We start from the raw sequence: 113,150 nt of genomic DNA on the forward strand, positions 1-113,150 counted from the left end.
GACCAGCGTGTTCTGCGGCATCGACTGGGCCACCGACCACCACGACATCGCACTGCTCGATGAAGCCGGCACCCTCCTGAACAAGCTCCGCATCGGCAGGTCCACAGACTGCCCGACGCGCCGGAAGCTTACGGGGCCATGATCACTCGCACCAAAGCAGCTCCAGCCCAAAATCGCTCCGTCGACCTCGATCACGCCTCGCCTCGCCATTCGTAGTTTGGCTGCCGAGAAATAAAGGGGATGCGGCCATACTCCGTGTATTCTTTATCGATCCACATGGCGACTTCATACTCAATGAAATCGAAGCACATTATGAGCGAATAGCTATCCATCTCAAGCAAGATGCGCGCATTTTCCTCTGGATCCCGCGTCGGGTCGAAGGTCGGACTACCGCCACTCCCTATGAAGTCGAGATCGACTCTATCAACCTTTAGATCGCTCGATGCAAATGATTCCTGACGCACCGTCTCCAGCGCGCAGGTCATGGCTGTCTGAAGGTAGCCGAGACCCACCAGGTCACGCCTTAGCCAGCGTCGACACCGGGCATCGAAGGCTGGCAATACGTTAATCCTGGTAATTTCTACATCGTCGAGAAAAGGCGAGAAGCGTGCGATCTTTTGGAGAGCATCAATCGCCTCTTTAGCGGTGACGCGAAAGAACTCCCTACGCCCATTGACTCGCTGATGCGAGAATTTCTCATGCAGGCGCTTCTCGACCTCTACACAGTCGGCAACTAGTTCGTCATAAGCGACGACGAAAGGCGTCGGGATTCCAGTATTGCGGGAGAGATCACTTGCGCGCGCCTTGGAAGTGCCCCTGGTCAACCCGATTTTGACCAGGTCCGGGACGGATGAGTTCACGAGGATGTAGACGTATCCGGCCGTCTGCTCGGGGTCGTCGGTCATGGTCATGTTGTAGCAGCAGGGACTGACAAGCCGCCTCGCCTGGGCATGCTGGGCTCGGTGCCAAGCCATGAGCAGACACCAGTACCAAGTTTTTGACGATTGAGGGCGCTGCTCCTTCAGCAACCGCCTACGCACCACTACCGCACCAGATCGAGCGGGGAACAGCGGGGAACCACGGTGAAACTGGCCGAGCCCAACGAGGCTACGAACCATGAATTCGCCCAGGTCAGCGTTCAAGGTGGCCCCAAAGTGCCGCGGCTTCCCAAGCTGAGGGCTCCCGGCACAGTACGTTTCGTCCTCGCTTGTTCAGTGCGAGGGTGCGAAGCCGGCGGACTGGTCGAGGTAGAACGCGGAGCCCGCAACCGTCGGGGACCAACCCTCACGCAGGGCAAGGCGGACAGCTGCAGCAACACGAGATGGCAGTACTGGCTCAGCCTCGCGGCCGACCCAGTTGCTCGGATGGGGCTGGTCGGTGGCGACCACGAGCGTTGTCCCCGAAGTGACCGCATGCTCGACCGCGAACGTGCACGGCGACCAAGCCAGCCCCCGTAAGTACGTCGGTAGGCCTCGCAGCCGCCAACGGTAAGCCGTGCCGTCGATGACGATCCGTCGTGATCCTTTGCGGACCAGTGCCATAACTCCCCCTTCAACAGCGAAGATCCTAGCGAGCCTGGCCCCCTCGTCCGTCTCAGTTTCCATCTCATTCAGCGCCGTTCACGGATGTTCAGACGGGACCGAAGCCCGTAGCCGCTCCGGCGACCAGCCGACCGTAAACGCAGGTGAATGGCCCTGCACGCAGCCCTATGAGGCGTCAACGCAGTTGGAAAGCGCGTTGGTGCAACCGCTACCTAACACCAGCTCAGAGTGCTCACACGGCGCCTCTGTGGGCGCGCCGCCGGGTCAACTGTTCGTCGATATCATTGATGAAGAGAGCGAGGAGGTCCCCCTCCTTCACCTGCCTGCCGCCGTGCCCGAAATCTCGGCGAATTGCGGACAAGAGTTCCTCGAAGCTAAATATCGTATCCTCAGCTTCGAGAACTTGCGCTTCCCGCTTGAATTTTGACCAGGCAAGCAGAACATCGTCGGAAGCCCATGTAATGAGATCTGGCGTGATTTCCCGCAGGAACTGTGCCACTTCATCTGCGTTCGAAGAGTCGGGGTTCATGACCGTCCTCATGAGTCCACTTACAAGCCTGGTGTAGACGGGAATTTTGCTGGCTCGAATCTCTGCCTCGACAGATTTCCGGCGTTCGAGGTAGCGTCCAATAACCAATGTGGCAACGGTTACGAGAACCGTTGCCATCGCCGTTACGGCTGCAGCAGCAACCGTAGGGTTCACGCCATGGAAAACTTGTCGCCCCACGTACCTCGCCAAGAAGGCTACGCCCTCCACCGCACCAAACAGCAGGGCGGCAAGGACTGCGAGGCTACCTATCCCCTTGATGAATGCGCGCATGGGTGCACTGTGACACGACGCCCAGCGTCGACGAGACGAATCGGCGGCAAGAGCCGGGAGGACGGCCAGCCACTTGACAGCGAGCGGCCGGCTGACATCCAACGCAGACAACGACCACGAACAGCCGCGACAGTCAGCACCCGACGATGGCACATGGGCACGCGCTGGATCACGGCCGCGTAGGGGTGGGATCGAACTCCTAAAGCGGGTGTCGCAGGTTCGAATCCTGCCGGGGGCACAGCGAAAGGGCCAGCTCAGGAGGGTTTCCTCCCAGGCTGGCCCTTCGTCGTGTCCGGGGTCGTGCCACACGCGTGCCACTACGGCTGCGTGGAGGCCGGATCCTCTAGTCCGAGACGGCCTCTCCCCCACCCTTACGGATCATGGCTCCGAGCCGATCAGCGATGGCCTGGTCGCGGTCGCTGGTCATGTGCTGACAGATCAGCGCCGCGCGGGTGACCGTCCCCGGCCTCACGAGCACGCCCTCCGCCACTTACGAGGTGGTCCGCGTGGGCGGCACCCTCCGCGTCACGGACCGGCCACGGGCGGTGGTCGTCACGCCCGGGACGACCGCTCGCCCGACCGCACCCAGGCAGTGAACGCCTCGACCGCGTCGACCACCGCCTCGAAGCGGAGCGAGTGGTACAGGTCGAAGGCGTGGTGCCCGCCGCGCAACTCGGCGTAGACGACCGGGTTATCGGAGGCGCCGCGCAGCCCATCGGCCACCTCTCGGATGTCGGCCGCGGGCACCAGCGGGTCCAGGTCCCCGTGGACGATCAGCATGGGCGGCGCGTCCGGCCGGGCATGGCCCAGCGGGGACGACTCAGGACCCTGGTGCCAGTACGCGCCCAGGAAGCCGTTCAGCACGACGACCCCGCTGACCGAGGTGTCGGCTTCCTCGAAACCCGGCTGGAACGCGGGGTCGTTCGGGGTCAGTGCGGCGATGGAGCTCATGTGGCCGCCCGCCGAACTGCCCGCCAGGAACAAGGTCGACGGATCGGCGCCGTACTCCTGGGCGTGCTCCCGCGCCCAGGCGATCACCTTCTTCAGGTCGATCATGTGCTCCGGGTGCCGGACCTGGGGCTTCAGCCGGTAGTTGGCGCTGATGGTCACCCAGCCACGGCTCGCCAGCCGGTAGTGGAGGGGGAGCGACTGGCTGTTCTTGCGACCGCCGCTGTAGTGGCCACCGTGCATGTGGATCAGCACGGGCGCACCCTTGGGCCGCGACCGGTGGTGGTACACGTCCAGCAGGTTGCGGCGGCCCGCGTCCCCGTACGACAGGTTGGCCACGCGCCGGACGTCCCAGCGGCGCCGGAAGATGGGGACGAACACAATGCGGGTCCATGGGCGCCTGCGCCGCAGCCCTTCGCCGAGGTCCGCGTCGATGGATGCGCGCCACCCGTCGCCGAGCCCCTCGGTCATAGCGCGCTCAATCCGGTCCCGCTCGCCCCAGGCACGGTGGGCGATCACCGCGAGCCCGGGCAGGGTCACGACGGCCAGCCCGACGATCGCCCAGGCAGCCGGCGAGTCGATGTCGCCCTCGGAGAAGGCCAGTGCCGTCGGGACCAGCAGCATCCAGAAGAAGGCGGCGAAGGGCAGCTCGTTGGCAGCCAGACCGAAGATGTAGCTGGGACGTCCCAGCGGATGCTCCCACGGCACCGGCCGCAGCGCGCACCACGTGCCGATCGCGACGACGGCCACGGTGATCAGATATCCGACAGGCACGGCACCTCCTGGAGAGGCAGCTGGTGCTGCCTGCGCGCGTACCCCCGGCCAAGGGCGGGGCGTGCCCCAGTCTTCCCTGGTGTCCGCAGGGCATCAACTCCGTTCCTGGTCAAGTCTGTTGACTCTGGACTAAAAAATTCGGGTCCGCGCGTGCAGGTGCGGGAAATCGAGATCTTTCTGACGCTCGCGGAGGAGCTGCACTTCAGCCGCACCGCCGAGCGGCTGTGCATCAGCCCGGGCCGCGTCACCCAGGCGGTGAAGAAACAGGAACGGCTCATCGCGGCCCCCTCTTCTCCACATCACGCGCAGCGTCCGCCTCTCCTCTCGGCGAGGAGCCGTACCGGGCGCTCAAGATCGGCCACGGCCAGATCACGCAGGGCATCGAGGCGGCCAGGGCCGCCGGTCTGGGCCGTCGCTGGGCCCTGCGAGGCCGACCAACGAGACGGCGTCCGCGGGTGACCACCCCCACCCCGCTCTGGCCTGGGCCATCCTGCGCACCGGGTGCGTGTCTAACTGCGTGACAACGCCAACGAACAGCGGCGGACGTGCGCGGACGTCTGTGGACCATCGCAGCAGGTGAGAGGAACACCGACCCAAGGTCGAAGGCCCGCCCAAGTTGCTTCGGGACGAAGCGGTCGTCCTCCAAAGCTCGGCGTTACGCTCCCGCCAGCCCAGCTCCCTCATGTGGACTTGCCAGCAGCGAGGCTGGGGATGGACGGTGCGGACGCAGGCGATGCCCTCCGATACGGTCCGAGCCATGGTGAATGGCAACGGTGTGCCGGAGAAGGTGGCGTGGGTCCTGGTTCGGGACGACCGGGTTTTGGTGACGCGTAGTCACGGCAGAGATCGCTTCTACTTCCCGGGCGGTCATCGTGAGCTGGGCGAGTCCGACGCAGAGACCCTGGTGCGGGAGATCGACGAAGAACTGCAGGCGACGATCGATCCCGGTTCCATGGTGCACTTCGGCACTTTCGAGATCGGCGAGGGCCATCCGGATCACGGCCCCTTCAGGATGATCTGTTACACCGCCGATCACCGCGGTGAGCTGACCCCGTCGAGGGAGATCGCCGAGAAGGCGTGGTTCCGCTACGCCGATCGGGACCGGGTCTCGGCCGTCGACGCGATGGTTTTCGACGCACTGCACGAGGCCGCGCGGCTTTCCTGATCCCGTGACCGCTGAATAGCAGCGGAGTACAGCAACCACCGTGACCGCGGCTGACCGCCAACACCCCTCGATGGCCGACTGACCAGCCCATCAGCGTCTCAATGACCTCCCAGCCGAGAGTTCGGAACGAAGAGGTCGCGGGTCAAATCCCGCCACCCTGACTCGGAAGTGCAAGGTCAGAGCCACTCAGACCGCCAGATCACCTTCCGTTGTGGGAGCCTCGAGCGGCTACGCTAGGCGCGCGATTGCCAGGGCAGCGAGCTGCAAGGTGGCGACAGAGCTTGGGGGACGAAGTGCAGCCGGACAGTGACCTGGGCGTTGGTCTCAGCCCGAGGGAGGTTGCCGCCCTCCTGTTGGACAAGATTCGTCAGGGCAACGGCTACGCCCGCGGCAAGAAGAAGCGGTTCAGTCGTAGTGCCGCCGTCACCAAGGTGGCGACGCTCGTACTGTCGGCTGCGTCCACCGTCATCCTGGGCCTGCAGAACCTCAACACCTGGGCTGGTCTGGCCCTGGCGTGTGTAGCGCTGGTGACGCTGCTAGGAGCCGTCGAACCGTTCTTCAACTGGCGCTCCCGGTGGGTTCTGATGGAGGAAGCGCAGTACCGATTCCAGCGACTTGCCGATGACCTCGAATACCTCGTGGCCTCGACGGCCGCCGACGAGCTCACGTTCGATCAGCTGAACGAGATCTTTGGTCAGTATCAGGCGATCTGGGGCGACCTAAGCCGCACATGGCTGGAGCATCGTCGGGAACCCGCGCCGTCGACCAATGCCTAGAGGTGCGCGTATCCACAGGCTGCGGCGCGGTCTGAAACAACACCTACCTGGTGCACGATCAAGATCACCTACTGCGGCCGTGACGTCCAGAGCTCCAGACGCACCAAGCGCACCCAGATACGGCGGGGAACCACGGTGACAGCGACGGCCCTGACCGGAGCCGCGAAGCGGCCGTTCGCCCAGTTCAGGGACCGAATCGACGATGTTTCCCCTCAGCTTCCCAAGCTGATGGCGTAAGTCGCAGCTCACCAAGGTGACTGGGGTCATAGGCAGGCCGAGAAAAAGATTGCCGAACTGCGGTGGTGCCGCGCCTAGAGGTAGAAGCCTCGTACGCACAAGCCTTTCAGGGAGGACTGCATGCACCACCGTCTGTTCGCTGGCGACTTTGTGAGCGCGCTTCGCCCTCACCGTCCGCGTCAGCCCAAGGATGGAGAGGTCATCGTCGGCGAAGACGGAGTTCCGCGGGTCACCCTCCTCATTAAGATCGAGCTCCCCCTGCCGGCCCCGTCACTGGAGGGGTTGGCCCTCTATACGGAGTTGCAGGCGGAGTCCTGGCGCACGGGGCGCCCTCTTCACCCGTGGGCAGGGCCAAACGGCCAGCGCCATGACACGGGGCAGGATGACTCACCTCTGATCGAAGGCGACGCCTCCAGTCTTGCGCTTCGTGTGATCGCGAATATTTCGCGGTGGCGGGTAAGCCTGGAGGCCCACCGATGTCAACCAAATAGCCGCAAATGTCGCTGCACCAAGCAGGACTGCCTGGTCGTGATCGACAGCCTTCTTGGCTCCGCTCTTACTGAGGTGGCGTCATCCCTCAGTGTGCCGCTCCCTCTCGTCACCCGAAGGGGGGTGCTCGCTGCCCTCGTTGCTCGTAATGCCGCTATCGAGGGTGACGCGGACACGGTGGACTCCTTTAGCCGCACTTGGCTGGGACTGGACCACCCGGAGCGCTGGCGCGAAGCGGTGGAGAACGCCCTCCTCGGCGACTGGGTCGACCAGCTAGGCGCTGGCATCACGGACGATCCCGTCGTCGCCGACCTGCTGCAGCGACACAGTCGCCGCGAGCATCTGCAGTTGCAACCACTGTGGGAACGCAGGGTCCGCGGAAAACAAGTCGCCCTGCTGAGCAGTTCAGTCAGCGAGGGCATGACACTCGCCGATGTCCTCACCGACCGGCGCAGTCCGGAAGCTGTGCTACTCAGCGATAGGTTCGCCGACCCACGTATCGACTCGGTGCTCGGCCAGATGCAAGTGGCAGAGGAGCGTCTCGCTATTGAGTGGGCGCACAGCAAGGACAACTGGGGGCAGGTGGCGGCCGGGGCGGGGCGACCGACCGCATATGGCGAGCGGGTCCGTCGCAAGCTCAAGCGGCTTGGCGCCCGGCACAGCGAGCGAGCTGCCGCAGCGCCCTCCAGTCGGAAAGCGGAGGAGGCATGACTTTGAGTAGCCTGCTGTTGATCCTTCTGCTGGTCATGGTCACGCTGCTCGTCGGCGCTGGCGTCTTGGCCCTGCTTCTGTATCGCCCCGCCTGGGCCGCCCCGTTCGCCGGTGCGCTAACCGCGATGATGCTCATGGCCACGGTCATCGGTCTCCTGGTCGCAGTCACCAGCAACTGACGTCGGTCTGGCTCTGCCGTCTCAGTTTCCGTCCAACGAGGCATACGCGTGCGTGGTCGGTTGGCGCGCCCGCCGTCGTGGCTGACTGTCGTCGGTCGAGGTTCCGACGGGCCAGGCGTGAAGGGCCCTGGCACCGGCATGCGGCGCATCGGTCGGGGCCCGCATAGAACGCGACGGGAGGGGAGCCCGGGTCTGTGCTCGGGTTCCCCTCCCGCCGGGAGGCCTATCGAAGGCGGGCGCCGCTCACGCCCCTCGTTCAGGTGCTGTGTGGTTCGTTCGCCGCCAGGCGGTGTCCGCGGCTGGTTGCGACGCGGAGGACGTCTCGCAGGGCTCCAGTCAGTTCTTGTGCCAGGAGCTGCACTTCCTGCGGGTCCGCGTCACCGTCGTCGAGGGTTTCGGAGGCCTCCTCCAACAAGTTTGCCCCCGAGTCGAGTTGGTCTGCCTCGATGCCGTCGGCCAGGCGGGCCATGAAGCCGCCCCAGTCATCGGTACTCAGGTAGCAGGGCTTGCCCTCCGATCCCGACCATGGGAGGAGCCGCAGTTCATTACGTGCCGTCATCCTTGCGTCTGCCTTTCGTCGGTCGTGTGGTGGGTGGTGAAGACCACGTCGACGCGGTCCCCGGGAAACACCAGGCGGGCGGCTTCGACGACTCGGCCGGTGGTGTCGGTCGCGGCGCGGGTGATCGCGAGGACGGGTGAGGCTGAGCTGATCCGCAGGACCGAGGTCTCATCTGGCGTCGGCGGGCGAGCGCACACCGTCTCCCGGATGGTGGCCGGCGGTGGGCCGAGGACGGCAAATCTCGATACCGCCTCCCTGCACACGGACTCGTCGTCGAACACCCCTGCCGGGGCCAGGTCACGCGGGAGGTAGATGTAGGCCATCCCGTGCGGGGCGTCCCCTTCGAGGCTGACGCAGAAGAACTCGGCCAGGGGGCTGCCCATTGGCACCTTGAGCAAGGTCGTGAGATGCCCGTGAGCCTGCACCGTCGTACTGCGGACGGTGACGCGCAGGGAGGCTTCGGCGGCGGTCCAGGGGTCAAGCGTGCCCCAGCCGCCTACGTACACCGTCTTGCGGCTACGGCGGCGGACGAAGTTTCCCTTTCCGTGGATCTTGTCGACGAGGCCTTCGCCCTGGAGCACGGCCAGTGCCCGCCGCAGCGTGACGGTGCTGACCTTGTACCCGTCGGCCAGTGCAGCTTCGGAGGGCAAGCGCTCGCCGGCCTCCAAGCGGCCCGCCGTGATCTGGCGTCGCAGATCGTCGGCGATGTCGTGATGGCGGGAAGGCACGGCCTCCGTCACCGCCGTCTCAGCGGCCGTACGGCGATGAGCCGGGTCCGCGTGTGAATGGTCAGCAGCTCTCCCGAGTCGAGGACCAATTGCTTGGCCCCGTGCGGAAGCTGGAAGAGGTCGCTCACGCGGCATGCCCGGCCGCCGAGTTGGATGATGTCGCCGCGTTGCACTGTGGTCGAGGTGATTTCGACGTTGGCGACCAGCATGCCGCCGGGGCTCCATCCCTTCACCGGTTCACCTCCGTGGAGGCAACCTGGTCAGCCACCGGGTGGCAGGGGCAGTCACAGGCCTCGTAGATCACGGGGAGGTCCACCGGGGGCGGTGCAGGAGCGAAGTCCGCACAGGCGAGGTGGGTTCCGATGCGGCAGTGGGCCGAGCGGTAGGGGGCGGGCGAGGCGCTCGAAACGTGTGGTTGTCGGCGAGAAGACATCATCGGACCCCCGCGAGGGACGACCATGCTTCGGCCGACAGACGGGGAGCGACGACCACCGGACGGAGTCGTGCACGCTGCTCCCAGGCCAGAACGTACGGACGGACGAGCGCGACGTCCTCGCCCGCGAGCGAATACCGGCGCGGTGCGCTGTCGGAGGCGTCGGAGACACGGCACAGGCTGAGCGTGGGCGCGTCCGGGGTGGTGGAGGAGCCTGGCATGGGCGGTAACGAGCGGCGATGCCGGCCCTTTCGCCCTCTGGTGAGGGCGACAAGCCGGCGGATACGGTTGAGCACGCTGATCAGCTCCTATCGCTGATTGCCCGGTCCCCCGACATCGCCCGTCGTGGGGACCGCTTTGCGTACGACCGCCCAGAGGGTGCGGCCGTTCAGGCTGGTGGCGAGGAGCCCGAATCGATCGGCTCCAGCCACCACGTCCAGGACCTCCCGCCATGACTCGGCGGAGAGCTCTTCCGGCACCTCCGCCTCCACCGACGTGTGACGGGGGTGCACCTCCACTCGCGTGAGCAGCCCGAGGGCGGACAGCCGGGCGGCGAGGGCCGCCGCGCTAACTCCCGAAGCGGGCACAGGGCAGCCTCCGTCACCAGCGATCACTTTCAGTGAAGCTAGTTAACTAGATTAGAGCTAGTGGACTAGATTTTCCATATGCCTGATCAGCCGCCCTATCTCCGCATCGCCGACGAACTCCGGCGGCGGATCGCGGAGCACGTGTGGGAGCCGGGAGATCGCCTGCCCTCCCGCGCCCAGATCGGCGAAGAGTGCGGCGTGGGCGAGAACGTGGTCCGCCGGGCTCAGGAGTTGTTGATCTCCCAGGGCGTGCTGGAGGGTCGTGCCGGATCAGGCACGTATGTCGCCGAGCCGCGGCAGCGCGTGCGGGTGGTCCGTTCCTCGGCGCGCGAGCAGCCCAACGGCTCGCCCTTCCGCGCAGACATGAAGGCCGTCGGCAGGCAAGGGGACTGGGAGAGCCGGACCGACGCCAAGGTGCCGGCACCGGCCGAGATCGCGGCGCGGCTCGGCATCGACGAGGGCGAGCTGTGCGTCCGTACGACGTACGAGTTCCTGGCCGACGGCAGGCCCGTGCAGTTGTCGACGAGTTGGGAGCCGTACGACCTCACGGCCGGCACTCTCGTCGTCTTGCCCGAGGGAGGGCCGCATGCCGGTGCGGGTGTCGTGAACCGCATGGCCGCGATCGGCATCACCGTCGGCCACGCCGTGGAGCAGCCGGAGCCGCGGCAGGCGACCGCCGAGGAGGCGTCACTCCTGGGCATCCAGAAGGCCGCTCTCGTCACGCATATTCGGCGGACGTACTACAGCGACCAGGGGCGGCCCGTGGAGACGGCGGACATCGTGGTGCCCGCCGCTCACTGCGAGATCGTCTACGAGATCCCGATCAATCGTCCGTAGCGGCCCGCGAGACCTGGGCAGCAGGTCTGCGGGTGGTGCGCCTACCTTTGGCGTCGGATGTACCAGCCCGCCACCAGCACGATGAGAAGGGCAATCACGAAGGCCCACACCGTCGTTGCGCCGTGGTACGAGCGGTAAGCAACCAGAGCAAGCATGTTCAGGCGGATACCCCGGGCGGGTGGCTTCAGCAGACACCCGGCGTCCGCCCCTCTGCCGAATGCGTGTCGAAGACGCCGCGCGTCCACAGTCGTCAGTCGAAGAACGCGAGGTCAGAGGACGTGCACCGGTGATCTCACCAAGCGCCTTCTAAGCGCTTGGCCGCAGGTTCGAGTCCTGCCGGGGGCGCAAGTCTCCGCCCTCCCTATGGGAGGGCGTTTTTGCTGCTCAGAGCACGTTTCACTCGCCACGCCGAAGCCCGGAAACTCCCCCGGCAGTCATGGGGAGGTTCCGGGGCTCTGCGGCTGTCACCGGGTTTCGCGGGTGGCTGTGTCGAATACGTCTCGAAGTTTTCGACGGGAAGCCTCAGCCCGCTTCGGCCGGCTCGGGGAGATTTCCCGCAGCGTCCAGGCGCCGCTTGAGGTCAGGCCGCTGCCCCTCGACACACGTGCGCATGGATGCTTCCGGGTGATGCACCCGGAAGCCCGGCGAGGCGCAGGCGGGGCCCCGTGCCGGGGCGGGTCATGCTTCCGGTCGTGCAGACCGGTTCCGGCGGTACGCAACGCGCACAGAGGGGTCTCCCATGTCGAGCGAAGAGAACAAGAGGTTGGTTCGCCGTTTCTACGCGGAGATCGACAAGGGCAACTTGGAGGCCATGGACGAACTCGTGGCCGAGGACTACCAAGACCACTCCCCGGCCCCGTTCCCAGGGCTCGGGTCCGGTCGCGAAGGGCTCAAGCAAGCCTTCCGCCTCTTCTGGGAGGCCACTCCCGGGGTCCATGAGATCGAGGACCAGATCGCGGAAGGCGACAAAGTGGTCACCCGGATGACGGCCCGTGGAGTGCACGAAAGGGACCTGCCCGGCATTCCGGCGACCGGGAATCAGGTCACGATGACGGCGACGGTGATTCACCGCGTCGAAAACGGCAGGCTCGCGGAGAAGTGGTCGGACAAGGACCTGCTCGGCTTCCTCCAGCAGCTCGGCGTCATGCCGACGCACGGCGGTACGCCGACGTAGCCTGCCTGGCAACCTTGCTCGCGCAGCGATCTTGCGAGATCGTCTACGAGATCCCCGTCAACCGCTGGCGGGACAGTTCCGCGTCAAGGTCGTAGCCCTTCGGCTCGTATCGTGACGGGCATGCGCAATGAGCGGCACGACGAGCGGTTGTCGGACGAGGAGTTGGAGTTGTTCCTCCAGTACCTCCACAGGTTCGCGAACCATGACCTTGATCTCTTCGCCCTCATGCAGGTTGGAGACCTTGAGCACCCCGCCTACGTGTCCTTCAGCAGGAAGCCGGAAGCGGGTGTCGACCAGACGGCCTACCGGCGGCCGTAGGCCAGCTCCGGGCCTCTGAGCGCTTGGCCGCAGGTTCCAGTCCTGCCGGGCGCGCAAGTCTCCGCCCTCCCCACGGGGGGGCGTTTTTGCTGGCTGGAGCACGCCTCGTCGACGGCACTTCCGCCGCACCGGTGCCTCTGGGTTAACGGGACGAGGCCCTTGGGACCGGGGCGGGACGTGGGCCGTCAGGGTGGTGGTGGCGAGGTGGTGTACGGCGTCAGCGTTGCTGTGCCGTCGTGGTGGTGGAGGCTCAGGGCGGTTGCCTCGGTCGCGGCTAGCGTCGCTGTCGCCGGTAGGTGCCTCGAACCCGTCACTACGTCCATGTCGGCCATCGCCAGGGCTCTCGGCGCGGTCCGCTGGTCCGGCCAGGACAGGACCTTCGGGGGGAGCGGGGGTGCCGACACCTCGAGGTGGCGCAGCGGTACGGTCAGGCCCACGCCGAGGGCCTTCAGTACGGCCTCCTTGCGCGTCCACATCCGCAGGAAGGCCGACGCCCGCTCGGCGAGCGGGTGGGCGTTCAGGGCGGCGATCTCGGCGTCGGTCAGCGCCACGGGCGCCACCGTGTCGACGTCGAGCGCCGCGCCGCTCCCGGTCTCCTCGACGTCGAGCCCCACGTTTGCGCCACGCGCGACGGCCACGCCCACGACGTCACCGCTGTGCGTCACGGAGAAGTCGACGTCGGCGAACGGCGAGCCGTGCGGCACCGCGAGCCGGGGCTTGCCGTGCGGGCCGCCGCAGCGCGGGCACACACGGCGCAGCGGGACCTCGGCCGGCGACACGCCGAGCAGCTCCCCCAGGGCGATACGGCTGAGGGCGCAGCCGAGCAGGAACCGGCCCCGGTCGTCGGCCCGGACGATCGCCTCGTGCCGGGCGCGCTCGACGGGGTCGAGCAGCGCTGTGAGCGGGGCAGCCGCCCGGGCGTCCCGCAGGCTCGCCCACCGCACCCCGACGCTCACCTCACCGGGCACTCCGTCACCGCCGACCCGGCCCGCGCCTCTTCGCTCGGGAAAAGAACTCAGTGCACCGCGCGCAGCATGCGCGTCACGTTGATTTTCGTCGGGGAGAGGCCGAGTTCCACGCTCTGCATCATCCGCTCGCCGTTCAGGCGGCCGTAGGCGAGCAGGTCGACGTTGGCCAGGCTGAATTCCGGCCAGGTGTGAATGCTCAGATGCGAGGCGGAAAGCAGCAGAATAGCGGTGACCGCACCATTCGGGAAAACATGCGAGGCCTCTCCGAGAACCTGCGCGTTTCCCTTTTCGGCGGCCGTGCGCAACACCTTGAGGAGGCGCTGTTCGTCGGTCAGGATGCTGTGGTCGCTCACCCACACGTCGACGGCGTACGAGCACAAATCGTCGACGTTTATGCCCTCGGTGGCGAGGTTGGCGGTGTCAGTCATGGGGGATCAGGGAAGGCGAACCGCCGCCCCCGTCTCCTTTCATATAGATCTGCGCTGGTCCGTGTGGCCTAAGCGGAAGGTCGCGAGGCCGATTACCGGCACTCGGCGTCGCCCAGCCTAGCATCCGGGGCGCTCCGCGGCTCGCGCGTAGGCGGTGCCATTGCTCGCTCACTCCCCCACGAGCATACGTTTGGAAATTCCCGTGATTCGCCTTGCGGGGCAGTATCGGATTTGATTTCGCAACATTTACGTTTCCCTTCTCCCATTTCTGTTTCGCCGACCGGTCGGAGAGGCCGGTGGGCAGCCCGTATACTCGATACATCTGGATTCCATACAGCCCGCCCGGAGCAGCATTGTGAAAAACGCGCCTCGACACCGTCGGAGTACGACCGTCGATCAAGTGCTCACGGAAGTCGCGGACGCCGTCAGGCTGCAGGAGGGCCCGCCCGGAGTGCGGTCCGTCCTGCGGGCCCTGCGCCGCCTGGCTCCCGCCTCCACGAAGGACATCAGCCGCGCGACCGGCCTGCCCGTGCCCATCGTGGCCGCCCTCGGCAACGAGCTGCGCCGCCGGGGCCTGCTGACCGAGCAGCGCCCCTCGCGGCTCACCCCGGCGGGCCTCGACCTCGTCGCCCGGCTCGGGATGGACCTCACCCTCGACGCCACCTGCACCACCTGTGACGGCCGTGAGCTGGTCGTCCCGGAGGTGCTGGACGAGGCGGTGCGGCGGCTGCGCGCGATCATGGAGACCGGGCCGGCCGCGGACATGGCGATCGACCAGTCCCACTGCACGCCCGAGACCAAGGTGCGCCGGGTGCTCGCGCTGCTCACGGCGGGCGCGCTGCCGGGCGGCTCGCTGCTGCTGATCGGCGACGACGACCTGATCTCCCTGGCCGTCGCCGTGGTGGGGGACGTCCTCGGCGGACCGATCGTCGAGCGGGTGACCGTCGTCGACATCTCCCCCGAGATCCTGGCCTACGTCCAGAAGGTGTCCGCCGGTCTCGGCACCCGTGTCGAGACCGTCGAGCACGACCTGCGCCGGCCGCTGCCCGCCGACCTGCACGGCGGTTTCGACGTGGCGATGACCGACCCGCCGTACACCCCGGAGGGCGCCCGGCTGTTCCTGTCGCGCGCCGTGGAGGGCCTGCGGTCCGGCCCCGCGCACAGCGTCTTCTTCTCCTTCGGCGGCAAGAGCCCCGACGAGATGCTGGAGGTCCAGCGGGAGATCATGGCGCTCGGCCTGGTCACCAACGGCTACATCCGCAACTTCAACGAGTACGAGGGCAGCGGCATCCTCGGCGGGGTCGGCTTCTTCCAGCACCTGCTCACCACCACCTCGACCGCCTCCCGCCAGGGCGACTACGGCGGCCCCCTCTACACCGGCGACAAGCGGACCCGGCAGCGCGAGTACACGTGCGTGGCCTGCGCCGCCGAGCTGCGCGTCGGGCCCGGCGCCCGCTGGACCTCCGTCGCCGCCCTGCGCGCCGACGGCTGCCCCCAGTGCGGCAAGGGCCCGTTCCGGCCGGGCCGCCTGGTCTCCGTGGAGGAGGAGACACCGGCAGCGGCCCCCACCGCGTCCCCGGCAGCGGCCCCCACCGCGTCCCCGGCGACGGCTCCCACCGTGCAGCCCCCGGCCGAGGGCCCGGCCCCGACCCGAGCCGCAGCCCCCGCCTCAAGCCCCACCGCCACGCCCACACCCGCCTCCCCCCGCCCCGCCTGGCACCCCCCGGCCCCCGAGGCCCGCGCCGCCCTCGCCGAGCGGGCGCAGCCCTACCTCACCCGTCAGGCCGACGAGCGCGACCTCCCCGCCATCGGCGAGTTCGAGGCCGAGATCGCCCGCGTCTCCTTCGGCGAGGACGCCGTCGACGACCCCGCACGCTGGGCGTCCCGGCTGGGCCGGGCCATGGAGAAGTCGAAGGAGGGCATGATCGTCGCCCACCGGCCGGGTGAGCCGGCGGTCGGCTGGTGCTGGGTGAGCATCAACCAGAACGCGATGACCGGCGACCGTTACGCCAACTTCCGCTCCCTCGCCGTGGCCCCGCTCGACAACCGCGCCGACGTGGCCGAGCTGCTGCTCACCGCGGGCCTGGAGTTCTGCGTGGCGAACGGCATCACGGAAGTCGTCGGGCGTGTCCACGTCGGCAACGTCCCGATGCGCACCGTCTACCGCAAGTTCGGCTTCGACCCCGCCACCCTGACCATGAAGCTGCGTCTCGCGGAGGAGAGCGCCCGATGAGCGGGGCGAGCGGCTACGACCCCGACGCGATCAAGTGCGTCGTCTGGGACCTGGACGGCACCCTGTGGGACGAGATCGCGGTCGAGGCGCCCACCGATGAACTGCCCGTGCCCCGGCCCCGGATGCTAGCCGCGATCGATTCGCTGGCGGGCCACGGGGTGCTCAGCAGCCTCGCGAGCCGCAGCGCGCCCGCGGTCCTGGAGCGGCTGAACGCCGTACCGGAGCTGCGCGACCGTTTCCTCGCGCCGCAGGTGTCCTGGCAGGACAAGAGCGAGTCGCTGCGCAGGATCGCCAAGGACCTGGGGATCGCGGTCGAGGCCCTCGTCCTCGTCGACGACTCCCCGTACGAGCGCGCCGAGGTGGAGGCGCTGCTGCCGGGGGTGCGCACCCTCGCGCCCGAGGACGTGCCCGCCCTGCTGGCGGCGTTCGAGGGCAGGGAGGTCACCCCCGAGTCGCGGGAACGGGTGCGCCGTTACCGCACCGAGGAGACCCGCCGGGCGGAGGGCGAGCGTTTCCAGGGCACCCGGGAGGAGTTCCTGCGCTGGTGCGGGATGCGGCTCACCGTCGGCGTCGCCGAACCCGACGAGGTGCCCCGCGCGCTGGAGCTCGCCGCCCGCACCCACCGCCTCAACTCCTCGGGGCTCAGCCCGCGGCGGCTCAGCACGCTGGCCTCCGAGGAGGGGCACGAGCTGTACACCGCCCGGATGGCCGACCGTTTCGGCGAGTACGGCATCATCGGCGCGGCTCTGGTGGACCGGACCGGCCCGGGCCTCTGGTCGGTCCCGCTGCTCGCCCTGTCCTGCCGGGTCGCCGGACGGGGCGCCGCCGCGGCCTTCCTGTTCTGGCTGATGGAGCGGGCGCGGGAGTCCGGCGCTCGGGAGTTCCGGGTCGTCCTGCGGCCGACCGACGCCAACCTGGAGATGCGGATGCTGCTCCGCCAGGCGGGCATGCGGCGCGTCGACGACGACCCGCACCCCGGGCAGACGCCGGCGGACGCCGTCGCCGTCCTCGGCCGCGCCCTGCACGGCGACCTCCCGCAGTCCCCCGCCTGGCTGCACGTCACCACCCGAACGCACCCGGAACCCGCCCCGGCCCCCCGAAAGGACGCACCAGCGTGACGGACGCCCACAGCCCCTCCTCCACGGACCGGACGCCGGACCGGGCGACGGTGGAACGGGAACTCCGCTCGATGATCGCCGAGGCGGCCCGCCTCGACCCCGCCGCGGTCGACCGGCTCCCCGCCGACACCGAGCTGTTCGGGCCGCTGATCGGCCTCACCTCGCTCGCCGGCGTGACCCTGCTGGGCGCGGTCCACACCCGCTTCGGGGTGGACGTCGCCGCGCTGGACCTGAGCCTGGACAGCCTCCAGTCCATCGCCACGCTCACCGACTTCGTCACCGAGCACGTCAAGCACGGCTGACGGCATCGGGCTCACCGCTGTTCGCAACGGGTGATCCGTGCGGCCGCGCCGTGACCTGCCCGGGCGCACGGCGTTGAACGGGGAGTGCGGCGGCAGGTCCTGCTGTCGCGTGAACCGAGTGAGTTTAAGGAGAACGTGATGTCTCGCATCGCGAAGGCGGCCGCAGTCGCCCTTGGCACCGGCGCCATGGTGGCCGGTGGCGCCGGTCTGGCCATGGCGGACGCGGGCGCGCAAGCCGCGGCCGTGGGCTCGCCGGGCTTCCTGTCCGGCAACGTCGTCCAGGGTGTGCTCCACCTCCCGATCAACGCCTGCGGGAACACCGTCGGCGCCGGCGGACTGCTCAACCCGGCCTTCGGCAACACCTGCGCCAACGTCGACGGCCACCACTCGGACCGGGACAAGGACGACAGCGACAAGGGCCACCACCACGACAACGGCGGCCACGGCTACGGCAACTGACACCCCGTACCGCGCGCAGCACGCGACGGAGCCCCGGCACCTCGAGCGCCGGGGCTCCGCCCGTTTCCGCACCGCCGACGGCGTACGACCGGAGGCCCGCCGGACACGGACCTGCCGACGGACGCCGGCCGTCTCAGACGTACCGGTAGATCCGGCTCACGTCCTCCAGCCGGTCCGGGGTCACGTCCCACGGAGGCAGCTTCTCGTGCCGGGCGACGACCCGCCGGTACTGCTTGCTGCCCGACGCGGGGGGCTCCGCGGGCAGGTAGCGGTGCTCGCGGTGACGTCGCTGCCAGCGCGTCCAGAGCAGGTCGATGAAGGCGTGGTGCAGCCAGAAGACGGGGTCGTTGACGGAGGCGCCGCCCACCATCACCCCGCCGACCCAGCGGTGCACGCGGTTGTGGTTGCGCCAGGCGGCGCTGCCGCCGCCGCTCCCCCACCCCTCCAGTTTGTTGCGGAAGCCCCGGCGGGACGTGGAGTCCCACGGGGCGGTGTCGTAGACCGGGTCGGCCAGCGCCCAGTCCAGGTCGCTCTTCCCGGGCAGCTCGATCGGGTCGCGGGCGCGGCCCAGGTCCCGGGTGAGGAACCGCCGGTCGGTCACCCCGTCCTTGATGGTCCAGTTGCCCGTGGAGTACGCGAACGGCCCGGTCGTCACCTGGAGGTCGGAGCGCCGCCCGTTGCCGCCGAGCAGGTCGTCGGTCCAGGGCGCGGAGGTCGCGGAGCGGTCCCGGGTCCAGTCCCAGTACGGGATGGTCACCGAGGAGTCGACCCGGCGCAGCGCCTTCTCCAGGTCCAGCAGGAACTGCCGGTGCCAGGGCAGGAACGAGGGCGCCATGTGGGCCGTCCGCAGACCGCCCTCGCCGTCGGAGACGTAGTACTCGATGTGCGTCCGCACGAACTCGTCGTACTCGCCGCGTCGTTTGACCTCCAGCAGCGCCTTGACGAAACGTCTGCGCTCGGCGGCGGTGAGCGCGCTGACGTTCTTACGGGTGTACGCCATGGTGTTCCCCCCTGTGGATGTGCCCTGCTGCGGTACCGGTGTCGCGGAGCTTCTCCCCGGGGCCCAGCTCGTCGACCGCGGCACGGGCCGCCTCCAGCGGGGTGGCGTACGAGGCATAGTGGTCGACCATGCTCAGCCAGGTGCCGTCGGCGCGGCGCATCAGGTGCAGCGGGCGGCCGTCGACGGTGACGCTCCAGCGCTCGCCGCCGACGGCGCGGCCCGACGACATGAGGACGCCCTGCAGGCGCCGGCCCCGGTAGGTCTCGTCGAAGAAGGTGTCCGTGTCCGGCCCGGGAAGGCCGGTTCCGGGTGCGGGCCGGGAGGCGGCGACCACCGGGGCGAGCGCGAGCGCCGCCGCCGCGCCGAGCAGCCCGCGCACCACGTCCCGCCGTGCTCTGCCGCGTGCCGCGGGTCCTGTCGCGCCCACCGGCGCTGCCGTCACGGGTACTCCGTCGACGCTGACCATGGCCTGCTCCTCGTCCGGTTCGGTTGTCCACAGCGCTAACCGGCCGACGGGCCGCGGGGTCACGTAGAACGGCGGCGGGCAGGGCCGGAGGAGGGACGCGGACACGGGCAGGGCCCGGACGGAGGCCGTCCGGGCCCGCTCGACGAGGCGCACGGATCGGCGCGGCGGCTTCAGCTCCGCAGGCGGCGCGCGGGCAGGATGACGTGCGCCGCCGCCGTGAGGGTCTCCTCGGCGCCAGCGAACGCCGCCAGCGCCTCGGGCGCGATGTACGTGCCGGGGGCGGCCTCGGGCCAGGGGCGGGTGGTGACGACGAGGTAGGCGTAGCCGCGTGCTTCGGCGGCGGCGAGCCACTCGGCCGGGGGCACGCACTGCGCGGTGAGGCCCCCCAGGGTGAGGACGGCCGCGCCCGACTCCACGAGCAGGCTGACCGGCAGGCTGGGCTTGGCCATGCCGTCGACGAGGTCCCCGCCGACGGGCAGCTTGTTCTCGGTCAGCAGGTGCTCGATGGCGGCGGTGGACGCTTCGGGGCCGTCGGCGGCGTCCCCGAGGGAGTACGCGAGGAGGTACGGCATGTCGCCGCCGTCGGGGGCCTCGCCGCTCCACGGGACGACGACGAGGGTGCCCAGGTCGGCGGCACGGGTGGCGCTGGGGGTTGAGGTCATCGCGCGACCATATAGGCGCGGGCGCCTACGACCTGACGGGTTCTCACCCGCGCGGAGGACGCCGGACGGGTGCTCCACACGAACGGGGGGACGCGTGCGGCACTCGGCTCGAACAGCGGCGAGGGCCGGTCCCGTACGCCGTCGTACGTCACGGGATCGGCCCTTCGGAAGCCTCTGCGCGGGCGGGTCAGCCCTGCAGCGGCAGTCCGCCGAGGAGCGGGGTGCTGTTGAGGGCGCCGGTGGCCTCCTTGACGGCGTGGAGCGCGGAACCCTTGTTCTCGGTGTTGAGCGCGTTCGACTGGTGCTGCAGCGGCATCACGTCGACGGGGCCCTTGGTGAGCGTGTTCACGGCGCCGTTGAGGCTGGAGGGCGTGAGGTCGGCGGTGCTGTGGGCGAACGCCGGGGCGGCGGCGCCGGCGATCACCATCGACCCGGCAACGACAGCGGCAGCCTTCAGGGACTTCATCGGGTTCCTTTCTGCGGCGACTTCAGTCACCAGGAGGAATGTGACGCCCTGCCTAACGATCCCTACGGCGTGCGGAAACCCCGTCCGGGTAAATTGCCCGCACCGTGGAGGGGGTGCGGGCGGGCGTCACCTGGGGGGCAGTCCCTCCGTCGGGCGCGCGGGTGGGACGGCCGGCAGGAGCGGGGCCGCCGGGAGGGCGGGCGGCGCGGGCGGCGCGGGCGGCGTCACCGCACCGGTGGCAGTGGCACCTTCGGTGGGAGTGGTGGCCGGGGTCGCTTCGGTGGCGGCCTGGGGCTCCGCCGGGAAGGCGGGCGGCTGCGCCAGGCCGGCCGCGGTCGGGGCGACGGGCTCGTCGTCGAGCAGGGTGGCCGTGACCAGGTCGAGCAGGCCGCTCACCACGTCCGTGGCCGCCGACACGATCTCGGCCACGTCACCACCGGTCACCACGGCCAGCAGCGCGTCGAGCGCCGCCCGCAGCTCGGCCAGCGCGTCGGCCCTGCTGTCGGCGGCCCTGTGCCGTGCCCCCGCCGTCGCCGCCGAGGGGTCGCCGCTCGGTGTGACAGCGCGCCGCGCGTCGGCGGGCGGCACGGCGGCGGGCCCGGCCGCCGGGCCGGGAACCGCGGCAGTGGCCGTCCCCGTCGCGGGTGTCGCCATGCCGACGGACGACGCGTCGGCGGTCGGCGTGCCGGCGGCCGCGCCCCCTGACGACGTCACGACGGAGGACGTCACCGCGCCGCCCCCCGACACGACCGACGTGGACGTCGACGTCGATGCCGATCCCGACGTGAATGTCGATGTCGTCGCCGACGTCGTCCCGTCGCTCACCACCGAGATCATGTCGAGCGCCTGCCGCACCGCGTCACTCAGTTGCTTGACCTGATCAGGTGTCATCGGGCGCTGCTCGGAGGGCAGTGCGGAGGTGAGCAGACCGGTGACCGGCGTGAGCACGGCCCCCAGCGAGCTCAGGCCGTCGAGCCGGCGGAGCAGCACGTCGACGCCGGGGGCGGCGGGCGCCGCGACGGTGGGCTCACGGGTCGCTTCCCCGTCCACCGCGAGGGCGGTGGGAGCGGCGATGCCGAGAACGAGGGCGGCGCAGAGCGCGCAGGACGCGATACGCCGTACGGGGGGCAGACCACGCATGAGGGGGTTCCTTTCGAAGTGCGTCGGGGCGCACCTCCACGGTGGGAGGGGCGGTCACACTCCGCAACAGGTCGATCGCCGTTCGTGTCGACGAGAGCGGCCCGGCAACACGAACGGCCGCCCTTCCGACGGAAGGGCGGCCGCAGACGACCACGTCGAGGACGACCTCGAGCGAGGTGACGTCAGTCGCTGTTGACGCAGGTGTTGCCGAACGCCGGGTTCAGCAGGCCGCCGGCGTCGATGGTGTTGCCGCAGAGGTTGAGCGGGATGTGGGGGGCGACCTGGATGACGTTGCCCGACAGCACACCCGGGGAGTGCTCGGCGACGGCGTTCGCGCCGCTGTCGGCGACGGCGATCCCTGAGGCGCCGGCGACAGCCGCGGCGGCAACGGAGGTCAGGGCCAGGCCCTTAGCGATACGCGACATGGAGAAGTGCTCCTTGGGGTTTCGATCACAACACCCGGGCGGGGATGCCCGACCCTCTGTCAACGCGTGACACGCCCTGGAGTTGTGCCGCCGTTGGGGTGAACCAAGAGAGGCACGGGCTTGACGATCGAACGTGCGTACGTGCGGCCGTTCGGGTGATTCACCGCGCCCTTCCGGCCGCCGGCGCGTTAACGGACGTTTCCATTCCGGCGACCGCTCCGGCGAACCCCACGCTCAGCGCGCCGGGCCGTCCGCGGAGGCGCGCGTTCCGGCGCACGACCACCCCTCGGCACCCGATCGGCCCTGTTCGATACCGCGCGCGGGTTTCGAGAAAGGCGGTGACCAGCGGGCCTTCCAGCTCGTTTTTTCGCCCGTACCCCGGCGTCGGCCTGTGAGCGAGGAAACCGCGCGATGCATCAGCCAGAACCCGACTTCGCACCGCGGGTCCTGCACCTCACCCAACCAGTGGACGGCGGAGTCGCCCGCGTGGTGACGGATCTGGCGCGGGCTCAGCTCGCCGCCGGGATGAGCGTCACCGTCGCGTGTCCCGAGAGCGGCCTCGCCCGGGACCTCAGGTCTCTCGGCGCGGACGTACGGCGGTGGGAGGCGACGCGGGCGCCGGGCCCCTCGCTCCCCGGCGAGGTCCGGCGGCTCGGGCGGATGCTGACGGCGGTACGGCCCGACCTGGTCCACGCGCACAGCGCCAAGGCCGGGCTGGCCGGGCGGCTCGCGGTGCGGGGGCGCGTCCCGACCGTGTTCCAGCCGCACGCCTGGTCCTTCGAGGCGGTCGGCGGCTCCACCGCCGCCCTGGCCCTGCGCTGGGAGCGGCTGGGGGCACGCTGGGCCCACCGGCTGGTGTGCGTGAGCGAGGCGGAGCGTACGACGGGCCGGCGGGCCGGGATCGCCGGGCGCTGGAGCGTCGTACCGAACGGCATCGATCTGGACCGCTTCCATCCGGCCCCGGTGGACACCGTGCGCGCCGCGCTGCTGCCGGACGCCGACCCGGCCGCGCCGCTGGTGGTGTGCGTGGGACGGCTGTGCCGGCAGAAGGGGCAGGACGTGCTCCTGCGGGCGTGGGACGCCGTGCTGCGCCGGCTGCCCGGCGCCCGGCTCGCGCTGGTCGGCGACGGTCCGGACGGCGAGGAACTGCGCTCTCGCGCACCGGAGTCGGTGGTGTTCGCGGGCTCGGTGGCCGACGCCGTGCCCTGGTACCAGGCCGCCGACCTGGTCGTCCTGCCGTCCCGCTGGGAGGGCATGGCGCTGGCCCCGCTGGAGGCGCTGGCCTGCGGGCGGCCCGTGGTGGTGACCGACGTGGACGGCGCCCGGGAGAGCATGCCGTCCGCGCTCGCGCCCCGCTGCGTGGTCCCGCCCGACGACCCGGCGGCGCTGGCCGGGGCGGTCGTCCACCTGCTGCTCGACCCGCTGCTGCGCGAGTCCCTCGGCCACGAGGGGCGCCGGCACGTCGTCGACGCGCACGACGTACGGCGTACCGCGGCCGCGGTCTCGGACCTGTACCGCGAACTGCTCATCGGGACACGGCCGTTCGCGCCGTGCGCCACCCGACTCCCGTCTGACGCACACCCCGCCGGACCGGCCGGGCCCGATGGACCGACCGGCCTCACCGACCACTCCCCGTCCACCGATCCCTCCGAGCCGTCCGATCCCTGCGAGCCGTCCGATCCCTCCGGTCCTTCCCGAGCGCCGCACCCATCTCAAGCGCCAGAACCGCCCGACCCCGCTGCGTCAGCCGACATCCCGTCGGCCGGCACCCCCGCCGAGCGCCCCACCGCCGCACCACCCACCACCGCGCGCCCCACCGCCGAGCCGCCCGCCGGGCGGTCCACCGACGACATCTCCAACGAGCGCAGGGAGTCAATCCACTCGTGACTGCGGAAAGCACCTTCTCCACGCCCGGAACGCAGCCAGGATTCTCACCCGTCGCGGTCATCCCGCGGCACGACGACCAAGCCGGATTCCGATTCCCTGTCCGGCGGCCCCCGGCGCGGGCCGCCTCCCCTCTTCCCCTCCTGCTGGCCGACGGCCTCGGCGCGCTGGCGGGCGTACCGGTCCTGGCCGGGGCCGGACAGCAGCCGCTGCTGCTCGCCGCGCTGGTCACGACCACGCTGCTGCTGCGCACGCACCGGCCGCGCCCCGTGCACGGGGTGCTGGACGAACTGCCCTCGGTGTGCGGCCGGATCGCGATGGCCTGGCTGACGCTCGCGGCGCTCGTCGCCGCGTCCACGCCGGCCCACGCGCTCTCCTGGCGCACCCTTCTCATCGGGTCCGCCGTCCAGGCCCTGGTCTGCTGCGCCGGGCGGGCCCTCGTCCACCAGCGGCGCCGCAGGGCGATGGTGCGCCGGCCGCACGCGGCGCTCGTCGTCGGCCCGGTGCCGACGGCTCGGCGCGTGGCCGAGGCCATACTGCGGCTGCCGCGGTACGGCATCGAACCCGTCGGCATCGTCGCCCGCCACCACCACGACGGCGCCGACGGGCTTCCCGTGCTGACCACCGGCCAGGAGGTGCAGCGGGCGCTCATCCAGAACGGCGTCCGCGACGTCCTGTGCGTGGACCCCGCGGTGCGCTCCACTCAGGGCCCGCTGCTGCGGGCGCTGGCCGAGTCGGGCTGCACGGTGTGGGAGCTCGACGCGGACAGCCCTTCGTACGCGAGCCGTGAGCAGCTCGCCGGATTCGCCTGCCGTCGCCTCGACATGGGCGTCGGCTACCCGGACAGCCGTGCCAAGCGGCTGCTGGACATCGTCGTCTCCGGGACGCTGCTGCTCGCGATCAGCCCGCTGCTGCTGCTGTTCGCGCTGGTGCTGCGGCTGACCAGCGGGCCGGGCGTGGTGTTCCGGCAGGAGCGCGTCGGCAGGGGCGGGCGGCCGTTCACCCTGCTGAAGTTCCGCACCCACCGGCCGGCCGACGCACGCGAGTCGGCGACCCGCTGGAGCGTGGCGGACGACCAGCAGATGAGCCGCTTCTGCCGCTTCCTGCGGCGGAGTTCGCTGGACGAGCTGCTCCAGCTGTGGAACGTCCTGTGCGGTGACATGAGCCTGGTCGGTCCGAGGCCGGAACGGCCCTACTTCGTACGGCAGTTCAGCCAGACCTATCCCGGATACGCGTCCCGGCACCGGATGCGGGTCGGCATCACCGGGCTCGCCCAGGTGCACGGGCTGCGCGGTGACACCTCCATCGAGGACCGGGCCCGCTTCGACAACGCGTACATCGACAACTGGTCGCTGTGGCAGGACGTCTGCATCCTGCTGCGCACCGCGGCCGCCCTCGTGCGACCGACCGGGAGCTGAGCCCTCCGATGAGTCACGCCCTGCTGCCGCCGCTCCTGCGGAACCTGTCGCCGGTGCTGCCCGTCGTCGCCGTGGTCGCCCTGCTCGCGCTGCCGGTCTCCCCCGGCGGTGAGGGCGGGGCCGGGCCGGCGGACGCGCTCTCCGCGCTCGTGGTGCTGTTCTGCGCGGTCCGGCTGCTGCGGCAGCGGCGGCGCCCCCTGTCCCGTACGGCGGCGGTGGTCCTCGGACTGCCGGTGGCCGGACTGGCGCTCGCCGCGATGGGAGCGGGCTCGGCGGGGGCGGGGGTCGCCGGCCTCGGCCGCTACCTCCAGGTCTTCGTGATCGTGCCCGCCGCCGTGCTGCTGCTGATCCGCGACCGGCCCGACTTCCGGCTGCTGGCCTGGTCGTTCGTGGGGCTGGCGGGGTGGCAGGGGACGGTCGGCGTGCACCAGTTCGTCACCGGCACCGGCGCCTCCTACCAGGGCGAGGACATCCGCGCGGTCGGCACCTTCGGCCCCCAGGACGTGATGGGCATGGCGACGGTGGTGTCCTTCGGGCTGGTCTGCGCGGTGGGGCTGGCACTCGGGCAGGGCACCGCGCGGCAGCGGACCGTCGCCGGCCTGTCCGCGCTCGCCCTGCTGGCGCCGCTCGCGCTGTCGTTCAGCCGGGGCGCCTGGATCGCGACCGCGGTGGCCTGCTCGGCGCAGCTGGTACTGGCCGGGTTGCGGCGGGCGCTGAAGGCGGCCGCGGTGGCGGCGGCGCTGGGCGTGGTGCTGGTGGGCGGCTTCGGGGTCGGCTCGGCGATGCTCCAGGAGCGCGTCGGCAGCATCACGCAGGTCGCGGACGCCCCCGACCAGTCGGTCACCGACCGGTACACCATGTGGGCGGCGGCGCTCGGCATGTGGCGTGAACAGCCGGTGACCGGCGTGGGGTTGAAGGGCTTCCCCGAGCACCGGGACGCGCACGCCTCGCTGGCGCTGTCCGCCGGCAGCGACACCGCCGGCGCCGGGTCGGGCTTCGTCAGGCAGCCGCTGCTGTCCCCGCACAACATGTATCTGCTGGTCCTCGGCGAGCAGGGGCTCGTCGGACTGCTCGCCCTCGCCGGCAGCTGGCTCGCCCTGCTGGGCTGCGCGCTGCACGGACTGTTCCGGGTGCGCCGGCTCGGCTCGCCCGGTCTCGACTGCGCGCTGGTCGCCTGCGGCCTGCTGATCTGGCAGCTGACCGACTTCCTGTACGCCGACATCGGCGGCCCCTCCACCGTGCTGACCGCGATCTGTCTGGGCCTCGCCGCCTGGTGGGCCCTGGCGGCGCCCGGCACCCCCGAGGAGGCGCCCTCCCGATGACGGTGACCCCTCCCAGAACACCGGGCCCGCGCCCCGGCGCGGCCGAAGCCGCCGGCTCCCCCGCCGGCGGCGCCACCGCGTTCACCGTCCGCGGCGGCCCGGACGGCGACGGCGACCACTCCGGGCAGGAGGGCGCGGCGACCGCGGCCCCGACCGTGCCGGGTCGCCCGGCGCCCCGCGTGGAAGACGCCCCACCGGCCGTCCCGACCGCAGCCCCGACCATGCCGGGTGGCTCGACGCCCCGCGCGGCAGACGCCCCACCAGCCGTCCCGACCGTGCCGGGTGGCTCGACGCCCTGCGCGGAAGACGCCCCACCGGCCGTCACGACCGCGGCCCCGACAGTGCCGGGTCGCCCGGCGCCGCGCGCGGAAGACGCCCCACCGGCCGTCACGACCGCAGCCCCGACCATGCCGGGTCGCCCGGCGCCGCGCGCGGAAAACGCCCCACCGGCCGTCCCGACCGCAGCCCCGACCATGCCGGGTGGCTCGACGCCCCGCGTGGAAGACGCCCCGCCGGCCGCCCGGGCCGACCCGCGCCCCGAGAAGCCGCCCGAGGCCGCCTCATCCACCGAGGACAGCGGGTCCGAGCCCGAACTCCCCCCGGCGTCCCGGCGTTTCCTCGCCAAAGCCGCTCTCGTCACCGCCGTGCTCTCCGTCGCCGGGGCGCTGCTCGGGCTGGTGCGGGACCAGGCGCTGGCGCGGCTGTTCGGGGCGGGGCGGGACACGGACGCGTTCCTCGTGGCGTGGACCGTGCCCGAGTTCGCGGCCACGCTGCTCATCGAGGACGGGTTGGCGTTCGCGCTGATCCCGGCGTTCAGCGTGGCGCTGGCCCGGCGGGCCGAGGGCGCGCCGGGCGACCCGGTGCGCGCCCTGGTCGCCGGGACGCTGCCGCGGCTGTCGCTCGCCTTCGTCGCCGTCGGCGCCCTTCTCGTGGGCCTGGCACCGCAGTTGGTCGAGCTGCTCGCCCCCGGCCTGCCCGACCCCGGGCTCGCCGTCGACTGCACCCGGCTCACGGCGACCTGCGCGGTGAGCTTCGGGCTCGCCGGGTACTGCAGCGCGGCCCTGCGCGCGCACCGGCGGTTCGTGGCGCCCGCGGCGATCTACGTGGCGTACAACGTCGGCATCGTCACGGGGATGTTCGTCCTCGGCGGGAGCTGGGGGGTGCGGTCGGCGGCGGCCGGGGTGGCGGCCGGCGGGTTCCTGATGGTCGCCGTACAACTGCCGTCCCTCATCAAGCAGTTACGGAAGAGGGGCGCGTCCGGGCCCGCCGGTGGGGGCGGTGAGGAGCCGCGGGCGCTCGGCGGGGCCGTCGTGGCGACCGTGCTGCTGTTCGCGCTGTGCCGCCAGTCGCAGGTCCTGGTCGAGCGGTTCCTCGCCTCGCATCTGCCGTCCGGGGCGATCTCGCATCTCAACTACGCCCAGAAAGTGGCCCAGATGCCGATGATCCTGTCGGTGATGCTGTGCACGGTCACCTATCCGGTGGTCGCGCGGGCGCTGGCCGAGGGGGACGTCGAACGGGCCCGGGACCGGGTGGAGCGCGATCTGGCGCTGGCCGTCTGCGTGGTCCTGCTGGGCACGGCCGTGGTGGTGGCCTGCGCACCGCAGATCATCGAAGTCCTCTTCCAGCGGGGCGCGTTCACCGCGCGGGACACGGCGGCCACGGCCGGTGTGATGCGGGTGTACGCGCTCGGGCTGCTCGGCCAGACCATGGTCGGCGTGCTGGCCCGCTCGTACTTCTCGGCGGGCCGCGCCGCCTGGTACCCGTTCGGCGCGATGGCCGTCGGCATCGTCGTGACCGCCTGGTCCGGCGTGCTCGCCGTCGGCCCTTGGGGCGTGTACGGGATCGCCGCCGCCAACGCGGCCGGGATCACCGTCACCGCCCTGGTGCTGCTCGCCGGCGCGCCCGCCGCGCTGCCCGGGCTGCGCTCGGGGCGGCACGGCCTCCCGCGCTGTGTGCCGATCCGCGTCCGGCCCGTGCTGGGCGAGCTGAGCCGCCCGCTGCGGGCGGCGGCGCTCGCCACGCCCGCCGGGGCGTTCACCGCGAGCCGGATCGACGGCGCGATACCCGCGCTCGCCGCCGGAACGCTCGTCGTCACCGCCGTCTTCCTGCTGGTCGGCCGGGCCCTGAACGCCCAGGGCGTCGACACCGCACTCCGTTTCGTCCGTTCCGCGACCCGAAGGCTCCCGCATGTCCGTTCCCGCTGACACCGCCCGACGACCGGCCCCGGCGCCAGGACCGGCCCCCTGGGTGGCGATGTACCACTCCGTGGGCGACTGCTCCGACGACCCCTACCGCATCACGGTCACCCCCGAACGCCTCGACCGGCAGCTGGCCTGGCTGACCCGGCGGGGCCTGAGGGGCGTGTCCGTGCGCGAGCTGCTCGCCGCCCGCGCGCGCGGCGAGGGCCGCGACCTGGTCGGCCTCACCTTCGACGACGGATACGCCGACTTCCTCACCGGCGCCCTGCCCGTGCTGCGCCGCCATTCCTGCACGGCCACCCTGTTCGTGCTGCCCGGCCGGTACGGCGGCGACAACGCCTGGGACCCGCTGGGCCCGCGCAAGCCGCTGCTGACCGCCGACGGCATCCGGGAGGCCGCCGCCGAGGGCGTCGAGATCGGCTCGCACGGACTGGTCCACCTCGACCTGACGAAGGCCGACGACCCCACGCTGGCCTCGGAGACCGTGGAGAGCCGGATCGCGCTGGCCGAGCTGCTCGGCGTCGACGTCGACGGCTTCTGCTACCCGTACGGCATCGTCGACCGGCGGGCCGTGGACGCCGTGCGCGAGGCGGGGTACGCGTACGCGTGCGCGATCGACCCGGGTCCGCTGAACGGGGTGCACGCCCTGCCCCGGGTGCACGTCGGGCAGAACGATACCTCCGCCCGGCTGTTCCTGAAGTACCGGCTGCACCGGCTGCGCCGGCGTCCCGTGGAGGGGCTGCGGTGAAGGCCCTGCACATCATCACGGGGCTCGGCGTCGGCGGGGCCGAGCAGCAACTTCGGCTGCTGCTGCGGCACTTGCCCGTCGACTGCGACGTCGTGACGCTGACCAACCCGGGGGCGGTGGCCGAGGGGCTGACCGCGGACGGCGTGCGCGTCGTCCACCTCGGCATGACCGGCAACCGCGACCTGGCCGCCCTGCCCCGCCTGGCCCGCCTCGTCCGCTCCGGCGGCTACGACCTCGTCCACACCCACCTGTACCGGGCCTGTCTGTACGGCCGTCTCGCGGCGCGGCTCGCGGGCGTGCGCGCCGTCGTCGCCACCGAACACTCCCTGGGCGACTCGCAGATGGAGGGCCGTCCGCTCACCCGGGGCGTCCGCGCGCTCTACCTCGCCGGGGAGCGCCTCGGCCACGCCACGGTCGCCGTCTCCCCCACGGTCGCCGGCCGCCTGCACCGCTGGGGCGTCCCGCCGGCCCGCGTCGGCGTCGTCCCCAACGGCATCGACCTGGCCCGGTTCCGCTTCGACCCGGGCCGCCGCCACCGCACCCGGCGCCACCTCGGCCTGCCGGACCACGCCTACGTCGTCGGCTGCGTCGGCCGGCTCCACCCGGGCAAGCGCTTCGACGTCGCCATCCGCGCACTCGTCGAACTCCCGTCCCACGTACGCCTGTTGCTGGTCGGCGGCGGCCCCGAGGAAGGCGCGCTGCGCCGCACCGCGCACGAGTGCGGCGTCGCCGGCCGCGTCCTGTTCGCCGGCGAGCGTCCCTACGCCCCCGACGGCGGCCCCGGCCCCGACCTGGCGTCCCTCACCTGCGCGATGGACGTGCTCGCCGCCCCGTCGCCGGAGGAGGCGTTCGGCCTGGCGGTCGTCGAGGGCCTCGCGTCGGGACTGCCCGCGGTGTACGCCTCGTGCCCCGCGCTGGAGGACCTGCCCGCGCGCAGCGCGCCCGACGCCCGGCGCGTCACCGGCGGGCAGCGGGCGTTCACGCGGGCGCTGGCCGAGGCGCACGCCCGGGGCCCGCGCCCGCGCACGGTCGCCGAGGCCGCCCGCCACTACGACATCACCCGCAGCGCCGCCCTCCTCATGGACGTGTACGCGGCCGCCCTGTCCCGCAAGCCCCTGTCGTCCCCGTCGTCCCCTTCTTCTCAGGGAGTCACTTCCGCATGACCGAGAACTCCGTCCGCCCGACCCGCCCGGCCGGCGCCGCCACGCGCCGCTCCAGGGCGCTTCCGCCCTGGTCCCTGCTCGCCGTGGGCGCCCTCGCGGGCGGCCTGGCCGGCGGGGCGTACGGCGCCCTGAAGCCGCCCGTGTACACGGCCACCGCCTATGTCGTCGCCGTCCCCACCGCGAAGTCGGACCCGGCGTCCGCGCTGGGCTTCGCCCAGGCCTACGGCCGGGTCGCCACCCAGCTCGCGGTGCTCGGGGACGCCCAGGTCTGGGCGGGGGTGCCGGCGCGGACGCTGCGCGACAGCGTGCAGACGGCGACCTCGCCGGACGCGCCGATGGTCGCGATCACCGCGACCTCCTCCCGCCCCGACCAGGCCGCCGACATGGCCAACGCGGTGTCGCGGGCGATGACCCGGCACGCGAAGGACTCGGTGGCCGCCACCAACGTCGAACTCCAGCAGTTCGCGCGCGCCGTCAAGCCGACCGAGCCGTCCTCGGCGTCCCCGACGGTGACCGCCCTGGTCGGGGCGAGCGCGGGCGGGCTGCTCGGCGGGCTGGCGCTGCTGGTGCGGCCGAAGCGGAAACGCGCGGACGACGTGGAAGCGGACCGGGAGGAGCCCGGCCGCCCGGCCGCGGTGCCCGGTCCCGCGCTCGCCGGCGACACCCGCGGAGCGCTGTGAAACCGGCGTACACGACACAGGTCGTCACCGACGAGAAGGCGTTCGCGGCCCTCGCCCCCGCCTGGGGCGAGCTGTACGGGAGGTGCGCCGCGGCCACCCCCTTCCAGAGCCACGCCTGGCTGCACTCGTGGTGGCTGTCGTACGGCAGGCGCGGCCGGCTGCGGGTGCTGGCCGTGCGCGACGCGGGCGGCGAACTCCTCGCCGTGGCCCCGCTGATGGCGGTGCGCCGCCCGCTGCCCACGCTCGTGCCGCTCGGCGGGGCGATCTCCGACTACGGGGACGTGCTGGTCGACGACGAGCGCGGCGAGACGGCCGTGGAGGCGCTCACCGAGGGACTGTCGGCGGCCGCCCGCACCGCGCTGATCGACTTCCGCGAGGTGCGGCCGGGCGGCGCGGTGGAGCAGGTGTACGAGCGCTGGCGCGGGCCCCGGCGGCGGGTGAGCGACTCGGTGTGCCTGGAGCTGCCGGCCGTCGCGATGGACGAGCTGGTGGCCCGGCTGCCGTCGGCGAAGGCCCAGCAGCGGGTGCGGGCCAAGCTGCGCAAGCTGACCGCGCTCGGCGTCGAACGCCGGGTGGTGCGCGCCGACGGCGTCGAGCCGGCGGTACGGCGTCTGCTGGACCTGCACCGGCTGCAGTGGCAGGGGCGCAAGGTGACGGGCGAGCACCTCCAGTCGCGGTTCCGCGAGCATCTGGTGCGCTCGGTCGGGCCGATGGTGCGCTCGGGGGACGCGGTGGTCACCGAGTTCCGGCTCGACGACGACGTGGTGGCCGTCGACCTGACCCTGCTGTCACGCCGCCTGGCGGGCGGCTATCTCTACGGCGCGCACCCCCGGTTGCGCGAGTGCAAGGCGGACGTGGCGGTGATGCTGCTGGACGCGTGCTCCGAGCACACCCGCGGCGGCGGGCGCGGCACGCTGAGCCTGCTGCGCGGCAACGAGCCGTACAAGCACCACTGGCGTCCCGAACCGGTCGTCAACCAGCGGCTGCTGCTGGCCCGTCGGCGCACCGCCCCGCTGATCTCGGCGGTGACGGGCGATGTCGCGGCGCGGCGACGCGGCAAGGAGCTGCTGCGCCGCTGGGAGGAGCAGCGGGAGCAGCGCAGGCGGCGGGCGGAGAAGGGGCGTGACGGTGGCGGCGGGTCCTGACACGGGCCGGCCGCCGCCGAGTCCCCGCTCAGCGGTCGCGCGACCACCGGGCCGCGGGGAGGCACAACTTGCCGCCGATCCACCGCTCCACCCAGTCCCCGAGGTCCAACTGCGGGCAGTCGGAGGCGGGTTGGAAAGTCACCGGCGTCGGCTTCTGCGGTGCCTCCTTCGCCGGTTCCGGGGTGGGCGCCACCGGTGCGACCTCCTGTGTTGCGCCGGGGAGCGGCGTGCTCAGGGGGGCCGGACCGCCGCTCGGTCCTTCGGCCGGCCCTTCGGCCGGCCCTTCGGGGCGGCCGGAGAGCAGCGAGCGGTAGACGTGCGACGCCATCGGGTTCTGCCCGCACTGCCACACGCCGTGCGGGCAGTAGTCGGTCAGCGTGTTGTACAGCGGCCTGTGCTGACCGATCCAGCCGAGCATGCTCCGCATGTACTCGGGATTGTCGCCGTTGCGGAACAGCCCCCATTCGGGATAGGAAATGGGCTTGCCGTGGCTCTTGGCGAAATCCACATGCGCCTGGAGTCCGTAGGGTTCTTGCACCTGTTGGTCGAACGGCATTCCGGCCGGCTGGTCGTAGGAATCCATTCCGATGATGTCGACGGTGTCGTCACCCGGGTAGCACCGGGTCCAGGCGACCGCGTCGAGGCCGCGGTTCGGTGTGAAGTCGAACTTGAACCTCTGGCCCGGCACCGCCCGCATGGCGGTGACGACCCGGTTCCAGTAGGCCTTCCACGCCTCCGGGTCCGGCCCGCAGCGATGGGTGTAGGTGTTGCCGTTCATCTCCCAGCCGAGCACGATCACCGTGTCCGGCGCGTTCAGCCCGACCAGCCGCTCGGCCAGCCGGCGGAAGTGATGGTCGAAGGCGCCGGCCGCACCCAGCCGCAGCAGGATTCGCACTTCGCCGTCGGAGACGCCCGCCTCGTTGCGCTCCAGCATGGGGACGTTGAGGACGAGCATCCGGTCGTCCTTCTCCTTTCGCCAGTTCGCCCACGCGTCGAGGAAGCCGGGCCGGCCCTCGATGTTGCTCCACCGGTCGCCCGGCAAGTACGTGTGCCCGACGCGGAGTTCGGTGCCGCCCAGCCAGGCGCTGAGCTGGGCGATCCGGGCCACGCCCAGGGGGCCGTAGTCGAGGTAGGCGCCGAAGGCGGTGCCGGACGCGGCGGGCGAGGCCGGTGCCGCGCTCCCGCCCGGGGAGGCCGCGGCGGGGCTCTGCGGGGGGTCCGCGGCAGGGCTCTGCTCGGGGGCGGGGGCGGCGGGGCTCTGCTCGGGGGCGGGGGCGGCAGGGCTCTGCTCGGGGATGGGTACGGCGGGGCTCTGCTCGGGGATGGGGGGCGGCCCCGGGGCCGGCTCGGCGGCCGTCACGAGGGGCTCGGGGAGAGATCCGGCGGAGGGAGCGGCGGCCCGTGCCACCCCCGCGCCCGCGGCGAGTCCAGGACCGGACGCCAGCGCCGCCGTCATCGCCACCGCCGCCGTCACGACGGCGAGCCGTCGGGACGGGGCGCGTCGCTGCTGTGGGGCCATACCTGCTCCTTTCTCCACTCTCACGCGGAACCGCGTGCTGATTTCCAATGACTGACAGTTAGTCATATGTAAGTCAGATGAAAAGGAATCACGCCACCGCCGTTACGGCTTTCGAGTGCACTGATCGCCCGCACCGGTGAACCGACCCGAAGGAAAGAGCCCCGTGTCGCTGCTCGACACCCGAGTCCCCGCCGTACTGCTGCGAATCGACCGGAACCCCTTTCACCACGGAACGCTGGGCGCGGTCCGTTCCCTCGGCCGAGCCGGAGCGGACGTGCACGTGGTCGCCGAGATGACGGGGAGCCCGATCCGCAAGTCGCGCCACGTGCGGCGGCTGCACCCCCCGCCGGCGCCGGGCGCCTCCCCCGAGGAGATCGTGGCCCTGCTGCTGCGGGTGGCCGCCCGCATCGAACGGCCCGCCGTGCTGATCCCCATGGACGACGCCGGCGCCGTCGCCGTGAGTCGGCTGCGCACGGAGCTGACCCCCGCCTACCTGCTGCCCCAGCAGTCCCCGACGCTTCCCGAACGCGTCGCCGACAAAAGCGAGTTGGCGCAGATGTGCGCGGCCGCGGACGTCGCTCACCCGTGCACCTTCCTCCCGGAGAGCTCCGAGCAGGCCGTCTCCGCCGCCCGGCGGCTCGGGTTCCCGCTGGTGGCGAAGTGGAGCCGGCCCTGGCTGCTGCCCACCGGATCGGGACTGCGCAGCACGTCGGTGCTGCGCTCCGCGCAGGAGGTGCGGGAGCTGTACCTGCGGCGCGAGGAGGCCGGCAGCCGGCTCCTGCTCCAGGAGTTCCTGCCGCCGGGCGACCACCGCGACTGGTTCTTCCACGGGTACGCCGACCGCTCGGGCGTGATGCGCGCCGGCGGCACGGGCCGCAAGCTGAGCGCCTGGCCGCGCGGGGCCGGTCTGACGGCGGTGGGCGAGTGGGTCCCGAACGCCACCGTGCGGGAGCAGTCCGAGCGGCTCGCCGAGCGGCTCGGCTACCGCGGCATCCTCGACCTCGACTACCGCCGCTGCGGCACGACCGGCCGCTATCACCTGCTCGACTTCAACCCGCGGCCCGGGGCGCAGTTCCGGCTCTTCACCGACACCGCCGGGCTGGACGTCGTACGCGCGCAGCACCTGGACCTGACGTACCGGCCCCTGCCGGAGGGGGAGGCGCGGCCGGGGCGGGCGTTCGTGGTGGAGAACTACGCGCCGCTGTCGGCGCTGCGCCGGGTCCGTACCGACCGGGAGCTGGCCTGGTACGCGGGGGACGACGCGGCTGCCGGCCGTGCGATGTGGGCGCTGTGGTGCGCCCATGTCACCCGGCGGCTGTGGGGGCGGCTGCGGCGTACCGGACCGGGGCCCGTGCCGGGGCCGGAAGCGGGTTTCGCTGCGGGGGCCTGTGGTGAGGTTCCTCCGCGTGTGATCCGGCGGGGGGCGGTCCGTGAGGGTTCGCCGCAGACGGGGCTGCCCGGCGTGCCGGACGCGGGCGGTCACGCCGACGACGAGAAGGCGGGGAGCTGCTGAAGCTCCCCGCCTCGCCGTACGAAAGGGTGCCGGGGGCGTCCGGCGCCCGTGCGGTCAGCGCCGGGAGGCGGCCCGGCCCCGTCGGTAGAGCAGCGCGCCCGCGGTGATCAGCGCCGCGCTCACGCCGGAAGCGGCGAGCAGACTCTCGCTGCCGGTCTCGGGCAGTTGCGGACGAGGCTCGTTGTTCTCCTCGCCGGGCGGAGTGCCGTGGTCGTCGTCACCGGGGGGCGGGGGGTCATGCGGCGTGGTGTGCCCGCCCTCCGGGGGCGTGACGGGTCCGCCGGGGGGCGGGGGCGTCGACCCGTAGCCCGAGTCGTCGTCATCGCCGTAACCGGGGCCGTCGTCACTGCCGTAACCCGAGTCGTCGTCGCTGCCGTAACCGGAGTCGTCGTCCCCGTAGCCCGGGCCGTCGTCGCTGCCGTAGCCCGAGTCGTCGTCATCGCCGTGACCGGGGCCGTCGTCACCGCCGTAACCCGGGTCGCCGTCGTTGTGACCGCCGTATCCCGGATCCTTGTCGCCGCCCTGGCCCGGGTCGCCGTAACCCGATTCGTCGTCTTCGTGATGTGAGTTTCCGTAACCCGGGTCGCCGTAGCCCGGGTCGGCGTCGTCCGAGTCCGCGTCGGCCCCGGCGGAGGTGGCCTCTTCGGCGCGGGCCGCGCCGTCGGCCGGGGCGGAAGTGCTCGCGTCCTCGGCGGTGTTCGCCTCGTCGGAGGTGTCTGCGGCGTCCGAGGTGCTCGTCTCGTCGGAGGTGTCCGCGCAGAAGTCGCCGAGGGCCTGGCCGAACGCGGCGGCGAGACCGGCCGTGTCGCCGCACAGGCTCGCCGGCAGGGTCACCGGGGACTGGACGCCGGCGCCCGACACGGCGCCGGGCGAGCCCGTGGTGGTCCCGTCCGCGGACGAGTCGGCATAGGCGGCGCCGCCGCACAGGGACAGAAGACTCGTCGCGGCGGCCGCCGCGATCATTCCCCTGGTCAGGGTCTGTCGCATCTGATCGTCTTCCTGGTGGGAGAAACGGGAAAGGCCGACCTGGAACAAGGGAGCAGTCGTCCAAGGCCGGCCTCGACCCAGCCGTCGGCTGGTGGGGGCATCGTCAGTCGTTGACGCACAGGGTGCCGAAAGCCGGGCTCAGCAGGCCGGTCGCACCGAACGTGTTCCCGCAGACGTTCGTCTGGGTGTGGAACGAGAACTGCGTCACGTTGCCGGAGAGGAACCCGGGGGAACCGATGGCCACAGCTTCGGCGGTGGAGTCCGCGAAGGCAGGGGCGGCTCCGCCCAGACCCAGAATCAGGCCCGCGACGACGGCGGCAGTCTTCTTCATGACGTTCCCTTCTGTGCGGTCATGCCTGGCGGTCGAAACCGAGCGAGCGCAGCCGGATCAGCTCGCACCATGACCTGCAGGCTGCACACGACAGATAGACGGCGGAGGAAGCCGGTGAACGGGGGTCGCAGGTCAATTCACCCGAACGCGTTCGCGGCGTTCATACGACTGGGCCCCCTGGGGAGGGAAACGATTCACGGCGAACGGACGGCGCATCGGTGGTCCGGTGTGAGCCATCGGGGTGAATCACAGCAACCAAGCCCGCCCGGCCGAGTTGACCAAGACGCTCCGGTGGACGGGGTTTTTTCAGAAGGGACAAGCAAGTGATCAAGAAGGTTCTGGCCGCCGTCACGGTCGCCGCCTCCGCCATGGGCGCCTCCGTCGCGGTCGCGGCCCCGGCGCTCGCCATCGGCAACGACAGCGGCACCACGTCCGCCAGCGGCAACGGCGCCTCCCAGGTGTTCGGCAACTCGGCCACCTACGGCAACATGAGCCCGCAGATGGCGCTCGTCCAGGGCTCCTTCAACAAGCCCTGCATCGGTCTGCCGGCCAAGCTCAACACCCAGGCGGTGACCACGGTGATCGGTGCCCAGGACGTCCCGATCCTCTCCGCCCCGCAGAACCAGCAGTGCGTCGAGAACTCCACCCAGGCCAAGGGCGACGAGCCGCTGTCGCACATCCTGGACGACCTCGCGCTCTTCTCGGGCAACGGCTTGGGGAACGAGTGACGGTCTGACCGTACGACCGACGAGGTGAACGGGCTCGTCCTCCGAGCCCTCGGGGCCGTTTCCGGGCCCCGGCAGCGGGCCGCCGATCGACCGGCGGCCCGCTGCTTCGTGTGCGCGCTCGCGTCGGTGAGGGGCGCATGCGCGGGTACGCCGATGCGCTGGGCCGATCGGGGCACAGCACGCAACCCGGGCCGGTGTCCCGACGTTGACCAGCACGCAACTCCTCACCGGAGTCCGCTTTTCGAAGGGAACGAACATGAAGAAGCTGTGGGCAACCGCGGCTGTCGCCGCCTCGCTCGCCGGATTCACGGCGGTGACCGCCCCCCAGGCTCTCGCCATCGGTGACGACAGCGGCACCACCTCGGCCAGCGGCAACGGCGCCAGGTCGGAGTTCGGCAACTCGTCCACGTCCGGCGACATGAGCCCGCAGCTCTCGCTGGTCCAGGGCTCGCTGAACAAGCCGTGCCTCGGCATTCCCGTGAAGGTCAACACTCAGGGCGCCAGCCCCGTCGCCCTGCAGGACGTCCCGATCCTCTCGGCCCCGCAGAACCAGCAGTGCGTCGAGAACTCCACCCAGGCCAAGGGCGACGAGCCGCTGTCGCACATCCTGGACGACATCTCGCTCCTGACCGGCAACGGTGCGCGCAACGGCTGAGCCCCTTCGGCGCCGCGACGGCGGGTCACCGGTCCTCCGGTGGCCCGCCGTTCCCGTGCGCCCCGACGTGCCGAGCCGCGGCGTCCGTCGCGGGCCACAGCGTCAGCCGCGGAGCCTGCTCGCCTCGCCGATGGCCTTGGCGAGGGCCCGTACTTCCTCGTCCTCCGTCTTCTTCGCGAGGCCGTCGGCGCGCTCCTTCAGCCGGCTCAAGGGAGGGGAGTCCGGCAAGACACCGCTCCCGCCGACTCCTTGACGCAGGAGGTCGGCGAAGTAGGCGGCGGTCACGGTGATTTGGAAGCGAGTGGGGGCGTCGGCAAGGGAGTCGTGCAGGGCGGCGGTCTCCAGGCGGCCCGAGGTCTCGTGCGGGGCGCGCGTGGCGGGGTCGAGCCAGCGGACGGTGGCCGTGGCGAGGCGGCCCCGCGCGCCCGGCGCAGTGCGGACGGCGTAGAGGGCGGTGACCGTGTGGCCGGGTCCGACCTCGCCGCCGTCGACACGGTCGTCGCGGAAGTCCTCGTCGGTGACCCGGCGGTTGTCGTAGCCGACGAGCCGGAACTCCTCGACCGTGTGCGGGTCGAAGGCGACCTGCGCCTTGGCGTCACGGGCGGTGAGGTCCACGTTCCGCGGCAGTTGCTCGGCGAAGACCTTCTCGGCGTCCTTCTCGTCCGACACGTAGACGGTGTGGCCGTCGCCCTTGTCGGCGAGACGTTCCATGAGGGCGTCGCCGTAGTCGCTGCCGACACCGACGCCGAACAGCGTGACGCCGTGCTCGCGACGGGCCGTGGAGACGCGTTCCAGGATGGAATCGGCGTCGGTGTCACCGGTGTTGGCGAGGGCGTCGGAGACGAGGACGACCCGGTTGGCGGCGCCCTCGCGCAGACCCTCGACCGCGGTGGCGTAGCCGGTCTCGACGCCCGCGCCGAGGTTGGTCGAGTCGGCGGGCTCCAGGCTGTCGATGGCGTCGTGCACGCGGGCGCGGTCACCCGCGTCGCCGAGCCGGGTCATCGGCAGGACGGTCTCGGCCTCCTCGCTGAAGGTGACGAGGGCGACGGAGTCGTCGTCGCGCAGGCGGTCGGTCATGGTGCCGAGGGCCCGCTGGGCGAGGTCGAGGCGTCCGGGTTCGGCCATCGAGCCGGAGATGTCGATGACGAAGGTGAGGGCGGCGGGCGGGCGTTCGCCCGTGCTGCTCGCGGTGCGGGTGGCCAGGCCGACACGGACCAGGGACCAGTCGTCCTCGCCGGTGCGGGCGCCGTCGACGGTCACGGAGAAGCCGTCGCCGTCGGGGCGTTCGTAGTCCTGGCGGAAGCTGTTGACGAACTCCTCCGGGCGGATCGTCGACGGCTCGGGCAGGTCGCCGTCGGCGAGGGCGCGGCGCGCGTAGCCGTAGGAGGCGGTGTCGACGTCGAGGGCGAAGGTGGACAGGCGGCCGGCGGACGGGTCGTCTCCCCGGGCGGTGCCGTCGCCCTCCGGGCGGGGCGCGCCCGGGGCCGGGAAGCCGCCGCCGTGGTCGGCCCGTTGGGCGCCGCCCCGGTCCGAGGCGCCCGAGCCGCCCGCGGCGCAGCCGGTGAGCAGCGCCAGCGCGGCGGCCGCGCCGGCGAGCAGTCGTCGCGTCCGGTGGTGGTCCATCTCCCGTGCCCCCTTGGTCCGTTGACGTCGCCGTACGTGACTGTGACGGCGCGGGAGCCCGGAACGTGCGTCACGGGGCGTTGCGGAAGGGTCTCGAAGAGGGCACGGTGACCGCCCGTCGAGACCGGCGGGTGATCTTCCGTTGACCTAGGAGACGACGTCCTTGCGGGCGAAACCCCTGAAGGCCAGGGCGAACAGCACGAGCGCGTACGTTATCGACAGGGACATGCCCTGGATCATGTCGGTCCAGTCGAGCTGGGGCCGTACGGCGTCGAGCCAGGCGTACTGCCAGTGCGCGGGCAGGAAGTGGCGCCAGTCGCCGAGGGCCGTCACCTCGTCGAGGACGTTGCCGACGATGGTCAGCCCGACCGCGCCGCCGACCGCGCCGAGCGGGGCGTCGGTCTTGGTGGAGAGCCAGAACGCGAGGGCGGCGGTGACCAGTTGGGACACGAAGATGTACGCCACGGTGACGGCCAGGCGCTGGGCGGCGGTGCCCGCGGGCATCGAGCCGCCGGTGGGCAGTTCCAGCGGGCCCCAGCCGTAGGCGGCCGTGCCGACGGCGAGGGCGACCACGGGCAGCAGCACCATCGCCACCAGGCTGAGGCCGAGCCCGACGACGAGCTTGGACCACAGCAGGCGGGCGCGGGGCACGGGGGCGGCGAGCAGATAGCGCAGCGAGGACCAGCCGGCCTCGGAGGCGACGGTGTCGCCGCAGAACAGCGCGACGGGGATGACCAGCAGGAAGCCCGCCGCGGCGAACAGGTTCACCGCGGCGAAGTTGGTGCCGGACAGCGTCGCCGTGTCCATCAGGTTGACGCGGTTGTTGCCGGAGCCGGGGCCGCCGCCCACCTGGAAGGCGACGAGCAGCACGAACGGCAGGGCGAACAGGACGCCGCCCATGACCATGGTGCGGCGCCGCTTGAGCTGGCGGACCAGCTCGACCCGGAGGGGCAGCGTGCGTCCGGCGCGGTAGCCGTCGGCGACCTCGACGGGCTCGGCGCGGTCGGTCACCGTGCTCATCTTCAGTCTCCGATCAGGGTGAGGAAGGCGTCTTCGAGGCGGCGGTGCGGGCCGACCGACTCCACCGGCACCTCCAGGCGCACGAGTTCGGCGACCAGGCCCGACGCGCTGCCGCCGGCGTCGAGGCGGACCAGCAGTCCGGCGTCGGCGCGGACGGCCGAGGCCACGCCGGGCAGCGCCGCGACCTTGTCGACGACCGGGTCGTCCACGGGCGTCGCCGTGCCGACGAGGAGGGTGTCGCCGGAGCCGACGATCTCGGCGACCGGGCCGGCCTGGACGAGCTGCCCATGGTCCATGACGACCAGGTGCGTGCAGGACTGCTCCACCTCGGACAGAAGATGGCTGGAGACGATCACCGTGCGGCCGGCCGCCGCGTAGCGGATCATCACCTCGCGCATCTCGCGGATCTGGGGCGGGTCGAGTCCGTTGGTCGGCTCGTCGAGGATGAGCAGGTCGGGCAGGCCCAGCATGGCCTGGGCGATGGCGAGGCGCTGGCGCATGCCCTGGGAGTACGTGCGCACCGCGCGGGCGAGGGCGTCGCCGAGGCCCGCGATCTCCAGGGCCTCCTCCAGGTGGGCGTCCTGCGGCGGGCGGCCGGTGGCCCGCCAGTACAGGTCGAGGTTCTCGCGGCCGGTGAGGTGCGGGAGGAAGCCCGCGCCCTCGACGAACGCGCCGACCCGGGACAGGACAGGAGCGCCGGGCGCGATGGCGTGCCCGAAGACGCGGATCTCGCCGCCGTCCGGCCTGATGAGCCCCATCAGCATGCGCAGGGTGGTCGTCTTGCCGGCGCCGTTGGGGCCGAGCAGTCCGAGCACCTGGCCCTTCTCGACGCGGAAGGACAGGTCCTTGACGGCGTAGCGGTCGGCCGCCTTGGCGTACCGCTTGCTCAGGCCGGTGATCTGGAGGGGCACGTCGGCCAGCGCCGGGTCCGCCGGGGCGGGCGCGGCGGTGCGGCGGCGGGCGGTCAGCAGTAGGGCGAGGGCGACGCCCGCGCCGGCGAGCGGCAGCCACCACACCCATGCAGGCAGCGCGGGCGGGACGTCGGACCGGCTGAGGGCGGTCGGCACCGTCAGGTCGCTCTTCAGGGAGACGGTGTACGTCGCCGGGGCCGCCGGGGAGGCGTAGCCGAGGTCGGTGGAGGCGAGGACGAGGCGCAGGCGGTGGCCGTCGTCCACCTCGTGGTCGATCGCGGGCAGGGTGAGCGTGACGTCCTTGCCGGTCTTGGCGCCCGTGACGCGGACGGGCTGCACCAGCTGGGACGGCAGCACCTGCTGCCGCTGACCGCCGGGGCCGACGTCGTACACCTTGGCGAAGAGCACGGCGTCGTCGGCCGTCGACTTCACGTGGACGGTGACCTCGGGCGAGCCGGTGATGCGGACGTCGTCGCGGAAGGGCGCCGACTCGAAGGCGGCGAACTGGCCGGGGAAGTCGAGGGAGACGCCGACTCCGAGGGAGGACAGCTGGGAGAGGCCGCTGCCCGCGCCGAGGCCGGGCAGGGCCGACACGGCGGGCGGGGAGGCGCCGGCCGGGTTGTCGACGCGCTGCTCGCGTCCGCTGAGCGGGACCTGGCGGGGTTTGCCGTCCAGGCCGGGGTAGCTGTCGGCGCTCACTCCGCGCAGACGGGGTTCGCCGTCGCCGGTGCCGGTGCCGGTGCCGAGGGTGCGGGTGACGCGGAAGGCAGGGCCCGTGTCGGCGCTCTTGTCGTCCTTGAGGTACCGGTCGAACCAGTCGGTGACGCGGGCTTGGACGCGCCCGCTCTCCATGTCCCCGCCGTCGTGACCGCCCGCGATCCAGTCGACGTCGACGGGGGCGCCGTTGGCCTTGATCGCCTTCGCGGCGGCGTCGGACTGGGCGAGCGTGAAGAGGGAGTCGGTCTGCCCCTGGAAGAGGAGGGTGGGCACCTTGATGCGGTCGCCGACGGCGGACGGCGAACGCTCTTCGAGCAGTCGGCGTGCGGCCTCGTCCGGGACGCCCGACTCGGCGACCCGCTGGTACATCGCGCACAGCGCGGGCTCGAACCGGTCGCAGCCCCCGCCGCTGTTGAAGAACACGCCGGCCCACAGCTTCTTGAACACGCCGTCGGGGAACAGGGCGTCGGCGAGGTTCCAGTAGGTGATCGACGGGGCGATGGCGTCGACCCGGCTGTCGTGTCCGGCGGCCAGCAGCGAGACGGCGCCGCCGTAGGAACCGCCGGCCATGCCGACGCGGGGGTCGCCCGCCTTGTCGAGCCGCACCTGCGGCTGCTTGGCCAGCCAGTCGATCAGCTTCGAGACGTCGGCGACCTCGGCCTTCGGGTCGTTGATCCCGATCCGCCCGGTGGACCTGCCGAACCCGCGCGCGGACCAGGTCAGCACGGCGTACCCGTCGCGCGCGAGATCCTCGGCCTGCCGCCGCACGTCGTCCTTGCTGCCCCCGAAGCCGTGCGCGAGCAGCACGGCGGGCCGACGGCCGTCGCCGCCTGCGGTGAAGTACGAGGTGTCGAGCCGGACTCCGCCGCCCATGTCCATGACCTGCTCGGCCCGCCGCACCTTCGGCGGGTCGTCGTCGGCGACGGCCGTCCAGGTCCCCGCACCGACGAGCACGACGACGGCGGCGGCGGCGCCGACGAGCGCACGCCGGGACCGCCCGAGCAGTCGAAGATCCATGCTTCAACGGTACGGGGTCAACCTGTCGGAGAGTTGTCACCCGAAGACCGAAGCCGGGGTGCTCCTGAAGGCGGACACGGCTGCTCCGGCATACCGCGGACGCGGTATGCCGGAGCAGCCGTGCGGTCGGGCGTCAGTGGTTGCGGGGGAAGCCCAGGTCGACGCCGGCCGGGGCGTCGGCCGGGTCGGGCCAGCGGGTCGTGACGACCTTGCCCCGGGTGTAGAAGTGGGTGCCGTCGTTGCCGTAGATGTGGTGGTCCCCGAAGAGGGAGTCCTTCCAGCCGCCGAAGCTGTGGTAGCCGACGGGGACCGGGATCGGGACGTTGACCCCGACCATGCCGGCCTCGATCTCCAGCTGGAAGCGGCGGGCCGCGCCGCCGTCGCGGGTGAAGATCGCGGTGCCGTTGCCGAAGGGGGAGCTGTTGATCAGCGCGACGCCCTCCTCGTAGGTGTCGACGCGCAGCACGCACAGCACCGGGCCGAAGATCTCGTCCTGGTAGGCCTTCGCCGACGTGGGCACCTTGTCGAGGAGCGAGATGCCGATCCAGTGGCCGTCCTCGTGGCCCTCCACGGTGAAGCCGGTGCCGTCGAGGACGACCTCCGAGCCCTCGGCCGCCGCGCCCGTGACGTAGGACGCCACCTTGTCGCGGTGGGCCGCGGTGATCAGGGGGCCCATCTCCGACGTGGGGTCGTCGCCGGGGCCGATCTTGATCTTCTCGGCGCGTTCGCGGATCTTCTCGACCAGTTCGTCGCCGACGGCGCCGACGGCGACGACCGCGGAGATCGCCATGCAGCGCTCGCCCGCCGAGCCGTACGCGGCGGACACCGCGGCGTCGGCCGCCGCGTCGAGGTCCGCGTCCGGCAGCACCAGCATGTGGTTCTTCGCGCCGCCGAGAGCCTGGACGCGCTTGCCGTTGGCGGAGGCGGTGGTGTGGATGTAGCGGGCGATGGGGGTGGAGCCGACGAAGGAGACCGCCTTGACGTCCGGGTGCTCCAGGAGGCGGTCGACGGCGACCTTGTCGCCGTGGACGATGTTGAAGACGCCGTCGGGCAGCCCGGCCTCCGACAGGAGCTCGGCGAGCTTCAGCGACGCCGACGGGTCCTTCTCGCTCGGCTTCAGCACGAAGGTGTTGCCGGTCGCGATGGCGATCGGGAACATCCACATCGGGACCATAGCCGGGAAGTTGAACGGCGTGATGCCGGCGACCACGCCCAGCGGCTGGCGGATGGAGGACACGTCCACGCGGCTCGCGACCTGCGTCGACAGCTCGCCCTTCAGCTGCACGCTGATGCCGCACGCCAGGTCGACGATCTCCAGGCCGCGGGCGACCTCGCCCAGCGCGTCGGAGTGCACCTTGCCGTGCTCGGCGGTGATCAGCTCCGCGATCTCGTCGCGGTGCTCGTCCAGCAGCGCGCGGAACTTGAACAGGATCGACGTGCGCTGCGCCAGCGAGGACTGGCCCCAGGTGGCGTAGGCGTCCTTGGCGGCGGCGACGGCCGCGTCCACCTCGTCCACCGTCGCGAACGCGACCTTCGTGGTGACCGCGCCGGTGGCCGGGTCGGTGACCGGCCCGTACGTACCCGACGCGCCCTCGACGGTCTTGCCGCCGATCCAGTGGTTGACGATCTTCGTCATGACCGAGTGCTCCTTCACAGATGGCGGCGTCGGGTTGAGACGTGCCGTTCGTACAGCTCACGGGCCTTGACCGCCGACGGGCGGGTCGCGGTCTCGGCCACGGGTACATCCCACCAGGCCTGCGCCGGAGGCGGGCCCGACACTGTGTCTGCCGTTTGGGTCTCGACGTAGACACAAGTGGGAGTGTCGGCGGCGCGCGCCTCGGCGAGCGCCTCGCGCAGGTCGCGGACGGTCTTCGCGCGCAGCACCCGCATGCCCAGGCTGGCCACGTTCGCGGCCAGATCGACGGGCAGCGGCGCGCCGGTGAACGTGCCGTCCTCGGAGGTGAACCGGTACGCGGTGCCGAACCGCTCACCGCCCACCGACTCCGAAAGACCGCCGATCGAGGCGTACCCGTGGTTCTGCACGAGGATCATCTTGATCGCGATCCCCTCCTGCACCGCCGTGACGATCTCCGTCGGCATCATCAGGTACGTGCCGTCGCCGACCAGCGCCCAGACGTTGCGCTCGGGAGCCGCGAGCTTCACACCGATCGCGGCGGGGATCTCGTAGCCCATGCAGGAGTAGCCGTACTCCAGGTGGTACTGGTCCCGCGAGCGCGCCCGCCACAGTTTGTGCAGGTCGCCGGGGAGCGAACCGGCCGCGTTGATGATCACGTCCGACTCGTCGACGAGGGCGTCCAGCGCGCCGAGGACCTGCGGCTGCGTCGGGCGTACGTCCTGCTCCTCGGCCTCGTAGCAGGCGTCGACGCGCTGCTCCCAGCGCTCCTTGTCCTCGGTGTACTGGGTGACGTACTCCTCCGCGACCCGGTGGCCGTGCGTCAGCAGCGCCGCGGTCAGCTCCTCAAGGCCGCTGCGGGCGTCCGCGACCAGCGGGAGCCCGGCGAGCTTGTGGCCGTCGTAGGGGGCGATGTTGAGGTTGAGGAAGCGGACGCCGTCGGCGGCGAAGAGGGTGTTGGAGGCGGTGGTGAAGTCGCTGTACCGGGTGCCCACGCCGATGACCAGGTCGGCCGTGCGGGCCAGTTCGTCGGCGGTCGCGGTGCCGGTGTGGCCGACGCCGCCGACGTCCTGCGGGTGGTCGTGGCGCAGGGAGCCCTTGCCGGCCTGGGTGGAGGCGACCGGGATGCCGGTGGCGCCGGCGAACTCGGCGAGGGCCTCCTCGGCGCGGCTGTGGTGGACGCCGCCGCCCGCGACGAGCAGCGGCCGCCGGGCCGACCTGATCGCGCGGACCGCTTCGGCGAGTTCGGCCGGATCGGCCCCCGGGCGTCGTACGGCCCAGGTGCGCTCGGCGAAGAACTCCTCCGGCCAGTCGTAGGCCTCGGCCTGGACGTCCTGGGGCAGGGCGAGGGTCACCGCGCCCGTCTCCACGGGGTCGGTGAGCACGCGCATCGCCTGGAGGGCGGCCGGGATCAGGGCCTCGGGGCGGGTGATCCGGTCGAAGTACCTGGACACCGGCCGCAGGCAGTCGTTGACGGACACATCGCCCGCGTAGGGGACTTCGAGCTGCTGGAGCACCGGGTCCGCGGGCCGCGTGGCGAAGACGTCGCCGGGCAGGAGGAGGACCGGGAGGTGGTTGATCGTGGCGAGCGCGGCGCCGGTGACCAGGTTGGTCGCGCCGGGGCCGATGGACGTCGTCACGGCGTGCGTGGACAGCCGGCCCGACTGGCGGGCGTAACCGACGGCCGCGTGGACCATCGACTGCTCGTTGCGCCCCTGGTGGAAGGGCATGTCGTCGGCGTACTCGACGAGCGCCTGGCCGAGGCCGGCGACGTTGCCGTGGCCGAAGATGCCCCAGGTCGCGCCGATCAGCCGCTGCCGTACGCCGTCGCGCTCGGTGTGCTGCGCGGCGAGGAAGCGCACCAGCGCCTGGGCCACGGTGAGCCTGGTGGTCATCGGTAACCCCCTTCTACGTGGTCCGGGTGGAAGCAGATCCGCCACTCCCGGGTCTCGCCCGGGCCCGCCATGACGTTCAGGTAGTACATGGCGTGGCCGGGCTGGGCGATCGACGGGCCGTGCCATCCGTCGGGGACGAGGACGGCGTCGCCGGAGCGGACCTCGGCGAGGACGTCGGCGCCGCCCTCCCGCGAGGGGGAAACCCGCTGGTAGCCGAAGCCGCCGGGGCCGTCGATCTCGAAGTAGTAGATCTCCTCGAGCTCCGCCTCCTCGCCCGGCCGGTGCTCGTCGTGCTTGTGCGGCGGGTACGAGGACCAGTGGCCGCCGGGGGTGATGACCTCGACGGCGATCAGCTTGTCGCAGTCGAAGGCGTCGGCGGAGGCGAAGTTGCGCACCAGACGGGCGCAGTCGCCGCTGCCGCGCTCTTCGACGGGGACCTCCGGCGCGGGGCCGTAGCGGGCGGGGAGTCGTCGCTCGCACTTCGCTCCTGCCAGGGCGAAGCGGCCTCCCGCGCCGGAGGCGATCTGGACCCGGGCGTCGCGGGGAACGTACGCGAAGTCGGAGACCGACGCGAACACGCTTTCCCTGCCCAGGAGTTGGAACTCGTTCTGGTCCGTGCGCACCGTACATCCGCCTTCGAGGGGGAGGACGATCCACTCGCTGTCGCCGGTGGCGAAGTCGTGCGTGCCGTCCGGCTCCAACTCGACGATCCGCAGACCGCTGTGGGTCCAGCCGGCCCGCTCGGGGTCGATGGCGAGGGAGTAAGTGCCGTCGGCCGTCGCGCCCTTGGGGACGTACAGGTCTTCGTGCTCGGTCATGCCACCCTCACAGCAGTCCTACGGCGGTGTCCACGGCGGCGGCGACGTCCCCGTCCGCCGGGTACAGCAGGGAACGGCCGACGACCAGCCCCCGGACGGTGGGCAGTCGCAGCGCCCCCCGCCACTTCTCGTACGCGGCCTCCTGGTCCTCGACGGAGCCGCCGACCTCGCCGCCGAGGAGCACGGCGGGGAGGGTGGAGGTCTCCATGACCTCGGCCATGTCGTCGGGGTTGTCGGTGACCGGCACCTTCAGCCAGGTGTAGGCCGAACTGCCGCCCAGGCCCGAGGCGATGGCGATGGACTTGGTGACGGCCTCGGGCGAGAGGTCGTTCCTCAGCGTGCCGTCGGGGGTGCGGCGGCTGATGAACGGCTCGACGAACAGGGGCAGTCGGCGAGCCGCCATGTCGTCGATCGCACGGGCCGTGGCCTCCAGGGTGGTGAGGGAGCCCGGGTCGTCGTAGTCGATGCGCAGCAGCAGCTTGCCCGCGTCGAAGTTCAGGCGCTCGATGTCCTCGGCGCGGTGGCCGGTGAAGCGGTCGTCGAGTTCGAAGACCGCGCCCTGCAGGCCGCCCCGGTTCATCGAGCCCATGACGACCTTGCCGTCGAGGGCGCCGAGGAGGAGCAGGTCGTCGAGGATGTCGGCGGTCGCGAGGACGCCGTCGACGCCGGGGCGGCTCAGTGCGAGGCACAGGCGTTCGAGCAGGTCGGCGCGGTTGGCCATGGCGAGCCTGTCGCCGCCCGCGCTGAGCGCGCCGCGGGCCGGGTGGTCGGCGGCGACGATCATCAGCCGGCCCGAGTCGGCGATCAGCGGGCGGCGGGGGCGGCGGGCGGCGGCCTCGGCGATCGCCTCGGGGTGGTGGGTGCGCAGGCGGACGAGCTCGGAGACGTCGACCTTGGGGAGGGTCGTGGTGGCGGGGGTGCTGTCGTGGTGGGCCGGGCTCCGGGGCGCCGGCGGGACGGCTTCTTCCCTGTGGTCCGCCCTCACCGCACCGCTCCGGCGGTGAGCGCGGCCTCGACCTCGGCCGGGGTCGGCATCGCGGAGGAGCACTCCAGCCGGGAGGCGACGATGGCGCCGGCGGCATTGGCGTGCCGCATGGTCGTCTCCAGGTCCCAGCCGGCGAGCAGCCCGCGGCACAGGGAGCCGCCGAAGGCGTCGCCCGCGCCGAGGCCGTTCAGGACGTCGACGGGCAGCGGCGGCACCTCGGCCGACTCGCCGTGGCTGTTGACGGCGAGCACGCCCTTGGGTCCCTGCTTGACGACGGCCAGCTCCACTCCGGCGTCCAGCAGTGCCCGCGCCGCCGCGTGCGGTTCGCGCACCCCGGTGGCGATCTCCACCTCGTCCAGGTTGCCGACGGCGACCGTGGTGTGCTTGAGGGCCTCGGCGTAGAAGGGGCGGGCCGCGTCGGGGTCGGTCCAGAACATGGGGCGCCAGTCGAGGTCGAACACCGTGGTGCCGGCCTTCGCGCGGTGCGCGAGGGCCGCCAGCGTCGCCGTGCGGCTGGGCTCCTCGCTCAGGCCGGTGCCGGTGACCCAGAAGACACGGGCGTCGCGGACGGCGTCCAGGTCGAGCTCGTGGGCGTCGATCTCCAGGTCGGGCGCCTTGGGACGGCGGTAGAAGTAGAGCGGGAAGTCGTCCGGCGGGAAGATCTCGCAGAAGGTCAGCGGCGTCGCGAGCCCGGGGACCGAGGTGACCCAGCGGTCGTCGACGCCGAAGCCGCGCAGCGCCTCGTGCAGGTAGACGCCGAACGGGTCGTCGCCGGTGCGGGTGATCACCGCGGTGTCCAGGCCGAGGCGGGCCGCGGCGACGGCGACGTTCGCGGCCGAGCCGCCGAGGAACTTCCCGAAGGACGTGACCTGCGGGAGCGGCACGCCCGTCTGCAGCGGGTACAGGTCCACCCCGATCCGCCCCATGGTGATCAGGTCGTACGCCATCGAGTTCCCTTCGTGTCGGCCCACACCCGTGCCGGCCCTCACCCGTGCCGGGTGCGTCGCCGGATGCGCCGCCGTGTCGGCTCTCCACGGCTTTCTAGTCCCGCACGGTGCGCCCTGTCAATGTTTTGTCCAGACATTCGGACCAGGGCCTTGACACCTCCGGCGGCGGGACTTCACGCTGACGGCCATGACGTCGTTGTCACCTCAGCCCTCGCCCCAGTCCGCCGCTCCCGGCGCGTCCCGTATCCGGATCGGTTCGGCCCCCGACAGCTGGGGCGTCTGGTTCCCGGACGACCCGCAGCAGGTGCCCTGGCGGCGCTTCCTCGACGAGGTCGCGCAGTCCGGCTACGAATGGATCGAGCTGGGCCCCTACGGGTACCTGCCGACCGACCCGGCCGTCCTCACCGAGGAGACCGCCAGGCGTGGCCTGAAGGTGTCGGCCGGCACGGTCTTCACCGGGCTGCACCACGGCGAGGCCGTCTGGGAGAAGACCTGGGCGCACGTCGCGGACAACGCGGTGCTCGCACAGGCCATGGGCGCCTCCCACCTGGTCGTCATCCCGTCCTTCTGGCGGGACGACAAGACCGGCGAGGTACTGGAGCCGGACACGCTGACGCCCGAGCAGTGGCGCAACCTGACCTCGCTGACCGAGCGGCTGGGCAAGGAGGTGCGGGAGCGGTACGGGTTGCGGATCGTCGTCCACCCGCACGCCGACACCCACATCGACAGCGAGGAGAACGTCGTCCGCTTCCTCGACGGCACCGACTCCGACCTGGTGTCCCTCTGCCTCGACACCGGGCATTACGCGTACTGCGGCGGCGACAGCGTCAAGCTGATCGAGACCTACGGGGAGCGGATCGGCTACCTGCACCTCAAGCAGGTGGACCCGGAGATCCTCGCGGACGTGCGGGCGAAGGGCACGCCGTTCGGCCCCGCCGTCGCACAGGGCGTGATGTGCGAGCCGCCGTCCGGGGTGCCGGCGCTGGGTCCCGTGCTGGAGGCGGCGCGGAAGCTCGACGTCGACCTGTTCGCGATCGTCGAGCAGGACATGTACCCCTGCGAGCCGGACGCCCCGCTGCCGATCGCTCAGCGGACCCGGGCGTTCCTGCGGTCTTGCGGGGCCTGAGGGGGCCTCCGGCGGTTGGGGCGGGCGCCTGAGGGTCTGCCGGGGGCGGTTGTCGGGCGGGTGCGGATTGTCGGGGGCTTGTCGCGCAGTTCCCCGCGCCCCTGTCGCCCGCGCCCTCTGTTACAAAGTCACGCATGTCTGCGTTTGACGGGTGGGGTGTCACAGGGCGCCCACAGCTGTAGCCGTACCGTCACCGTGTGTCGTTGGGCGGGCGATGGCTTGGTGATCGTCAGTGCAGTGCCGGGCTCCCCCGGGTGGCCTTCCGGCCGCCGCCCCGGCGCGCGCAGGGAGGTGCGACCCATGACCGACCGACGGCTGTGGTCCTACAAGGAGATCGCGGCGCACATCAGCGTGCAGCCCGACACCGTGCGGTCCTACCGCAAACACGGGCTGCTGCCCGCGCCCGACCATGTGGAGGGCGGTAAACCGTTCTGGTACGCGGACACCGTCCGGGCCTGGGTCGCGTCCCGGCCCGGCAATCGCGGTCGCGGCCAGGGCTGACGGCGGAAAAAGCGTTCTGTGCCCCGCCTCCGGGTGGGGCACAGTGCTGCCCATGGACTTCACCGTCAAGCCGACTCTCACCGGCGAGAAGACCGTGCTGCGGCCCTTCACCGAGGCCGACGCGGAGACCATGTGGGAGATCATCGGCGACCCCGAGGTGGTCCGCTTCACCTTCCCGGCGAGTGGCGACCTCACCCTGGACCGCGTGCGTTCCTGGTACGCCACCCGCTCCGCCCAGCCCGACCGGCTCGACCTCGCCGTCACCGACCGCGCGAGCGGACTCCTCGTCGGCGAGGTCGTCCTGCACGACTGGGAGCCGGACGCCCGCGCCTGCACCTTCCGCACGCTGATCGGTCCCGAGGGGCGCGGCCGGGGTCTCGGCACCGAGGCGACCCGGCTCATCGTCGGGCACGCCTTCGAGCGACTGGGGCTGCACCGGGTGCAGTTGGAACTGTACGGCGACAACGCGCGCGCCCGGCGGGTCTACGAGAAGGTCGGCTTCACGGTCGAGGGCGTGCGGCGGGAAGCCGCGTTCCGGGGCGGGAAGTGGGTGGACGAGGTGCTGATGGCGCTCCTGGACCGGGAGTGGGCCGCCCTCACCGCCACGGCTCGATGACCGTCACCCCCGCTCCCGGCGCCGTCCCCAGCGCGGCCAGCGCCTCCGGTACGGCGTCCAGCGCGATCGTCGACGTCACCAGCAGGTCGGGGCGCAGCACCCCGGCCCGGACCAGTTCCAGCATCTCCGGGTAGGCGTGGGCGGCCATACCGTGGCTCCCGAGGAGTTCCAGCTCCAGGGCGACGGCTCGGGCCAGCGGGACGGGGGTCGTGCCGTCCGCCGAGGGCAGCAGGCCGACCTGGACGTGCCGGCCGCGGCGGCGCAGGCCGTTCACCGACGCGGCGCAGGTGGCGGGCGAGCCGAGCGCGTCCAGGGAGAGGTGGGCGCCGCCGCCGGTCAGCTCGTGGATCACGGAGGCGGTGTCCGGTGTCTCCCGCGCGTCCACGCACACGGTCGCGCCGAACCGCCGCGCCAGTTCCAGGGCCTGCGGGGAGACGTCCACGGCGACCGTCCTCGCACCGCAGGCCGCGGCGATCATCACCGCCGACAGGCCCACTCCGCCGCAGCCGTGCACGGCCACCCACTCCCCCGCCGCCACCCGGCCCTGCCGCACGACCGCCCGGAACGCGGTCGCGAACCGGCAGCCGAGCGAGGCCGCGGTGGCGTACGACAGCTCGTCGGGGATCGCGACCAGGTTCACGTCGGCGTGGTCCAGGGCCACGTACTGGGCGAAGGAGCCCCAGTGGGTGAAGCCGGGCTGGGTCTGGCGCTCGCACACCTGGTGGTCGCCCGCCGCGCAGGACGGGCAGGTGCCGCAGCCGCACACGAACGGCACGGTCACCCGGTCCCCGGGGCGCCGGCGGGTGACCCGGTCGCCCACCTCCTCGACGACTCCCGCGAGTTCATGACCGGGGACGTGCGGCAAGGTGATGTCGGGGTCGTGGCCCATCCAACCGTGCCAGTCGCTGCGGCACAGGCCGGTGGCCTCCACGCGCACGACCACTCCGTGCGGGGCGGGCCTCGGGTCGGCCACCTCCCGCACCTCGGCCGGCTCGCCGTACCGCTCGAACACCACAGCCCGCATGCGCCCTCACCCTCGCTTTCTCCGTCGCCCTGGCCGCCCGCGGCACCCGGGACCAACGGGCTCGCCCCGGACCACAGGGACCACAGGGACCTCCGCGAACGCTAGCCGCGCGCCCCCACGGTGTCGTGCTCGGGTGAGGTCTCGGCGGCCGGGGCCGGGGCCGGGCCTCCTCCCTCGCTGACGCCGAAGCGGGCGTGGAACCGGCGCAGGGGGGCCGGCGCCCACCAGGTGGCCCTGCCGGTGAGCCGCATGATCGCCGGCACCAGGAGGCTGCGGACGACCATCGCGTCCATCAGGACCGCCAGTGCGATGCCCAGGCCGAGCATCTTGGTGTTGGTCACGCGCGAGGTGCCTATCGCGACCATCACCACGGCCAGGATGACGGCCGCCGCGGTGATCAGACCGCCCGTGCGCTGGAGGCCCAGGCGGACCGCCCCTTCGTGGTCCCCGGTGTGGTCGTACTCCTCCTTGATCCGCGAGAGCAGGAAGACGCCGTAGTCCATGGAGAGGCCGAAGGCGACGCAAAACATCAGGACGGGCAGGGTCGTCTCGATGGAGCCGGGGCTGGTGAAGCCCAAGAGGCCGGAGAGGTGGCCGTCCTGGAAGACCCAGACGACCGCGCCGAACATCGCCGTCAGGCTGAGCGCGTTGAGCAGGACCGCCTGGAGCGGTATGAGCACGCTGCCCGTGAGCAGGAAGACCAGCAGCAGGGTGACGATCGCGATGACGGCCAGCGCCCAGGGGAGCCGCTCGGCGATCGCGTGCTTGGAGTCGACCAGTACGGCCGCCGTGCCGGTCACCTTGACGTCGAAGGGTGCGTCGAGCGCCCGCAGGTCGCCGACCAGGCGCTGGGCGGAGTCGCCCACGGCCTCGCCCTCGGGCTGCACCGTGAAGTAGGCGGTGTCGCCCTTCACCAACGGGCCGTCCACCCGGGACACTTCGGGCAGGCCGGCGACGCGCTGCCCGTACTCCGCGTACTGGGACGCGCTCGCCTTGCCCTCGGCGAGGACTTCCAGCGCGCCGCCGGGGCTGCCCGGGAAGCCGTCCCGGATGTGCTGCTGCACGACGTGGGACTCGGCGGAGGCGGGCAGTTGGCGGTCGTCGGCGGTGCCGAACTTGACGCCCAGGAAGGGCAGGCCGAGGAGGACCAGGACGGCCGTGGTCGCCAGGGCGAAGAAGGGGGCGCGGCGCATCACCAGCGTCGCCGCGCGCGCCCAGGCCGTGCCGCTCTCCCGGCCGGTCCCGCCCGCGGGCTCCGCCGCCGGCCCGCCCCTGCGGAACAGGCGGCGCAGGTCCAGTGCGTCGACTCGGTGGCCGAGCAGGATGAGGGCGGCCGGCAGCAGGATCAGGGCCGCCGCCGCGGCCAGCAGCACGACCGCGATGCCCGCGTAGGCGAAGGAGCGCAGGAAGTACTGAGGGAAGACGAGCATCGCCGCGAGGGACACCGCGACCGTGAGCGCCGAGAACAGCACGGTGCGGCCCGCCGTGCGCAGTGTGGTGGCGATGGCCGTCGGCGGCTCGGCGCCGGTGGCGAGCTCCTCGCGGAAGCGGCGGACGATGAACAGGGCGTAGTCGATGGCGAGTCCGAGGCCGAGGGCCGTGGTGAGGTTCATCGCGAAGATGGAGACGTCGGTGAACTCCGCCAGGCCGCTGAGGACCGCGTTGGTGCCCAGGATGGCGACGATGCCGATACCGAGCGGGAGCAGGGCGGCGACCGCACTGCCGAAGACCATCACCAGCAGCACCAGGGTGATCGGCAGGGCGATGATCTCGGCGCGGAGGAGGTCCTCCTGGATGGTCGTCTGCATCTCGTGCCGTACGGCGACCATGCCGCCGAGCGTGACCTTCACCGGGCCGTGCGCTCCCCGGTAGGTGGGGGCGATGCGTTCGAGGGTCTCGCCCGTGGTCTTCTCGTCGCCGGTGAGCCGGGCGGCGATCAGCGCCTCATGGCCGTCCTCGGCGCGCAGGGCGGGGGCCCGGTCGGCCGGCGCCTGCCAGTAGGAGCCCACGCCGACGACGCCTTTCTCGGCGGCCAGCCGCTTCACCAGCCGGCCGGCTTCGGCGGCGACCGCCGGGTCGTCGACCGAGGCCCGGCCGGTGTCGACGAGCAGCAGCAGGTTCGGCTGGGAGTCGGGGAACTCGCGCTCCAGCGCCTCGGTCGCGTACGTAGACTGCGCGGCCGGGTCCTGCCAGCCGCCGCTGCCCAGGCGGTCGGCGACTCCGCTGCCGGCCAGCACCGCGAGGGCGGTGAGCACCAGCGCGGCGAGCAGGGTCAGCCGGGGGCGCGCGGTCACGCGCCGCGTCCAGCCCCCGACGCGCGGCGGGCCGTCGACTTCGGTCATCGTGCGGTGCCCCTTCACCTTGACTCCCCCTACCGGACTCACTGAACGCGCCGCGACCGGACTCACGAAACGCGCCGAACGCGCCGCGACCGCGGAGCGCGTCACGCCCCGGCGGCCGCGAACAGGCAGCATGGATCTGCCACAGCCACAGGCACAGCCATAGACTGGCGAACACGAGACGTCGCTCGCGTTTCACTGGATCCAGAATGCGAGCGCCCGCTCGTGTTTGTCAATCGTGTTCGGAGAACTGGGGAAAACGCGTGCCCGACACCGCGCCAGAGACCGCGCCCGACAACGCGCCAGACAACGCGCCAGAGACCGCGCCCGACGCCGCCGGGAGCCAGGAGAAGGAGCAGCCGCGCCGCCGCCAGGCCCGCGGTGAGCGCCGTATCGCCCAGCTCCTGGAAGCCGCCGCGTCCGTCTTCTGCACCACCGGCTACACGGCCGCCAGCACCAACGCCATCGCCCGCGAGGCCGGCGTCTCCCCGGGGACGCTCTACCAGTTCTTCCCGAACAAGGAAGCGATCGCGATCGAGCTGGGCGGCCGGCTCATGCACGAGATGCGCGAGACCTACGGCGAGGCGCTCGCCCCGGTCGCCCCCGCGACCCCGCTGGAGGAGGCCGTCGGCGCCGCCGTCGACCGGTTCATCGCCTTCAACTGCGAGCACCCGGTGTTCTTCGCCCTGATGCACGGCCCCGACATCCCGGGCCGCGTGGCCGAGCAGCACGACGCGCTGCACACCACGCTGCTCTCCCGGATCGAGGACCTCCTCGCCTCGCTCCTGCCCGACACGCCGCCCGCCGCCCTCACCCGCACCGCCCACATGTGCCTCGGCATCTACAAGTCGGGGCTGGAGCTGGTCCTCGGCCACGAGGGCGCGGAGCGGGACGCGTACGTCGAGGAGCTGAAGGACGTCCTCATCCGCTACCTGCGACCGCTGATGGGCGACCGCCCCGGTCAGGGCTGACGACACCTCCCCGCCTCACTCCACCCGGGGCCGGGGTTCCTTGGAGAAATACCCCCTAGGGGTATAGTCTCGTAAGTGGAGGCTCCCACAGGCCCCCTCAGCCCCACGCCCCGACGAGGAGTAACGACATGACCGCCCACACCGACACTCCGGGCTCCGTCACCACCGTCTTCAAGGTGAGCGGCATGAGCTGCGGCCACTGCGAGGGCGCCGTCTCCGGCGAGATCTCGGAGCTTCCCGGCGTCAACTCGGTGCAGGCCGTCGCCTCCAGCGGCGAGGTCACCGTCGTCTCCGCCGAGCCGCTGGACGAGGAGGCCGTGCGCACCGCCGTCGACGAGGCGGGCTTCGAACTGGTCGGCCGCGCCTGAGACGCCCCTCGCCGGGCACCCGTTCCCACGGCGTCCGCCCCCCGGGCGCCACACCCCGAGCCCCCTTGAGCTCATCGAGCTCCCCGGGCCGCCTCGGGCGCTCCGCCCTCGCCCTCCCCCGCATCGGGCCGTACCGACCGCGTCGCCGGGTCCGTACGGCCCGTTCGCTCTCTGGAGTACGGACATGTCCAGCACCACAGCCACAGGGACCCCGATAGCCGGCGCCGCCACCCTGACCGACGCGGGCGGCACCACCGAGGTCGAGCTGCTCATCGGCGGGATGACCTGCGCCTCCTGCGCGGCCCGCGTGGAGAAGAAGCTCAACCGCATGGACGGCGTCACCGCCACGGTCAACTACGCCACGGAGAAGGCGAAGATCTCCTACCCCGCCGGGATCGAGGTCGCCGACCTGATCGCCACCGTCGTGAAGACCGGGTACACCGCCGAGGAGCCCGCACCCCCGGCCCCGGACCCCGAACAGGCTGAAGAGGCCCCGGCCGACCCCGAACTGGCCGCGCTGCGCGGCCGGCTCGTCGTCTCCGCCCTCCTCGCCGCGCCCGTCGTGCTGCTGGCGATGGTCCCGGCGCTGCAGTTCGACAACTGGCAGTGGCTGTCGCTGACCCTGGCCGCGCCCGTGGTCGTGTGGGGCGCCCTGCCGTTCCACCGGTCGGCGTGGACGAACCTTCGGCACGGCGCCTTCACCATGGACACGCTCGTCTCCGTCGGCACGCTGGCCGCGTTCGGCTGGTCGCTGTGGGCGCTGTTCTTCGGGGACGCGGGCATGCACGGCATGCGGCACCCCTTCGAGCTGACCGTCTCGCGGACGGACGGCGCGTCGTCGATCTATCTGGAGGTCGCCGCCGGGGTCACCGCCTTCATCCTCCTGGGCCGCTATCTGGAGGCCCGCTCCAAGCGCCGCGCGGGAGCGGCGCTGCGGGCGCTGATGGAGCTGGGCGCCAAGGACGTCGCCGTGCTGCGGGACGGGCGCGAGGTGCGGATCCCGGTGGACCGGCTGGCCGTAGGGGACCGGTTCGTCGTACGCCCCGGAGAGAAGATCGCCACCGACGGGACCGTCGTCGAGGGCGTGTCCGCGGTGGACGCGTCGATGCTGACCGGCGAGTCGGTCCCGGTGGACGTCGGACCGGGCGACGCCGTCACCGGCGCCACCGTCAACGCCGGCGGGCGGCTCGTCGTCGAGGCCGCCCGGATCGGCGCCGACACCCGGCTCGCGCGGATGGCGCGGCTGGTCGAGGACGCGCAGAACGGCAAGGCCGAGGTGCAGCGGCTGGCCGACCGGGTCGCCGGGGTCTTCGTCCCGGTGGTGCTGCTGATCGCGGCGGCGACCTTCGGGGCGTGGATCGCGCTCACCGGGGACACCGCGGCCGCCTTCACGGCGGCGGTCGCGGTGCTGATCATCGCCTGCCCGTGCGCCCTGGGGCTCGCCACGCCCACCGCGCTGCTGGTGGGGACGGGACGCGGCGCCCAGCTGGGCATCCTCATCAAGGGGCCGGAGGTCCTGGAGAGCACGCGTCGCGTGGACACCGTCGTCCTCGACAAGACGGGCACGGTGACCACCGGCCGCATGACCCTCCACGAGGTGTACGCCGCCGAGGGCGTCGACGAGAAGCAGGTGCTGCGGCTCGCGGGCGCCCTGGAGCACGCCTCCGAGCACCCGGTCGCCCGCGCGGTGGCCGCGGGAGCGGAGGAACGCGCCGGCCGGCTGCCTGCGGCCGAGCACTTCGAGAACGTGCCCGGGCGTGGCGTACGCGGGCGCGTGGAGGGCCACGAGGTGGCCGTGGGGCGGCTCGCCGAGCACGCCGGGAGTCTCCCGGCGGAGCTGGCCCGCGCCAAGGACGAGGCCGAGCGGGGCGGACGTACCGCGGTCGTCGTCGGCTGGGACGGGGCCCCGCGCGGGGTGCTCGCGGTCGCCGACGCCGTCAAGGAGACCAGCGCGGAAGCGGTACGGCGGCTGCGCGCGCTGGGGCTCACGCCGGTGCTGCTGACCGGCGACAACCGGGCGGTGGCCGAGGCGGTGGCCGCGCGGGTCGGGATCGACGAGGTGGTGGCCGAGGTGCTGCCGGAGGAGAAGGTCGCCGTCGTCGAGCGGCTGCAAGGTGAGGGACGGGTCGTCGCGATGGTCGGCGACGGCGTCAACGACGCGGCCGCGCTCGCCACGGCCGATCTCGGCCTGGCCATGGGGACGGGCACGGACGCGGCGATCGAGGCGGGCGACCTGACCCTCGTCCGCGGTGACCTGCGGGTGGCCGCGGACGCCATCCGGCTCTCCCGGCGGACCCTGTCCACGATCAAGGGAAACCTGGTGTGGGCCTTCGGCTACAACGTGGCCGCGCTGCCGCTGGCCGCGGCGGGGCTGCTGAACCCGATGCTGGCGGGGGCGGCGATGGCCTTCTCGTCGGTGTTCGTGGTGACGAACAGCCTGCGGCTGCGGACGTTCCGCTGACGCGGGCCGGGGCGGCGATGCAAGTTACCCACGGTTAGACCAACTCGAAACAACAGTCCCCCTGGAGTCCGGCGCGAGCCTCACATAAGCTCTTCACAAGGCTCGCGCATCATCCTTACGCTTGGGCCTCGATCGCTGTATCCGGGCTCTTGCGCATCTTTCAGGACATATGCAAGAGACACAGATCACAGTGATGCGAACGTAACCATCGAAGGGGTTCGAAGGTCTAAGTTGACGATGTCAGCAAGCGTCTTGGGGGGCGCGACCTGACATCTGGGGATGTCTTGGGGGACTTCCTCAGAGATGCGTTGCCGGGGCACGCACACCGGGAAGCTTTGAGCGGCCCTCCCAGCGTGCGTTGTCCCGGCAGACCGCACACGGCAGGAGTACGGCGAGTTCTGCTCGTTCTGCTCAACTCCCGCCGGCACGACAACCGCATATCGGCATCAGCGATTCAGGCGCTGTGTCCTCACAAGCGCCCGGCCGGATCCCGTGGGGGGAATCCGCACCGGGACATGGGAAGGCGCCCTGGTCGTCGGCCCGTGGGGGGACCGGCGCACCAGGGCGCCTTCTGTATGCGCCGACACGCAAAGGAGCCGCCCTGACGGACGGCTCCTGCTCAACTCGGGTTCGACAGCCCTCTAGGGGCGCGGGGACGAACGGCTCTTGCTTCACTCCGGTTCGGCAACACCCTCAGGGGCGCGGGGAACTGCGCGCCAAGCCACGACGGCGCCGCGGCCGATCAAACAGAGCGCTCGGCCCGCCCCGCCGACCGAAGCCTCGCAGCCCCGGCCGGCAAGGCCACCCCGCTCAGCCCCGCAGGGCTCAGCGCTCCTCGACCGGGACGAAGTCCCGCTCCACCACGCCGGTGTAGATCTGGCGCGGGCGGCCGATGCGGGAGCCGGGCTCCTTGATCATCTCGTGCCACTGGGCGATCCAGCCCGGGAGGCGGCCCAGGGCGAACAGGACCGTGAACATCTCGGTCGGGAAGCCCATGGCCCGGTAGATCAGGCCGGTGTAGAAGTCGACGTTCGGGTAGAGGCTGCGCGAGACGAAGTAGTCGTCGGAGAGCGCGTGCTCCTCCAGCTTCAGCGCGATGTCCAGCAGCTCGTCGGACTTGCCGAGGGCGGACAGCACGTCGTGCGCGGCGGCCTTGATGATCTTGGCGCGCGGGTCGAAGTTCTTGTAGACCCGGTGGCCGAAGCCCATCAGGCGGACGCCGTCCTCCTTGTTCTTCACCTTGCGGATGAAGGTGTCGACGTCGCCGCCGGAGTCGCGGATGCCCTCCAGCATCTCCAGCACCGACTGGTTGGCGCCGCCGTGCAGCGGGCCCCAGAGTGCGTTGATGCCGGCGGAGATCGAGGCGAACATGTTCGCCTGCGAGGAGCCGACCAGGCGGACCGTGGAGGTCGAACAGTTCTGCTCGTGGTCAGCGTGCAGGATGAGCAGCTTGTCCAGGGCGGAGACGACGACCGGGTCGAGCTCGTACTCCTGCGCGGGGACGGAGAAGGTCATGCGCAGGAAGTTCTCGACGTAGCCGAGGTCGTTGCGCGGGTAGACGAACGGGTGACCGATCGACTTCTTGTACGCGTACGCGGCGATCGTCGGGAGCTTGGCGAGCAGGCGGATCGTCGAGAGGTTGCGCTGCTTCTCGTCGAACGGGTTGTGGCTGTCCTGGTAGAACGTGGACAGCGCGGAGACCACCGAGGACAGCATGGCCATCGGGTGGGCGTCGCGCGGGAAGCCGCGGTAGAAGTTCTTGACGTCCTCGTGCAGCAGGGTGTGCTGCGTGATGTCGTTCTTGAACAGGGAGAGCTCGTCGACGGTCGGCAGCTCACCGTTGATCAGCAGGTAGGCCACCTCCAGGAAGGTGGAGCGCTCGGCCAGCTGCTCGATCGGGTAGCCGCGGTACCGCAGGATGCCGGCTTCGCCGTCGAGGTAGGTGACGGCGGATTTATAGGCGGCGGTGTTGCCGTATCCGCTGTCCAGGGTCACCAGACCGGTCTGGGCGCGGAGCTTCCCGATGTCGAAGCCCTTGTCGCCGACGGTGCTGTCGATCACCGGGTAGGTGTACTCGCCGTCGCCGTACCGCAGTACTACAGCGTTGTTGGTGTGCTCGCTCACGTCATCCCTCACCGACGTTGTGCCTCTTCTTCGAGGTTGCCCTGACTGTCTCTACCATCCCCCATTTGGCGCACGAGAGTGCACTCGGGGTCGACCATTGGGCTTGCCGACGGCACTCAGTGCCGCCAACTTGCTCATCCTGCCGTCTGCGTCACGCTTGCGGAAGTGCTCTGTGACCTTCACGACTCATTTGATCGATCATTTTTCACCAGGCGTCCGCTGAGGCCTCAGCAAGGGCTTGCCGGGGGGCTCGCAGGCGAGGTCAGGAGCCCGCGAGACGGAAGTCGAGCGCCGTGCAGCGCCGCCCCGCCGACACCGTGCGCACGGCCTGGCCGATCGCCTTGCGCGAACCGACGAGGACGACCAGCCGCTTGGCCCGGGTCACCGCCGTGTACAGCAGGTTCCGCTGCAGCATCATCCATGCACCGGTGGTGACGGGGATCACCACGGCGGGATATTCACTTCCCTGTGAACGGTGGATGGTGACCGCGTACGCGTGGGCCAGTTCGTCCAGTTCGTCGAACTCGTACGGCACCTCCTCGTCCTCGTCCGTCACCACCGTGAGGCGCTGGTCGACCGGGTCGAGCGCGGTGACCACGCCCACCGTGCCGTTGAAGACACCGTTCTCCCCCTTCTCGTAATTGTTGCGGATCTGGGTGACCTTGTCGCCGACGCGGAAGACCCGGCCGCCGAACCGCTTCTCGGGCACGTCGGGGCGGCCCGGGGTGATGGCCTGCTGGAGCAGGCCGTTGAGGGCGCCGGCGCCGGCGGGGCCGCGGTGCATGGGGGCCAGGACCTGCACGTCCCGGCGCGGGTCGAGCCCGAACCTGGCCGGGATGCGGCGGGCGGCCACGTCCACGGTGAGCCGGCCGGCCTCCTCCGTGTCGTCCTCGACGAAGAGGAAGAAGTCCTTCATGCCGTCGGTGACCGGATGCTGCCCGGCGTTGATCCGGTGGGCGTTGGTCACCACGCCGGACTGCTGGGCCTGGCGGAACACGCGCGTGAGGCGCACGGCGGGCACCGGGCTGCCCTCGGCGAGCAGATCGCGCAGCACCTCGCCCGCGCCGACGCTGGGCAACTGGTCGACGTCCCCGACGAAGAGCAGGTGCGCGCCCGGCGGGACGGCCTTCACCAGCTTGTTGGCGAGCAGCAGGTCCAGCATCGAGGCCTCGTCGACGACCACCAGGTCGGCGTCGAGCGGGCGGTCGCGGTCGTAGGCCGCGTCGCCGCCGGGTTTGAGCTCCAGCAGGCGGTGCACGGTGGAGGCCTCGGCGCCGGTCAGCTCGGCCAGCCGCTTGGCGGCGCGGCCGGTCGGGGCGGCGAGCACGACCTTCGCTTTCTTCGCGCGGGCCAGCTCCACGACCGAGCGGACGGTGAAGGACTTTCCGCAGCCGGGGCCGCCGGTGAGCACGGCGACCTTCTCGGTGAGTGCCAGCCTGACGGCGGCCTCCTGCTCGGGAGCGAGGTCGGCCCCGGTACGGCCCTTGAGCCACGCCAGCGCCTTGTCCCAGTGCACCTCGCCGAAGGCCGGCATCCGGTCCTCGCCGGTGCGCAGCAGGCGTGACAGCTGGGCGGAGAGGGAGAGTTCGGCGCGGTGGAACGGGACGAGGTAGACGGCGGTGACCTCTTCGCCGCCGTCCGGGCCGGGCACCTTCTCGCGTACGACGCCGGGTTCACCGGATTCCTCGTCCGGGTGGGACAGCTCGGCGAGGCACTCGATGACGAGCCCGGTGTCGACCTGGAGGAGCTTGACCGCGTCGGCGATGAGCCGTTCCTCGGGCAGATAGCAGTGGCCCTGGTCGGCGGACTGCGAAAGGGCGTACTGCAGGCCCGCCTTGACGCGCTCGGGGCTGTCGTGCGGGATGCCGACCGACTGGGCGATCTTGTCGGCGGTGAGGAAGCCGATGCCCCAGACGTCGGCGGCCAGCCGGTAGGGGTGGTTCTTCACGACGGAGATCGAGGCGTCGCCGTACTTCTTGTAGATGCGCACCGCGATGGAGGTGGAGACCTCGACGGTCTGGAGGAAGAGCATGACCTCCTTGATCGCCTTCTGCTCCTCCCAGGCGTCGGCGATCTTCCTGGTGCGCTTGGGGCCGAGCCCCGGCACCTCGACGAGGCGCTTCGGCTCCTCCTCGATGATCTTCAGGGTGTCGATGCCGAAGTGCTGGGTGATGCGGTCGGCGAACACCGGGCCGATGCCTTTGACCAGGCCGGACCCCAGGTAGCGGCGGATGCCCTGGACGGTGGCGGGCAGGACGGTCGTGTAGTTCTCGACGGTGAACTGCTTGCCGTACTGCGGGTGGGAGCCCCAGCGGCCCTCCATGCGCAGGGACTCCCCCACCTGCGCGCCGAGCAGCGCCCCGACGACCGTGAGGAGGTCGCCGGCTCCCCGGCCGGTGTCCACGCGCGCGACCGTGTAGCCGTTCTCCTCGTTGGCGTACGTGATGCGTTCGAGCACGCCTTCGAGCGTGGCCAGTCGCCGCTCTGCCGCCTGGGAGGCCCCCGCCTTGTCGGACATGATCCGACGGTACCGCCCGGCACCGACAGGGCGGACCGCCCGCCGGCGCCGGGCGGCCGGGTCAGTTCTCCGTGATCGTCACACAGGTGCCGACCACGTACCCGGTGACGCCGCTTCTCGTGACCTTCACCCAGCGCTTGCTGACGATGTCGCACTTCTCGTACGAGGCGCTGCCGTAGTACATGGTGCAGGACGCGGACGCGCTCTGACCCTTGTTGAGCTGGGCGAGAGCCGTGCCGCCGGTGCTCGTCGTGGACCGGATGACCACCGTCTCCAGGGCCTTCGCCGTGCACCCCGCCGCGGCCGCCGGGCCGGCGACGACGAACGAGGTCCCGACCAGTGCGGCGGCCCCCACGGCCACACCGAGTATCCGAGCTGCGCGCATAGCTGATTGCTCCCCTGTGGATTGGCGCGGGCATGCCACCCGCATCGGACAGGGGCAGCCTAGAACCCGGACGTGGACGCCTTCGGGGTTCATCACGGTTCGATTTCGGCCACGCCGGGGTCTTGATTCCCTCCATGTAATCGATTCCAATCGTCCGCACATGTCGATGTAATCGATTCCACGACTGCATCAAGTTCCACGAGGAGGTGGACCGGCGATGGCGAGCATCAAGGACGTCGCCGCCGAGGCGGGGGTCTCCGTCGCCACGGTGTCGCGCGTCCTGAACGACCACCCGTCCGTCAGCGCCGACGCACGCACGCGCGTGCTGGCCGCCGTCCAGACGCTGGGCTACCGCCCCAACGCCGTCGCCCGGTCGCTGCGCACCGACCAGACCCACACCCTCGGCCTGGTCATCAGCGACGTGCTCAACCCGTACTTCACCGAACTGGCCCGCTCCGTCGAGGAGGAGGCCCGCGCCCTCGGCTACAGCGTCGTCATCGGCAACGCCGACGAGCGGCCCGACCTCCAGGACCACCACGTCCGCAACCTGCTCGACCGCCGCATCGACGGGCTGCTCGTCTCCCCCACCGACGGCGGCTCCCCGCTGATGCTGGACGCCGCGCGCGCGGGGACGCCGATGGTGTTCGTCGACCGGTGGATCCCGGGCGTCGACGTGCCGGTGGTGCGCGCGGACGGCCGGGAGGCCGTACGGGACCTGGTGGCACACCTGCACGGCCTGGGGCACCGCAGGCTCGCCATCATCGCGGGCCCGGCCGCCACCACCACCGGCAGCGAACGCGTCGAGGCCTTCCGGGCCGCCATGGCCGAATACGGACTCCCGCTGCCCGACGCCTACATAGGGCAGGGCGACTTCCAGGCCGAGAGCGGACGGCGGGTCACCGAGGGCTTCCTCGACCTGCCCGAGCCGCCCGAGGTGGTCTTCGCCGCGGACAACCTGATGGTGCTGGGCGCGCTGGACGCCGTACGCGCGCGTGGGCTGCGCGTCCCGGACGACATCGCGCTGGCGGCCTTCGACGACATCCGCTGGTTCGTGCACACCGATCCGCCCATCACCGCCATCGCCCAGCCCACCGGTGAGCTGGGCCGGGCCGCCGTGCGCGCGCTCGTCGACCGCATCGAGGGGCGGCCCCCGCAGTCCGTGACCCTCACCGCCCGTCTCGTCGTACGCCGCTCGTGCGGCGAGCCGGGCCCCTCGCAGTCCCCCGCACAGTCCCCCGTACGAAGGAGTACGTCGTGAGCAACCCGGACGAGTTGCTGCGCATCGAAGGCATACGCAAGACCTTTCCCGGTGTGGTCGCGCTCGACGGCGTCGACTTCGACCTCCGGCGGGGCGAGGTGCATGTGCTGCTCGGCGAGAACGGCGCGGGCAAGAGCACCCTCATCAAGATGCTCTCCGGCGCCTACACGCCCGAGGCCGGCCGGATCCTGGCCGGCGGCGAGGAGGTGCGCATCCAGGGCGCGCAGGACGCCGAACGCCTCGGGATCGCCACCATCTACCAGGAGTTCAACCTCGTCCCCGACCTGACGGTCGCCGAGAACATCTTCCTGGGGCGGCAGCCGCGCCGCTTCGGGATGATCGACCGGCGGCGGATGGAGGCCGAGGCGGCCGTCCTGCTGGAGCGGGTCGGCGTCCAGGTGTCGCCCCGCGCGCGGGTGCGCGAACTGGGCATCGCCCGGCTCCAGATGGTCGAGATCGCGAAGGCGCTGAGCCTGGACGCGCGCGTGCTGATCATGGACGAGCCGACCGCCGTGCTCACCTCCGAGGAGGTCGACAAGCTCTTCGCGATCGTGCGCAGGCTGCGCGAGGACGGCGTGGGCGTCGTGTTCATCACGCACCACCTGGAGGAGATCGCCGCCCTCGGCGACCGCGTCACCGTCATCCGCGACGGCAGGAGCGTCGGCCAGGTGCCCGCCTCCACCCCCGAGGACGAACTCGTCCGGCTCATGGTGGGCCGCTCCATCGAGCAGCAGTACCCGCGCGAACGCCCCGGCGCCGGCGAGGCCCTGCTGACCGTGGAGGGGCTCACCCGCGACGGCGTCTTCCACGACGTCAGCTTCGAGGTGCGCGCCGGTGAGGTCGTCGGCGTCGCCGGGCTCGTCGGCGCGGGTCGTACCGAGGTCGTACGGGCCGTCTTCGGGGCGGACCCGTACGACCGGGGAGCCGTACGGGTCGGGGGCGCCGCGCTGAGGCGTCATGACGTGAACGCGGCCCTGGCGGCCGGGATCGGTCTCGTACCGGAGGACCGCAAGGGCCAAGGGCTGGTGCTGGACGCCTCCGTCGAGGAGAACCTCGGTCTGGTGACCCTGAGGTCGGCCACGCGCGCGGGGCTCGTCGACCTCAAGGGGCAGCACGAGGCCGCCGACCGGATCGCCCGGCAGCTCGGGGTGCGGATGGCGGGCCTCGGCCAGCATGTGCGCACCCTGTCCGGCGGCAACCAGCAGAAGGTCGTCATCGGCAAGTGGCTGCTCGCGAAGACACGGGTGCTGATCCTCGACGAGCCGACGCGCGGCATCGACGTCGGTGCGAAGGTCGAGATCTACCAGCTGATCAACGAGCTGACGGCCGCCGGGGCCGCCGTCCTGATGATCTCCAGCGATCTGCCCGAGGTGCTCGGCATGAGCGACCGGGTGCTGGTGATGGCCCAGGGCCGGATCGCCGGGGAACTGCCGGCCGGCGAGGCGACGCAGGACACGGTGATGGCCCTCGCGGTGAGCACCCCCGGCGGCGAGGACGCCGCCGGCACCCGTACGACCCCTAGTACCCCTACTACCCCTACGACTGAAGTGGAGGCCGGCCGTGGCCGCTGACACGCTCAAGAGCACCACGGGCGCCGGTGGCGGCGCCGCGGCGGTCCGCCGTCTGCTCCTCGACAACGGCGCGCTCACCGCGCTCATCGTCCTCGTCGTCGCCATGTCGGCGCTGTCGGGCGACTTCCTCACCACGGACAACCTGCTGAACGTGGGCGTCCAGGCGGCCGTGACCGCCATCCTCGCCTTCGGCGTGACCTTCGTGATCGTCTCGGCGGGCATCGACCTGTCGGTCGGCTCGGTCGCGGCCCTGTCGGCGACCGTGCTGGCGTGGAGCGCCACCCAGCAGGGCGTGCCCGTGGTGATCGCCGTCGCCCTGGCCGTCGTCACCGGCGTCGTGTGCGGTCTGGTGAACGGGTTCCTCATCGCGTACGGCAAACTCCCGCCGTTCATCGCCACGCTGGCGATGCTGTCGGTGGCGCGCGGACTGTCGCTGGTGATCTCCGAGGGCTCCCCGATCGCCTTCCCCGACTCGGTCTCGCACCTCGGCGACACGCTGGGCGGCTGGCTGCCCGTGCCGGTACTGGTCATGATCGTCATGGGTCTGGTCGCGGCGTTCGTGCTCGGCCGTACCTACATAGGCCGTTCGATGTACGCCATCGGGGGCAACGAGGAGGCGGCCCGGCTGTCGGGGCTGCGGGTGAAGAAGCAGAAGCTCGCCATCTACGCCCTGTCCGGCGTGTTCGCCGCCGCCGCGGGCGTCGTGCTCGCCTCCCGGCTGTCCTCGGCCCAGCCGCAGGCCGCCGACGGCTACGAACTGGACGCGATCGCCGCCGTCGTCATCGGCGGCGCCTCCCTCGCGGGTGGTACGGGTAAGGCCTCCGGCACCCTGATCGGCGCGCTGATCCTCGCGGTGCTGCGCAACGGGCTCAACCTGCTGAGCGTGTCGGCGTTCTGGCAGCAGGTCGTCATCGGCGTCGTCATCGCGCTGGCGGTGCTGCTGGACACGGTGCGCCGCAAGGCCGGGGCGACCCCGGTGACCGCCGGGGCCGGCGGCGGCAAGGGCAGGCAGGCGGCGACGTACGGGCTCGCGGCCGTGGTCACCGTGGCGATCGTCGGCGCGACCTCGTTCCTGCACGGCGGCTCCCCCGCGACGGCGAACCCGAGGGTCGGGCTGGCGCTGTCCACCCTCAACAACCCGTTCTTCGTGCAGATCCAGTCCGGCGCGAAGGCCGAGGCGAAGAAGCTGGGCGTGGACCTGACCGTCACCGACGCGCAGAACGACGCCTCGCAGCAGGCCAACCAGCTGCAGAACTTCACCGGTTCCGGCGTGGACTCGATCATCGTCAACCCGGTGGACTCGGACGCGGCGGGGCCGTCGGTGCGGTCCGCCGGCAAGGCGGACATCCCGGTGATCGCGGTCGACCGCGGCGTCAACAAGGCGACCACGGACGCGCTCGTGGCCTCCGACAACGTCGCCGGCGGCGAGCTGGCAGCGAAGACGGTCGCCGAGAAGCTGGGCGGCAACGGCAAGATCGTGATCCTCCAGGGGCAGGCGGGCACGTCGGCGGCCCGGGAGCGGGCGGATGGGTTCGCCAAGGGGCTGAAGGCCTTCCCCGGCATCCAGGTCCTGGCCCAGCAGCCGGCCGACTTCGACCGCACCAAGGGACTCGACGTGATGTCGAACCTGCTCCAGGCGCACCCGGACGTGCAGGGCGTCATCGCCGCCAACGACGAGATGGCGCTCGGCGCGATCAAGGCGCTGGGCGCCAAGGCCGGCACGTCGGTCCAGGTCGTCGGCTTCGACGGAACTCCGGACGGGCTGAAGGCCGTTGAAGAAGGGACGCTGTACGCGTCCGTCGCGCAGCAGCCGTCGCAGCTGGGCCGGATCGCCGTGGACAACGCGCTCAGGGCGCTGCGCGGCGAGAAGGTCGAGCAGACGGTGAAGGTGCCGGTGAAGGTGGTCACCAAGCAGAACGTGGCCGGGTTCAGCGGCTGACACCGGCACGCGGGCGGGCGGTCACCACGGCCGCCCGCCCCGGCCACGCTTCAGGGGAGTTTCTTCATGTACGACTACGACCTCCTGGTCGTGGGGTCGGCCAACGCCGACCTGGTGATCGGCGTCGAACGGCGGCCGGGGGCCGGGGAGACGGTCCTCGGCTCCGACCTGGCCGTCCATCCGGGCGGCAAGGGCGCCAACCAGGCGGTGGCGGCGGCCCGTCTGGGCGCCCGTACGGCGCTGCTGGCCAGGGTGGGCGACGACGCGCACGGGCGGCTGCTGCTGGACGCGCAGCGGGCGGCCGGGGTGGACACGGTGGGCCTGCTGGTGGGCGGGGCGCCGACCGGCGTCGCGCTGATCACGGTGGACCCGTCGGGTGACAACAGCATCGTGGTGTCGCCGGGCGCGAACGGCCGGCTGACGCCGCAGGACGTGCGGGCGGCGGCCGGTCTCTTCCACGCCTCGCGGGTGGTGTCGGCGCAGCTGGAGATCCCGCTGGAGACGGTCGTGGAGGTCGTGCGCTGCCTCGCGCCCGGCAGCCGTTTCGTCCTCAACCCGTCCCCGCCGCGCCCGCTGCCCGCCGAGGTGCTGGCGGCCTGCGATCCGCTGATCGTCAACGAGCACGAGGCGAGGGTGATTCTCGGGGACGCGGCGGTGGGCGACCAGCCCGAGGACTGGGCGCGGATCCTGCTGGCGAAGGGGCCGCGCTCGGTGGTCGTGACGCTGGGCGCGGACGGCGCGCTGGCGGCCTCGGCCGAGGGCGTGGTCCGGGTGGCGTCGGTGCCGGTGGACGCGGTGGACACGACGGGCGCGGGCGACGCCTTCACGGCGGCGCTGGCCTGGAAGCTGGGGACGGGCTCGTCGCTGGCGGAGGCGGCGGCGTACGCGGCGCGGGTCGGGGCGGCGGCGGTCACCCGGCGGGGCGCGCAGGAGTCGTTCCCGACGGCGCAGGAGGTGGCCGCGCTGTGAGGAAGGCGGGGATCCTCAATCGTCATCTGGCGGGCGCGCTGGCGGAGTTGGGGCACGGGGACGGGGTGCTGGTGTGCGACGCCGGCATGCCGATACCGGACGGGCCGCGCGTGGTGGACCTCACGTTCCGGGCGGGGGTGCCGTCTTTCGCGGAGGTGCTGGAGGGTCTGCTCGACGAGCTGGTCGTGGAGGGGGCGACGGCGGCGAGCGAGGTGCGCCGGGCCAACCCGGCGGCTTCGGCACTGCTGGACGGGCACTTCCCCGGACTGACCCTGGTCCCGCACGAGAAGCTGAAGGAACTGTCGGCGCGGGCCCGCCTGGTCGTGCGCACGGGCGAGGCGCGACCGTACGCGAATGTGCTGCTGCGGTGCGGGGTGTTCTTCTGAGGGGGGCGCTCCGGGAAGCTCAGAGGGGCCCGATCCGTCGACCGGGCCCCTCGGTGTCCCCTCCCGATGCCAAGACCCCCACGATCCCCCCGGATCCCCCTCCAGAGCCCTGACACCTTGTACGACACACCGGGGGCGGAGAGGGTTGCTCGGGCTACGGGTGAATTTCCGGAGGGGTGGGGAGGCAGGGGCAAGGGACGATCACCTTCGATCTCCGTGGCTCGCGGGTGCCCCGTGCCCGCGAAGGTGATCCAGCAATCGGGGCGCGAGAGTGGGGCATTCCGGAGCCGGGCGACGAGTGGTCCTCATTCACGGGCACCGGCTCCCCCGCCGCCGATGACGAACGGCTTCGGCTTCACCGAGCTCACGCACCGGGTGTCCGGGTTGTCGGGGTTGTCGAAGAAGGAGGTGATCACCTTTGTCCCGCACGGATGGTCGAACGTCCCGTGGGCGGCACCGGCCAGGGTCACCACCGTGGAGCGGGAGAGCGTCCGGGTCGCGTAGCGCCCCCACTGAGCACCGGTCTGGGCGTCGAAACTCCCGGAGATGGCCAGGGTGGGGATGCCGCTCCGAGTGACCGCACGAACGGGGTCGGGTGCCTTCGGGACGTCCCAGGCCTGGCATGCCTGCCGCAGGAAGGGCAGTTGGGGAGCCTGGGCCAGGACCGAGCGGGGGAGCTCGGGAAAGGCTCGCAGCCCCTTGGCGAGCTGTTCACCGGGGGTCTCGAACGGAACCCACTCGCTGCACCAGACGCTCAGCGACAGCCCGTGAGCGAACATCCCTCGCGAGCCGGGAAGCCAGGCGGCCGCCCACTGCCCGGCGATGCGCTCGGGGTGGCCGTGGGCCAACTCGTCCACGCCCAGCGGGAAGGTGTCGGGGGCGTGACTGGCACGAACCATCCAGTTCAGCAGCGCCCCGCCGTCGAGGACCACCTTCACCTTCCCGACCTGCGGCACCGTCACGTGCGTGGTGACCGGACGGGCATCCAGCTGACGCACCATGCGCAGGAAGGCGGCACCGATGCCGGGGTAGCGCTGACGGCAGGAGGGCTGGGCCGCGCAGGCGTTCACGATGTCGTCGAACGACTCCCTCATGCTGCTCCACGTCCACCCGGGCGTCGCCACGGACGGCGGTACGACGCCGTCGACGGCCACGGAGCGGATCCCTTCGGGGAACATGCGCATGTAGGTCAGCGCCAGTTGCGTCCCGTAGGAATGTGAGAGGACGTTCCACTGCCGGATCCCCAAGGCCTTGCGCAGGTCCGCCGCGTCGGCGGCGTTCTCGCTGGTGCCGTAGGCAGCCGGATCCGTTCCCCGGGCCGTCAGGCGCTCGCGGCACCGGGCCGCCGCCCGGGCGTACCGGTCCCCGGTGGAGGGTGCGTCGTAGAGGAGGTGGACCCGCTCCTGGTAGAACCGGTCGATCTCGGGACACGTCAGCGGCCGCTGGGACGAGAGGGTCCCGCGCTGGGACAGGACGACCAGATCGCGGTCGCGGTTCAGCCCGGCATCCGTGAGTTCCGTGATGTTCCCGATGGCGTCGGCGCCGGGCCCGCCGGCGAAGAACACGATCGGATCGGGGTGCGGCCTCGGCGCGGCCGAGCGGACGAGCGCGACGGCCAGGCGAAGGGATCGCGAGGACGGGTGGGCCCGGTTCTCCGGCACGACGAGGAAGCCGCAGCGGGTGTCCTTCAGTTCTCCGTACGTGGTCGGGCACGGCGCGGGCACGAACCGCGACGCCGGATGCGGCCGCGCGGTCGGGGGCTGGGGCAGGGCGAGCACGGTTCCCGGAAAGATCCGGTGGCCCCGGTCGCTGGAGGCGTATCCGTGCCGACGGGCCTCGTCCTCGACGGTCTGCCGGTTGAGGGTGTAGACGCTGTCCCACCGCAGGCCGTCGCCGAGGGCCTGCCGGGCGATGTCCCACAGCGTCTGTCCGGAGGCGACGGTGTGTGCGGCGGCCCTCGAACCTGCGGGCACGGCGTCACCGGTCGTCCGTCCGGGTGACAGACCTTGCTGGGGGCGGGTGGCGGCCACGCCGGCTGTGCCGTGGGCCGGGGCCGCGCACGGCACCGTCAGACTGGTCAGGAACACGGCGGCTGCGGCGGCTGTGCGGCGGTTGCGTATGGGCATGTCGTCCTTCCGCATCGGTACCGGGCGACTCACGGGCACCGATCGAACTCGTCACACGGGGCGGGGTCGTCTGACGCCAGCCTGCGAAGACCACTCGTGCACCGCACTCCCAGGGGTCCGATGGGGTCACGCACGCGCCCGTCGGCGACGGCCCGCTCGGGACGCGGAAGAACTCTCGAACCGCGTGTCACATTCCGGCGGCCCCCGGTGTCAAAGAGGTGTAAGCCACCACCACGACACAGGAGCCCACCATGGACCCTCGGTTCGACCTCTTCGGCAACCCGGTCGCGATGAAGTTCCTCCGGTACATCAACTCGGCGGGCAAGGTGATCGCGGACTCGACCCTGCCGGGCGCGACGCAGGAGCTGGTGAAGATCCGCGCCAGCCAGATCAACGGCTGCGGTTTCTGCACCGACATGCACACCAAGGACGCCACCGCCGCCGGGGAGGCCGCGCAGCGCCTCCACCTGGTCGCGGTCTGGAGGGAGGCGAAGGTGTTCACGGACGCGGAGCGCGCCGCGCTGGAGCTGACGGAGCAGGGCACCCGTATCGCCGACGCGGCCGGTGGAGTGACGGACGCGGCCTGGGAGAACGCCGCCAAGCACTACGACGAGGACCAGCTCGCCGCCCTGTTGTCCCTCATCGCCCTGATCAACGCGTACAACCGCGTGAACGTCGTCGTCCGGCAGCCCGCCGGTGACTACCAGCCCGGGATGTTCGAATGACGACATGACGAGGGGGTGGGCGGGCGTCCCGAGGTACGGATGCCCGGCCACCCCTCGACGATGTCAGCGGTCCACGTGCTCCACGAACCGCGCCGCCGTCTCCGCGAGGACCTCGTGGCCGTCGCGGGACCACAGGACGTCGTTGAAGAGTTCGACCTCGATCGGGGCGGTGTAGCCGGCCGCCTCCACGTAGCCCTGCCACTCGCGCATGTCGATCGCGCCGTCGCCGATCTGGCCGCGGCCGGTGAGGACGCCCTCGGGCAGTGGGGTGGTCCAGTCGGCGAGCTGGAAGGAGTGGATGCGGCCGCCGGCGCCTGCGCGGGCGATCTGCGCGGGGGCCTGGTCGTCCCACCAGATGTGGTACGTGTCCACCGTGACGCCGACCTGGTGCGCGGGGAAGCGTTCCGCGAGGTCCAGGGCCTGGGCGAGGGTGGAGACCACACAGCGGTCGGAGGCGTACATCGGGTGCAGCGGCTCGATCGCCAGCCGTACGCCGTGGTCCTCGGCGTAAGGGCCCAGTTCGGCCAGCGCGTCCGCGATGCGCTCGCGGGCGGCGCGCAGGTCCTTCGAGCCGGGCGGGAGGCCGCCCGAGACCAGGACCAGGGTGTCCGTGCCGAGCGCGGCGGCCTCGTCGACGGCCCGGCGGTTGTCGGCCAGGGCAGCCGTCCGCGCGTCCGGGTCGATCGCCGTGAGGAAGCCGCCCCGGCACAGCGTCGTCACGGTCAGGCCCGCGTCGCGGACCAGCTTGGCCGTCGCCTCCAGACCGTGCTCCCGGACCGGCTCGCGCCACAGGCCGACGTTGACGACGCCCAGGTCCCGGCAGGCGCCGACGAGTTCGGGCAGCGACAGCTGCTTCACCGTCATCTGGTTGATGGAGAAGCGGCTCAGGTCCGGGTTGCTCACTGGGTGACTCCGTACAGGGCGAGCAGGTTCTTCATCCGTTCCTCGGCCAGCTTCGGGTCGGGGAACAGGCCAAGCCCGTCGGCGAGTTCGTAGGCGCGGGCGAAATGCGGCAGGGAGCGGGCCGACTGGAGGCCGCCGACCATCGTGAAGTGCGACTGGTGGCCGGCCAGCCAGGCCAGGAAGACGACGCCCGTCTTGTAGAAGCGGGTGGGCGCCTGGAAGAGGTGGCGGGACAGCTCGACGGTGGGGTCGAGCAGGGCGCGGAAGCCCGCCGTGTCGCCGGTGTCCAGGACCCGGACGGCCTCGGCGGCCAGCGGCCCCAGCGGGTCGAAGATGCCGAGCAGGGCGTGGCTGAAGCCCTGCTCGTCGCCGGCGATCAGCTCGGGGTAGTTGAAGTCGTCGCCCGTGTAGCAGCGGACTCCCTGCGGGAGGCGGCGGCGGATGTCGATCTCGCGCTGCGCCTCCAAGAGGGAGACCTTGATGCCGTCGACCTTGTCCGGGTGGGCGGCGATGACCTCGAGGAAGGTGTCGGTCGCCGCGTCCAGGTCGGCGGAGCCCCAGTAGCCCTCGAGGGCCGGGTCGAACATCGGGCCCAGCCAGTGCAGGACCACCGGCTCGGAGGCCTGGCGGAGGAGGTGCCCGTAGACCTCCACGTAGTCCTCGGGTCCCCGGGCGGCGGCGGCCAGCGCGCGGGAGGCCATCAGGATGGCCTGGGCGCCGGAGGCCTCGACGAGGGCGAGCTGCTCCTCGTAGGCGGAGCGGACCTCGGCGAGCGTGCCGGCGGTGAGCTGGTCGGTGCCGACGCCGCAGGCGATGCGTCCGCCGACCGCCTCGGCCTCGGCCGCGCTGCGGCGGATCAGCTCCGCCGCGCCGGCCCAGTCCAGGCCCATGCCGCGCTGGGCGGTGTCCATCGCCTCGGCGACGCCCAGGCCGTGGGACCACAGATGGCGGCGGAAGGCGAGCGTGGCGTCCCAGTCGACGGCGGCGGCCGAGTCGGGCGACACGTCCGCGAAGGGGTCGGCGACGACGTGCGCCGCCGAGAACACCGTACGGGAGGCGAGGGGGGCGCCCGGGGTGAGGGCGAGGGGCTCGGTGCGGGGTTCGTACGTCCGCAACGCGCCTGACGCGTCGGGGAGTCGGACGGTCACAGGGAGACCTCCGGGACGTCGAGGCGGCGGCCCTCGGCCGAGGACTTCAGGCCCAGCTCGGCGAGCTGGACGCCGCGGGCGCCGGCCAGCAGGTCCCACTGGTAGGGGGCGTCGGCGTAGACGTGCTTGAGGAACAGCTCCCACTGGGCCTTGAAGCCGTTGTCGAACACCTGGTTGTCCGGGACCTCCTGCCACTGGTCGCGGAACACCTCGGTGGCCGGGATGTCCGGGTTCCACACCGGCTTGGGGGTGGAACTGCGGTGCTGGACACGGCAGTTGCGCAGACCTGCGACGGCGGAGCCCTCGGTGCCGTCCACCTGGAACTCCACCAGCTCGTCGCGGTTGACGCGGACGGCCCAGGAGGAGTTGATCTGGGCGATCGCGCCGCCCTCCAGCTCGAAGATGCCGTAGGCGGCGTCGTCGGCGGTGGCGTCGTACGGCTTGTCGTTCTCGTCCCAGCGCTGCGGGATGTGGGTGGCGGTGAGGGCCTGGACGGACTTCACGCGGCCGAACAGCTCGTGGAGCACGTACTCCCAGTGGGGGAACATGTCGACGACGATGCCGCCGCCGTCCTCGGCACGGTAGTTCCAGGAGGGGCGCTGCGCGGTCTGCCAGTCGCCCTCGAAGACCCAGTAGCCGAACTCGCCGCGGATGGACAGGATCCGGCCGAAGAAGCCGCCGTCGATGAGGCGCTTGAGCTTGAGCAGGCCGGGGAGGAAGAGCTTGTCCTGGACGACGCCGTGCTTGACGCCCGCCGCGTCGGCCAGGCGGGCGAGCTCCAGCGCGCCTTCGAGGCCGGTGGCGGTCGGCTTCTCGGTGTAGATGTGCTTGCCTGCGGCGATCGCCTTCTTGATCGCCCCCTCGCGGGCGGAGGTCACCTGGGCGTCGAAGTAGATGTCCACGCTGTCGTCGGCGAGGACCGCGTCCACGTCCGTCGAGATGTTGTCCAGGCCCAGGCCGTGCTGCTCGGCGAGCGTCTTCAGGGCGTGCTCGCGGCGGCCGACGAGGACGGGTTCCGGCCACAGCACGGTGCCGTCGCCGAGGTCGAGTCCGCCCTGTTCGCGCAGGGCCAGGATGGAGCGGACCAGGTGCTGGCGGTAGCCCATGCGCCCGGTCACGCCGTTCATGGCGATACGCACCGTCTTGCGTGTCACGTCGGTCCCTTCATAGGCGTCGTAGGCGGCGCTGTGCTCGTCTCGTACGCGGCTTGTCGCGGATGAGCGCTGCGCCGACGCCCTGTCCTGATCAGCGATGCAGCAAGCGCTTTCTATCTGATGAGAAGCTAGCCTCTGACCACTGGTCCGGACAAGACCGTGTCCATCCCGAGTTGTTCGAGGGGGCGAACAAACGGGGCTCCTGGCCGTAAGGTCTGGTCGGCACGCCCGGGAACCATGCCCCCTGCATGGCTGTCCACGTGGGCGAACGACGGATACGACGAGATGCGCGACCGGAGGACGACGAGATGACGGTGACCCTGGCGGACGTGGCGGCCCGCGCGCAGGTCTCCCCCGCGACGGTGTCGCGCGTGCTGAACGGGAACTACCCCGTGGCCGCTACCACCCGTGAGCGGGTGCTGCGGGCGGTGGACGAGCTGGACTACGTGCTGAACGGGCCGGCGAGCGCGCTGGCGGCCGCGACCAGCGACCTGGTGGGCATCCTGGTCAACGACATCGCCGACCCCTTCTTCGGGATCATGGCGAGCGCGATCCAGTCGGAGATCGGGGGGCCGGGCGGCAGAGCCGGCGGTGAGCGGCTGGCGGTGGTGTGCAACACGGGGGGCTCTCCCGAGCGGGAGCTGACGTATCTGACGCTGTTGCAGCGGCAGCGGGCGGCGGCGGTGGTGCTGACCGGCGGCGCCGTGGAGCACGAGCCGCACGCCTCGGCGGTGGCGGCGAAGCTGCGCAAGCTGGCGGAGGCGGGCACGCGGGTCGTGCTGTGCGGGCGCCCGCCCGCCGACGACACCGGCGCGATCGCGCTGACCTTCGACAACCGGGGCGGGGGCCGGGAACTCACCGAGCACCTGATAGGGCTGGGCCACCGCAACCTCGGCTACATCGCGGGCCCGGAGGAGCGGACCACGACCCGGCACCGGCTGGAGGGCCACCGGGCCGCGCTCGAAGCGGCCGGGATCGAGGACGACCCCCGGCGGACGGTGTACGGACGTTACGACCGGCAGTCCGGCTACGAGGCGACGCTGGAACTGCTGCGCCGCGACCCGTCCCTGACGGCGGTCGTCGCCGCGAACGACTCCGTCGCCCTGGGCGCGTGCGCCGCGCTGCGCGAGTCGGGACTGCGCATCCCGGAGGACGTCTCGGTCGCCGGCTTCGACGACCTCCCCTTCAGCATCGACGCGGTGCCCTCCCTGACGACGGTACGACTGCCCCTGGCCGAGGCGGGGGCACGGGCCGGCCGCATCGCCATGGGCCGCGAGGAGCCCCCGCCGGGCGGGATCACCACGGTCCGGGGGGAGCTGATGGTACGGGGGTCCTCCGGGGTGCCGCGGGGCTGAGGGGCCCGTCCGGGGTGCTGCGGGGCTGGCGGTGGGCTCCTTCAGGGTGCCTCGGGGCTGATGAACGGCCCGTCCGGGGTGCCGCGCGGCTGGACGACGGCCCCTTCAGGGTGTTTGCGGGGCAGGCGCGGCCCTCCGGGGTATCGCGCGGCCGACGAACGGCCCGTCCGTGACGCTGCGGGGCTGGCGGAGGCTTCTCCGGGGTATCGCGCCCGACGGAGGGCCAGTCCGGGGTGCCGCCCGGCTGACGGACGGCCCCTTCAGGGTGCCGACCATCTGACTGACGGCCAATTCGGGGTGCTGCGCGGCTGGCGGTCGACCACCGGGATGGCCAGGTGGCTGGCGTGGCCCCCCTCGGGGTGCCGCGGCTGGCGGTCGGCTCCCTCGGGGTGCCCCGCGTCCGGCGGTCGGCCCTTTGGGGATGTCGCGCGGCTGGCGGTGGGCTCCTTCAGGGTGCCGCTGGGCTGACGGAGGGCCCCCTGGGGCGCCTCACGGCTGGCCGAGGGCTCCGTCGAGGTGTCGCGCGGCTGGGGGTGGGCTCCATGGGGGGCCGCAAGGCTGACCGAGGGAGCCCTCGGCGTGCCGCAGGGCTGGCCGAGGGCTCCGTCGAGGTGTCGCGCGGGTGGCGGTGCGCTCATTTGGGGGCCTCAGGACTCGCGGAGGGATCCCTCGGGGTGCCGTGGGGCGGGGCGACAGGGCTTGGGGACCGTCGGGCGGCGGCGTGGCGTGGGGGACCGGGCTGCCGGGCGGGCGCCGCCGGCGGGCCGGGGCGCCCGGCGGCGGCGCTGTCAGCGGAGCGGGCCGGGGCGCCCGGCGGCGGCGGTGTTGTCAGCGGAGGGCGCCGGGGAGCGCGATCGTTGTCGGACGGGGGGTGGCCGCCAGGCGGAGGCCGAGTTCCACGAGGGTCCAGCCGAGGCGGGTGCGTACGTCACGGGGGCGGCGGGCCGCCGCCGCGAGGCGGTGGGCGTCGGCGTCGGCGCGGAGTGCGGCGGTGTGGGCGCGGTGCAGGGCGAGGTGGATCTCGGGATGCATCGGGCGGCCTCTCAGTCCGAGGGGTTCGTGGGGTCGGTCGGGTCCGTTCGGTCCGTGCGGGTGGGGATCACGTGCGTGTGGACGCGGACCCGCTCCGCGCCCGGGGTAGCGCCATCGCGGAGGGTCGACGCACGGTAGCGGCCCACGAGGTCGTGCATCTCGCCGATGAGCTCCAGGGCTTGACCGGGCGTCAGATCCAGCGTCCAGTCGCTCATGTCCGCGGAGCGGTTCCACTCCTCGGGCCATTCGTGCCGGGTGCCGAGCCAGGTAGCCAGCTCCCGGGTGTGGTGGTTGGCCACCTCGTGCAGGAACAGGTCGGCGGCGCCCCGGACTTCGGGATCCTGGTCCTCCAGCAGCCCGCCGTCGAAGCTCACGCCCCCGTGGACCGACTTCCACCACCGCTCGCGCCCCTTGCCGCGTTCCGGCGCGTCCTCGACGAAGCCGTGCGCGGCGAGCTGACGCAGGTGGTAACTGGTGGCTCCGCTGGACTCACCCAACCTGGAGGCCAGTTGGGAGGCGGTCGCCGGCCCGTCGTGTCGCAGCTCGTTCAGCAGCCGCATGCGCAGCGGATGCGCGAGCCCGCGCAACGAGCGGGCGTCGAGACTGCGGACCGACGGGTCGCGGGGGCCTTGCGGACCCGAGGGCTTCCGGGGTTCGTCCATGCTTACAAAGATAGCTTTGCAAAGACTCCTTTGCAAGCCCGTGGAGTAGGGTCGATCAGTATGAAGTTCGCCTTCTCCACCCTCGGTGTCCCCGGACTGTCGATCGACGAGGTGCTGCGGCTCGCGTCCGCGCACGGCTATCACGGCGTCGAGTTGCGCGCCCACCCGGAGGAGCCGGTGCATCCCGGCCTCCCGGCGGACCAACGGGCCGAGGTCGCGGCCGCGTTCAAGGCCTCCGGGGTCGAGCTCCTCGCCGTCGCGGGGTACGCGCGCGTGGCCGCGCCGGGTGACGACGACGCCGTCATCGAGGAGATCCGTGACCTGGCCGAGCTGGCCCGCGACCTGGGCGCCTCCTACGTCCGGGTCTTCCCGGGCGGCGCCGACGGGCAGTCCCCCGCCGAGGCGGACGCCGTCGCCGCCCGGCGACTCGGGGTGGCCGCCGAGTTCGCCACCGACCTCGGCGTACGGATCCTGCTGGAGACCCACGACTCGCATCCCACCGGCGCCGACGCGACGCGCGTCCTCGGCCTGGTCGGGCACCGGCAGGTGGGCGCGGTGTGGGACGTGATGCACACCTGGCGGGGCGGCGAGCAGCCGTTGGAGACGTACGCGGCGCTCTCGCCGTATCTCGGATACGTCCAGGTCAAGGACATCGTCTCGACCGAGGACACCACCCCGTTGGCGCTGGGCGCGGGCGTGCTGCCGCTCGCCGAGTGCGTGGAGGTCCTCTCCCGGCACGGCTGGGACGGCTGGCTGTGCTGGGAGTACGAGAAGCGGTGGTACGAGGCCGCCGAACCGCTGGAAGGGCTGCTGGAGGCCGGCCGGCGGCATCTGGGGCGGCTGTTGAACGAGTCGGCGTGAGCGGTCGACCATAGGACAATCCGACCGTAGGGCAACTCAGCTGTAGGGCAACCCGGCTGTAGGGCGACCCGGCCGCAGGGGCCTGCGAGTCGGCTGTTAATCGGCTGGCGGGGCGGTGGCGGCGCGGGTTAACGTCCGCGCCGTGCCTCAGCCCTCCGCGCGTCCCGCGCCGCCCGTCGCGCCGCCGGCGTCATGAGTCTCGGCCGTGCCCTCCTCGACGTCCGCCCCCTTCGCACCTCCCCCGTCTTCCGGCGGCTGCTGATCGGGCGCACGGTGTCCACGCTCGGCGGCTTCATGACCATGGTCACCGTGATGTTCCAGGTGTGGGACGTGACCCACAGCGCGTTCTGGAGCGGGGCGGTCGGACTGGCGCAGGCGGTGCCGATGGTCGGCGTCGGGCTGTTCGCGGGGGCGTGGGTGGACCGGGCCGACCGGCGCCGGGTGTATCTGATGGCGACGGTCGGACAGGCCGTCTGTTCCGTGCTGCTGGCGGTGCAGGGCTTCACGGGACACGTGCCGGTGCCCGTCGTGCTGGCGCTGGTCGCGGTGCAGGCGTCGTTCGGGGCGGTGGGGGCGCCGGCGGCAGGCGTGTTCGTGCCGCGGCTGCTGCCCGGGGACCAGGTGGCCGCGGGGCTGGCGCTGAACCAGGTCACGGGCCAGGCGATGATGCTGCTCGGCCCGGCCGTCGCCGGCGTCGTCCTCGGATGGTGGGGCATCGGCGTCTGCTATCTGCTGGACGCCCTCAGCTTCGGCCTCGCCTTCCACGGCGCGTTCGGCCTGCCCGCGCTGCCGCCCGAGGGCGAGAAGTCCCGCCCGGGCCTGCACGGCGTCCTCGACGGACTGCGGTTCCTGACAGGGCATCGGGTGGTGCGCGGCGCGCTGCTGACCGACCTCGCCGCGACCGTGCTGGCGATGCCGACCAGTCTGTTCCCGCTGGTCAACGCGGAACGCTTCGGCGGTGATCCGCACACCCTGGGCCTGTTCCTGTCGGCGCTCGCGGTGGGCGGGGTGGCGGCGACCGCGTTCTCGGGGCCGGTCACCCGGCTCGCCCGTCCGGGGCCGGTGATGCTGTGCGCCTCCGCCACCTGGGGCGTGGCCCTGGCCCTGTTCGGGCTGATGCCGAACGCCTGGGCCTGCCTCGGGATGCTCGTCCTGGCGGGCGCGGCGGACGCGGTGGCCGTGCTGTCCCGTACGACGATCGTGCAGACCCGGACTCCGGACTCCCTGCTCGGCCGGGTGACGGCGGCCGAGACCGTCGTCGGCCAGGCGGGCCCGCACCTCGGCAGTCTGCGCGGCGGTCTCGTGGCCGGCTGGACCTCGGGCTCGACCGCCCTGGTCGGCGGCGGCCTGCTGTGCCTCCTCGCGGTGACGGCGGTGGCCGCCATGACACCCGAACTGCGGGGCAGGGCCGCGTCCGGGAGAGTGCGGTCGAGGAGGGGCGCGTCGGATCGGCTGCCGCCGAAGGAGGTTCCGCCGGGCGGAGCCGCCGGTCCGTCGCACGAGTCGCCGCCGCTGCTCGCCGCTCCGCCGCACGAGTCCCCGCCACGACTCGTCGCCCCGCCCTCGGCCCCGCCGGACCCGGCCCCGCCCGGCGGCGCCGCTCAGGAGCCCGAAGGGCCGCCGGCCGCCGCTCCGGCGGGCCCTTGAGCCCGTCCCCGGGAAGCTCGGCGTAGGACCGTGGCGGCCGGTGTCACCTCGTCCGTGACCGGAACCTCGCCACCCGTTCCTCCAGCCGGACGCGCCGCTCGGGCCATTCCTCCGCCGTGATCGAGAAGACCGCCGTGTCGCGCAGGCGGCCGTCCTCGCCGGGGGCCCAGGAACGGGACCAGTTGCGCAGGACGCCCTCGAAGCGGGCGCCCACGCTCTCGATGGCCGCCCGGGAACGGCTGTTGCGGGCGTCCGACTTGAGGTCGACCCGTGAGACGCCCCACGCCTCGAAGGCGTGCCGGAAGAGGAGGAACTTGGCCTCGGCGTTGACGCCGGTGCCCTGCGCCGAGCCCGCCAGCCAGGTGAACCCGATCTCCACGGCGTCCAGGCGGTCCTCGTCCAGCCAGGAGCGCGGCTCCCAGTACGACGTGGCGCCGACCGCCCGGCCCGTGGCGAGCGAGATCTGGGCGTACGGCGCGAGCCGGCCCGTCGCCGCGCGGGCGAGCTGCGCGTCGACGTAGTCGCCGACCTCGTCGGCCCTCGGGACCCACGTGTACGCGTACGTCCCCCGGTTCTCCTCCGCCGCCACCGCCAGCTCGTCGGCGTGCCTGTGCTCCAGCGGCTCCAGGCGCACGAGCGCGCCCTCGAGAACCGGCCCCTCCAGTCGGAAACTCACCCGGCGATGTCCTTCCGCGGCTGTACGAGCGTGTCGTCGCGTCCGGGGGAAGTCTCCCGGACGCGACGGGGGTCGTCGAACGGGTTTCCGGAGTGCACCGGGATCGAGGCCGGGGCGTCGGCCGGAACCGGGGCCGGGGCCGAGGCCGGAGCCGAGACCAGGGCCGGGGCCGAGGCCGGAGCCGAGGCCGGGACCGGAGCCGAGACCGAAGCCGGAGCCGAGACCAGGGCCGGAGCCGGCACCGAGACCGAAGCCGGAGCCGGAGCCGGAGCCGAGACCAGCGCCGGAGCCGAGACCAGGGCCGGAGCCGGGACCGAAGCCGAGGCCGGAGCCGGGACCGGGACCGAGGCCGGTGACCGCTGGTCAGGCGGCATGACGGAAGCTGACAGGGTCCCCGGCTCCCTCAGCTTCCCGAACTCACCCGGCTCCCCCGGCGTCCCCGACGGCGTCCCCGGCACCCCCGTCGCCTTCCCGCGCCTCGCCGGTGCGAGTGACGTCAGTGCCACTCCGCCCACCAGCAGCGCCGCCGCGCACCCTCGCAGGCCGCTCACCGGTTCGCCCAGGATCACCGCCGCCGCGCTCATGCCGAAGACGGGGACCAGGAGGGAGAACGGGGCCACCATGGATGCCGGGTGGCGGTGCAGGAGCCAGCCCCACGCGCCGAAGCCGAAGACTGTCGATACCCACGCGACGAAGGCGATCGTGCCCACGCCCTGCCAGTCCAGCGTGCGCAGCGCCTCCCAGTCCCGGGACGGGCCTTCCGTCAGGAAGGACAGGCCCAGCAGCGGCAGGACGGGAACGGTGCTGACCCACACCATGAAGTTCAGGGCGTCCGGCGGGGAGGCCTTGCGGGTGAGGACGTTAGACGCGCCCCAGCACGCCGCCGCCGCCACGACCAGCGCGAAGGCGCCGAGCGGGCCCGTGGAGCCCTCGTCCACGGCGGCCACGGCGATGCCCGCGAGGGCCACGGCCATGCCCAACACCCGCAGCGGGGTGGGGCGTTCACCGAGGACGACCGCGGCGATGCCCGCCGTGAACACCGCCTGTATCTGGAGGACCAGGGAGGTCAGTCCGGCCGGCATTCCCGCGTCCATCCCGACGAACACGAGCCCGAACTTCGCGACCCCGAGCACCAGGCCCACCGCGACGATCCACTTCCACGCCGTCCTGGGGCGGCCCACGAAGAACACGGCGGGCAGCGCGGCCACGAGGAAGCGCAGGGCGGAGAAGAGGAGCGGCGGGAAGTGGTCCAGGCCGATTTCGATGACGGTGAAGTTCACGCCCCAGACGGCTGCGACCAGGACGGCGAGGGCGAGATGGGCGGGAGGCAGGCGCATGCCTCGAGGATCTCCCCGCGTGACTGTGAAGCACCAGCGAAGTCTGCTGCATGATGGGATGAAGCAACGCTTACGTGAGGAGCCCCTTCGTGCTCGACCTCCAGCGCCTGCGGGCACTGCACGCCGTCGCGGTGCACGGCACCGTCGGCGGCGCGGCCGCCGCGCTCGGCTACACGCCGTCGGCCGTGTCCCAGCAGATCGCCAAGCTGGAGCGGGAGACCCGGACCACTCTGCTGGAACGGGAGGGGCGCGGCGTCCGCCTCACCGACGAGGCGCTTCAACTCGCTTCGACGGCACAGGAGTTGCTGACGATCATCGAGCGGGCGGAGACCGGTCTTGAGGAGCGCAGGGGTGTTCCGGCGGGGCGGCTGAGCGTGGCCGCGTTCGCGTCGGCGGCGCGCGGTCTGATGCCCGCCGTGCTGGCCGACCTCGCGGACCGGCATCCGGCGCTGGACGCCCGTCTCACCGAGGTCGACCCGGACCTGTCCGTGGACCTGGTCGCGAAGGGCGCCGTCGACCTCGTCGTCGCCCACGACTGGGACATCGCGCCGCTGCCCGCCCCGGCGGGGGTGGAGCAGGCGGTGATCGGGGACGACCTGTGCGACCTGCTGGTTCCCGAGGGGCACCCGTTCGCCGGGCGGAGCGCCGTCCGCCGGGAGGAGCTGGGCGGCGAGCGGTGGATCTGCCAGCCGCCGGGCCGGGTCTGCCACGACTGGCTGCTGCGCACGCTGCGCGCCGCTGGGCACGAGCCGGATCTCGTCCACCAGGCCGAGGAGAACCCGACCCTGGTCGCCCTGGTCGCCGCCGGCCTCGGTGTCGCCCTCATCCCGCGGCTGGGGCGCGGGCCGCTGCCGGCGGGGGTGGTGGAGGTGCCGCTCGACCCTATGCCGGTGAGGCGGCTGTACGCGCTGTGGCGCACGGGCGCGGCGCGCCGCCCGGCGATCGCGGAGACGGTACGGACCCTGCGGGAACACTGGCCGAGGGTGGCGGCCACCCACTGACCCACCCGGCGGGGCGCACGAGCCCCTGACGGAAGGCCACGGCCGCCGTGCCGACTGGTCCCGGCCGGTCGGGCAGGCCGGACCGGGCCCGCGCCGAGCCGGGCCACGCCGGGCCAGCCCGGAGGCCACGGCCGCCGCGCCGAGCCGGGCCACCCCGGAGGCCACGGCCGCCGTGCCGACTGATCCCGACCGGTCGGGCCAGGCCGGATCCAGCCGTGCAGGACCGCCGGGCGGAGCCGGACCAGGCCGGAGGGCAAAGCCGCCGTGCCGACTGGTCCCGGCCGGTCGGGCAGGCCGGACCGGGCCCGCGCCGAGCCGGGCCGCACCGCGCCGAGCCGGGCCACGCCGGGCCAGCCCGGAGGCCACGGCCGCCGTGCCGACCGGTCCCGGCCGGTCGGGCCAGGCCGGTCGGGCCAGGCCGGATCCAGCCGTGCAGGACTGAGCCGTACCGAGCCCGGGAACGGCGCCCGGCCGGAGGCGCGGGCCGCCACACCGAGCCGAGCCGAGCCGGGCCGGGCCGAGCCGGGCCGGGCCGAGCCGGGCCGAGCCGCACCGAGCCGAGCCGAGCCGCACCGAGCCGAGCCGCACCGAGCCGCACCGAGCCGAGCCGCACCGGGCCGAGCCGGACCGAGCCCGGCCGAGCCAGGTGACAGCGCCCGGCCGGAGGCGCGGGCCGCCACACCAGGTCGGGCGGGACCGAGCCGTACCGTCCCGGGTCCGCAGCGCCCCGCCATCGGCGCGCCCCGCCATCGGCGCGCCCCGCCCTCGGCGCGCCCCCTCCAATGCGCCGATGGCGGCCCCGCCGCGGGTACCGTGCGCCACCGGAAGCCCCGCCCGGCCCCCGGCCGGATCCCCCGCCGGTCCCCGCAAGGAGCGCACATGCCCTCCCGACGTACCGTTCTCGCCGCCACCGCCGGTCTCACCGCGGCCCTCTCCCTCAGCGGCACCGCCCGCGCCGACGACCGCCGCCTGCGCGCGCTGATCGCGCGTATGTCCGTCGAGGAGAAGGCCGGCCAGCTCTTCGTCACCCGGGTGTACGGCCACTCGGCGACCGACCCGGACCCCGCCGACGCCGAGGCCAACCTGCGCGAGCTGGGCGTGCGCAGCGCCGCCGAGCTGATCGACCGTTACCACGTCGGCGGGATCATCTACTTCACCTGGGCCCACAACACCCGCGACCCGCTCCAGACCGCCGACCTCTCCAACGGGATCCAGCGGGCCTCGCTGCGGCGGCCGCGCGGGCTGCCGGTGCTGATCTCCACCGACCAGGAGCACGGGATCGTCGCCCGTGTCGGCGCTCCGGCCACCCTGTTCCCGGGGGCGATGGCGGTCGGCGCCGGCGGTTCCCGCGCCGACGCCCGTACGCTCGGGCGGATCGCGGGCCGGGAACTGCGCGCGATGGGCATCCGGCAGAACTACTCCCCCGTGGCCGACGTGAACGTCGACCCGGCCAACCCGGTGATCGGGGTGCGCTCGTTCGGGGCCGTCCCGGAGGCGGTGGCCGGGTTCGTCGACGCGGAGATCAGGGGCTACCGGTCGGCCGGGGTCGCGGCGACCGCGAAGCACTTCCCGGGGCACGGCGACACCGCCGTCGACAGCCACTTCGGCTTCCCCGTCGTCACGCACAGCCGTCAGGTGTGGGAGGAGCTGGACGCCGTGCCGTTCCGGGCGGCGATCGCGGCCGGCGTCGACTCGATCATGACCGCGCATCTGCTGATGCCGGCGCTGGACTCGGCCGGCGGCGACCCGGCCACCCTCTCGCGGCCCGTCGTCACCGGTCTGCTGCGTGAACGCCTCGGCTACGACGGGGTCGTGGTGACCGACGCCCTGGACATGGCGGGCGTGCGCACGAAGTACGGCGACGACCGGGTCCCCGTGCTGGCGCTCAAGGCGGGCGTCGACCAGCTCCTCAACCCGCCGAGGCTGGACGTCGCCTTCGACGCCGTGGTGAAGGCCGTGCGGGAGGGGGAGCTGACGCGGGCGCGGCTCGACGAGTCGGTCCTGCGGATCCTGCGGCTGAAGTCGAGGCTGGGCCTGTTCGCGGACCCGTACGTCAGCCGGGCCGGTGTGCGGCGGACGGTGGGCGCGCGGGCGCATCTCGCGGCGGCGGACCGGATCGCCGAGCGGACGACGACGCTGCTGGTGAACGAGGGCCCGCTGCTGCCGCTGTCGCCCCGCAGGCACCGCCGGCTGCTGGTGGTGGGCGCCGATCCGGCCTCCCCGACGGGGACCACGGGCCCGCCGACCTCCGTGCTCGCGGCCGCCTTCGGCGAGTTGGGCTTCACGGCGACCGCCCTGTCCACGGGGACGGCCCCGTCCGACGCCGTCATCGAACGGGCGGTGGCGCGGGCGGGCGAGGCCGACGCGGTGGTGGCGGCGACGTACGAGGTCACCGCGGACAGCGCGCAGCGGACTCTGGTGGAGCGGCTGCTTGCGACCGGGCGGCCGACGGTCGCGGTCGCCGTCCGCAACCCGTACGACGTGGCGCAACTGCCGAGGGTGCGAGCCTACTTGGCGGCCTACTCCTGGACCGACGTCGAACTGCGCGCCGCGGCCAGGGTGATCGCCGGAGTCGTGCCGCCGCACGGGCGGCTGCCGGTGCCGGTGCGGCGCGCCGACGATCCGACGCGCACGCTGTACCCGGTCGGCCACGGCCTGACCTGCTGACCTCGGGGCGCCGCACCCGTGTGGCGCGGCGCCCGAGGCGGTGTCACGGACGCAGGGCGGGCTCCCGCTCCACGTCGCGCACGTCCAGCTTGGCGTCGAACCTGGCCAGCGGCTTGGCCTGCGTGGCGTCGGCCTTGACGGCGGCCGGGGCGACGCCCGCCCACTCGAGGATGCGGGCAGTGGCGAGGGCCTTCTCGTCGGCGACCAGTCCGGCGACGTTCGCGCCGTGGTTCATGCCGGGCGCGGTGAAGACGTAGGAGTCCTTCGAGCCGGGCCCGAGGCGGAACGGCTCAGCGCCCCACGGGTCGTTCTGGCCGTAGACGAAGAGCATGTGGCGGGCGTGGTGGCGGACCCAGGCGTCGACGTCCCCCATGGCGAACTGCTGGAAGCGCATCGGGATGTCCCGGGGGACGAAGTTGCGCGGGGGCTGGTAGCCGTAGCGGATGTAGCGGCGCTCGATGTGCGGGAAGCGGATGGTGGGCGCGCCGAGCTGGGTGCCCGCCTGGTAGTAGTACGGCGTGTACGCCGCGAGGCCCTGGTCGGCGTAGGCGGAGAACCCGGAGATCGTGTCGATGGAGGTCCAGATCTCTTCGTCCGTCGCGGACTTGGCGTCGGCGGGGATGGAGTCGCAGTCCGACAGCAGGCTGTACTGCCAGAAGCCCCACACGTAGTCGAGGACGACGGCCTCGTAGGCGCGGTCCAGGCCGCCGATGGTGTCGAAGGTCAGGCCCTCGGTCGCGGCGTACTCGGTGTACCGCTTCTCCAGCGGCTCGCGGCGCACCAGCGCCTCGCGCTGGACGGCGTTCAGGCGGTCGCGGCACTCCTTGGTGCCGACCTTGGCGAAGAAGCGGTCGTAGGCCGAATCCTCGTCGTTCACCACGTCGTTGGGGGCGACGTAGGCGACCACGCCGTCCATGTCACGCGGGTAGAAGCGCTCGTAGTAGGTGGCCGTCATGCCGCCCTTGGAGCCGCCGGTGGAGATCCAGTTCTTCGGGTAGACGGCCTTGAGGGCCGTGAAGATGCGGTGCTGGTCGCTCGCGGCCTGCCAGATGTCCAGCTTGGACCAGTCGGCGGGCTCGGGGCGGGACGGGGTGAAGAAGCGGTACTCCATGGAGACCTGGTTGCCGTCCACGATCTGCGTGGGCTCGCGGCGGCCGGGGTTGGTGGAGACGCTGTAGCCGCCGGTGTAGAAGACCGTGGGCCGGCTGACGTCCTTGTGCAGCACGGTGATCCGCTGCTGGAACGTGCCCTTTGCGGGGTCCCGGTGGTCCACCGGCTGGGTGAAGTTCAGTACGAAGTAACGGTAGCCCGGGTACGGCTTCTCCTGGATCAGGCTGACGCCCGGTATGGAGAGCAGCCGGTCTTTAATGTCTGTGGCTTCCGGCTGTGCGGCGGTGGCCGCGTGGGCCGTGCTCACCATGCCTATGAGCACGGTGAACGCCAGCAGCCATCTGAGCGCCTTGCGCATGCGCGTGCACCCTTCCCTGTGAGTCGGATGTGCCGGAAGCTATCGGAGCAACACCCTTCACACCAGAGGGGGTTGGGCGGAGACGCCCGCAACGCCCGTATCTGTCAGGAGCGGAACCAGCCGGAACTGCCCGAGCCGGCGCCGACGGAGCCCCTGACCAGCACCCAGCGATGGCCGGCGTAGACGTCGACCGGTCCGATCCGGGCGGTCCGGTCGCCGGTCAGCTGCCGGGGCCGGTGGCCGCGCGCCTGGAGGCTGATCGACATCCTCTTGTTCGTGCCGGGACGTTTCTGCACGGTGTAGGCGCAGACCATGCCGCGGTTGTTGTAGACGTGCACCGAGCCGGTGGAGAACGTCACGGTCCGCACCTTCCGGCCGGCGCAGGGCGCGGCCGCGGCGGCCTCGGCGCTGCCCGGCGTGAGCAGCCCGATGAGGACCGAGGCGACGAGCACGGCCAGTGCGGTCAGTGCGGCTGTCGGCCGCCCATGTGTCTCACCAAGGTCCACGGTCCGCGCCTCCCGCTCCGCCGCCATCGTCGTACAGACATACGACGGCACTGGTGTGCCGCCGTACTGATGTACGGACGCACCGGGCGGGGTGAACGGTTGCCCCGCCGCGGCACGGGACGCGGCGGGACAGGACGCGGCGGAACAGGTGGGACGGCCGCGGCCGCCGTCAGCTGGACGTGGTGACCGGCTCCCCGACGAAGGTCCGCCACAGCGCCGCGTACCGTCCGCCGCGCGCGAGCAGTTCCTCGTGGGCGCCGTCCTCGACGACCCTGCCGTGGTCCAACACGACCACCCGGTCCGCGCGCGCCGCCGTGGTCAGCCGGTGGGCGACCACGAGCGTGGTACGGCGGCCGGCGAGCCGGTCGGTGGCCTGGTTGACCTGGGCCTCCGTCGCGAGGTCCAGGGCGGCCGTCGCCTCGTCCAGCAGCAGCACGTCGGGGTCGACGAGTTCGGCGCGGGCCAGCGCGATCAACTGCCGTTGCCCGGCTGACAGGTTGCGGCCCCGCTCGGCGACCTCGTGCAGATAGCCGCCGTCCAGCGTGGCGATCATCTCGTGCGCGCCGACGGCCCGCGCCGCCGCCTCCACCTCGGCGTCGCCGGCGTCCGGCCGGCCGTAGGCGATGGCGTCGCGGACCGTGCCGGGGAAGAGGTAGGCCTCCTGCGGGACGACGCCGAGCCGGTGGCGGTAGGAGGTGAGGTCGAGGGAACGCAGGTCCGTGCCGTCGACCAGCACCCGGCCCGAGGTCGGGTCGTAGAACCGGGCCACCAGCTTGACCAGCGTCGACTTGCCCGCGCCGGTCTCGCCGACGAAGGCCACGGTCTGCCCGGCGGGGATCCTCAAGTCGATCCCGGTCAGGGCCTCTTCGGGGTCGTCGGCGGGGCCGTAGCGGAAGTGCACGTCCTCGAAGGCGATCTCGCCGCGCAGCGACAGCACCTGGAGCGGCTCGTCGGCGGACTTCGTGGACGCCGGCTCGCGCAGCAGCTCCTGGATGCGGCCGAGCGAGACGGTGGCCTGCTGGTAGCCGTCGAAGACCTGGGAGAGCTGCTGCACGGGGGCGAAGAACAGGTCGATGTAGAGGAGGTAGGCGACCAGGGCGCCCGTGGTGAGCGTCGCGTCGTCGATCCGGCCCGCGCCGACCACCAGGACGGCCGCCGCGGCGGCCGACGACAGGAACTGCACGAACGGGAAGTACACCGAGATCATCCACTGGCCGCGGATACGCGCCCGGCGGTAGTCGTCGCTGCGCTCCGCGAACCGCGCGGCGCCGTCCCGCTCACGCCGGAACGCCTGCACGATCCGCAGCCCGGCCACCGACTCCTGGAGGTCGGCGTTGACCAGCGCGACCCGCTCGCGGGCGAGTTCGTAGGCCTTCACGCTGGCCCGGCGGAAGAAGTACGTGGCGACGACCAGCGGCGGCAGGGTCGCGAACACGACGAGCGCGAGCTCCGCGTCCAGCACCAGCAGGGCGACCATGATGCCGAAGAACGTGACGACGGAGACGAACGCGGTGACCAGGCCCGTCTGCAGGAACGTCGACAGCGCGTCCACGTCGGTGGTCATCCGCGTCATGATCCGGCCGGTCAACTCCCGCTCGTAGTAGTCGAGCCCGAGCCGCTGGAGCTGGGAGAAGATCTTCAGGCGCAGCGCGTACAGGACCCGCTCGCCGGTGCGGCCGGTCATCCGGATCTCACCGCTCTGCGCGGCCCACTGGGCGAGGACGGCGCACAGGGCGAGCAGCGAGGCCGCCCACACCGCGCCCAGCGCCGCCCGGCCGACCCCGTCGTCGATGCCGTGCCGGATCGTCACCGGCAGCAGCAGGCCCATGCCGGCGTCCACGGCGACCAGGCCGAGGCTGATCAGCAGGGGCCGCCCGAAGCCGCGCAGCAGCCGGCGCAGGCCGTAGGAGTCCTCGGGGGTGACCGCGCGGGACTCGTCGACTTCGGGGACATCGGTCGCCGGCGGGAGCGCCTCCACCTGGGCGAGCAGCTCGGGCGTGGCCGGGGTGCCGTCGAGCGCGGCGTCCCGGGGGGTGCGCTCGCCCGTCCACAGCCGGGGGGTGAGGCCCCGCTCGGCGTCGAACTCGGCGTCGAGCTCCTCGCGCACCGACGTGTCCTCGCGGGGCGGGGCGGGGTGGGTGTGGCCCGGGGAGACGCCGCCGAGCTCGTCGGGGTCGGTGAGGAGGCGGCGGTAGAGCGCGGAGCGTTTCTGCAGTTCCTCGTGGGTGCCGAGGTCGGCGAGCCGGCCGTCGTCGAGGACGGCGATGCGGTCCGCGAGGTTCAGCGTGGAGCGGCGGTGGGCGATGAGGAGGGTCGTGCGGCCCGCCATGACGTGCTTGAGCGCCTCGTGGATCTCGTGCTCGACCTGGGCGTCCACGGCGGAGGTGGCGTCGTCCAGGACGAGCAGGCGCGGGTCGGTGAGGAGGGCGCGCGCGAGGGCGATCCGCTGGCGCTGGCCGCCGGACAGGGTCAGGCCGTGCTCGCCGACCTTGGTGGCGTAGCCGTCGGGCAGCTCGTCGATGAACCGGTCGGCGCGCGCCGCGTGGGCGGCGGCCCTGATCTCGTCGTCGGTGGCGTCGGGACGGCCGTAGGCGATGTTGGCGCGAACGGTGTCGGAGAAGAGGAACGAGTCCTCGGGGACCAGGCCGATCGCGGCGCGCAGCGAGTCGAGGGTGAGCTCGCGCACGTCGTGGCCGCCGACGAGGACGGCGCCCCGGGTGACGTCGTAGAAGCGCGGCAGCAGCAGGGAGACGGTCGACTTGCCGGAGCCGGAGGAGCCGACGACGGCGAGGGTCTCGCCGGGGCGGATCTCGAAGGTGAGGCCGTCCAGGACGGGGCGCCCGTCCTCGTAGGCGAAGGAGACGTCGTCGAACTCGACGGTCGCGGGCGCGTCGGCGGGCAGCTCCTTGACGCCCTCCCGGATCGACGGCTCGGTGTCGATCAGCTCCAGGACCCGTTCGGTGCCGGCGCGGGCCTGCTGGCCGACGGTGAGGACCACGGCGAGCATGCGGACCGGGCCGACCAGCTGGGCCAGGTAGGTGGAGAAGGCGACGAACGTGCCGAGGGTGATGTGCCCGCGCACGGCGAGCCAGCCGCCGAGGGCGAGCATCGCGACCTGGCCGAGGGCGGGGACGGCCTGGAGGGCCGGGGTGTAGCGGGCGTTCAGGCGGATCGTGCGGAGCCGGCCCGCGAAGAGCCTGCGGCCGACCTCCCTGAGCTTCCCGGTCTCCTGCTCCTCCTGCCCGAAGCCCTTCACCACGCGCACCCCGCTGACCGCCCCGTCGACCACGCCGGCCACGGCCGCCGCCTGGGCCTGCGCGTACCAGGTCGCGGGGTGGAGCCTGCGGCGGCTGCGCCGGGCGATCCACCACAGGGCGGGGGCGACGGCCAGCGCGACGAGGGTGAGCGGCGGGGACAGCCATGCCATGACGGCGAGGGAGATCAGGAAGAGCAGGACGTTCCCGATGGTCATCGGGAGCATGAAGAGCAGACTCTGGATGAGCTGGAGGTCGCTGGTGGCGCGGCCGACGACCTGCCCGGTGGACAGCTCGTCCTGCCGCCGCCCGTCGAGCCGGGCGATCGTCGCGAACATCTCCGTGCGCAGGTCGTGCTGGACGTCGAGGGCGAGCCGGCCGCCGTAGTAGCGGCGGACGTAGGTGAGGCCGTAGACGAGGACCGCGGCGGCGACCAGGGCGCCCGCCCAGGGGGCCATGGAGCGGGTGTGGCCGCCGATGACGTCGTCGATGATCACCTTGGTGATCAGCGGGACGACGGCCATCACGGCCATGCCGGCGAGCGACGAGACGAGCGCCAGGACGACGTCCGCCGGATGGCGCCACGCGTAGCTCGCCAGTCTCCTCGCCCATCCCCGTTGCGGTTCCACGCGGTGCCCTCCGGTCGTCCTGATCTACCGGAAGGCACCAACGCCGAGGGAAGCGGATTTCATCCCTCCGTCACATTCCGGCCCACGACCGAGCGGGGCGGGGGCTCAGGAGGCCGCGAGATCCCGGTGGATGACCTTGGCGACGCCCTGGATGGTGGCGATGCCGTAGTTCATCGTGCTGTTGCCTTGGGTGAGCACGGTGATCTGGTAGTCGTGGCCGCCGCCCTTGAAGGCGCCCACGCTGTGCACGCGCCAGCCGTTGGTGGCCCGGGACAGCCAGCCGTTCTTCACCTGGAGGGTGACGTTCGCGGGCTTGCCGTACGGCGTCCCCCAGCGCTGGCTCGCCACGACCTGGCCCATGAGCCGGAGGACGTAGGCGCGGGAGGAGTCGAGGAGCACCGTGTTCTTGGCGGTGAGCAGCCCGAGCAGCTTCTGCTCGTCGGTGACGGTGATCTGGGTGAGGCCCCAGTAGCCGTTCGCGCCCGGCTTGGTCTGCGTCATCTTCGCGGCGGCGAGGAAGCCCTTGATCTTGGTCAGGCCGAGCTGGTTCCACAGGGCGGTGGTGGAGGCGTTGTCCGACTTGGTGATCATGGCCGTGGCGAGGGTCCGCTCACGGGCGGTCAGGCCCCGCCTGGTCTTCTGCGCGTCCCACAGCAGGGCGGACAGGACCGTGACCTTGACCACGCTGGCGGAGTCGAAGGCGGTGGAGGCGCGCAGCGTGCAGGTGGTGTTGGTGCTGCGGTCGTAGAGGCCCACGGCGACGGTGCCGGCGCGGCCCGCGAGCGCGGCGGTGATGTCGTTCTTGAGTTTGGCGGCGAGTCCCGCCTTGGCCGAGGTGCAGCTGACGGCGGGGGGAGCGGCCGCGGCGGGTGAGGCGGCGGCCACCCCTGTGACGAGGACGCCCACGCCGATCGTGGTGGCGAGCAGTCTCCTCGTGCGTCTGAATGTCCGGTGAGTCATGCGGGGTTGACACACGAGTTCGGCGAAAAGTTGTACGAGTGGGGGGTCTTGGCGTTCGAAGGGCTCGGGGCCCGCGAAGGGCGGGCGTCTTGAGGCCGTCACCGGGGCCCGAGTGCCTTCACAGGAGACGGCCAGGTCCGGCACAGCGGCCACCCACGACCGGCGTACAGCATGCGAAAGGTGACCTCAGCCACCGATCCCCTCCCCCAGCCGACCGCCTCCCCCGACCGGCCCGCGACGGCCACGTCGCCGCCCGCGCCGACGTCGTCAGCCGCGCCGGCGCCACCGGGGCGGGCGCCGCGCTGGTCGCTCCCCGCACTGCTCGCGATCCTCGCCCTGGCGGCGGCGCTGTACTCCTGGAACCTCTCGGGCTCGTCCCTCAACAGCTTCTACAGCGCCGCCGTGCTGAGCGGCACACAGAGCTGGAAGGCCTGGTTCTTCGGCTCGTTGGACGCGGGGAACTTCATGACCGTCGACAAGCCGCCCTTCGCCCTGATGGTGATGGGCCTGTCCTGCCGGCTGTTCGGCTTCGGCACCTGGCAGATGATGCTGCCGCTGATCCTGGCGGCCCTCGCCACCATTTGGATCGTGCACTCCTCCGTGAAGCGGGTGTGGGGCCACGGCGCGGCGGCCCTCGCCGCGCTGGTGCTCGCGCTGACCCCGATCACCGTCGCCATCAACCGCGACAACAACCCCGACACGCTCCTGGTGTTCCTGATGGCGGGCGGCGCGGCGCTGGCCCTGCGGGCCGTGCGCGACGGCAGGCTGCTGCCGCTCGTCGGCTCGGCGGTGTGCTTCGGACTGGCCTTCAACACCAAGATGCTCCAGGGCTACATCGCGCTGCCCGCCGTCTTCGCGGTCTACCTGTACGCGGCCAGGCCGGCGCCGGTGAGGCGGATCGTCAACCTGCTGGTCGCGGGGGTGGCGCTGGCCGTGTCCAGCTTCTGGTGGGCGGCGGCCGTGTCCCTGGTCCCGGCCGACGAGCGGCCCTACATCGGCGGCTCCACCGACGGCAGCGCCTGGAACCTGATCATGGGCTACAACGGTCTCGGCCGGATCTTCGGCGGCGAGGGCAACGGCGGGGGCGGAGGCGGGGGCGGCGGTGGCGGAGGCGGTGGCTTCTCCGGGGCCGCCGGCATCGGCCGGCTGTTCAACGACGTCCTCGGCGGGCAGATCTCCTGGCTGCTCCCCTTCTCGGCCATCGCCCTCGTCGCCGGCCTCGTCCTGTGCGGCCGTGCGCCGCGCACCGACCTCACCCGCGCCGCGCTGCTGCTGTGGGGCGGCTGGACGCTGCTGCACTACCTGACGTTCGCCCTGGCCGAGGGCACCATGCACCCGTACTACACGACCGCGCTCGCCCCCGGCATCGCGGCCCTGTGCGGGGGCGGCGGCGCGATGCTGCTGCGCGCGTTCCGCGCCGACCGGCGCTGGGCGTGGGTGCTGCCGCTCGCGCTGGGCGTCACCGCCGTCTGGGCGATCGTGCTGCTGCGCCGGGCGTCCGGCTGGAACACCTGGCTGTGGCCGTCCGTGGGCGTGGTCATGACGCTGGCGGTCGTGGGCCTGTTCGTGTTCCGTTCCGGCGCCCGGGCGCGGCTGCTGGCCGTCTCGGTGGCGGCGGCGGTCGTCGCGGCGGTGGCGGGCCCGGCGGCGTACGCCTGGTCGGTGCCGGCGGGCACGAGCGGCGGCATGGGCGGCGTCAACCCGACGGCCGGTCCGACCACGGGCAACGGCGGCTTCGGGGGCGGCCCCGGTGGCGGTGGCGGCCGGGGCGGGTTCCCCGGCGGCGGCCAGGGCGGGGCTCCGAACGGCGCCCAGCGCGGCGGCCAGGACGGGGCTCAGGCCGACGGGCAGGGTGACGGTCAGGCCGATGCGCAGGCCGGCGGCTTCCCCGGCGGGGGCGAACTGCCGGGCGGCGGAGCGGCCGGCGGCACGCCTCCCTCCGGCGCGGGCACGGGCGGCGGAACGGCCCCAGGCGGGATGCCTCAAGGCGGAACGGCCCAAGGCGGAACGTCGCGAGGCGGAACGTCGCGAGGCGGAACGTCGCGAGGCGGAATGGCCCCAGGCGGGATGGGCGGCGCGAGCAGCGAGCTCATCGCGTACCTGAAGAAGAACCAGGACGGCGCCAAGTGGCTGTTGGCGGTGTCCAGTTCGCAGAGCGCGGCGCAGCTCGTCCTCAGCAGCGGCGAGCCGGTGATCTCGATGTGGGGCTGGTCCGGCAGTGACAACGCGATGACTCTGGCCAAGCTCAAGGAGCTGGTGAAGAAGGGCGAGTTGCACTACGTCCAGCTCGGCGGCGATGGGGGTGCCCCCACGCGAGCGAATTCGAGCGTGGGGGAGGGCGGCGGCCCCGGTGGCGGCTCCACAGCGAGTTCCGAGGTGACCGCGTGGGTGCAGAAGAACGGGACGGCGGTGAACGAGAGCGAGTACAGCTCCGCTTCGGCGACGCAGAAGTCGACTTCGGGCGCCACATCCGAGAACGCGAACTCCTCCGATTCCAGCTCGGGCAGCGACTCCAACTCCTCGACGATCTACCGCCTGGACGCCTCCGACGTGAGCTGACATCCCGTCACCACGTCACCGACGGCCCCCGCTCGACCGAGCCGGGGGCCGTCCTCGCACCCCCGTCGCGATCAACTCGCGTAGACAAAACCTGACTTGCCGCTTTCCGTCATCCACTCGACACGTCGGATTCATTTACAAGGCCGCATGTGCATGTCACTCTCCCGATTGCCGCCTCCCCTCAACCCGCGTAGATCGGACACCCCACATGCTGGCTACGACGACCCGCTCACGCCGGTGGAAGACGGTGGCCCTCGCCACCTCCGCCGTCCTGGTCGGTCTCACCGCCCCCGCCCTGACCGCGACCCCCGCCGCGGCCACCACCACCGCCTACGACCAGACGTACTACAAGAACGCGATCGGCAAGTCCGGGACGAGCCTGAAGTCGGCCCTGCACACGATCATCACCCCGCAGACGAAGATCTCGTACTCCGCGGTCTGGAACGCGCTGAAGGTCACCGACCAGGACCCGAACAACAGCAACAACGTGATCCTGCTGTACAGCGGCGTCTCGCGCAGCAAGTCCCTCAACGGCGGCGACCTCGGCGACTGGAACCGCGAGCACACCTGGGCCAAGTCCCACGGCGACTTCGGCGAGGTGACCGGTCCCGGCACCGACCTGCACCACCTGCGCGCGGCCGACGTCCAGGTCAACAGCATCCGCGGCAACAAGGACTTCGACAACGGCGGCAGCGCGGTCAGCGGCGGAGGCGGCAGCCTCACGGACTCCGACTCCTTCGAGCCGCGCGACGCGGACAAGGGCGACGTGGCCCGCATGATCCTCTACATGGCCGTGCGCTACGACGGCGGCGACGGCTTCGCCGACCTCGAGCCGAACGAGAAGGTCAACAACGGCAGCAACCCCTACATGGGCAAGCTGTCCGTCCTCAAGCAGTGGAACGAGCAGGACCCGCCGAGCGCCTTCGAGGAGCGCCGCAACCAGGTCGTCTACGACACCTACCAGAAGAACCGCAACCCGTTCATCGACCACCCGGAATGGGTCGAGGCCATCTGGTAGCCGAGGCCGTCCGGTAGGGATGCGCCGTCAGCCCAGGTGTGTCGGCTCGAACATGCGCAGGACCGCGGGGAGCACGACCACCGACGGGCCCGGGGCCGCGAGGGCCCGCGCCAGGTCGGCTCGCAGGGTCTCCGGGGTCGTGCGCGTGGCCGGCACGCCGAAGGACTCCGCCAGGGCGACGAAGTCCGGGCCGGTCAGCTCGGTCGCCGTGGCCCGGCCGAACGCGTCGGTCATGTACTCGCGCAGGATGCCGTAGCCGCCGTCGTCCACGATCAGCCAGGTCACGGGCAGGTCGTGCTGCCGCGCGGTCGCCAGCTCGGCGATCGAGTACATCGCGCCGCCGTCGCCCGACACCGCCAGCACCGGGCGGGTCGGGTCGGCGGCCGCCGCGCCGAGCGCCGCCGGAAAGGCGTAGCCGAGGCCGCCCGCGCCCTGGGCGGAATGCATGAGGTTGGGCCCCTTGGCGTCGAACGCCGACCAGGCCCAGTACGCGAGGATCGTCATGTCCCAGAAGGACGGGGAGTCGGCCGGGAGCGCCCCGCGCACCGACGCCAGCACCTCCTGCTCCAGGGTGAGTTCCTGGGCGGCGATGCGGTCGGCGACCTTCGCGAGGAGGACGCGGACCCGCTCCGGGGCGGCAGGGTCCCGGCGCTCGTCCACCGTCTCCAGCAGCGCCTGGAGCGCCAGGCGGGCGTCCGCGTGGATGCCCAGTGCGGGGTGGTTCGCCTCCAGCTTGCCGAGGTCCGCCTCGATCTGGATCACCCGGCCCCGGGGCGCGAACGTGTGGTAGTTGGACGACAGTTCGCCCAGGCCCGAGCCGACCACCAGCAGGACGTCCGCGTCCTCCAGGAAGTCGGTGGTGTGGCGGTCCTCCAGCCAGGACCTCAGGGAGAGGGGATGGGTCCAGGGGAAGGCGCCCTTGCCGCCGAAGGTCGTCACCACGGGCGCGTCCAGCCGTTCCGCGAGCTTGCGCAGCTTGCCCGAGGCGTCCGCCCGGATCACCCCGCCGCCCGCGATGATCGCCGGGCGCTCGGCGCGGGAGAGCAGGTCGGCTGCCACGGCGGTGAGTTCGGGGCGCGGGGGCAGCTCCTCGGGGAAGGCGTCCCCGACCGTCACCGCCGGGAGCGGCGTCGCCGCCGACAGGACGTCCTGCGGGATCTCCACCCACACCGGGCCGTGCGGGGCCGTCAGCGCGGACTTCCAGGCCGCCTCGATCGCGGACGGGATCTGGGACTGGGCGCGGACGGTGCGGACGGACTTGACGATGCCCCTGAACGACGCCGCCTGGTCGGGGAGTTCGTGCAGATGGCCGCGACGGCCGCCGCCCAGCCCCGCCGTCGGCACCTGGCTGCAGATCGCCAGCACGGGCGCGCTGGCCGCCGCCGCCTCCTGGAGCGCGGCGAGCGACGTCAGGGCGCCCGGGCCCGTCGACAGCAGCAGCGGCGCCGCCTCGCCGGTGACACGGCCGTACGCGTCCGCGGCGAAGCCCGCGTTGTTCTCCACCCGCAGGCCGACGTACCGCAGGTCGGAGCGGCGCAGCGCGTCGAACACGCCGAGGGCGTGCTGGCCCGGCAGGCCGAAGACGGTCGTCGCGCCGAGCCCGGCCAGCGTCTCCACGACCAGGTCTCCGCCGGTGCGGCCGGGCGGAGAATTCAGCGCGGCCTCCGTCTGGGCGGCGGTCGGGCGGAGCACCAGGTCGTGGTCGTGTGTCACTTCGCGCGGGCCTCGGCAATCTGGCGGGACATGATCGTGGTCAGCTCGTACGCCGTGTGGGACGCGGCCACCGACGTGATCTCCGCGTGATCGTACGCGGGCGCCACCTCGACGACGTCCGCGGAGACCAGGTTGCAGGACGCCAGGCCGCGCAGGATCTCCAGCAGCTCGCGGGAGGTCATGCCGCCGGCCTCGGGCGTGCCGGTTCCGGGCGCGTGGGCCGGGTCCAGGCAGTCGATGTCGATGGAGATGTACAGCGGCCGGTCGCCGATGCGCTGGCGCAGCTGGTCGGCGACCTCGTCGGCGCCGCGCCGGTAGACGTCCGCCGAGGTGACGATGCCGAAGCCCATCTTCTGGTCGTCGGTGAGGTCCTGCTTGCCGTAGAGCGGGCCTCGGGTGCCGACGTGGGAGAGCGCCTCGGTGTCGAGGATGCCCTCCTCGACCGCCCGGCGGAACGGCGTGCCGTGGGTGTACTCGGCGCCGAAGTAGGTGTCCCAGGTGTCGAGGTGGGCGTCGAAGTGGAGCAGCGCGACCGGGCCGTGCTTCTTGGCGACCGAGCGCAGCAGCGGCAGGGCGATGGTGTGGTCGCCGCCGAGGGTCATCAGGCGGGCGCCGGTGCCGAGCAGGTCGTCGGCGGCCGCCTCGACGGTCTCGACGGCCTCGTGGATGTCGAAGGGGTTCACCGCGATGTCGCCGCCGTCCGCGACCTGCGCGAGGGCGAACGGGGAGGCGTCCTGCGCCGGGTTGTAGGGCCTGAGCAGCCGGGAGGCCTCGCGGATGGCGTTGCCGCCGAAGCGGGCGCCCGGCCGGTAGGAGACGCCCGAGTCGAACGGCACGCCGACGACGGCGACGTCCGCACGGCCGACCTCGTCGAGGCGGGGCAGCCGGGCGAAGGTCGCGGGACCGGCGTACCGGGGGATCCGCGAGGAGTCGACCGGGCCGCGCGGCGTCTCGTTGCTGCTCATGAAGTGCCTTCTTTCCTACGCGTCGCCGCGTATGTACTGCTCTGTACCGCTGATGACGACTGTACTGGGGGCCACGACCGGGTCGGACACGAGTTCGGGCCGCGGTGCGCGTGCCGACCCTAGGTGGCCGCGACGAGGCCCGGAAGTGTACGTTTCCTCCACTCCCAGTACTCGACATGAACGGATTGCACACCGTGCCCGATCCCGCGGTCCCGCCCACTCCGCCGGTGCCGCTCGCCGCCCTGCTGGCCCGCGAGGACCTGGGCCTGCGGCAGATCGCCGGGCCGTCCGGGCCCGGCCTGGCCGTCCACTGGGCGCACACCTCGGAGATGGCGGACCCGTACCCGTACCTGCTGGGCGGTGAGCTGCTGCTGACGGCGGGGGTGCACATCCCGGAGGCTGCGGGCCCGGAGGAGCACGTTGACGCGTACGTCGCCCGGGTCGTCGCCGCGGGCGGGGCCGCGCTCGGTTTCGGGCTGGCCCCGGTGCACGACAGGGTGCCGCCCGCGCTGGTCGCGGCCTGCGACGCGCACGGGCTGCCGCTGCTGGAGGTGCCGCCGCAGACCACGTTCTCCGGGGTCGCCCGCGCCGTCTGGCAGCTGATGGCCGAGGCCCGGCATGCCGAACTGCGCCGGGTGGCGAAGGCGCAGCAGAGCCTCGCCGCCGCGGCGTCCCGCCCGGACCCCGTCCCCTCGGTCCTGCGGCAGCTGGCCCGGCGCGTGGGCGGCTGGGCGGTGCTGTACCGGCCCGAGGGCGTCCAGCTCGCGGCGGCGGGGCGGGAGCCGGGGAGCGGGACGCGGGAGGCGCTGGCGGAGCTCGCGCGGGCCGTCGTCGCGCGGGGCTCCGCCACCGCCAGCGACACCGCCCCGGACGGCGACCGTCTCACCGCGTACGCACTGGGTACGGGGCGCGGTCTCGTGCTCGGGGTGGCCGCCTCGCGACGTGAGCCCGGCGACCACACCGTCGTCTCCGTCGCCGCCGTGCTGCTGTCGCTCCTGACCGCCGGGCACCGGACCGCCACGGGGGCGGCCCACTCCTCGGCCCTCGTGCGCCTCCTCCTGGGCGCCGCCCCCGAGGAGGTGGCCCCGCTGCTGGGCGGTGGGCGGTGGCGGGTGGTGCACGGGCGGCCGCAGGGCCGGGCGCCGGACGCCATGGCCGCGTCGGCGCTGGGGGCCGCGCTCGGGTCGGCGCTGGTCGACTCCGGAGAACGAGCCGAGGAGGGGGCCGGGGACGGGATCGTACGCGTGCTCGTGCCGGCCGGGCGGGAGCCGGTCGCGCAGGAGGGGTGGACGCTCGGGGTGAGCGCCGCCGTGGAGCCCGGCGAGTGGGCGCTCGCCGACGTCCAGGCGGCCCGCGCCCTGGCCCGCGCCCACGCGACGCGCACCCCGCTGGTCCGGCACGGCGCCCGCTCCGCGCTCACCGACCTGGTCCCGGCCGACGACGCCGAGGCGCACGCCCGCGCCCTCCTCGCGCCGCTCGCCGGCGCCCCGGCGCTCACCGAGACCCTGCGCACCTGGCTCTCCTTGCACGGCAGTTGGGACCGGACGGCGACCGCGCTGTCCGTGCACCGCAACACCGTCCGCCAGCGGATGGCCCGCTGCGCCGCCCTCCTGGCCGTCGACCTGAACGACCCGGACGTGCGCATGGAACTGTGGTTCGCGCTGAAGCGCGGGTAGGGCCCCTCGTGAGACTGACGAGGCGGGCGGTCACCGCCTCATGACGGCGATCACCGCCTCATGACGGCGGCGGCTGCCTCACAATGAGGAGCATGCCGATACCCGGGACTCCCAGTCGCGACGAGCTCGTCGCCCATCTCGTCCGAACCCGTATCGCGGGGGACGTCGCCACGCCGCGCGAGAACAACCTCTCCCACTACCGCCAGCTCGCGAACGGCGTGCGCAACTACTGGTTCGGGCTGGAGTTCGGCGACCGCTGGACCGACGAGCAGGACGTGCTCGCCGTGATGGCGGAACGGGTCGGCGTCAACGACGACCCCGAGTTCCGCTACGGGCAGGACACCATCGACCCCGAGCTGACCGTGGACGCCCTGGACCGGCTGGCGGGCCGGCTGCGCAAGGCGGCCGAGGACCGCCAGCGCGTGCTGTTCGCCACCGGCCACCCCGGCGGCCTGCTCGACGTGCACCACGCCACCGCGGCGGCCCTGCGCCGGGCCGGCTGCGAGATCGTCGTCATCCCGGACGGGCTGCAGACGGACGAGGGGTACGTCATGCAGTTCGCGGACGTGGCCGTCCTCGAACACGGCGCCTCCCTGTGGCACACCCACTCGGGCGAGCCGATGAAGGCGATCCTGACCGGGCTCGAGCGCGAGGGCCGCCCGCTGCCCGACCTGGTCGTCGCCGACCACGGCTGGGCGGGCTACGCCGGACAGCACGGCGTCGACTCCGTCGGGTACGCCGACTGCAACGACCCCGCGCTGTTCCTCGCCGAGGCGGAGGGCACCGTGCAGGTGACGGTGCCCTTGGACGACCATGTCGTCAGCCCGCGCTACTACGACCCGATGACCGCGTACCTGCTCGCGGCGGCCCGACTGTCGTAGCGTGCGGGGCCGTTGTCAGCGCCTGAAGCCGCCGAAGATGTCCCAGTAAGGGGCGTTCCCGTAGAAGAAGTTGTAGGGGTTGAAGAACGGGTTCAGGCCGTAGAAGCCGCTCACGATGCCGGGGAACCCCCGATCGCAGTTGTCGTACCACCAGTAGCCGTCGTCGCAGTGGCGGCTGTGGTTGCGGTCCAGGGAGGCGGTGGACGCCGACGCGGTGCCCGCCGTGCCCACCGCGATGCCGCCGGCCAGCAGCAGGCCGGCGGCGGACGTCGCGGCGAGACGCCTCACCCGTTGTGCTCGCATGGGAATCACCTTTCGCTCCATCGTCGCCCGCGCGCCCTTCGGAGGAGTTCGACAGGACGCCGGAGGGGTGGATGGCCGCAGCCGCGAACAGACGTCGCGGGAGGGTCCTCCGGATGTCACCGCAGGCGTCGAGGGGGCACGGTGGCGGCCGGCGAGGTCTCGGGGCGATCGCCGGGGGACGCGTTCCGCGTGAAGCGGGAACCGGTCGGCCGGGTGTGCCGCGCGTGCGGCGTTCGGATTTCGAGCCTAGTCGCGGGGCGGTGCCCCGGCATCTCGGAAACCGCCCCGCACGTCCCGCCCGTCCGTCACCGCGGGACCCGGACCACGCCCTCCTGGATCACCGAGACGGCGAGGCGTCCGTCCTGCGTGTAGATGCGGGCCTGACCGAGGCCGCGGCCGCCGTGCGCGGACGGCGACTCCTGGTCGTACAGCAGCCATTCGTCGGCGCGGAACGGGCGGTGGAACCACATCGCGTGGTCCAGCGAGGCGCCGACGACGTCACCGACCGCCCACCCGCCGCGGCCGTGCGCGAGGAGGACGGAGTCCAGGAGCGTCATGTCGGAGACGTAGGTGGCCAGCACGACGTGCAGCAGCGGATCGTCCGCGAGTTTGCCGTTGGTGCGGAACCAGACCTGGCTGTGCGGTTCGCGCGGCTCGCCGAACCTGCCGTACGGCGGCTCGTCGACGTACCGCAGGTCGATGGCCTCGCGGGCCTCCAGGAACTTCTCGACGACGACCGGGTCGAGATGGTCGTAGCCGCGCAGCCGCTCCGCGGAGGTGGGCAGGCTCACCGGGTCGGGCGAGGACGGCGCGGGGGCCTGGTGGTCGAGGCCCTCCTCGTACGTCTGGAAGGACGCGGAGAGGGTGAAGATCGGCCGGCCGTGCTGGACGGCGACCGCGCGCCGGGTGGTGAAGGAGCGGCCGTCGCGGATGCGCTCGACGTTGTAGACGATGGGCGCGCCCGGGTCGCCCATGCGCAGGAAGTACGCGTGCAGGGAGTGGGCGTGCCGGTCCGCGGGGACGGTGCGGCCGGCGGCGACCAGCGCCTGGGCCGCGACCTGCCCGCCGAAGACGCGCGGGACGACGGCGGACCGGGACTGGCCGCGGAAGATGTTCTCCTCGATCTGCTCGAGGTCGAGCAGATCGAGGAGATCCTGAAGTGCCTGGCTCATGGAGTCAGTTGTATCCGCCGGTAGTTGCGTCCGGCTTACAGGCCCATGTCCTTCGCGATGATCGACTTCATGATCTCGCTGGTGCCGCCGTAGATGCGGTTGACGCGGTTGTCCGCGTACAGACGGGCGATCGGGTACTCGTTCATGAAGCCGTAACCGCCGTGCAGCTGGAGGCAGCGGTCGATCACGCGGTGCGCGACCTCGGTGCAGAACAGCTTCGCGGAGGCGGCCTCGGCGGGGGTCAGCTCACCGGCGTCCAGGGCCTCCAGCGAGCGGTCGGCGACGGCCTCGGCGGCGTCCACCTCGGCCTGGCAGGCGGCCAGCTCGAACTTCGTGTTCTGGAACGACGCGACGGTCTTGCCGAAGACGGTGCGCTCCTGCACGTACTGCTTGGCGAACCGGACGGCGGCCTTGGCCTGCGCGTACGCGCCGTAGGCGATGCCCCAGCGCTCGGAGGCCAGGTTGTGGCCGAGGTAGTAGAAGCCCTTGTTCTCCTCGCCGAGGAGGTCCTCGACGGGCACCTTCACGTCGACGAACGCCAGCTCGGCCGTGTCGGAGGTCTTCAGGCCCAGCTTGTCCAGCTTGCGGCCGACGGAGTAGCCCTCCGCCTTGGTGTCCACGACGAAGAGGGAGATGCCGTAGCGGCGGTCCTCGGCGGTCGGCGCGGAGGTGCGGGCGCAGACGATCATGCGGTCGGCGTGGACGCCGCCGGTGATGAAGGTCTTGGCGCCGTTGAGGACGTAGTGCGTGCCGTCCTCGGAGAGCTTGGCGGTGGTGCGCATGCCGGCGAGGTCCGAACCGGTGCCCGGCTCGGTCATCGCGATGGCCCACATCTCCTCGCCGGAGACGAACTTCGGCAGGAAGCGCTTCTTCTGCTCGTCCGTGGCGAGAAGCTTGATGTACGGCAGGCCGAGCAGCACGTGCACGCCGGAGCCGCCGAAGGTGATGCCGGCGCGGGCGGTCTCCTCGTAGAGGATGGCCTCGAACTTGTAGGAGTCGATGCCGGCGCCGCCGTACTCCTCGTCGACGCGGATGCCGAAGACGCCCAGCTCGGCCAGCTTGTAGTAGAAGTCGCGCGGCGCCTGGCCCGCGGCGAGCCACTCGTCGTAGACGGGGACGACCTCGGCCTCGATGAAGGCCCGGAGGGTCTCCCGGAACGCCTCGTGATCCTCGTTGAACACCGTACGGCGCACCGCCGGCCCCTCTCTGCGCCTAAACCGGCGCCGCTCTCGCGGATGTGGTGCTCGCCGTCGGGGTTCTCAATCCATGGTTGCGGCCCCATTGGCTAAGCGCTTGCTCAGGGCAACCGTACCGGCGGGTAGGGAGGGAGTCCAGGGGGGTGTTCGTAACGCTCGTCACTCCTGTGGGGGTGCACGCTCGTCACTCCTGTGGGGGTGCGGCCGACGCGAAGGCGCCGCGGGCCATGCGGTGAAGGAGTTGCGCCGTGGCGGCGCGGCCGGGGAGGGAGCCCGGGCGGCCCAGGTGGGGGGTGGAGTTCAGCAGGCCGAAGACCGAGTGGACCGCCGAGCGGGCCGCGGGCTCGGGCAGGTCGGGGTACACCGCTCGCAGCGCCTCCACCCACAGCTCCACGTACTGCCGCTGGAGCTGGCGGACCAGCTTGCGGTCGCTGTCGCGCAGGCGGTCCAGCTCACGGTCGTGCAGGGTGATCAGGGGACGGTCGTCGAGCGCGAAGTCGATGTGCCCCTCGATGAGCGAGTCGAGGACCGCCTCGGCCGGGTCGCCGTCGGCCTCCGCCAGACGGCGCCTGGCGCCGGTCAGCAGCTGCCCGCTGATACCCACCAGCAGCTCCGCCAGCATCGCGTCCTTGCCGGGGAAGTGCCGGTACAGACCGGGGCCGCTGATGCCGACCGCGGCCCCTATCTCGTCCACGCCGACGCCGTGGAACCCGCGCTCGGCGAAGAGGCGCGCGGCCTCCCTGAGGATCTGCTCGCGGCGGGTGGGGGCGTCGGTTCTGGTGGCCATGAAAACAATTCTAGACATCGAGGTTAGCGCTCGTTAACCTGATGGAAATGGTTAACGCTCATTAACAGTCGATCACTGGGTGAGGGGACCGCAAGGATGGAGCAGGCACCGGAGCTGACGAGCGCGGCGGACCCCGCGTCGGAGGCCTGGCGGGCCAACGAGGAGGCCCACCGCGCACTCGTCGAGGAGCTGCGCGGCAAGCTCGCCGCCGCCCGTCTCGGCGGCGGCGAGAAGGCGCGCGAGCGGCACACCGCGCGCGGGAAGCTGCTGCCGAGGGACAGGGTCGACGCCCTTCTCGACCCCGGCTCGCCCTTCCTGGAGCTCGCCCCCCTCGCTGCCGACGGGATGTACGAGGGGCAGGCCCCGGCCGCCGGCGTGATCGCCGGGATCGGCCGGGTCAGCGGCCGGAACTGCGTGATCGTCGCCAACGACGCCACCGTCAAGGGCGGCACGTACTACCCGATGACCGTGAAGAAGCACCTGCGGGCGCAGGAGGTGGCGCTGGAGAACCGGCTGCCCTGTCTGTACCTGGTGGACTCCGGCGGCGCCTTCCTGCCGATGCAGGACGAGGTGTTCCCCGACCGCGAGCACTTCGGGCGGATCTTCTACAACCAGGCCCGTATGTCGGGCGCCGGCATCCCGCAGATCGCCGCCGTCCTCGGTTCGTGCACGGCGGGCGGCGCGTACGTCCCGGCGATGAGCGACGAGGCAGTGATCGTGCGCGGACAGGGCACGATCTTCCTCGGCGGCCCGCCGCTGGTGAAGGCCGCCACCGGCGAGGTCGTCACCGCAGAGGAGCTGGGCGGCGGCGAGGTCCACGCGCGCGTGTCGGGCGTCACCGACCATCTCGCCGAGGACGACGCGCACGCGCTGCGGATCGTGCGGACCATCGTCTCCACGCTGCCGGCCCGGCCGGCCCCGCCGTGGGAGGTCCGCCCGGCCGTCGAGCCCAAGGTCGACCCCTACGGGCTGTACGGCGCGGTCCCCGTCGACTCCCGTACCCCCTACGACGTACGGGAGGTCATCGCCCGTATCACCGACGGCTCCCGCTTCGCCGAGTTCAAGTCGGAGTTCGGGCAGACCCTCGTCACCGGCTTCGCCCGGATCCACGGCCACCCGGTGGGGATCGTCGCCAACAACGGCATCCTGTTCTCCGAGTCGGCCCAGAAGGGCGCCCACTTCATCGAGCTGTGCGACCAGCGCGGCATCCCGCTGCTCTTCCTCCAGAACATCTCCGGCTTCATGGTCGGCCGCGACTACGAGGCGGGCGGCATCGCCAAGCACGGCGCCAAGATGGTGACCGCGGTCGCCTGCACGCGCGTGCCGAAGCTGACCGTCGTCGTCGGCGGCTCGTACGGCGCGGGGAACTACTCGATGTGCGGCCGGGCCTACTCCCCCCGCTTCCTGTGGATGTGGCCCAACGCCAAGATCTCCGTGATGGGCGGCGAGCAGGCCGCCTCCGTCCTCGCCACCGTCAAGCGCGACCAGTTGGAGGCGCGCGGCCAGGAGTGGCCCCTGGAGGAGGAAGAGGCGTTCAAGGACCCGGTCCGCGCGCAGTACGAGCGCCAGGGCAACGCCTACTACGCCACCGCCCGCCTGTGGGACGACGGCGTGATCGACCCGCTGGAGACCCGGCAGGTACTGGGCCTGGCCCTGACCGCCTGTGCCGACGCGCCGCTGGGAGACCCCCAGTTCGGCGTCTTCCGGATGTGAGGAGGGGACCCTTGTTCGACACCGTGCTCGTGGCCAACCGCGGCGAGATCGCCGTCCGCGTCATCCGCACCCTGCGCTCGCTCGGCGTGCGTTCGGTGGCGGTCTTCTCCGACGCCGACGCCGACGCCCGGCACGTCCGGGAGGCCGACACCGCCGTGCGGATCGGCCCGGCGCCGGCCGCCGAGAGCTATCTGTCCGTGGAGCGGCTGCTGGAGGCCGCCGCCCGCACCGGCGCCCAGGCCGTCCACCCGGGGTACGGCTTCCTCGCGGAGAACGCCGCCTTCGCGCGCGCGTGCGCCGAGGCGGGGCTCGTCTTCATCGGGCCGCCCGCCGAGGCGATCGCCCTGATGGGCGACAAGATCCGCGCCAAGGCGACCGTGCGCGAGGCCGGGGTGCCGGTCGTGCCGGGCTCGTCCGGCAGCGGCCTCGACGACGGGCAGCTGATCGAGGCGGCTCGCGAGATCGGCGTGCCCGTGCTGCTGAAGCCGAGCGCCGGCGGCGGCGGCAAGGGCATGCGCCTGGTCCGCGACCCGGCCGTGCTCGCCGACGAGATCGCCGCCGCCCGCCGTGAGGCCCGCGCCTCCTTCGGCGACGACACGCTCCTCGTGGAGCGGTGGATCGACCGGCCCCGCCACATCGAGATCCAGGTGCTGGCCGACGCCCACGGCAACGTCGTCCACCTGGGCGAGCGCGAGTGCTCCCTCCAGCGCCGGCACCAGAAGATCGTCGAGGAGGCGCCCAGCGTCCTGCTCGACGAGACGACCCGGGCCGCGATGGGCGAGGCGGCGGTCCAGGCGGCCCGTTCCTGCGGCTACCGGGGCGCGGGCACAGTGGAGTTCATCGTCCCGGGCGGTGACCCGACGGCGTACTACTTCATGGAGATGAACACCCGCCTCCAGGTGGAGCACCCGGTCACCGAGCTGGTCACCGGCCTGGACCTGGTGGAGTGGCAGCTGCGGGCGGCTGCGGGCGAGCCGTTGGCGTTCGGCCAGGACGACATCGCCCTCACCGGGCACGCCGTCGAGGCGCGGCTGTGCGCCGAGGACCCCGCCCGGGGCTTCCTGCCCTCCGGCGGCACGGTGCTCAGGCTGCGCGAGCCGCAGGGCGACGGCGTCCGCACCGACTCGGGGCTCGTCGAGGGCTCCGAGGTCGGCAGCCTGTACGACCCGATGCTGTCCAAGGTGATCGCGTACGGCCCCGACCGGGCGACGGCCCTGCGGAAGCTGCGGGCGGCCCTCGCGGAGACGGTCACGCTGGGCGTGCAGACCAACGCCGGGTTCCTGCGCCGGCTGCTGGCCCATCCGGCGGTCGTGGCGGGCGAGCTGGACACCGGGCTTGTCGAGCGGGTCGCGGAGGACCTGGTCCCGGCCGACGTGCCCGAGGAGGTCTACGAGGCCGCCGCGGCCGTACGCCTTCACGCGCTGAGCCCGCGCGGGGACGGCTGGACGGATCCCTTCTCGGTGCCGAACGGCTGGCGGATGGGCGGTGCGCCCCGGCCGGTCGCCTTCCCCCTGCGGGTGACCGAGCCCGTTCAGTACACGGCGCGCGGCTCCCACACCGTCACCGAGGACCGCGTCCACGTCACCCTCGACGGCGTCCGGCACTCCTTCCACCGGGCCGGCGACTGGCTGGGCCGGGACGGCGACGCCTGGCACGTGCGCGACCACGACCCGGTCGCCGCCTCCCTGTCGGGCGCCGCGCACGCGGGCGCCGACTCGCTGACCGCGCCCATGCCGGGCACGGTGACGGTGGTGAAGGTCGCCGTCGGCGACGAGGTGGCCGCCGGGCAGAGCCTGCTGGTGGTGGAGGCGATGAAGATGGAGCACGTCATCTCCGCCCCGCACGCCGGCACGGTCGCCGAACTGGACGTCGCACCGGGCACGACGGTCGCCATGGACCAGGTCCTGGCGGTCGTCGCACCGCACGAGGAGGCCGCGGGATGACATCGCCGGACACCCTGCGCGGGCTCCCCATGGTCGTGCCGGCCGGGGGCCTGCCCGCGCGCGTCAGGATCCACGAGGTCGGGGCGCGCGACGGGCTGCAGAACGAGAAGACGGCCGTGCCGACCGAGGTGAAGGCGGAGTTCGTGCGCCGGCTCGCCGGGGCAGGACTGACGACGATCGAGGCCACCAGCTTCGTGCACCCCAAGTGGGTGCCCCAGCTGGCCGACGCCGAGCAGTTGTACCCGCTGGTGTCCTCGCTGCCCGTCGAGCTGCCCGTCCTGGTGCCCAACGAACGCGGACTGGACCGGGCGCTCGCCCTCGGCGCCGGCCGGGTCGCCGTGTTCGCCAGCGCCACCGAGTCCTTCGCCAAGGCCAACCTCAACCGCACGGTGGACGAGGCGCTCGCCATGTTCGAGCCGGTCGTGGCCCGCGCGAAGGCGAACGCCGTCCATGTGCGCGGCTACCTCTCCATGTGCTTCGGCGACCCCTGGGAGGGCGCGGTCCCGGTCCCCCAGGTGGTGCGGGTGTGCCGGGCGCTGCTCGACATGGGGTGCGACGAGCTGAGCCTCGGCGACACGATCGGCGTCGCCACCCCCGGCCACGTCGTGGAGCTGCTCACCGCGCTCGGCGAACAAGGCGTCCCGGCGGGCGTGTTGGGCGTGCACTTCCACGACACCTACGGGCAGGCCCTCGCCAACACCCTGGCCGCGCTCCAGCACGGCGTCACCACCGTCGACGCCTCCGCGGGCGGTCTCGGCGGCTGCCCGTACGCGAAGTCCGCCACCGGCAACCTCGCCACCGAGGACCTCGTGTGGATGCTGCGGGGCCTCGGCATCGACACCGGGGTCGACCTCGGCCGTCTCGTCGCCACAAGCGTCTGGATGGCCGAACAGTTGGGCCGACCCAGCCCCTCCCGCACCGTGCGGGCCCTGTCCCACAAGGAGCAGTGATGGACCACCGTCTCTCCCCCGAACTCGAGGAACTCCGCCGCACGGTGGAGGCGTTCGCCCATGACGTGGTCGCCCCGAAGATCGGCGACTTCTACGAGCGGCACGAGTTCCCGTACGAGATCGTCCGCGAGATGGGCCGGATGGGCCTGTTCGGGCTGCCGTTCCCCGAGGAGTACGGCGGCATGGGCGGCGACTACCTGGCGCTCGGCATCGCGCTGGAGGAGCTGGCCCGCGTCGACTCCTCCGTCGCCATCACCCTGGAAGCGGGCGTCTCGCTGGGCGCCATGCCGCTGCACCTGTTCGGCACGGAGGAGCAGAAGCGCACGTGGCTGCCGCGTCTGTGCTCCGGGGAGATCCTCGGCGCGTTCGGCCTCACCGAACCCGACGGCGGCTCGGACGCGGGCGCGACGCGCACGACGGCGCGGCTGGACGAGGCGACGAACGAATGGGTGATCAACGGCACGAAGTGCTTCATCACCAACTCGGGCACCGACATCACCGGTCTGGTCACGGTCACGGCGGTCACCGGCCGCAAGCCGGACGGCAGGCCGAAGATCTCCGCGATCATCGTCCCGTCGGGCACGCCCGGCTTCACGGTCGCCGCCCCCTACTCCAAGGTCGGCTGGAACGCCTCCGACACCCGCGAGCTGTCCTTCGCGGACGTGCGCGTCCCGGCGGCGAACCTGCTCGGCGAAGAGGGCCGCGGCTACGCCCAGTTCCTGCGCATCCTGGACGAGGGCCGGATCGCGATCGCGGCCCTGGCCACCGGGCTGGCCCAGGGCTGCGTGGACGAGTCGGTGAAGTACGCGCGTGAACGCCAGGCGTTCGGCCGCCCGATCGGGGCGAACCAGGCCATACAGTTCAAGATCGCCGACATGGAGATGAAGGCGCACACGGCGCGTCTCGCCTGGCGTGACGCGGCGTCCCGGCTGGTGGCCGGCGAGCCCTTCAAGAAGGAGGCGGCACTGGCGAAGCTGTACTCCTCGACGGTCGCAGTCGACAACGCCCGTGACGCCACCCAAGTCCACGGCGGTTACGGCTTCATGAACGAGTATCCGGTCGCCCGCATGTGGCGGGACTCCAAGATCCTGGAGATCGGCGAGGGCACCAGCGAGGTGCAGCGGATGCTGATCGCAAGGGAGTTGGGGCTCGCGGGCTGATCCCCGGCGAGCGGGGTACCCGAAGTGGCCGCGGCGGTGCGCCCGTCGCGGCCTTCGGCATGGCCGCTCCCCGCCCGGACCTGACACCTGAGCGAGGACTGGACAAGATCTGAGGTTAGGCTAACCTACATTCGAACTTGCCCTCTGGGTCATCAGCCCCGTTCGAAAGCAGCCGATCTCATGTCCAACGCCACCACCCATCTCACCCGCCGCGGCGTCCTCGCCGCCGGTGGCGCCCTCGGCCTCGGGGCCGTCCTCGCGGCGTGCGGCGACGACGACGCGAAGAGCGGTGGCTCGGACTCGACCGCCGCCCCCTCCGCCAAGTCGGGCCCCTGGACGTTCAAGGACGACCGCGGCACCACCGTGAAGCTCGACAAGACTCCGGCGAACATCGTCGCCTTCACCGGCGTCGCCGCCGCCCTGTTCGACTACGGCGTCCAAGTCAAGGGCGTCTTCGGCCCGACCAAGACGACCGCGGGCAAGCCCGACGTCCAGGCCGGCGACATGGACATCTCCAAGGTCGAGATCATCGGCAACGTCTGGGACGAGTTCAACGTCGAGAAGTACGCGGCGCTCGCTCCCGACGTGCTCATCTCCACCATGTTCGACAACGCCGGCACCCTCTGGTACGTCCCCGAGGCCTCCAA

Annotated in this window: 96 protein-coding genes and 3 pseudogenes (1 of these 99 running past the window's edge); 49 read left to right on the top strand and 50 right to left on the bottom strand. The window is 72.2% G+C overall.

The window, feature by feature from the left end; genetic code table 11:
• Positions 1–191: 191 nt before the first annotated feature.
• The 3 genes from ACFYXA_RS28900 to ACFYXA_RS28910 form a co-directional block, all read right to left on the bottom strand.
• Complete coding sequence (locus ACFYXA_RS28900; protein ID WP_389038305.1) at positions 192–905, bottom strand: GIY-YIG nuclease family protein; 714 nt, start codon at positions 903–905, stop codon at positions 192–194.
• Between the two features lie 868 nt (positions 906–1,773).
• Positions 1,774–2,361 carry a hypothetical protein gene (locus tag ACFYXA_RS28905; protein ID WP_389038308.1) on the bottom strand — a complete coding sequence of 196 codons (588 nt, stop codon included), beginning with the start codon at positions 2,359–2,361 and terminating at the stop codon, positions 1,774–1,776.
• Positions 2,362–2,913: 552 nt separating this feature from the next.
• Complete coding sequence (locus ACFYXA_RS28910) at positions 2,914–4,083, bottom strand: alpha/beta hydrolase (protein WP_389038311.1); 1,170 nt, start codon at positions 4,081–4,083, stop codon at positions 2,914–2,916.
• Between ACFYXA_RS28910 and ACFYXA_RS28915 the strand changes: the two genes are divergently transcribed.
• The 5 genes from ACFYXA_RS28915 (at position 4,003) to ACFYXA_RS28935 (ending at position 7,640) form a co-directional block, all read left to right on the top strand.
• On the top strand, positions 4,003–4,542 hold the full coding sequence (locus ACFYXA_RS28915) for a LysR family transcriptional regulator (protein ID WP_389038314.1): 540 nt from the start codon (positions 4,003–4,005) through the stop codon (positions 4,540–4,542). The genes ACFYXA_RS28910 and ACFYXA_RS28915 overlap by 81 nt on opposite strands.
• A 298-nt stretch (positions 4,543–4,840) precedes the next feature.
• A complete protein-coding gene (locus tag ACFYXA_RS28920) occupies positions 4,841–5,248 on the top strand; it encodes an NUDIX domain-containing protein (protein ID WP_389038317.1) in 408 nt (135 codons plus the stop codon).
• Between the two features lie 281 nt (positions 5,249–5,529).
• The gene (locus tag ACFYXA_RS28925; protein ID WP_389038320.1) at positions 5,530–6,024 is read left to right on the top strand and encodes a DUF4231 domain-containing protein; all 495 of its coding nucleotides are present in this window, start codon (positions 5,530–5,532) and stop codon (positions 6,022–6,024) included.
• A gap of 357 nt (positions 6,025–6,381) precedes the next feature.
• On the top strand, positions 6,382–7,461 hold the full coding sequence (locus tag ACFYXA_RS28930; protein ID WP_389038323.1) for a hypothetical protein: 1,080 nt from the start codon (positions 6,382–6,384) through the stop codon (positions 7,459–7,461).
• Entirely contained in the window at positions 7,458–7,640 is a 183-nt protein-coding gene (locus ACFYXA_RS28935) for a hypothetical protein (protein WP_389038326.1), read from the top strand. The genes ACFYXA_RS28930 and ACFYXA_RS28935 overlap by 4 nt, the downstream gene beginning before the upstream one ends.
• Before the next feature lie 256 nt (positions 7,641–7,896).
• Here the strand turns inward: ACFYXA_RS28935 and ACFYXA_RS28940 are convergent, their stop codons facing one another.
• The 5 genes from ACFYXA_RS28940 to ACFYXA_RS28960 form a co-directional block, all read right to left on the bottom strand.
• Entirely contained in the window at positions 7,897–8,199 is a 303-nt protein-coding gene (locus ACFYXA_RS28940) for a hypothetical protein (protein ID WP_389038329.1), read from the bottom strand.
• The gene (locus ACFYXA_RS28945) at positions 8,196–8,939 is read right to left on the bottom strand and encodes a GntR family transcriptional regulator (RefSeq protein ID WP_389038331.1); all 744 of its coding nucleotides are present in this window, start codon (positions 8,937–8,939) and stop codon (positions 8,196–8,198) included. The genes ACFYXA_RS28940 and ACFYXA_RS28945 overlap by 4 nt, the downstream gene beginning before the upstream one ends.
• A complete protein-coding gene (locus ACFYXA_RS28950) occupies positions 8,936–9,136 on the bottom strand; it encodes a hypothetical protein (RefSeq protein ID WP_389038885.1) in 201 nt (66 codons plus the stop codon). The genes ACFYXA_RS28945 and ACFYXA_RS28950 overlap by 4 nt, the downstream gene beginning before the upstream one ends.
• 223 nt (positions 9,137–9,359) lie before the next feature.
• The gene (locus ACFYXA_RS28955) at positions 9,360–9,581 is read right to left on the bottom strand and encodes a hypothetical protein (protein WP_389038334.1); all 222 of its coding nucleotides are present in this window, start codon (positions 9,579–9,581) and stop codon (positions 9,360–9,362) included.
• Between the two features lie 87 nt (positions 9,582–9,668).
• Positions 9,669–9,947, bottom strand: a complete 279-nt coding sequence (locus ACFYXA_RS28960; protein WP_389038337.1) for a hypothetical protein — start codon at positions 9,945–9,947, stop codon at positions 9,669–9,671.
• A gap of 78 nt (positions 9,948–10,025) precedes the next feature.
• Here ACFYXA_RS28960 and ACFYXA_RS28965 point away from each other — a divergent pair, with 78 nt between their 5' ends.
• The 3 genes from ACFYXA_RS28965 (at position 10,026) to ACFYXA_RS28975 (ending at position 12,276) form a co-directional block, all read left to right on the top strand.
• On the top strand, positions 10,026–10,784 hold the full coding sequence (locus tag ACFYXA_RS28965; protein WP_389038341.1) for a GntR family transcriptional regulator: 759 nt from the start codon (positions 10,026–10,028) through the stop codon (positions 10,782–10,784).
• Positions 10,785–11,523: 739 nt separating this feature from the next.
• A complete protein-coding gene (locus tag ACFYXA_RS28970) occupies positions 11,524–11,958 on the top strand; it encodes an ester cyclase (RefSeq protein ID WP_389038344.1) in 435 nt (144 codons plus the stop codon).
• Positions 11,959–12,078: 120 nt separating this feature from the next.
• Entirely contained in the window at positions 12,079–12,276 is a 198-nt protein-coding gene (locus tag ACFYXA_RS28975) for a hypothetical protein (RefSeq protein ID WP_389038347.1), read from the top strand.
• 185 nt (positions 12,277–12,461) lie between these two features.
• Here ACFYXA_RS28975 and ACFYXA_RS28980 read toward each other — a convergent pair whose 3' ends face one another.
• Both ACFYXA_RS28980 and ACFYXA_RS28985 read right to left on the bottom strand, forming a co-directional pair.
• On the bottom strand, positions 12,462–13,232 hold the full coding sequence (locus ACFYXA_RS28980; protein WP_389038350.1) for a 4'-phosphopantetheinyl transferase family protein: 771 nt from the start codon (positions 13,230–13,232) through the stop codon (positions 12,462–12,464).
• A 59-nt stretch (positions 13,233–13,291) separates the two neighbouring features.
• A complete protein-coding gene (locus ACFYXA_RS28985; protein WP_130436717.1) occupies positions 13,292–13,672 on the bottom strand; it encodes an S-adenosylmethionine decarboxylase family protein in 381 nt (126 codons plus the stop codon).
• Positions 13,673–14,072: 400 nt separating this feature from the next.
• On the opposite strand from ACFYXA_RS28985, the gene ACFYXA_RS28990 reads away from it, so the two are divergent.
• From ACFYXA_RS28990 to ACFYXA_RS29005, 4 genes are all read left to right on the top strand, one after another.
• Positions 14,073–15,905: a GNAT family N-acetyltransferase gene (locus ACFYXA_RS28990; RefSeq protein ID WP_389038355.1), complete on the top strand. Its 1,833-nt coding sequence runs from the start codon at positions 14,073–14,075 to the stop codon at positions 15,903–15,905.
• Positions 15,902–17,023, top strand: coding sequence for an HAD-IIIC family phosphatase (locus tag ACFYXA_RS28995; RefSeq protein ID WP_352249032.1), 1,122 nt, complete (start codon positions 15,902–15,904; stop codon positions 17,021–17,023). The genes ACFYXA_RS28990 and ACFYXA_RS28995 overlap by 4 nt, the downstream gene beginning before the upstream one ends.
• Positions 17,020–17,325 carry a phosphopantetheine-binding protein gene (locus ACFYXA_RS29000; protein WP_352249030.1) on the top strand — a complete coding sequence of 102 codons (306 nt, stop codon included), beginning with the start codon at positions 17,020–17,022 and terminating at the stop codon, positions 17,323–17,325. Before ACFYXA_RS28995 ends, ACFYXA_RS29000 begins: the two co-directional genes overlap by 4 nt.
• A gap of 138 nt (positions 17,326–17,463) precedes the next feature.
• On the top strand, positions 17,464–17,784 hold the full coding sequence (locus ACFYXA_RS29005) for a chaplin (RefSeq protein WP_352249028.1): 321 nt from the start codon (positions 17,464–17,466) through the stop codon (positions 17,782–17,784).
• 133 nt (positions 17,785–17,917) lie between these two features.
• Here the strand turns inward: ACFYXA_RS29005 and ACFYXA_RS29010 are convergent, their stop codons facing one another.
• From ACFYXA_RS29010 to ACFYXA_RS29035, 6 genes are all read right to left on the bottom strand, one after another.
• Positions 17,918–18,784 (bottom strand): tyrosinase family protein, encoded by an 867-nt coding sequence (locus ACFYXA_RS29010; RefSeq protein WP_389038360.1) that lies wholly within the window; start codon positions 18,782–18,784, stop codon positions 17,918–17,920.
• Entirely contained in the window at positions 18,768–19,250 is a 483-nt protein-coding gene (locus ACFYXA_RS29015) for a tyrosinase cofactor (protein ID WP_389038363.1), read from the bottom strand. Before ACFYXA_RS29015 ends, ACFYXA_RS29010 begins: the two co-directional genes overlap by 17 nt.
• Positions 19,251–19,420: 170 nt before the next feature.
• On the bottom strand, positions 19,421–19,912 hold the full coding sequence (locus ACFYXA_RS29020) for a DUF5949 family protein (protein ID WP_352249022.1): 492 nt from the start codon (positions 19,910–19,912) through the stop codon (positions 19,421–19,423).
• Between the two features lie 187 nt (positions 19,913–20,099).
• A complete protein-coding gene (locus ACFYXA_RS29025; protein ID WP_352249020.1) occupies positions 20,100–20,378 on the bottom strand; it encodes a hypothetical protein in 279 nt (92 codons plus the stop codon).
• Between the two features lie 126 nt (positions 20,379–20,504).
• Positions 20,505–21,518, bottom strand: coding sequence for a hypothetical protein (locus ACFYXA_RS29030; protein ID WP_389038367.1), 1,014 nt, complete (start codon positions 21,516–21,518; stop codon positions 20,505–20,507).
• A gap of 182 nt (positions 21,519–21,700) precedes the next feature.
• Complete coding sequence (locus ACFYXA_RS29035) at positions 21,701–21,943, bottom strand: chaplin (RefSeq protein ID WP_130436708.1); 243 nt, start codon at positions 21,941–21,943, stop codon at positions 21,701–21,703.
• Between the two features lie 411 nt (positions 21,944–22,354).
• Between ACFYXA_RS29035 and ACFYXA_RS29040 the strand changes: the two are divergent.
• From ACFYXA_RS29040 to ACFYXA_RS29075, 8 genes and pseudogenes are all read left to right on the top strand, one after another.
• Positions 22,355–23,485: pseudogene (locus ACFYXA_RS29040) on the top strand (glycosyltransferase); the annotation flags it as partial.
• Positions 23,486–23,826: 341 nt separating this feature from the next.
• Positions 23,827–25,245, top strand: coding sequence for an exopolysaccharide biosynthesis polyprenyl glycosylphosphotransferase (locus ACFYXA_RS29045; RefSeq protein ID WP_389038371.1), 1,419 nt, complete (start codon positions 23,827–23,829; stop codon positions 25,243–25,245).
• A gap of 8 nt (positions 25,246–25,253) precedes the next feature.
• Positions 25,254–26,567 carry an O-antigen ligase family protein gene (locus tag ACFYXA_RS29050; protein WP_389038374.1) on the top strand — a complete coding sequence of 438 codons (1,314 nt, stop codon included), beginning with the start codon at positions 25,254–25,256 and terminating at the stop codon, positions 26,565–26,567.
• A 407-nt stretch (positions 26,568–26,974) separates the two neighbouring features.
• Positions 26,975–28,771, top strand: coding sequence for a murein biosynthesis integral membrane protein MurJ (murJ, locus tag ACFYXA_RS29055; RefSeq protein ID WP_389038888.1), 1,797 nt, complete (start codon positions 26,975–26,977; stop codon positions 28,769–28,771).
• Positions 28,755–29,513, top strand: coding sequence for a polysaccharide deacetylase family protein (locus ACFYXA_RS29060; RefSeq protein ID WP_351090821.1), 759 nt, complete (start codon positions 28,755–28,757; stop codon positions 29,511–29,513). The genes murJ and ACFYXA_RS29060 overlap by 17 nt, the downstream gene beginning before the upstream one ends.
• Positions 29,510–30,676: a glycosyltransferase gene (locus tag ACFYXA_RS29065; protein ID WP_389038377.1), complete on the top strand. Its 1,167-nt coding sequence runs from the start codon at positions 29,510–29,512 to the stop codon at positions 30,674–30,676. Before ACFYXA_RS29060 ends, ACFYXA_RS29065 begins: the two co-directional genes overlap by 4 nt.
• On the top strand, positions 30,673–31,356 hold the full coding sequence (locus ACFYXA_RS29070; RefSeq protein ID WP_352251919.1) for a lipopolysaccharide biosynthesis protein: 684 nt from the start codon (positions 30,673–30,675) through the stop codon (positions 31,354–31,356). The genes ACFYXA_RS29065 and ACFYXA_RS29070 overlap by 4 nt, the downstream gene beginning before the upstream one ends.
• Complete coding sequence (locus ACFYXA_RS29075) at positions 31,353–32,501, top strand: GNAT family N-acetyltransferase (protein ID WP_389038381.1); 1,149 nt, start codon at positions 31,353–31,355, stop codon at positions 32,499–32,501. Before ACFYXA_RS29070 ends, ACFYXA_RS29075 begins: the two co-directional genes overlap by 4 nt.
• Before the next feature lie 28 nt (positions 32,502–32,529).
• Here the strand turns inward: ACFYXA_RS29075 and ACFYXA_RS29080 are convergent, their stop codons facing one another.
• Entirely contained in the window at positions 32,530–34,020 is a 1,491-nt protein-coding gene (locus tag ACFYXA_RS29080) for a glycosyl hydrolase (RefSeq protein ID WP_352251915.1), read from the bottom strand.
• 163 nt (positions 34,021–34,183) lie between these two features.
• Here ACFYXA_RS29080 and ACFYXA_RS29085 point away from each other — a divergent pair, with 163 nt between their 5' ends.
• Positions 34,184–35,533 carry an ATP-grasp domain-containing protein gene (locus ACFYXA_RS29085; RefSeq protein ID WP_389038385.1) on the top strand — a complete coding sequence of 450 codons (1,350 nt, stop codon included), beginning with the start codon at positions 34,184–34,186 and terminating at the stop codon, positions 35,531–35,533.
• A gap of 54 nt (positions 35,534–35,587) precedes the next feature.
• Here ACFYXA_RS29085 and ACFYXA_RS29090 read toward each other — a convergent pair whose 3' ends face one another.
• Together ACFYXA_RS29090 and ACFYXA_RS29095 are read right to left on the bottom strand one after the other, a co-directional pair.
• Complete coding sequence (locus ACFYXA_RS29090; protein WP_389038388.1) at positions 35,588–36,520, bottom strand: chaplin; 933 nt, start codon at positions 36,518–36,520, stop codon at positions 35,588–35,590.
• A 103-nt stretch (positions 36,521–36,623) separates the two neighbouring features.
• Positions 36,624–36,851: a chaplin gene (locus tag ACFYXA_RS29095; protein WP_389038391.1), complete on the bottom strand. Its 228-nt coding sequence runs from the start codon at positions 36,849–36,851 to the stop codon at positions 36,624–36,626.
• Between the two features lie 323 nt (positions 36,852–37,174).
• Between ACFYXA_RS29095 and ACFYXA_RS29100 the strand changes: the two genes are divergently transcribed.
• Both ACFYXA_RS29100 and ACFYXA_RS29105 read left to right on the top strand, forming a co-directional pair.
• A complete protein-coding gene (locus ACFYXA_RS29100; protein ID WP_389038394.1) occupies positions 37,175–37,579 on the top strand; it encodes a rodlin in 405 nt (134 codons plus the stop codon).
• A gap of 256 nt (positions 37,580–37,835) precedes the next feature.
• On the top strand, positions 37,836–38,234 hold the full coding sequence (locus tag ACFYXA_RS29105) for a rodlin (protein ID WP_389038397.1): 399 nt from the start codon (positions 37,836–37,838) through the stop codon (positions 38,232–38,234).
• Positions 38,235–38,336: 102 nt separating this feature from the next.
• On the opposite strand, the gene ACFYXA_RS29110 is transcribed toward ACFYXA_RS29105, so the two are convergent.
• The 8 genes from ACFYXA_RS29110 to iolC form a co-directional block, all read right to left on the bottom strand.
• On the bottom strand, positions 38,337–39,857 hold the full coding sequence (locus ACFYXA_RS29110) for a von Willebrand factor type A domain-containing protein (RefSeq protein WP_389038400.1): 1,521 nt from the start codon (positions 39,855–39,857) through the stop codon (positions 38,337–38,339).
• Between the two features lie 147 nt (positions 39,858–40,004).
• Positions 40,005–40,877, bottom strand: a complete 873-nt coding sequence (locus tag ACFYXA_RS29115) for an ABC transporter permease (RefSeq protein WP_389038403.1) — start codon at positions 40,875–40,877, stop codon at positions 40,005–40,007.
• A gap of 2 nt (positions 40,878–40,879) precedes the next feature.
• The gene (locus ACFYXA_RS29120; RefSeq protein WP_389038406.1) at positions 40,880–43,522 is read right to left on the bottom strand and encodes a CocE/NonD family hydrolase; all 2,643 of its coding nucleotides are present in this window, start codon (positions 43,520–43,522) and stop codon (positions 40,880–40,882) included.
• A 133-nt stretch (positions 43,523–43,655) separates the two neighbouring features.
• Positions 43,656–45,158, bottom strand: coding sequence for a CoA-acylating methylmalonate-semialdehyde dehydrogenase (gene mmsA, locus ACFYXA_RS29125; RefSeq protein WP_389038409.1), 1,503 nt, complete (start codon positions 45,156–45,158; stop codon positions 43,656–43,658).
• A gap of 14 nt (positions 45,159–45,172) precedes the next feature.
• Positions 45,173–47,050: a 3D-(3,5/4)-trihydroxycyclohexane-1,2-dione acylhydrolase (decyclizing) gene (iolD, locus tag ACFYXA_RS29130; protein WP_389038412.1), complete on the bottom strand. Its 1,878-nt coding sequence runs from the start codon at positions 47,048–47,050 to the stop codon at positions 45,173–45,175.
• Positions 47,047–47,868: a 5-deoxy-glucuronate isomerase gene (gene iolB / locus ACFYXA_RS29135; protein ID WP_389038415.1), complete on the bottom strand. Its 822-nt coding sequence runs from the start codon at positions 47,866–47,868 to the stop codon at positions 47,047–47,049. The genes iolD and iolB overlap by 4 nt, the downstream gene beginning before the upstream one ends.
• A 7-nt stretch (positions 47,869–47,875) precedes the next feature.
• Complete coding sequence (locus ACFYXA_RS29140) at positions 47,876–48,736, bottom strand: deoxyribose-phosphate aldolase (RefSeq protein WP_351091280.1); 861 nt, start codon at positions 48,734–48,736, stop codon at positions 47,876–47,878.
• 113 nt (positions 48,737–48,849) lie between these two features.
• On the bottom strand, positions 48,850–49,800 hold the full coding sequence (gene iolC, locus ACFYXA_RS29145) for a 5-dehydro-2-deoxygluconokinase (protein WP_130436690.1): 951 nt from the start codon (positions 49,798–49,800) through the stop codon (positions 48,850–48,852).
• A 187-nt stretch (positions 49,801–49,987) separates the two neighbouring features.
• Here iolC and ACFYXA_RS29150 point away from each other — a divergent pair, with 187 nt between their 5' ends.
• The 3 genes from ACFYXA_RS29150 (at position 49,988) to ACFYXA_RS29160 (ending at position 52,043) form a co-directional block, all read left to right on the top strand.
• Positions 49,988–50,926, top strand: a complete 939-nt coding sequence (locus tag ACFYXA_RS29150) for a sugar phosphate isomerase/epimerase (protein WP_352251889.1) — start codon at positions 49,988–49,990, stop codon at positions 50,924–50,926.
• A gap of 300 nt (positions 50,927–51,226) precedes the next feature.
• Entirely contained in the window at positions 51,227–51,427 is a 201-nt protein-coding gene (locus tag ACFYXA_RS29155; RefSeq protein ID WP_130436688.1) for an AlpA family transcriptional regulator, read from the top strand.
• 52 nt (positions 51,428–51,479) lie between these two features.
• Positions 51,480–52,043, top strand: coding sequence for a GNAT family N-acetyltransferase (locus ACFYXA_RS29160; protein WP_389038421.1), 564 nt, complete (start codon positions 51,480–51,482; stop codon positions 52,041–52,043).
• Here ACFYXA_RS29160 and ACFYXA_RS29165 read toward each other — a convergent pair.
• Complete coding sequence (locus tag ACFYXA_RS29165) at positions 52,024–53,067, bottom strand: zinc-dependent alcohol dehydrogenase family protein (protein ID WP_389038424.1); 1,044 nt, start codon at positions 53,065–53,067, stop codon at positions 52,024–52,026. The two genes, ACFYXA_RS29160 and ACFYXA_RS29165, sit on opposite strands and share 20 nt — an antisense overlap.
• A 101-nt stretch (positions 53,068–53,168) precedes the next feature.
• The gene (locus ACFYXA_RS29170) at positions 53,169–55,409 is read right to left on the bottom strand and encodes an MMPL family transporter (protein ID WP_389038427.1); all 2,241 of its coding nucleotides are present in this window, start codon (positions 55,407–55,409) and stop codon (positions 53,169–53,171) included.
• 206 nt (positions 55,410–55,615) lie between these two features.
• On the opposite strand from ACFYXA_RS29170, the gene ACFYXA_RS29175 reads away from it, so the two are divergent.
• From ACFYXA_RS29175 to ACFYXA_RS29185, 3 genes are all read left to right on the top strand, one after another.
• The gene (locus tag ACFYXA_RS29175; RefSeq protein ID WP_389038431.1) at positions 55,616–56,377 is read left to right on the top strand and encodes a TetR/AcrR family transcriptional regulator; all 762 of its coding nucleotides are present in this window, start codon (positions 55,616–55,618) and stop codon (positions 56,375–56,377) included.
• Between the two features lie 128 nt (positions 56,378–56,505).
• Complete coding sequence (locus ACFYXA_RS29180) at positions 56,506–56,745, top strand: heavy-metal-associated domain-containing protein (RefSeq protein WP_389038434.1); 240 nt, start codon at positions 56,506–56,508, stop codon at positions 56,743–56,745.
• A gap of 184 nt (positions 56,746–56,929) precedes the next feature.
• The gene (locus ACFYXA_RS29185; RefSeq protein WP_389038437.1) at positions 56,930–59,206 is read left to right on the top strand and encodes a heavy metal translocating P-type ATPase; all 2,277 of its coding nucleotides are present in this window, start codon (positions 56,930–56,932) and stop codon (positions 59,204–59,206) included.
• Between the two features lie 825 nt (positions 59,207–60,031).
• Here the strand turns inward: ACFYXA_RS29185 and ACFYXA_RS29190 are convergent.
• The 3 genes from ACFYXA_RS29190 to ACFYXA_RS29200 all read right to left on the bottom strand — a co-directional run bounded on the left by ACFYXA_RS29190 (position 60,032) and on the right by ACFYXA_RS29200 (position 64,233).
• The gene (locus ACFYXA_RS29190) at positions 60,032–61,330 is read right to left on the bottom strand and encodes a citrate synthase (protein WP_130436682.1); all 1,299 of its coding nucleotides are present in this window, start codon (positions 61,328–61,330) and stop codon (positions 60,032–60,034) included.
• Between the two features lie 262 nt (positions 61,331–61,592).
• Positions 61,593–63,848, bottom strand: coding sequence for an ATP-dependent RecD-like DNA helicase (locus tag ACFYXA_RS29195; RefSeq protein ID WP_389038441.1), 2,256 nt, complete (start codon positions 63,846–63,848; stop codon positions 61,593–61,595).
• Between the two features lie 61 nt (positions 63,849–63,909).
• A complete protein-coding gene (locus ACFYXA_RS29200) occupies positions 63,910–64,233 on the bottom strand; it encodes a hypothetical protein (protein WP_389038444.1) in 324 nt (107 codons plus the stop codon).
• A 217-nt stretch (positions 64,234–64,450) separates the two neighbouring features.
• On the opposite strand from ACFYXA_RS29200, the gene ACFYXA_RS29205 reads away from it, so the two are divergent.
• From ACFYXA_RS29205 to rbsD, 5 genes are all read left to right on the top strand, one after another.
• Positions 64,451–65,491, top strand: a complete 1,041-nt coding sequence (locus ACFYXA_RS29205) for a LacI family DNA-binding transcriptional regulator (protein ID WP_352251873.1) — start codon at positions 64,451–64,453, stop codon at positions 65,489–65,491.
• Positions 65,488–67,062: a sugar ABC transporter ATP-binding protein gene (locus ACFYXA_RS29210; RefSeq protein WP_389038449.1), complete on the top strand. Its 1,575-nt coding sequence runs from the start codon at positions 65,488–65,490 to the stop codon at positions 67,060–67,062. Before ACFYXA_RS29205 ends, ACFYXA_RS29210 begins: the two co-directional genes overlap by 4 nt.
• Positions 67,052–69,001 carry a substrate-binding domain-containing protein gene (locus ACFYXA_RS29215; protein WP_389038452.1) on the top strand — a complete coding sequence of 650 codons (1,950 nt, stop codon included), beginning with the start codon at positions 67,052–67,054 and terminating at the stop codon, positions 68,999–69,001. The genes ACFYXA_RS29210 and ACFYXA_RS29215 overlap by 11 nt, the downstream gene beginning before the upstream one ends.
• A gap of 66 nt (positions 69,002–69,067) precedes the next feature.
• Complete coding sequence (locus ACFYXA_RS29220; protein ID WP_352251867.1) at positions 69,068–69,970, top strand: ribokinase; 903 nt, start codon at positions 69,068–69,070, stop codon at positions 69,968–69,970.
• Positions 69,967–70,356: a D-ribose pyranase gene (rbsD, locus tag ACFYXA_RS29225; RefSeq protein WP_389038455.1), complete on the top strand. Its 390-nt coding sequence runs from the start codon at positions 69,967–69,969 to the stop codon at positions 70,354–70,356. The genes ACFYXA_RS29220 and rbsD overlap by 4 nt, the downstream gene beginning before the upstream one ends.
• Before the next feature lie 305 nt (positions 70,357–70,661).
• On the opposite strand, the gene ACFYXA_RS29230 is transcribed toward rbsD, so the two are convergent.
• Positions 70,662–72,482 (bottom strand): alpha/beta fold hydrolase, encoded by a 1,821-nt coding sequence (locus ACFYXA_RS29230; protein ID WP_389038459.1) that lies wholly within the window; start codon positions 72,480–72,482, stop codon positions 70,662–70,664.
• 251 nt (positions 72,483–72,733) lie between these two features.
• On the opposite strand from ACFYXA_RS29230, the gene ACFYXA_RS29235 reads away from it, so the two are divergent.
• Entirely contained in the window at positions 72,734–73,207 is a 474-nt protein-coding gene (locus tag ACFYXA_RS29235; protein ID WP_389038463.1) for a carboxymuconolactone decarboxylase family protein, read from the top strand.
• 63 nt (positions 73,208–73,270) lie between these two features.
• Here the strand turns inward: ACFYXA_RS29235 and ACFYXA_RS29240 are convergent, their stop codons facing one another.
• The 3 genes from ACFYXA_RS29240 to ACFYXA_RS29250 are packed head-to-tail and all read right to left on the bottom strand — an operon-like array spanning position 73,271 to position 76,412.
• The gene (locus tag ACFYXA_RS29240) at positions 73,271–74,071 is read right to left on the bottom strand and encodes a sugar phosphate isomerase/epimerase family protein (protein WP_389038892.1); all 801 of its coding nucleotides are present in this window, start codon (positions 74,069–74,071) and stop codon (positions 73,271–73,273) included.
• Positions 74,072–74,106: 35 nt separating this feature from the next.
• Positions 74,107–75,258: a dihydrodipicolinate synthase family protein gene (locus ACFYXA_RS29245; RefSeq protein ID WP_389038467.1), complete on the bottom strand. Its 1,152-nt coding sequence runs from the start codon at positions 75,256–75,258 to the stop codon at positions 74,107–74,109.
• Positions 75,255–76,412, bottom strand: coding sequence for a Gfo/Idh/MocA family oxidoreductase (locus ACFYXA_RS29250; protein WP_352251855.1), 1,158 nt, complete (start codon positions 76,410–76,412; stop codon positions 75,255–75,257). The genes ACFYXA_RS29245 and ACFYXA_RS29250 overlap by 4 nt, the downstream gene beginning before the upstream one ends.
• A gap of 308 nt (positions 76,413–76,720) precedes the next feature.
• Between ACFYXA_RS29250 and ACFYXA_RS29255 the strand changes: the two genes are divergently transcribed.
• On the top strand, positions 76,721–77,767 hold the full coding sequence (locus ACFYXA_RS29255; protein ID WP_351090752.1) for a LacI family DNA-binding transcriptional regulator: 1,047 nt from the start codon (positions 76,721–76,723) through the stop codon (positions 77,765–77,767).
• A gap of 828 nt (positions 77,768–78,595) precedes the next feature.
• Here the strand turns inward: ACFYXA_RS29255 and ACFYXA_RS29260 are convergent.
• Positions 78,596–78,799 (bottom strand): hypothetical protein, encoded by a 204-nt coding sequence (locus ACFYXA_RS29260; RefSeq protein ID WP_352249771.1) that lies wholly within the window; start codon positions 78,797–78,799, stop codon positions 78,596–78,598.
• A gap of 11 nt (positions 78,800–78,810) precedes the next feature.
• Entirely contained in the window at positions 78,811–79,461 is a 651-nt protein-coding gene (locus ACFYXA_RS29265) for an ArsR/SmtB family transcription factor (protein WP_389038473.1), read from the bottom strand.
• 60 nt (positions 79,462–79,521) lie between these two features.
• Here ACFYXA_RS29265 and ACFYXA_RS29270 point away from each other — a divergent pair, with 60 nt between their 5' ends.
• Positions 79,522–80,322, top strand: coding sequence for a sugar phosphate isomerase/epimerase family protein (locus ACFYXA_RS29270; RefSeq protein ID WP_351090746.1), 801 nt, complete (start codon positions 79,522–79,524; stop codon positions 80,320–80,322).
• Positions 80,323–80,514: 192 nt separating this feature from the next.
• Positions 80,515–81,730, top strand: a pseudogene (locus ACFYXA_RS29275) (MFS transporter); the annotation flags it as partial.
• Between the two features lie 282 nt (positions 81,731–82,012).
• Here the strand turns inward: ACFYXA_RS29275 and ACFYXA_RS29280 are convergent.
• Both ACFYXA_RS29280 and ACFYXA_RS29285 read right to left on the bottom strand, forming a co-directional pair.
• Positions 82,013–82,645: a GNAT family N-acetyltransferase gene (locus ACFYXA_RS29280; RefSeq protein ID WP_389038478.1), complete on the bottom strand. Its 633-nt coding sequence runs from the start codon at positions 82,643–82,645 to the stop codon at positions 82,013–82,015.
• Between the two features lie 425 nt (positions 82,646–83,070).
• Positions 83,071–83,976 (bottom strand): annotated as a pseudogene (locus ACFYXA_RS29285) (EamA family transporter); the annotation flags it as partial.
• 95 nt (positions 83,977–84,071) lie between these two features.
• Between ACFYXA_RS29285 and ACFYXA_RS29290 the strand changes: the two are divergent.
• Positions 84,072–84,983: a LysR family transcriptional regulator gene (locus tag ACFYXA_RS29290; protein ID WP_352249762.1), complete on the top strand. Its 912-nt coding sequence runs from the start codon at positions 84,072–84,074 to the stop codon at positions 84,981–84,983.
• An 879-nt stretch (positions 84,984–85,862) separates the two neighbouring features.
• The gene (locus ACFYXA_RS29295) at positions 85,863–87,650 is read left to right on the top strand and encodes a glycoside hydrolase family 3 protein (RefSeq protein ID WP_389038482.1); all 1,788 of its coding nucleotides are present in this window, start codon (positions 85,863–85,865) and stop codon (positions 87,648–87,650) included.
• 43 nt (positions 87,651–87,693) lie between these two features.
• Here ACFYXA_RS29295 and ACFYXA_RS29300 read toward each other — a convergent pair whose 3' ends face one another.
• The 4 genes from ACFYXA_RS29300 to ACFYXA_RS29315 form a co-directional block, all read right to left on the bottom strand.
• The gene (locus ACFYXA_RS29300) at positions 87,694–89,118 is read right to left on the bottom strand and encodes a S28 family serine protease (protein ID WP_352249758.1); all 1,425 of its coding nucleotides are present in this window, start codon (positions 89,116–89,118) and stop codon (positions 87,694–87,696) included.
• A gap of 104 nt (positions 89,119–89,222) precedes the next feature.
• The gene (locus ACFYXA_RS29305; protein ID WP_352249756.1) at positions 89,223–89,624 is read right to left on the bottom strand and encodes a hypothetical protein; all 402 of its coding nucleotides are present in this window, start codon (positions 89,622–89,624) and stop codon (positions 89,223–89,225) included.
• Positions 89,625–89,793: 169 nt separating this feature from the next.
• Positions 89,794–93,507, bottom strand: a complete 3,714-nt coding sequence (locus ACFYXA_RS29310) for an ABC transporter ATP-binding protein (protein ID WP_389038487.1) — start codon at positions 93,505–93,507, stop codon at positions 89,794–89,796.
• Positions 93,508–93,612: 105 nt separating this feature from the next.
• Positions 93,613–94,467, bottom strand: a complete 855-nt coding sequence (locus ACFYXA_RS29315; protein ID WP_352249752.1) for a serine hydrolase — start codon at positions 94,465–94,467, stop codon at positions 93,613–93,615.
• A 180-nt stretch (positions 94,468–94,647) separates the two neighbouring features.
• On the opposite strand from ACFYXA_RS29315, the gene ACFYXA_RS29320 reads away from it, so the two are divergent.
• Both ACFYXA_RS29320 and ACFYXA_RS29325 read left to right on the top strand, forming a co-directional pair.
• Positions 94,648–97,026 (top strand): ArnT family glycosyltransferase, encoded by a 2,379-nt coding sequence (locus tag ACFYXA_RS29320; RefSeq protein WP_389038490.1) that lies wholly within the window; start codon positions 94,648–94,650, stop codon positions 97,024–97,026.
• Between the two features lie 208 nt (positions 97,027–97,234).
• Positions 97,235–98,044: an endonuclease gene (locus ACFYXA_RS29325; protein WP_352249748.1), complete on the top strand. Its 810-nt coding sequence runs from the start codon at positions 97,235–97,237 to the stop codon at positions 98,042–98,044.
• Positions 98,045–98,071: 27 nt separating this feature from the next.
• Here the strand turns inward: ACFYXA_RS29325 and ACFYXA_RS29330 are convergent, their stop codons facing one another.
• Both ACFYXA_RS29330 and speB read right to left on the bottom strand, forming a co-directional pair.
• Complete coding sequence (locus tag ACFYXA_RS29330; protein WP_389038494.1) at positions 98,072–99,757, bottom strand: thiamine pyrophosphate-binding protein; 1,686 nt, start codon at positions 99,755–99,757, stop codon at positions 98,072–98,074.
• Positions 99,754–100,722, bottom strand: a complete 969-nt coding sequence (gene speB, locus ACFYXA_RS29335; RefSeq protein ID WP_352249744.1) for an agmatinase — start codon at positions 100,720–100,722, stop codon at positions 99,754–99,756. Before speB ends, ACFYXA_RS29330 begins: the two co-directional genes overlap by 4 nt.
• 176 nt (positions 100,723–100,898) lie before the next feature.
• On the opposite strand from speB, the gene ACFYXA_RS29340 reads away from it, so the two are divergent.
• Positions 100,899–102,398, top strand: coding sequence for a PucR family transcriptional regulator ligand-binding domain-containing protein (locus tag ACFYXA_RS29340; protein ID WP_389038498.1), 1,500 nt, complete (start codon positions 100,899–100,901; stop codon positions 102,396–102,398).
• A gap of 92 nt (positions 102,399–102,490) precedes the next feature.
• The gene (locus tag ACFYXA_RS29345) at positions 102,491–103,279 is read left to right on the top strand and encodes a phosphatase (RefSeq protein WP_389038501.1); all 789 of its coding nucleotides are present in this window, start codon (positions 102,491–102,493) and stop codon (positions 103,277–103,279) included.
• Positions 103,280–103,294: 15 nt separating this feature from the next.
• Here ACFYXA_RS29345 and ACFYXA_RS29350 read toward each other — a convergent pair whose 3' ends face one another.
• The 4 genes from ACFYXA_RS29350 to ACFYXA_RS29365 form a co-directional block, all read right to left on the bottom strand.
• Complete coding sequence (locus ACFYXA_RS29350) at positions 103,295–103,582, bottom strand: hypothetical protein (RefSeq protein ID WP_352249738.1); 288 nt, start codon at positions 103,580–103,582, stop codon at positions 103,295–103,297.
• Between the two features lie 305 nt (positions 103,583–103,887).
• Positions 103,888–104,754: an acyl-CoA thioesterase II gene (locus ACFYXA_RS29355; protein WP_352249736.1), complete on the bottom strand. Its 867-nt coding sequence runs from the start codon at positions 104,752–104,754 to the stop codon at positions 103,888–103,890.
• Positions 104,755–104,789: 35 nt separating this feature from the next.
• Complete coding sequence (locus tag ACFYXA_RS29360) at positions 104,790–105,947, bottom strand: acyl-CoA dehydrogenase family protein (protein WP_130436650.1); 1,158 nt, start codon at positions 105,945–105,947, stop codon at positions 104,790–104,792.
• Between the two features lie 187 nt (positions 105,948–106,134).
• On the bottom strand, positions 106,135–106,737 hold the full coding sequence (locus ACFYXA_RS29365) for a TetR/AcrR family transcriptional regulator (protein WP_389038506.1): 603 nt from the start codon (positions 106,735–106,737) through the stop codon (positions 106,135–106,137).
• Between the two features lie 96 nt (positions 106,738–106,833).
• Between ACFYXA_RS29365 and ACFYXA_RS29370 the strand changes: the two genes are divergently transcribed.
• The 5 genes from ACFYXA_RS29370 to ACFYXA_RS29390 form a co-directional block, all read left to right on the top strand.
• Entirely contained in the window at positions 106,834–108,450 is a 1,617-nt protein-coding gene (locus ACFYXA_RS29370) for a carboxyl transferase domain-containing protein (protein WP_352249731.1), read from the top strand.
• Positions 108,451–108,461: 11 nt separating this feature from the next.
• Positions 108,462–110,393, top strand: coding sequence for an acetyl/propionyl/methylcrotonyl-CoA carboxylase subunit alpha (locus ACFYXA_RS29375; protein WP_389038510.1), 1,932 nt, complete (start codon positions 108,462–108,464; stop codon positions 110,391–110,393).
• A complete protein-coding gene (locus tag ACFYXA_RS29380; protein WP_356684508.1) occupies positions 110,390–111,343 on the top strand; it encodes a hydroxymethylglutaryl-CoA lyase in 954 nt (317 codons plus the stop codon). Before ACFYXA_RS29375 ends, ACFYXA_RS29380 begins: the two co-directional genes overlap by 4 nt.
• The gene (locus ACFYXA_RS29385; RefSeq protein WP_389038514.1) at positions 111,343–112,503 is read left to right on the top strand and encodes an acyl-CoA dehydrogenase family protein; all 1,161 of its coding nucleotides are present in this window, start codon (positions 111,343–111,345) and stop codon (positions 112,501–112,503) included. The genes ACFYXA_RS29380 and ACFYXA_RS29385 overlap by 1 nt, the downstream gene beginning before the upstream one ends.
• Before the next feature lie 180 nt (positions 112,504–112,683).
• Positions 112,684–113,150, top strand: partial view of an ABC transporter substrate-binding protein gene (locus ACFYXA_RS29390; protein WP_389038517.1) — the start only. It continues 580 nt past the right edge of the window; only the first 467 of its 1,047 coding nucleotides appear in the window; it begins with the start codon at positions 112,684–112,686; the stop codon falls past the right edge of the window.

Source organism: Streptomyces sp. NPDC002566 (genome assembly GCF_042889585.1).
In the GTDB taxonomy this organism is placed as follows: Bacteria; Actinomycetota; Actinomycetes; order Streptomycetales; family Streptomycetaceae; genus Streptomyces.

Bases quoted from the DNA above. Each gene is read 5' to 3' on its own strand.
- ACFYXA_RS29205 (WP_352251873.1), top strand. From the start codon at position 64,451: ATGGCGAGCATCAAGGACGTCGCCGCCGAGGCGGGGGTCTCCGTCGCC.
- ACFYXA_RS28985 (WP_130436717.1), bottom strand. From the start codon at position 13,672: ATGACTGACACCGCCAACCTCGCCACCGAGGGCATAAACGTCGACGAT.
- ACFYXA_RS29365 (WP_389038506.1), bottom strand. From the start codon at position 106,737: ATGGCCACCAGAACCGACGCCCCCACCCGCCGCGAGCAGATCCTCAGG.
- ACFYXA_RS29240 (WP_389038892.1), bottom strand. From the start codon at position 74,071: ATGACGGTGAAGCAGCTGTCGCTGCCCGAACTCGTCGGCGCCTGCCGG.
- ACFYXA_RS29385 (WP_389038514.1), top strand. From the start codon at position 111,343: ATGGACCACCGTCTCTCCCCCGAACTCGAGGAACTCCGCCGCACGGTG.
- ACFYXA_RS29080 (WP_352251915.1), bottom strand. From the start codon at position 34,020: ATGGCCCCACAGCAGCGACGCGCCCCGTCCCGACGGCTCGCCGTCGTG.
- ACFYXA_RS28995 (WP_352249032.1), top strand. From the start codon at position 15,902: ATGAGCGGGGCGAGCGGCTACGACCCCGACGCGATCAAGTGCGTCGTC.
- ACFYXA_RS29345 (WP_389038501.1), top strand. From the start codon at position 102,491: ATGCCGATACCCGGGACTCCCAGTCGCGACGAGCTCGTCGCCCATCTC.
- ACFYXA_RS29235 (WP_389038463.1), top strand. From the start codon at position 72,734: ATGGACCCTCGGTTCGACCTCTTCGGCAACCCGGTCGCGATGAAGTTC.
- ACFYXA_RS29185 (WP_389038437.1), top strand. From the start codon at position 56,930: ATGTCCAGCACCACAGCCACAGGGACCCCGATAGCCGGCGCCGCCACC.
- ACFYXA_RS29150 (WP_352251889.1), top strand. From the start codon at position 49,988: ATGACGTCGTTGTCACCTCAGCCCTCGCCCCAGTCCGCCGCTCCCGGC.
- iolC (WP_130436690.1), bottom strand. From the start codon at position 49,800: ATGGCGTACGACCTGATCACCATGGGGCGGATCGGGGTGGACCTGTAC.
- ACFYXA_RS29325 (WP_352249748.1), top strand. From the start codon at position 97,235: ATGCTGGCTACGACGACCCGCTCACGCCGGTGGAAGACGGTGGCCCTC.
- ACFYXA_RS29010 (WP_389038360.1), bottom strand. From the start codon at position 18,784: ATGGCGTACACCCGTAAGAACGTCAGCGCGCTCACCGCCGCCGAGCGC.
- ACFYXA_RS29180 (WP_389038434.1), top strand. From the start codon at position 56,506: ATGACCGCCCACACCGACACTCCGGGCTCCGTCACCACCGTCTTCAAG.
- ACFYXA_RS29120 (WP_389038406.1), bottom strand. From the start codon at position 43,522: ATGGATCTTCGACTGCTCGGGCGGTCCCGGCGTGCGCTCGTCGGCGCC.
- ACFYXA_RS29260 (WP_352249771.1), bottom strand. From the start codon at position 78,799: ATGCATCCCGAGATCCACCTCGCCCTGCACCGCGCCCACACCGCCGCA.
- ACFYXA_RS29005 (WP_352249028.1), top strand. From the start codon at position 17,464: ATGTCTCGCATCGCGAAGGCGGCCGCAGTCGCCCTTGGCACCGGCGCC.
- iolB (WP_389038415.1), bottom strand. From the start codon at position 47,868: ATGACCGAGCACGAAGACCTGTACGTCCCCAAGGGCGCGACGGCCGAC.
- ACFYXA_RS28905 (WP_389038308.1), bottom strand. From the start codon at position 2,361: ATGCGCGCATTCATCAAGGGGATAGGTAGCCTCGCAGTCCTTGCCGCC.
- ACFYXA_RS29115 (WP_389038403.1), bottom strand. From the start codon at position 40,877: ATGAGCACGGTGACCGACCGCGCCGAGCCCGTCGAGGTCGCCGACGGC.
- ACFYXA_RS28975 (WP_389038347.1), top strand. From the start codon at position 12,079: ATGCGCAATGAGCGGCACGACGAGCGGTTGTCGGACGAGGAGTTGGAG.
- ACFYXA_RS28940 (WP_389038329.1), bottom strand. From the start codon at position 8,199: ATGACGGCACGTAATGAACTGCGGCTCCTCCCATGGTCGGGATCGGAG.
- ACFYXA_RS29265 (WP_389038473.1), bottom strand. From the start codon at position 79,461: ATGGACGAACCCCGGAAGCCCTCGGGTCCGCAAGGCCCCCGCGACCCG.
- ACFYXA_RS29370 (WP_352249731.1), top strand. From the start codon at position 106,834: ATGGAGCAGGCACCGGAGCTGACGAGCGCGGCGGACCCCGCGTCGGAG.
- ACFYXA_RS29015 (WP_389038363.1), bottom strand. From the start codon at position 19,250: ATGGTCAGCGTCGACGGAGTACCCGTGACGGCAGCGCCGGTGGGCGCG.
- ACFYXA_RS29155 (WP_130436688.1), top strand. From the start codon at position 51,227: ATGACCGACCGACGGCTGTGGTCCTACAAGGAGATCGCGGCGCACATC.
- ACFYXA_RS29090 (WP_389038388.1), bottom strand. From the start codon at position 36,520: ATGCGACAGACCCTGACCAGGGGAATGATCGCGGCGGCCGCCGCGACG.
- ACFYXA_RS29255 (WP_351090752.1), top strand. From the start codon at position 76,721: ATGACGGTGACCCTGGCGGACGTGGCGGCCCGCGCGCAGGTCTCCCCC.
- ACFYXA_RS28920 (WP_389038317.1), top strand. From the start codon at position 4,841: ATGGTGAATGGCAACGGTGTGCCGGAGAAGGTGGCGTGGGTCCTGGTT.
- ACFYXA_RS29350 (WP_352249738.1), bottom strand. From the start codon at position 103,582: ATGCGAGCACAACGGGTGAGGCGTCTCGCCGCGACGTCCGCCGCCGGC.
- ACFYXA_RS29030 (WP_389038367.1), bottom strand. From the start codon at position 21,518: ATGCGTGGTCTGCCCCCCGTACGGCGTATCGCGTCCTGCGCGCTCTGC.
- ACFYXA_RS29300 (WP_352249758.1), bottom strand. From the start codon at position 89,118: ATGCGCAAGGCGCTCAGATGGCTGCTGGCGTTCACCGTGCTCATAGGC.
- speB (WP_352249744.1), bottom strand. From the start codon at position 100,722: ATGAGCAGCAACGAGACGCCGCGCGGCCCGGTCGACTCCTCGCGGATC.
- murJ (WP_389038888.1), top strand. From the start codon at position 26,975: ATGCCGGGTCGCCCGGCGCCGCGCGCGGAAAACGCCCCACCGGCCGTC.
- ACFYXA_RS28900 (WP_389038305.1), bottom strand. From the start codon at position 905: ATGACCGACGACCCCGAGCAGACGGCCGGATACGTCTACATCCTCGTG.
- ACFYXA_RS29025 (WP_352249020.1), bottom strand. From the start codon at position 20,378: ATGAAGTCCCTGAAGGCTGCCGCTGTCGTTGCCGGGTCGATGGTGATC.
- ACFYXA_RS29035 (WP_130436708.1), bottom strand. From the start codon at position 21,943: ATGTCGCGTATCGCTAAGGGCCTGGCCCTGACCTCCGTTGCCGCCGCG.
- ACFYXA_RS29105 (WP_389038397.1), top strand. From the start codon at position 37,836: ATGAAGAAGCTGTGGGCAACCGCGGCTGTCGCCGCCTCGCTCGCCGGA.
- ACFYXA_RS29060 (WP_351090821.1), top strand. From the start codon at position 28,755: ATGTCCGTTCCCGCTGACACCGCCCGACGACCGGCCCCGGCGCCAGGA.
- ACFYXA_RS29160 (WP_389038421.1), top strand. From the start codon at position 51,480: ATGGACTTCACCGTCAAGCCGACTCTCACCGGCGAGAAGACCGTGCTG.
- iolD (WP_389038412.1), bottom strand. From the start codon at position 47,050: ATGACCACCAGGCTCACCGTGGCCCAGGCGCTGGTGCGCTTCCTCGCC.
- ACFYXA_RS29175 (WP_389038431.1), top strand. From the start codon at position 55,616: ATGCGAGCGCCCGCTCGTGTTTGTCAATCGTGTTCGGAGAACTGGGGA.
- mmsA (WP_389038409.1), bottom strand. From the start codon at position 45,158: ATGACGAAGATCGTCAACCACTGGATCGGCGGCAAGACCGTCGAGGGC.
- ACFYXA_RS29095 (WP_389038391.1), bottom strand. From the start codon at position 36,851: ATGAAGAAGACTGCCGCCGTCGTCGCGGGCCTGATTCTGGGTCTGGGC.
- ACFYXA_RS29200 (WP_389038444.1), bottom strand. From the start codon at position 64,233: ATGCGCGCAGCTCGGATACTCGGTGTGGCCGTGGGGGCCGCCGCACTG.
- ACFYXA_RS28935 (WP_389038326.1), top strand. From the start codon at position 7,458: ATGACTTTGAGTAGCCTGCTGTTGATCCTTCTGCTGGTCATGGTCACG.
- ACFYXA_RS28930 (WP_389038323.1), top strand. From the start codon at position 6,382: ATGCACCACCGTCTGTTCGCTGGCGACTTTGTGAGCGCGCTTCGCCCT.
- ACFYXA_RS29165 (WP_389038424.1), bottom strand. From the start codon at position 53,067: ATGCGGGCTGTGGTGTTCGAGCGGTACGGCGAGCCGGCCGAGGTGCGG.
- ACFYXA_RS28965 (WP_389038341.1), top strand. From the start codon at position 10,026: ATGCCTGATCAGCCGCCCTATCTCCGCATCGCCGACGAACTCCGGCGG.
- ACFYXA_RS28950 (WP_389038885.1), bottom strand. From the start codon at position 9,136: ATGCTGGTCGCCAACGTCGAAATCACCTCGACCACAGTGCAACGCGGC.
- ACFYXA_RS28955 (WP_389038334.1), bottom strand. From the start codon at position 9,581: ATGCCAGGCTCCTCCACCACCCCGGACGCGCCCACGCTCAGCCTGTGC.
- ACFYXA_RS29380 (WP_356684508.1), top strand. From the start codon at position 110,390: ATGACATCGCCGGACACCCTGCGCGGGCTCCCCATGGTCGTGCCGGCC.
- ACFYXA_RS29020 (WP_352249022.1), bottom strand. From the start codon at position 19,912: ATGACCTCAACCCCCAGCGCCACCCGTGCCGCCGACCTGGGCACCCTC.
- ACFYXA_RS29340 (WP_389038498.1), top strand. From the start codon at position 100,899: ATGAACGGATTGCACACCGTGCCCGATCCCGCGGTCCCGCCCACTCCG.
- ACFYXA_RS28915 (WP_389038314.1), top strand. From the start codon at position 4,003: ATGCTCCCACGGCACCGGCCGCAGCGCGCACCACGTGCCGATCGCGAC.
- ACFYXA_RS29295 (WP_389038482.1), top strand. From the start codon at position 85,863: ATGCCCTCCCGACGTACCGTTCTCGCCGCCACCGCCGGTCTCACCGCG.
- ACFYXA_RS29070 (WP_352251919.1), top strand. From the start codon at position 30,673: ATGACCGAGAACTCCGTCCGCCCGACCCGCCCGGCCGGCGCCGCCACG.
- ACFYXA_RS29270 (WP_351090746.1), top strand. From the start codon at position 79,522: ATGAAGTTCGCCTTCTCCACCCTCGGTGTCCCCGGACTGTCGATCGAC.
- ACFYXA_RS29315 (WP_352249752.1), bottom strand. From the start codon at position 94,467: ATGACTCACCGGACATTCAGACGCACGAGGAGACTGCTCGCCACCACG.
- ACFYXA_RS29355 (WP_352249736.1), bottom strand. From the start codon at position 104,754: ATGAGCCAGGCACTTCAGGATCTCCTCGATCTGCTCGACCTCGAGCAG.
- ACFYXA_RS29230 (WP_389038459.1), bottom strand. From the start codon at position 72,482: ATGCCCATACGCAACCGCCGCACAGCCGCCGCAGCCGCCGTGTTCCTG.
- ACFYXA_RS28970 (WP_389038344.1), top strand. From the start codon at position 11,524: ATGTCGAGCGAAGAGAACAAGAGGTTGGTTCGCCGTTTCTACGCGGAG.
- ACFYXA_RS29170 (WP_389038427.1), bottom strand. From the start codon at position 55,409: ATGACCGAAGTCGACGGCCCGCCGCGCGTCGGGGGCTGGACGCGGCGC.
- ACFYXA_RS29050 (WP_389038374.1), top strand. From the start codon at position 25,254: ATGAGTCACGCCCTGCTGCCGCCGCTCCTGCGGAACCTGTCGCCGGTG.
- ACFYXA_RS29220 (WP_352251867.1), top strand. From the start codon at position 69,068: ATGTACGACTACGACCTCCTGGTCGTGGGGTCGGCCAACGCCGACCTG.
- ACFYXA_RS29110 (WP_389038400.1), bottom strand. From the start codon at position 39,857: ATGGACCACCACCGGACGCGACGACTGCTCGCCGGCGCGGCCGCCGCG.
- ACFYXA_RS29195 (WP_389038441.1), bottom strand. From the start codon at position 63,848: ATGTCCGACAAGGCGGGGGCCTCCCAGGCGGCAGAGCGGCGACTGGCC.